At 38.5% G+C, this 115,343-nt stretch carries 106 protein-coding genes (1 of these 106 running past the window's edge); 38 read left to right on the forward strand and 68 right to left on the reverse strand.

Annotation, left to right across the window (positions count from 1 at the left end; all coding sequences use genetic code 11):
* Positions 1 to 238 precede the first annotated feature (238 nt).
* From ACYVHJ_RS12990 to ACYVHJ_RS13000, 3 genes are all read right to left on the reverse strand, one after another.
* On the reverse strand, positions 239 to 1,141 hold the full coding sequence (locus ACYVHJ_RS12990; protein ID WP_460515440.1) for a TraB/GumN family protein: 903 nt from the start codon (positions 1,139 to 1,141) through the stop codon (positions 239 to 241).
* Between the two features lie 844 nt (positions 1,142 to 1,985).
* Entirely contained in the window at positions 1,986 to 3,626 is a 1,641-nt protein-coding gene (pafA, locus tag ACYVHJ_RS12995) for an alkaline phosphatase family protein (RefSeq protein ID WP_460515442.1), read from the reverse strand.
* A 121-nt stretch (positions 3,627 to 3,747) separates the two neighbouring features.
* Complete coding sequence (locus tag ACYVHJ_RS13000; protein ID WP_339901162.1) at positions 3,748 to 4,392, reverse strand: carboxypeptidase-like regulatory domain-containing protein; 645 nt, start codon at positions 4,390 to 4,392, stop codon at positions 3,748 to 3,750.
* A 146-nt stretch (positions 4,393 to 4,538) separates the two neighbouring features.
* Between ACYVHJ_RS13000 and ACYVHJ_RS13005 the strand changes: the two genes are divergently transcribed.
* The 3 genes from ACYVHJ_RS13005 to pruA all read left to right on the forward strand — a co-directional run bounded on the left by ACYVHJ_RS13005 (position 4,539) and on the right by pruA (position 7,412).
* Positions 4,539 to 4,922: an ArsR/SmtB family transcription factor gene (locus tag ACYVHJ_RS13005; RefSeq protein ID WP_014019128.1), complete on the forward strand. Its 384-nt coding sequence runs from the start codon at positions 4,539 to 4,541 to the stop codon at positions 4,920 to 4,922.
* A 6-nt stretch (positions 4,923 to 4,928) separates the two neighbouring features.
* Complete coding sequence (locus tag ACYVHJ_RS13010; protein ID WP_339901161.1) at positions 4,929 to 5,624, forward strand: YjjG family noncanonical pyrimidine nucleotidase; 696 nt, start codon at positions 4,929 to 4,931, stop codon at positions 5,622 to 5,624.
* A gap of 147 nt (positions 5,625 to 5,771) precedes the next feature.
* On the forward strand, positions 5,772 to 7,412 hold the full coding sequence (gene pruA, locus ACYVHJ_RS13015; protein WP_460515445.1) for an L-glutamate gamma-semialdehyde dehydrogenase: 1,641 nt from the start codon (positions 5,772 to 5,774) through the stop codon (positions 7,410 to 7,412).
* Positions 7,413 to 7,567: 155 nt separating this feature from the next.
* Here the strand turns inward: pruA and ACYVHJ_RS13020 are convergent, their stop codons facing one another.
* From ACYVHJ_RS13020 to ACYVHJ_RS13070, 11 genes are all read right to left on the reverse strand, one after another.
* Positions 7,568 to 9,079 carry a glycoside hydrolase family 32 protein gene (locus ACYVHJ_RS13020; protein WP_460515448.1) on the reverse strand — a complete coding sequence of 504 codons (1,512 nt, stop codon included), beginning with the start codon at positions 9,077 to 9,079 and terminating at the stop codon, positions 7,568 to 7,570.
* Between the two features lie 16 nt (positions 9,080 to 9,095).
* Positions 9,096 to 10,304 (reverse strand): sensor histidine kinase, encoded by a 1,209-nt coding sequence (locus ACYVHJ_RS13025; RefSeq protein ID WP_460515450.1) that lies wholly within the window; start codon positions 10,302 to 10,304, stop codon positions 9,096 to 9,098.
* A 130-nt stretch (positions 10,305 to 10,434) separates the two neighbouring features.
* Positions 10,435 to 11,745, reverse strand: coding sequence for an ABC transporter permease (locus tag ACYVHJ_RS13030; protein WP_460515452.1), 1,311 nt, complete (start codon positions 11,743 to 11,745; stop codon positions 10,435 to 10,437).
* Positions 11,735 to 12,637 (reverse strand): ABC transporter ATP-binding protein, encoded by a 903-nt coding sequence (locus tag ACYVHJ_RS13035; RefSeq protein WP_460515454.1) that lies wholly within the window; start codon positions 12,635 to 12,637, stop codon positions 11,735 to 11,737. Before ACYVHJ_RS13035 ends, ACYVHJ_RS13030 begins: the two co-directional genes overlap by 11 nt.
* 67 nt (positions 12,638 to 12,704) lie before the next feature.
* Positions 12,705 to 13,592 (reverse strand): DUF4097 family beta strand repeat-containing protein, encoded by an 888-nt coding sequence (locus tag ACYVHJ_RS13040; protein ID WP_460515457.1) that lies wholly within the window; start codon positions 13,590 to 13,592, stop codon positions 12,705 to 12,707.
* A gap of 69 nt (positions 13,593 to 13,661) precedes the next feature.
* Positions 13,662 to 14,774, reverse strand: a complete 1,113-nt coding sequence (dnaJ, locus tag ACYVHJ_RS13045; protein ID WP_339902877.1) for a molecular chaperone DnaJ — start codon at positions 14,772 to 14,774, stop codon at positions 13,662 to 13,664.
* Positions 14,775 to 14,780: 6 nt separating this feature from the next.
* The gene (locus ACYVHJ_RS13050; protein WP_460515459.1) at positions 14,781 to 15,347 is read right to left on the reverse strand and encodes a nucleotide exchange factor GrpE; all 567 of its coding nucleotides are present in this window, start codon (positions 15,345 to 15,347) and stop codon (positions 14,781 to 14,783) included.
* Between the two features lie 80 nt (positions 15,348 to 15,427).
* On the reverse strand, positions 15,428 to 16,417 hold the full coding sequence (gene obgE, locus ACYVHJ_RS13055; RefSeq protein ID WP_460515461.1) for an Obg family GTPase: 990 nt from the start codon (positions 16,415 to 16,417) through the stop codon (positions 15,428 to 15,430).
* A 115-nt stretch (positions 16,418 to 16,532) separates the two neighbouring features.
* Positions 16,533 to 17,105 (reverse strand): adenylate kinase, encoded by a 573-nt coding sequence (locus ACYVHJ_RS13060; protein WP_339902875.1) that lies wholly within the window; start codon positions 17,103 to 17,105, stop codon positions 16,533 to 16,535.
* 27 nt (positions 17,106 to 17,132) lie between these two features.
* Entirely contained in the window at positions 17,133 to 17,669 is a 537-nt protein-coding gene (hpt, locus tag ACYVHJ_RS13065) for a phosphoribosyltransferase (protein WP_460515464.1), read from the reverse strand.
* 88 nt (positions 17,670 to 17,757) lie between these two features.
* Complete coding sequence (locus ACYVHJ_RS13070; protein WP_460515466.1) at positions 17,758 to 18,675, reverse strand: M20/M25/M40 family metallo-hydrolase; 918 nt, start codon at positions 18,673 to 18,675, stop codon at positions 17,758 to 17,760.
* A 175-nt stretch (positions 18,676 to 18,850) separates the two neighbouring features.
* Here ACYVHJ_RS13070 and ACYVHJ_RS13075 point away from each other — a divergent pair, with 175 nt between their 5' ends.
* The 4 genes from ACYVHJ_RS13075 to ACYVHJ_RS13090 all read left to right on the forward strand — a co-directional run bounded on the left by ACYVHJ_RS13075 (position 18,851) and on the right by ACYVHJ_RS13090 (position 22,228).
* The gene (locus ACYVHJ_RS13075; RefSeq protein ID WP_460515468.1) at positions 18,851 to 20,122 is read left to right on the forward strand and encodes an OmpA family protein; all 1,272 of its coding nucleotides are present in this window, start codon (positions 18,851 to 18,853) and stop codon (positions 20,120 to 20,122) included.
* 70 nt (positions 20,123 to 20,192) lie between these two features.
* A complete protein-coding gene (gene upp, locus ACYVHJ_RS13080) occupies positions 20,193 to 20,834 on the forward strand; it encodes a uracil phosphoribosyltransferase (protein ID WP_460515470.1) in 642 nt (213 codons plus the stop codon).
* Between the two features lie 12 nt (positions 20,835 to 20,846).
* The gene (locus ACYVHJ_RS13085; RefSeq protein ID WP_339902869.1) at positions 20,847 to 21,773 is read left to right on the forward strand and encodes a calcium/sodium antiporter; all 927 of its coding nucleotides are present in this window, start codon (positions 20,847 to 20,849) and stop codon (positions 21,771 to 21,773) included.
* A complete protein-coding gene (locus ACYVHJ_RS13090) occupies positions 21,770 to 22,228 on the forward strand; it encodes a hypothetical protein (protein WP_339902868.1) in 459 nt (152 codons plus the stop codon). The genes ACYVHJ_RS13085 and ACYVHJ_RS13090 overlap by 4 nt, the downstream gene beginning before the upstream one ends.
* A 46-nt stretch (positions 22,229 to 22,274) precedes the next feature.
* Here ACYVHJ_RS13090 and ACYVHJ_RS13095 read toward each other — a convergent pair whose 3' ends face one another.
* Genes ACYVHJ_RS13095 through ACYVHJ_RS13105 form a run of 3 tightly spaced genes read right to left on the reverse strand, consistent with a single transcriptional unit; the run spans position 22,275 to position 25,113 of the window.
* Positions 22,275 to 23,231: an FKBP-type peptidyl-prolyl cis-trans isomerase gene (locus ACYVHJ_RS13095; protein ID WP_339902867.1), complete on the reverse strand. Its 957-nt coding sequence runs from the start codon at positions 23,229 to 23,231 to the stop codon at positions 22,275 to 22,277.
* Between the two features lie 24 nt (positions 23,232 to 23,255).
* Positions 23,256 to 24,584, reverse strand: coding sequence for an outer membrane beta-barrel protein (locus ACYVHJ_RS13100; protein ID WP_460515473.1), 1,329 nt, complete (start codon positions 24,582 to 24,584; stop codon positions 23,256 to 23,258).
* A complete protein-coding gene (locus ACYVHJ_RS13105; protein WP_460515476.1) occupies positions 24,565 to 25,113 on the reverse strand; it encodes an RNA polymerase sigma factor in 549 nt (182 codons plus the stop codon). The genes ACYVHJ_RS13100 and ACYVHJ_RS13105 overlap by 20 nt, the downstream gene beginning before the upstream one ends.
* A 420-nt stretch (positions 25,114 to 25,533) precedes the next feature.
* Between ACYVHJ_RS13105 and ACYVHJ_RS13110 the strand changes: the two genes are divergently transcribed.
* From ACYVHJ_RS13110 to ACYVHJ_RS13135, 6 genes are all read left to right on the forward strand, one after another.
* Positions 25,534 to 26,256, forward strand: coding sequence for a hypothetical protein (locus ACYVHJ_RS13110; RefSeq protein ID WP_339902238.1), 723 nt, complete (start codon positions 25,534 to 25,536; stop codon positions 26,254 to 26,256).
* Between the two features lie 68 nt (positions 26,257 to 26,324).
* On the forward strand, positions 26,325 to 27,203 hold the full coding sequence (lipA, locus tag ACYVHJ_RS13115; RefSeq protein ID WP_303612976.1) for a lipoyl synthase: 879 nt from the start codon (positions 26,325 to 26,327) through the stop codon (positions 27,201 to 27,203).
* Between the two features lie 242 nt (positions 27,204 to 27,445).
* Positions 27,446 to 28,042, forward strand: coding sequence for an SPOR domain-containing protein (locus ACYVHJ_RS13120; RefSeq protein WP_460515479.1), 597 nt, complete (start codon positions 27,446 to 27,448; stop codon positions 28,040 to 28,042).
* A gap of 109 nt (positions 28,043 to 28,151) precedes the next feature.
* Positions 28,152 to 29,852 carry a single-stranded-DNA-specific exonuclease RecJ gene (gene recJ / locus ACYVHJ_RS13125; protein ID WP_339902236.1) on the forward strand — a complete coding sequence of 567 codons (1,701 nt, stop codon included), beginning with the start codon at positions 28,152 to 28,154 and terminating at the stop codon, positions 29,850 to 29,852.
* 2 nt (positions 29,853 to 29,854) lie between these two features.
* Entirely contained in the window at positions 29,855 to 30,586 is a 732-nt protein-coding gene (gene lptB, locus ACYVHJ_RS13130) for an LPS export ABC transporter ATP-binding protein (RefSeq protein WP_460515482.1), read from the forward strand.
* A 20-nt stretch (positions 30,587 to 30,606) separates the two neighbouring features.
* Positions 30,607 to 32,124: a GH3 auxin-responsive promoter family protein gene (locus ACYVHJ_RS13135; protein ID WP_460515484.1), complete on the forward strand. Its 1,518-nt coding sequence runs from the start codon at positions 30,607 to 30,609 to the stop codon at positions 32,122 to 32,124.
* 469 nt (positions 32,125 to 32,593) lie between these two features.
* On the opposite strand, the gene mazG is transcribed toward ACYVHJ_RS13135, so the two are convergent.
* Complete coding sequence (gene mazG / locus ACYVHJ_RS13140) at positions 32,594 to 33,397, reverse strand: nucleoside triphosphate pyrophosphohydrolase (protein WP_460515486.1); 804 nt, start codon at positions 33,395 to 33,397, stop codon at positions 32,594 to 32,596.
* A gap of 74 nt (positions 33,398 to 33,471) precedes the next feature.
* Between mazG and ACYVHJ_RS13145 the strand changes: the two genes are divergently transcribed.
* The 3 genes from ACYVHJ_RS13145 to ACYVHJ_RS13155 are packed head-to-tail and all read left to right on the forward strand — an operon-like array spanning position 33,472 to position 36,313.
* Positions 33,472 to 33,702: a hypothetical protein gene (locus ACYVHJ_RS13145; RefSeq protein ID WP_014019156.1), complete on the forward strand. Its 231-nt coding sequence runs from the start codon at positions 33,472 to 33,474 to the stop codon at positions 33,700 to 33,702.
* 49 nt (positions 33,703 to 33,751) lie between these two features.
* Entirely contained in the window at positions 33,752 to 35,140 is a 1,389-nt protein-coding gene (gene glmM, locus ACYVHJ_RS13150) for a phosphoglucosamine mutase (RefSeq protein WP_339902233.1), read from the forward strand.
* Positions 35,141 to 35,164: 24 nt separating this feature from the next.
* Positions 35,165 to 36,313: a cysteine desulfurase family protein gene (locus ACYVHJ_RS13155; RefSeq protein ID WP_460515489.1), complete on the forward strand. Its 1,149-nt coding sequence runs from the start codon at positions 35,165 to 35,167 to the stop codon at positions 36,311 to 36,313.
* A 7-nt stretch (positions 36,314 to 36,320) separates the two neighbouring features.
* Here ACYVHJ_RS13155 and ACYVHJ_RS13160 read toward each other — a convergent pair whose 3' ends face one another.
* The gene (locus ACYVHJ_RS13160; protein ID WP_460515491.1) at positions 36,321 to 37,277 is read right to left on the reverse strand and encodes a PALP domain-containing protein; all 957 of its coding nucleotides are present in this window, start codon (positions 37,275 to 37,277) and stop codon (positions 36,321 to 36,323) included.
* Between the two features lie 151 nt (positions 37,278 to 37,428).
* Between ACYVHJ_RS13160 and ACYVHJ_RS13165 the strand changes: the two genes are divergently transcribed.
* From ACYVHJ_RS13165 to ACYVHJ_RS13180, 4 genes are all read left to right on the forward strand, one after another.
* Positions 37,429 to 38,136 carry a peptidoglycan DD-metalloendopeptidase family protein gene (locus tag ACYVHJ_RS13165; RefSeq protein ID WP_460515493.1) on the forward strand — a complete coding sequence of 236 codons (708 nt, stop codon included), beginning with the start codon at positions 37,429 to 37,431 and terminating at the stop codon, positions 38,134 to 38,136.
* Entirely contained in the window at positions 38,120 to 39,250 is a 1,131-nt protein-coding gene (locus ACYVHJ_RS13170; RefSeq protein ID WP_460515495.1) for a zinc-binding metallopeptidase family protein, read from the forward strand. Before ACYVHJ_RS13165 ends, ACYVHJ_RS13170 begins: the two co-directional genes overlap by 17 nt.
* 4 nt (positions 39,251 to 39,254) lie before the next feature.
* Positions 39,255 to 40,409 (forward strand): alanine racemase, encoded by a 1,155-nt coding sequence (gene alr, locus ACYVHJ_RS13175; protein WP_460515497.1) that lies wholly within the window; start codon positions 39,255 to 39,257, stop codon positions 40,407 to 40,409.
* Positions 40,410 to 40,487: 78 nt separating this feature from the next.
* On the forward strand, positions 40,488 to 40,892 hold the full coding sequence (locus ACYVHJ_RS13180; RefSeq protein ID WP_460515499.1) for an META domain-containing protein: 405 nt from the start codon (positions 40,488 to 40,490) through the stop codon (positions 40,890 to 40,892).
* 103 nt (positions 40,893 to 40,995) lie between these two features.
* Here ACYVHJ_RS13180 and purU read toward each other — a convergent pair whose 3' ends face one another.
* The 4 genes from purU to rbfA all read right to left on the reverse strand — a co-directional run bounded on the left by purU (position 40,996) and on the right by rbfA (position 46,620).
* The gene (purU, locus tag ACYVHJ_RS13185) at positions 40,996 to 41,850 is read right to left on the reverse strand and encodes a formyltetrahydrofolate deformylase (protein ID WP_339905918.1); all 855 of its coding nucleotides are present in this window, start codon (positions 41,848 to 41,850) and stop codon (positions 40,996 to 40,998) included.
* A gap of 49 nt (positions 41,851 to 41,899) precedes the next feature.
* Complete coding sequence (locus ACYVHJ_RS13190) at positions 41,900 to 44,836, reverse strand: DEAD/DEAH box helicase (protein WP_460515502.1); 2,937 nt, start codon at positions 44,834 to 44,836, stop codon at positions 41,900 to 41,902.
* Between the two features lie 97 nt (positions 44,837 to 44,933).
* Positions 44,934 to 46,157, reverse strand: a complete 1,224-nt coding sequence (locus ACYVHJ_RS13195; RefSeq protein WP_460515504.1) for an FtsX-like permease family protein — start codon at positions 46,155 to 46,157, stop codon at positions 44,934 to 44,936.
* Between the two features lie 73 nt (positions 46,158 to 46,230).
* Positions 46,231 to 46,620 (reverse strand): ribosome-binding factor A, encoded by a 390-nt coding sequence (gene rbfA / locus ACYVHJ_RS13200; protein WP_460515506.1) that lies wholly within the window; start codon positions 46,618 to 46,620, stop codon positions 46,231 to 46,233.
* Between the two features lie 121 nt (positions 46,621 to 46,741).
* Here rbfA and ACYVHJ_RS13205 point away from each other — a divergent pair, with 121 nt between their 5' ends.
* The gene (locus tag ACYVHJ_RS13205) at positions 46,742 to 48,112 is read left to right on the forward strand and encodes a hypothetical protein (protein WP_460515508.1); all 1,371 of its coding nucleotides are present in this window, start codon (positions 46,742 to 46,744) and stop codon (positions 48,110 to 48,112) included.
* 22 nt (positions 48,113 to 48,134) lie between these two features.
* On the opposite strand, the gene rpiB is transcribed toward ACYVHJ_RS13205, so the two are convergent.
* From rpiB to ACYVHJ_RS13220, 3 genes are read right to left on the reverse strand one after another with little or no spacing between them, the layout of a single operon-like run.
* Positions 48,135 to 48,569 carry a ribose 5-phosphate isomerase B gene (gene rpiB, locus ACYVHJ_RS13210; protein WP_339903423.1) on the reverse strand — a complete coding sequence of 145 codons (435 nt, stop codon included), beginning with the start codon at positions 48,567 to 48,569 and terminating at the stop codon, positions 48,135 to 48,137.
* Between the two features lie 10 nt (positions 48,570 to 48,579).
* Complete coding sequence (gene tatC / locus ACYVHJ_RS13215; RefSeq protein ID WP_460515511.1) at positions 48,580 to 49,425, reverse strand: twin-arginine translocase subunit TatC; 846 nt, start codon at positions 49,423 to 49,425, stop codon at positions 48,580 to 48,582.
* A gap of 11 nt (positions 49,426 to 49,436) precedes the next feature.
* The gene (locus ACYVHJ_RS13220; RefSeq protein WP_339903425.1) at positions 49,437 to 50,705 is read right to left on the reverse strand and encodes a serine hydroxymethyltransferase; all 1,269 of its coding nucleotides are present in this window, start codon (positions 50,703 to 50,705) and stop codon (positions 49,437 to 49,439) included.
* 446 nt (positions 50,706 to 51,151) lie between these two features.
* Between ACYVHJ_RS13220 and ACYVHJ_RS13225 the strand changes: the two genes are divergently transcribed.
* A complete protein-coding gene (locus ACYVHJ_RS13225; protein WP_339903426.1) occupies positions 51,152 to 51,523 on the forward strand; it encodes a UDP-glucuronosyltransferase in 372 nt (123 codons plus the stop codon).
* A gap of 74 nt (positions 51,524 to 51,597) precedes the next feature.
* Positions 51,598 to 52,521 (forward strand): AEC family transporter, encoded by a 924-nt coding sequence (locus tag ACYVHJ_RS13230; protein ID WP_339903427.1) that lies wholly within the window; start codon positions 51,598 to 51,600, stop codon positions 52,519 to 52,521.
* A gap of 6 nt (positions 52,522 to 52,527) precedes the next feature.
* Here ACYVHJ_RS13230 and ACYVHJ_RS13235 read toward each other — a convergent pair whose 3' ends face one another.
* The 13 genes from ACYVHJ_RS13235 to ACYVHJ_RS13295 form a co-directional block, all read right to left on the reverse strand.
* A complete protein-coding gene (locus ACYVHJ_RS13235) occupies positions 52,528 to 55,539 on the reverse strand; it encodes an AsmA family protein (protein ID WP_460515514.1) in 3,012 nt (1,003 codons plus the stop codon).
* A 340-nt stretch (positions 55,540 to 55,879) separates the two neighbouring features.
* Entirely contained in the window at positions 55,880 to 56,488 is a 609-nt protein-coding gene (locus ACYVHJ_RS13240; protein WP_339905376.1) for an NADPH-dependent F420 reductase, read from the reverse strand.
* A 231-nt stretch (positions 56,489 to 56,719) separates the two neighbouring features.
* Positions 56,720 to 57,511, reverse strand: coding sequence for an inositol monophosphatase family protein (locus ACYVHJ_RS13245; RefSeq protein ID WP_460515517.1), 792 nt, complete (start codon positions 57,509 to 57,511; stop codon positions 56,720 to 56,722).
* Position 57,512: 1 nt separating this feature from the next.
* Positions 57,513 to 58,193 carry a 16S rRNA (cytidine(1402)-2'-O)-methyltransferase gene (rsmI, locus tag ACYVHJ_RS13250; protein WP_460515519.1) on the reverse strand — a complete coding sequence of 227 codons (681 nt, stop codon included), beginning with the start codon at positions 58,191 to 58,193 and terminating at the stop codon, positions 57,513 to 57,515.
* Positions 58,194 to 58,200: 7 nt separating this feature from the next.
* A complete protein-coding gene (locus ACYVHJ_RS13255; RefSeq protein ID WP_339905381.1) occupies positions 58,201 to 58,431 on the reverse strand; it encodes a 4a-hydroxytetrahydrobiopterin dehydratase in 231 nt (76 codons plus the stop codon).
* Positions 58,432 to 58,443: 12 nt separating this feature from the next.
* A complete protein-coding gene (locus ACYVHJ_RS13260; protein ID WP_303613004.1) occupies positions 58,444 to 58,710 on the reverse strand; it encodes a DUF493 family protein in 267 nt (88 codons plus the stop codon).
* A 96-nt stretch (positions 58,711 to 58,806) separates the two neighbouring features.
* On the reverse strand, positions 58,807 to 60,921 hold the full coding sequence (locus tag ACYVHJ_RS13265) for a SurA N-terminal domain-containing protein (protein WP_339903702.1): 2,115 nt from the start codon (positions 60,919 to 60,921) through the stop codon (positions 58,807 to 58,809).
* A gap of 94 nt (positions 60,922 to 61,015) precedes the next feature.
* Entirely contained in the window at positions 61,016 to 62,275 is a 1,260-nt protein-coding gene (locus tag ACYVHJ_RS13270; protein ID WP_303613006.1) for a hemolysin family protein, read from the reverse strand.
* Complete coding sequence (locus ACYVHJ_RS13275; protein ID WP_303613007.1) at positions 62,275 to 62,493, reverse strand: hypothetical protein; 219 nt, start codon at positions 62,491 to 62,493, stop codon at positions 62,275 to 62,277. The genes ACYVHJ_RS13270 and ACYVHJ_RS13275 overlap by 1 nt, the downstream gene beginning before the upstream one ends.
* Positions 62,494 to 62,502: 9 nt before the next feature.
* A complete protein-coding gene (gene lptC / locus ACYVHJ_RS13280) occupies positions 62,503 to 63,108 on the reverse strand; it encodes an LptA/OstA family protein (RefSeq protein ID WP_460515523.1) in 606 nt (201 codons plus the stop codon).
* Between the two features lie 382 nt (positions 63,109 to 63,490).
* Positions 63,491 to 64,795: a tetratricopeptide repeat protein gene (locus ACYVHJ_RS13285; RefSeq protein WP_339903704.1), complete on the reverse strand. Its 1,305-nt coding sequence runs from the start codon at positions 64,793 to 64,795 to the stop codon at positions 63,491 to 63,493.
* 11 nt (positions 64,796 to 64,806) lie between these two features.
* Positions 64,807 to 66,102, reverse strand: coding sequence for a hypothetical protein (locus ACYVHJ_RS13290; protein WP_339903705.1), 1,296 nt, complete (start codon positions 66,100 to 66,102; stop codon positions 64,807 to 64,809).
* Positions 66,089 to 66,814, reverse strand: a complete 726-nt coding sequence (locus ACYVHJ_RS13295; RefSeq protein ID WP_460515527.1) for a type III pantothenate kinase — start codon at positions 66,812 to 66,814, stop codon at positions 66,089 to 66,091. The genes ACYVHJ_RS13290 and ACYVHJ_RS13295 overlap by 14 nt, the downstream gene beginning before the upstream one ends.
* Positions 66,815 to 66,919: 105 nt before the next feature.
* Here ACYVHJ_RS13295 and ACYVHJ_RS13300 point away from each other — a divergent pair, with 105 nt between their 5' ends.
* The 3 genes from ACYVHJ_RS13300 to ACYVHJ_RS13310 all read left to right on the forward strand — a co-directional run bounded on the left by ACYVHJ_RS13300 (position 66,920) and on the right by ACYVHJ_RS13310 (position 70,963).
* Positions 66,920 to 68,017 carry an anhydro-N-acetylmuramic acid kinase gene (locus tag ACYVHJ_RS13300; RefSeq protein WP_460515529.1) on the forward strand — a complete coding sequence of 366 codons (1,098 nt, stop codon included), beginning with the start codon at positions 66,920 to 66,922 and terminating at the stop codon, positions 68,015 to 68,017.
* A gap of 17 nt (positions 68,018 to 68,034) precedes the next feature.
* Positions 68,035 to 69,261, forward strand: coding sequence for a Glu/Leu/Phe/Val dehydrogenase (locus ACYVHJ_RS13305; protein WP_460515531.1), 1,227 nt, complete (start codon positions 68,035 to 68,037; stop codon positions 69,259 to 69,261).
* A 178-nt stretch (positions 69,262 to 69,439) separates the two neighbouring features.
* Positions 69,440 to 70,963 (forward strand): sodium:proton antiporter, encoded by a 1,524-nt coding sequence (locus ACYVHJ_RS13310; protein ID WP_460515533.1) that lies wholly within the window; start codon positions 69,440 to 69,442, stop codon positions 70,961 to 70,963.
* 337 nt (positions 70,964 to 71,300) lie between these two features.
* Here the strand turns inward: ACYVHJ_RS13310 and ACYVHJ_RS13315 are convergent, their stop codons facing one another.
* Together ACYVHJ_RS13315 and gpmI are read right to left on the reverse strand one after the other, a co-directional pair.
* Positions 71,301 to 71,864, reverse strand: coding sequence for a hypothetical protein (locus ACYVHJ_RS13315; protein WP_339901547.1), 564 nt, complete (start codon positions 71,862 to 71,864; stop codon positions 71,301 to 71,303).
* A 5-nt stretch (positions 71,865 to 71,869) separates the two neighbouring features.
* A complete protein-coding gene (gene gpmI / locus ACYVHJ_RS13320) occupies positions 71,870 to 73,399 on the reverse strand; it encodes a 2,3-bisphosphoglycerate-independent phosphoglycerate mutase (RefSeq protein WP_339901549.1) in 1,530 nt (509 codons plus the stop codon).
* Positions 73,400 to 73,647: 248 nt separating this feature from the next.
* Between gpmI and ACYVHJ_RS13325 the strand changes: the two genes are divergently transcribed.
* Together ACYVHJ_RS13325 and nadC are read left to right on the forward strand one after the other, a co-directional pair.
* Positions 73,648 to 74,049, forward strand: coding sequence for a DUF4783 domain-containing protein (locus ACYVHJ_RS13325; protein WP_339901551.1), 402 nt, complete (start codon positions 73,648 to 73,650; stop codon positions 74,047 to 74,049).
* Positions 74,050 to 74,092: 43 nt separating this feature from the next.
* The gene (gene nadC / locus ACYVHJ_RS13330) at positions 74,093 to 74,971 is read left to right on the forward strand and encodes a nicotinate-nucleotide diphosphorylase (RefSeq protein ID WP_460515536.1); all 879 of its coding nucleotides are present in this window, start codon (positions 74,093 to 74,095) and stop codon (positions 74,969 to 74,971) included.
* Here the strand turns inward: nadC and ACYVHJ_RS13335 are convergent.
* The 5 genes from ACYVHJ_RS13335 to ACYVHJ_RS13355 form a co-directional block, all read right to left on the reverse strand.
* Complete coding sequence (locus ACYVHJ_RS13335) at positions 74,928 to 76,739, reverse strand: ABC transporter ATP-binding protein (protein WP_460515538.1); 1,812 nt, start codon at positions 76,737 to 76,739, stop codon at positions 74,928 to 74,930. The genes nadC and ACYVHJ_RS13335 overlap by 44 nt on opposite strands.
* Before the next feature lie 37 nt (positions 76,740 to 76,776).
* Positions 76,777 to 77,115, reverse strand: coding sequence for a DUF6787 family protein (locus tag ACYVHJ_RS13340; RefSeq protein WP_339901555.1), 339 nt, complete (start codon positions 77,113 to 77,115; stop codon positions 76,777 to 76,779).
* Between the two features lie 10 nt (positions 77,116 to 77,125).
* Complete coding sequence (locus ACYVHJ_RS13345) at positions 77,126 to 78,451, reverse strand: aspartate kinase (protein WP_460515540.1); 1,326 nt, start codon at positions 78,449 to 78,451, stop codon at positions 77,126 to 77,128.
* Positions 78,452 to 78,492: 41 nt separating this feature from the next.
* On the reverse strand, positions 78,493 to 78,969 hold the full coding sequence (ribH, locus tag ACYVHJ_RS13350; RefSeq protein WP_339901559.1) for a 6,7-dimethyl-8-ribityllumazine synthase: 477 nt from the start codon (positions 78,967 to 78,969) through the stop codon (positions 78,493 to 78,495).
* Positions 78,970 to 79,045: 76 nt separating this feature from the next.
* Positions 79,046 to 79,765 (reverse strand): tetratricopeptide repeat protein, encoded by a 720-nt coding sequence (locus ACYVHJ_RS13355; protein ID WP_339901570.1) that lies wholly within the window; start codon positions 79,763 to 79,765, stop codon positions 79,046 to 79,048.
* A 146-nt stretch (positions 79,766 to 79,911) separates the two neighbouring features.
* Here ACYVHJ_RS13355 and ACYVHJ_RS13360 point away from each other — a divergent pair, with 146 nt between their 5' ends.
* Positions 79,912 to 80,214: a hypothetical protein gene (locus tag ACYVHJ_RS13360; RefSeq protein ID WP_460515542.1), complete on the forward strand. Its 303-nt coding sequence runs from the start codon at positions 79,912 to 79,914 to the stop codon at positions 80,212 to 80,214.
* 9 nt (positions 80,215 to 80,223) lie between these two features.
* Here ACYVHJ_RS13360 and ACYVHJ_RS13365 read toward each other — a convergent pair whose 3' ends face one another.
* Positions 80,224 to 81,633 carry a PhoX family protein gene (locus ACYVHJ_RS13365; RefSeq protein WP_460515544.1) on the reverse strand — a complete coding sequence of 470 codons (1,410 nt, stop codon included), beginning with the start codon at positions 81,631 to 81,633 and terminating at the stop codon, positions 80,224 to 80,226.
* Between the two features lie 484 nt (positions 81,634 to 82,117).
* Between ACYVHJ_RS13365 and ACYVHJ_RS13370 the strand changes: the two genes are divergently transcribed.
* Both ACYVHJ_RS13370 and ACYVHJ_RS13375 read left to right on the forward strand, forming a co-directional pair.
* Entirely contained in the window at positions 82,118 to 83,227 is a 1,110-nt protein-coding gene (locus ACYVHJ_RS13370) for a hypothetical protein (RefSeq protein WP_460515546.1), read from the forward strand.
* Positions 83,228 to 83,328: 101 nt separating this feature from the next.
* A complete protein-coding gene (locus tag ACYVHJ_RS13375; protein ID WP_460515548.1) occupies positions 83,329 to 84,264 on the forward strand; it encodes an SGNH/GDSL hydrolase family protein in 936 nt (311 codons plus the stop codon).
* Between the two features lie 288 nt (positions 84,265 to 84,552).
* On the opposite strand, the gene atpG is transcribed toward ACYVHJ_RS13375, so the two are convergent.
* From atpG to ACYVHJ_RS13425, 10 genes are all read right to left on the reverse strand, one after another.
* Positions 84,553 to 85,422 carry a F0F1 ATP synthase subunit gamma gene (atpG, locus tag ACYVHJ_RS13380; protein WP_460515551.1) on the reverse strand — a complete coding sequence of 290 codons (870 nt, stop codon included), beginning with the start codon at positions 85,420 to 85,422 and terminating at the stop codon, positions 84,553 to 84,555.
* A 45-nt stretch (positions 85,423 to 85,467) separates the two neighbouring features.
* The gene (gene atpA, locus ACYVHJ_RS13385) at positions 85,468 to 87,045 is read right to left on the reverse strand and encodes a F0F1 ATP synthase subunit alpha (protein WP_460515553.1); all 1,578 of its coding nucleotides are present in this window, start codon (positions 87,043 to 87,045) and stop codon (positions 85,468 to 85,470) included.
* A gap of 37 nt (positions 87,046 to 87,082) precedes the next feature.
* Entirely contained in the window at positions 87,083 to 87,643 is a 561-nt protein-coding gene (atpH, locus tag ACYVHJ_RS13390; RefSeq protein WP_460515556.1) for a F0F1 ATP synthase subunit delta, read from the reverse strand.
* A gap of 10 nt (positions 87,644 to 87,653) precedes the next feature.
* Positions 87,654 to 88,148: an ATP synthase subunit B family protein gene (locus tag ACYVHJ_RS13395; RefSeq protein ID WP_460515558.1), complete on the reverse strand. Its 495-nt coding sequence runs from the start codon at positions 88,146 to 88,148 to the stop codon at positions 87,654 to 87,656.
* Positions 88,149 to 88,228: 80 nt separating this feature from the next.
* A complete protein-coding gene (gene atpE, locus ACYVHJ_RS13400; protein WP_014019206.1) occupies positions 88,229 to 88,486 on the reverse strand; it encodes an ATP synthase F0 subunit C in 258 nt (85 codons plus the stop codon).
* Between the two features lie 41 nt (positions 88,487 to 88,527).
* Entirely contained in the window at positions 88,528 to 89,550 is a 1,023-nt protein-coding gene (gene atpB / locus ACYVHJ_RS13405; RefSeq protein WP_460515561.1) for a FoF1 ATP synthase subunit a, read from the reverse strand.
* Between the two features lie 18 nt (positions 89,551 to 89,568).
* Positions 89,569 to 89,961 (reverse strand): hypothetical protein, encoded by a 393-nt coding sequence (locus ACYVHJ_RS13410; protein ID WP_460515563.1) that lies wholly within the window; start codon positions 89,959 to 89,961, stop codon positions 89,569 to 89,571.
* Between the two features lie 43 nt (positions 89,962 to 90,004).
* Positions 90,005 to 90,238, reverse strand: a complete 234-nt coding sequence (locus ACYVHJ_RS13415) for an AtpZ/AtpI family protein (protein ID WP_460515565.1) — start codon at positions 90,236 to 90,238, stop codon at positions 90,005 to 90,007.
* A complete protein-coding gene (locus ACYVHJ_RS13420; RefSeq protein ID WP_339902516.1) occupies positions 90,204 to 90,623 on the reverse strand; it encodes a bactofilin family protein in 420 nt (139 codons plus the stop codon). The genes ACYVHJ_RS13415 and ACYVHJ_RS13420 overlap by 35 nt, the downstream gene beginning before the upstream one ends.
* Before the next feature lie 2 nt (positions 90,624 to 90,625).
* On the reverse strand, positions 90,626 to 91,495 hold the full coding sequence (locus ACYVHJ_RS13425; RefSeq protein WP_460515568.1) for a M23 family metallopeptidase: 870 nt from the start codon (positions 91,493 to 91,495) through the stop codon (positions 90,626 to 90,628).
* Between the two features lie 110 nt (positions 91,496 to 91,605).
* On the opposite strand from ACYVHJ_RS13425, the gene porW reads away from it, so the two are divergent.
* The 3 genes from porW to uvrC all read left to right on the forward strand — a co-directional run bounded on the left by porW (position 91,606) and on the right by uvrC (position 98,575).
* A complete protein-coding gene (gene porW, locus ACYVHJ_RS13430) occupies positions 91,606 to 94,239 on the forward strand; it encodes a type IX secretion system periplasmic lipoprotein PorW/SprE (RefSeq protein WP_460515571.1) in 2,634 nt (877 codons plus the stop codon).
* A gap of 8 nt (positions 94,240 to 94,247) precedes the next feature.
* On the forward strand, positions 94,248 to 96,557 hold the full coding sequence (locus ACYVHJ_RS13435; protein ID WP_339902513.1) for a penicillin-binding protein 1A: 2,310 nt from the start codon (positions 94,248 to 94,250) through the stop codon (positions 96,555 to 96,557).
* 221 nt (positions 96,558 to 96,778) lie between these two features.
* The gene (uvrC, locus tag ACYVHJ_RS13440) at positions 96,779 to 98,575 is read left to right on the forward strand and encodes an excinuclease ABC subunit UvrC (protein ID WP_339902523.1); all 1,797 of its coding nucleotides are present in this window, start codon (positions 96,779 to 96,781) and stop codon (positions 98,573 to 98,575) included.
* Positions 98,576 to 98,627: 52 nt separating this feature from the next.
* On the opposite strand, the gene porN is transcribed toward uvrC, so the two are convergent.
* From porN to ACYVHJ_RS13485, 9 genes are all read right to left on the reverse strand, one after another.
* Entirely contained in the window at positions 98,628 to 99,452 is an 825-nt protein-coding gene (gene porN / locus ACYVHJ_RS13445; protein WP_460515575.1) for a type IX secretion system ring subunit PorN/GldN, read from the reverse strand.
* Between the two features lie 43 nt (positions 99,453 to 99,495).
* Complete coding sequence (porM, locus tag ACYVHJ_RS13450; RefSeq protein WP_460515578.1) at positions 99,496 to 101,097, reverse strand: type IX secretion system motor protein PorM/GldM; 1,602 nt, start codon at positions 101,095 to 101,097, stop codon at positions 99,496 to 99,498.
* 57 nt (positions 101,098 to 101,154) lie between these two features.
* Entirely contained in the window at positions 101,155 to 101,961 is an 807-nt protein-coding gene (porL, locus tag ACYVHJ_RS13455) for a type IX secretion system motor protein PorL/GldL (RefSeq protein ID WP_460515581.1), read from the reverse strand.
* Positions 101,962 to 102,024: 63 nt separating this feature from the next.
* A complete protein-coding gene (gene porK, locus ACYVHJ_RS13460; RefSeq protein ID WP_460515987.1) occupies positions 102,025 to 103,119 on the reverse strand; it encodes a T9SS ring complex lipoprotein PorK/GldK in 1,095 nt (364 codons plus the stop codon).
* Between the two features lie 114 nt (positions 103,120 to 103,233).
* On the reverse strand, positions 103,234 to 104,208 hold the full coding sequence (locus ACYVHJ_RS13465; RefSeq protein WP_339904881.1) for a PorP/SprF family type IX secretion system membrane protein: 975 nt from the start codon (positions 104,206 to 104,208) through the stop codon (positions 103,234 to 103,236).
* Between the two features lie 77 nt (positions 104,209 to 104,285).
* Positions 104,286 to 105,059: a uroporphyrinogen-III synthase gene (locus ACYVHJ_RS13470; RefSeq protein ID WP_339904879.1), complete on the reverse strand. Its 774-nt coding sequence runs from the start codon at positions 105,057 to 105,059 to the stop codon at positions 104,286 to 104,288.
* Between the two features lie 16 nt (positions 105,060 to 105,075).
* On the reverse strand, positions 105,076 to 106,188 hold the full coding sequence (locus ACYVHJ_RS13475) for a DUF4271 domain-containing protein (RefSeq protein ID WP_460515585.1): 1,113 nt from the start codon (positions 106,186 to 106,188) through the stop codon (positions 105,076 to 105,078).
* Complete coding sequence (locus ACYVHJ_RS13480; RefSeq protein ID WP_460515587.1) at positions 106,188 to 107,864, reverse strand: BamA/TamA family outer membrane protein; 1,677 nt, start codon at positions 107,862 to 107,864, stop codon at positions 106,188 to 106,190. The genes ACYVHJ_RS13475 and ACYVHJ_RS13480 overlap by 1 nt, the downstream gene beginning before the upstream one ends.
* Positions 107,865 to 107,917: 53 nt before the next feature.
* Positions 107,918 to 108,832, reverse strand: a complete 915-nt coding sequence (locus ACYVHJ_RS13485; RefSeq protein ID WP_460515589.1) for an SMP-30/gluconolactonase/LRE family protein — start codon at positions 108,830 to 108,832, stop codon at positions 107,918 to 107,920.
* A 289-nt stretch (positions 108,833 to 109,121) separates the two neighbouring features.
* Between ACYVHJ_RS13485 and hemW the strand changes: the two genes are divergently transcribed.
* Together hemW and ACYVHJ_RS13495 are read left to right on the forward strand one after the other, a co-directional pair.
* Positions 109,122 to 110,246: a radical SAM family heme chaperone HemW gene (gene hemW / locus ACYVHJ_RS13490; RefSeq protein ID WP_460515591.1), complete on the forward strand. Its 1,125-nt coding sequence runs from the start codon at positions 109,122 to 109,124 to the stop codon at positions 110,244 to 110,246.
* Positions 110,247 to 110,269: 23 nt separating this feature from the next.
* Entirely contained in the window at positions 110,270 to 110,584 is a 315-nt protein-coding gene (locus tag ACYVHJ_RS13495; RefSeq protein ID WP_460515593.1) for a DciA family protein, read from the forward strand.
* A 140-nt stretch (positions 110,585 to 110,724) separates the two neighbouring features.
* On the opposite strand, the gene ACYVHJ_RS13500 is transcribed toward ACYVHJ_RS13495, so the two are convergent.
* Both ACYVHJ_RS13500 and ACYVHJ_RS13505 read right to left on the reverse strand, forming a co-directional pair.
* Positions 110,725 to 112,173 carry an aldehyde dehydrogenase (NADP(+)) gene (locus ACYVHJ_RS13500; protein WP_460515595.1) on the reverse strand — a complete coding sequence of 483 codons (1,449 nt, stop codon included), beginning with the start codon at positions 112,171 to 112,173 and terminating at the stop codon, positions 110,725 to 110,727.
* 151 nt (positions 112,174 to 112,324) lie between these two features.
* Positions 112,325 to 113,578 carry a dipeptidase gene (locus ACYVHJ_RS13505; RefSeq protein ID WP_460515597.1) on the reverse strand — a complete coding sequence of 418 codons (1,254 nt, stop codon included), beginning with the start codon at positions 113,576 to 113,578 and terminating at the stop codon, positions 112,325 to 112,327.
* Between the two features lie 162 nt (positions 113,579 to 113,740).
* Here ACYVHJ_RS13505 and ACYVHJ_RS13510 point away from each other — a divergent pair, with 162 nt between their 5' ends.
* Positions 113,741 to 114,637: a YncE family protein gene (locus ACYVHJ_RS13510; protein ID WP_460515599.1), complete on the forward strand. Its 897-nt coding sequence runs from the start codon at positions 113,741 to 113,743 to the stop codon at positions 114,635 to 114,637.
* A 189-nt stretch (positions 114,638 to 114,826) separates the two neighbouring features.
* Positions 114,827 to 115,343, forward strand: the 5' portion of a protein-coding gene (locus ACYVHJ_RS13515; RefSeq protein ID WP_339904977.1) for an acyl-ACP desaturase. It continues 488 nt past the right edge of the window; 517 of the gene's 1,005 nt are visible here — the first part of the coding sequence; it begins with the start codon at positions 114,827 to 114,829; the stop codon falls past the right edge of the window.

Below are 115,343 nucleotides of genomic sequence, written 5' to 3' on the forward strand. Positions count from 1 at the left end.
TCACAAAATTTTATGATAGTTACAACTATAATCAAAACACAGCGGAGATTTTTTCAGATTTGATGAGGCGGGAAAAATCTGCGAACACTGGGATTCCATCCAACAGGTGCCTACAGATGCAGCCAATAACAATGGCATGTTTTAGTTGCGGTAATTGAATATTTCATCTCTTTCACTTTTAAATTTTCTTTAAATACGAAGGAGTAGATGCAATCTACTCCTAGCAGGGGAATACCTCCTACTGATTTACTATCACCGGTGAGATCGTATAAGACTGATTTTGCAATTGCTTAATTATTCCACATTCGTACATCAAATGACTTAAGCCTACTGCAATGAAACAATTGTTAGACTCAATCAATTTGACAATGTCACCCATCCATTTATTATTCCTATCGGTAAGCAGTAAATTATTGCTACAAGGCAGGCTAAATTGATAATCAATTTCCATTTGCTTGTACCATGCTGTTTCCCCGCAGTTTTTATTGCTTTGGCTACTGATGTTTGCAATAATATTTGACAGCCTTCTTTTATGTACTTTTCGTGGCATGCCTTCAACATCTTTATTGATAAGTTCTATTTGCTCTTCCGTTGTTTCAAGACCAAACAGTTTTGCATTATGCTCCTTGGCTTTTAGGGCTATATAGTCATCTAAGGTAAGGGAAGGATCAGTTTGGTCTTTTGACAGACAAACTTGTTGATTGAAATGCCTGTTCAGGAAAACATACATTTCCGTTGGTGTCATTTTATGAAAATTGGTTGGACTGGAAGCGAACAAGTTTTTAACAAAAGCAAGCTCATCTTTTTTCAAGTATTTGGACCATTTGGTCTTGACTGTTCTCCTATTGATTATGTCTTCTGCCAAATGCCCTGAAATATTCAAGTTTTCTTTTATCAGCACTTCACTAGCTGACAAAGCTTGGTGGACATTATATAAAGTGTCGAAGAAGGATTTTCCAAATGCATGGTGGGTACCAAAAAGATAAGAAACCTTGTTCGAATGGCTAGAAGTGACTTTAAATAACACCGTATTCAAGGTGTCGGTACCTATTTTATTTTCATCCTGAGCCCAAACAAATTGACAAGAAATAAGCTGAAGATAAAACAGCATGATAACTGTGCGACTCAATTTGCCTCCCATATTATTTTTTTGTCATTATCCTCCTTTAGTAAAACCAAATAGGGAGGGCTTGGGTGTATTACCATCGAAAATCAATTTAGAAGAAAACAACAGCTTTTCATTGTTCAAAAAAGCTACACAATGTGGGGTAAGAGGTGCTGCTTGTTGGTAGATCTTTTTTTTCTTTTTTGATTTTTCTACAAGTTCAAATGACCTTTTTCCCCAATACGCCAAAAGCAATGTGCATTATGGAAATCGGCATCGAAAATTTGGTTTCTATTTAGGGGTGCCTCCCCACTTCATCTTCTGTTAATTTGGGCCAATGTTCCAAAATAACACCTTTTTGCTGTGTTAAATAACAATCTTTCTCAGTCAATATTAGGATGTTATTGTTTTCTACTGCCCTTATTCTCTTTATGGCTTGATCGAACTTAAAACAAGTTGAAGGTCCCCCCCTTTTTTTAAACGATATATTTCAGGGTATTTACCAAATACCATTTGATTTCCGGAAAGCGTAAAAAAACCACCTTCTCCAATTCGCCAATTTATCCCCAACATTAATTATTGATAACTAAGACATCAACCTATATAAACATAATAAAAATGAAAAAAATATCCAAATAATTTACTGTCAAACCTAGGCCAAGTAAATAAAGGAGAATTTAATCTGCATTATGTAATAGGATTCGTAATAGCAGCGAAGTGATTGCTTTTGAAGTGATTCCATCAGGTAATAGAAGGTTTATTGCATATTTCGGGTTTAAAAATTGACTTGACCAATAAAATGCAATACGGCATGTTCTGCCCAAAAAAAATGCCTGACTTTAAGCCAGGCATTTCCAATACAATAAACTAATTATAGGAATTATTTTGCATCAACAATTTCAAGGATTGGTTGACCGGAAGCTCCATTTGGAAGCCTGGTTTTTAACATCATGGATAAAGTTGGGGCAATATCTGTAATGGTCGCATACCTGCTACTGCTACCCGGTTTTACACCCCAACCATAAAATACAATTGGTACATTGGTATCATAGGTAAAACCTGTGCCATGTGTAGTACCCTTTCCTGCATTGGCAAGCCAAGCAGGTTCCATAACCACCATCACATCCCCGGAGGATTTGTGATTGTAACCCATTTGCAATAAATGCTTCAGACCTGTGGTAAATTCTTGGTTGCGCATGGTTTCGCCGGTATAAGTCTCCTTAATCCCATCAAAGGTCAGCAAATAATCTGCAACCTCAGTCTGAACCTCAGCCAGCGAAAGCCCATTTTCTGCAATCAACTCTCTGTTAAGGAATATTTGCTGATTGGAGAAATTGGAAATCCAATCTCCTTCTCCATACTTTCCTTTGATAAAATTATCTAAACCGGTAGTTAAAGCTTTGGTATCCAAGCTTCCTGCTGTTACGCGCTCACTTTTCATATAGTTGACCACATCTGCCACCCCATGATCAGCGGTAAGGAAAACCAAGTATTGGCCTTTACCAATTTCTTTGTCCAGATAATCAAAAAATTTGGCCAGGTCTCTGTCTAGGCGCAGGTAATTGTCCTCCACCTCTATGGCTTGAGGACCAAATCTATGACCGATATAATCCGGAGTAGAAAAACTCACAGCCAAAAAGTCGGTTTCTCCTCTTTTACCCAATTGCTCTCCTTCTATGGCTGCTAAAGCCATGTCTACAGTGAAAGTATTGCCATAAGGGGTAGAACTGATCATACCCAAGCCTCCATTGTCCTTCTGTAATTTTTTCAAATCATAAGGAAATGTAGGTCTGGCTTTTCCCTTAAAAGGTGATTCAAATTCATTGTCATCTGATGCACCCTGGATATAGGTTTCTATTGGGAAAAGCGTTTCCCAAGTCTGGTCAAGGTATTTTGCAGCCAACTTCCGCTCATTAAAACTTTTTACCCATGCAGGCAATTCCTCATAGTAATAATCTGAGGTCATAAAATTTCCGGTGCTGCCGTCAAACCAATAGGCATCCCCTAAATGTCCTGCCGGCAAAGCGGCTCCTCGGTCCTTGATGGCTACACCTACGACCTTGGATCTTTTACCTGTGGCAAACCTCAACTCATCTGTAATCGTAGTTGTGAGTAAGTTTCTGGGAGATATTTTCCCCTTACTTTCACTTCCACCAACAGCTGAAACGGTACTATCTTCGGCACAATAAATATCATCATCCATCGCACGTATGTACCAGTTATTGCCAATAATACCATGAGTTGCAGGAGTAGTGCCGGTATAAACAGAAGCATGACCCGGGCCGGTATAGGTAGGGATATAATTGTAATGTCCATTCTGCATCATGAAACCATCATGCATCAATCGCTTTAATCCTCCTTCAACGTATCGGTCGTGGAACCTGTAAAAATATTCCTGTCGCATTTGATCCACGACAATTCCTACCACTAATTTTGGTCGCTCAATTTCCCTCGCAGAGTACTCTTGAGCAAAACTGAATTGGGAGAATAATAAGCAACCCAGTATAATCAATTTTTTCATATGGCTATATTTTAAAATTTTGCCTGTAAATATAACTTTTTGCAAACCCAAAGTAGGGGATGCGCATCATAAATGCGTAAAATTGGGATAAACGGAAAATAAAAGTTTCAAACCTTAACAATTAGTCTTTGTTCTTCAAATCTCCATTTTTGATGGATTTGATAAACTGTGCCCAAGCAAATGGATTAAGCAATGGCATGGGTCTAGGCCCATAGCGGTCCATTGTTTGTTGGGTTTGCTGGTTGGTAAATTGTCTGAAGTTCTCATTGCCTGAGGCAGGCATTTCAGCTGCCCAACGCAAGAGCAATTGAGGACTTAGATTCCCTCTATTTAAAGGAGGTTCAGCATCTACATTTACAGCTAAAATTGCATTTTTAAACTCTTCCTCCGTAGGGTAAGGCATCACTTGAACTTCCTCCAGGGCAATTTCATCTTGCACCATGGTAAGTATATAACTCACCTCGTCCTTTTCAATGTCTTCGGGTATGGTTACTGTTTGTCTTTTTAAGCCTATATAAGAAAAGACAATGCTATCTCCGGCAAGCACCGGCATTGAAAAATAGCCGAACCGATTACTACTTGTCCCTCTACCTTTTTTTGGCACATAAATATTTACGCCGGGAATGGCAGTTGTACTGTCTGCATTCAGAATGATTCCTGAAAACTGAATTATTTTTTTATCATTGGTTTCCTGAGAAAAGACATCTCTTGAATTTCCCAAAAGCCCCAATAAAACAACAAATGATAGGATTAGTCTTTGTCTCACTTTTACAATTTTACTCGAGGTATACCCCCGATATATTAACAAGAAATTTCTGACTATTTGTAATTAGCCCAATGAATTTACGATATTAAGTGAATTACCTTTGAATTCATTAACTTCAAAGCGATTTATTTGTTAAAGTTAATTAAATGCGGTTAAAAAACATAAGTTTAAACTATGGAATGCGGGTCTTTAAAGCCCTTTCCGAAGAAGCTCGGGTTAGAATACTCCACTTGCTCATGCAAAATGAAGAATTATGTATTTCTGATCTCGAGCATATTTTAGAATTCACCCAAACCAAAACAAGCCGCCATGTCACTTATTTGAAAAATGCAGGTTTGATTGGCAGTAGAAAAAAAGACCAATGGACTTTTTATTATGTTTTGGATGAAGCACATGAGATTCTAAACCAAATTTTAAAATTCATTAAAAAAGATCAAAACCTTCTACGTGACCAGGAGGTTTATGAGATATTGCATTCCAATAGGGAATTGGCCATCAATAAAATTGAAAACAACCCTTATAGAAAATAACAATTAGTGAAAAAATACAGCCATCTACTATTTGACCTTGACCATACCTTATGGGATTATGACAGCAATGTCAGGGATTCTTTGTTGGAACTATTTGCCTATTATGAATTGGGAAAACTGGGCAATCCTAGCTTTGAATTATTTTTTGAGGCCTTTCAATTAACCAATCACAACCTTTGGGAGCAGTTTAACCAGGGTTTGGTAGACAAAGATCAACTGAGAGCCATGCGTTTCAGGCAGGTTTTCAACAGAGCTAAACTGCCGGTATCCAAAATCCCAAAGGGCTTAGAGGAGGAGTTTATTTTGCGAACATCCTCCAAACCAAAAGTAATGGATCAGGCTTTTGAAATCCTGGACTACCTCAAAACAAAATATCAATTGCATATCATTACCAACGGTTTTAATCAAAGTCAATACAATAAACTCAAATCTTCCAAGTTGGATGCTTATTTTGACTTGATTGTAACTTCTGAAAATTCAGGTTTTAGAAAGCCTGACAAAAGGATTTTTGAACATACTTTGGTTCAATTAAAAGCCAATGCCAGGCAATGTCTGATGATTGGAGACAATCCATTATCGGATATTCAAGGTGCACAAAATGCCAAAATCGATCAGGTTTATTACAATCCGCTAAATACAAAAATCACAATTCAGCCAACATTCACAATTAAGCACCTATCAGAGCTTGGAAATATTCTATAAGCCCATCCATTCTTTAAAGCGAGTGATAATTTGTATATTTGATTTATAACCACATTATTAATCAACTTCTGTGTGAGGGAAAAAAGTCGAATGACAAAGAATCAAAGGATTGTTCTCTCATAATCAAAGTTAAAAGACCATACAACTATGCTTAAAGGCTTTTTTAATGTTCCGGAACCAAAAAATGAACCCGTAAAAAATTATGCACCCGGATCTAAAGAAAGGGCATCATTACAAAATGCTCTAAAAACAGCGAGAAACCAAGAGGTGGACATTCCGATGTATATCGGTAGTGAAGAAGTGAAAACCGGAAACATCACCGCCATACACCCTCCACATGACAGAGCGCATAAAATCGGTCAATTTCACTCGGGAGACAAAGAGCATGTTAAACAAGCCATAAATGCAGCCTTAGGCGCCAAGCCGGCTTGGGAAAATATGCAATGGGAACAAAGAGCAGCAATTTTCCTAAAGATTGCTGATTTACTGGCCGGCCCATACCGTGATAAAATCAATGCTGCCACCATGCTTGGCCAATCAAAAAATGCCTTTCAGGCAGAAATAGATGCGGCCTGTGAATTGATAGATTTTCTTAGGTTCAATGTCAAATTCATGACAGAAATCTATGCCCAGCAACCTCCAATTAGTGGGGATGGTGTTTGGAACAGGCTGGAGCAAAGACCTTTGGAAGGATTTGTTTTTGCGATTACGCCTTTCAATTTTACCGCCATTGCTGGTAATTTGCCCACAGCTCCGGCCATGATGGGAAATACCGTGATTTGGAAACCTGCCGAAACTCAGATTTACTCTGCCAGTGTTTTGATGGAGGTATTTAAGGAGGCTGGCCTTCCCGATGGTGTGATCAACCTGATCTATGTAAATGGTCCGGAAGCAGGGGATGTTGTTTTTTCTCACCCTGATTTTGCCGGGCTACATTTCACCGGGTCTACCGGAGTGTTCCAATCTCTATGGAAAATAATTGGAAATAACATATCCAAATACAAAACCTATCCCAGGATTGTCGGAGAAACAGGCGGCAAAGACTTTGTAATTGCCCATAAATCCGCTAATCCAAAAACTGTAGCTACAGCCTTGAGTCGTGGAGCTTTTGAGTTTCAGGGACAGAAATGTAGTGCTGCATCAAGGGCCTATATTCCTTCTAACCTTTGGGAGGCTGTCAAGGAGCACCTATTGGCTGACCTTGCTTCCATGAAAATGGGAGGAACAGAAGATTTTGGTAATTTCATCAATGCTGTAATCGATGAAAAAGCGTTTGATAAAATAAGTGCTTATATAGAAGATGCCAAAACAGCAGCAAATGTAGAAATACTTGCCGGAGGTAATTGTGACAAAACCAAAGGATTCTTTATCGAGCCTACGGTAATTTTGGTGCAAGACCCCCTGTATAAAACCATGGTGGAAGAAATTTTCGGGCCTGTATTGACCCTATATATCTATCAGGAAGACCATTTTGAAGAAGCATTGGAACTGGTAGATCAAAGTTCCCCATATGCCCTTACAGGTGCCATCTTTTCCAAAGACAGGTATGCCATTGAATTGGCTACAACCAAACTCCGACATGCTGCAGGAAACTTTTACATCAATGACAAACCTACTGGAGCGGTAGTGGGGCAACAACCATTTGGTGGATCCAGGGCTTCCGGAACCAATGACAAGGCAGGGTCAATGATCAATTTGCTTCGTTGGGTTTCTCCAAGAACAATCAAAGAAACCTTTGTAAGCGCCAGCGACTACAGGTACCCATTCCTAGGCGCTAACAAGGATTAGACCTATATTATTAAGTAAGTCCAAAGATGGATGCATGGGCTATTTTCTCCTAGCTCACCTGCACTTAGCCCACCAATCAATAGTGAACAAATAATTTATTGGCTTAAACAATACCTACAGAAAAGGCAATATTGTCATCAATATTGCCTTTTCTTTTACCATATCCCTTTCAGGGAATAAAGTGTATTCTTTGTCTCGAAACCTTTCAGTTGAAGGTCAGTATAGGCTGCGGTAGGAAACACCAAGGCAGTCATAACAAGTGCTCCGTCATTAACAAAAACTTCAATGGAAGCCCTATCCAGGTAAATGTCAATATCATTTATCTCTAAATCCTTCAATGGGGCTTTAATAATGGAAGCAAATTCTTCCTTGAAGTCGGTCAAGCCTGACTTGGTTCTGTCAATAAATAATTTCCCCTCTTTTTTTCCTATAACCAGCATTTCCCCCGCCCCATTTTGAAAGGTAGCCGAAAAATCACTTGCTTTTGGTTTAAGGGCTATTTCAAGCAATTCATGTTCAAGTGCTATATTCTCTCCTTCTAATGTAGCACTTTGGTCCCTCAATTGTTCTAACTCCTCTACCGGCTTGGACGCTACCCATAATTCATTCTTATTTTCATACAAAGACAAGGTTCTTGGAACGGTCATGGCAGAACGCCAAACCTTGGTGGGCACTACCTGGGCATAATTCCAATTACTCATCCAACCAATAAATAATGTCCGCCCATCTGATGCGGGAACATTTGACCAGGTTACTCCTGCATAATTATCCGTACCATAATCAAGCCATTTGACTTCTTTCTGATTGGTGGTAAAAGATTGCCCATCAAAATCACCGACAAAATACTGGGTTGCGGATCCTCCATTTGGTCCACCTGGATTAATGCTAACCAATAAAACCCACTTTTCTTTTCCATCTTGAGTTTTCAAGGGAAACAAATCGGGACATTCCCAAACTCCTCCATACGCAGCCCATTCGGGATTAAAATCACTCATATGGGACCATTCGATAAGGTTTGGTGAGATATAAAAGCTTATTTTGTCCTTTACGGCCAGTGACATGATCCATTTTTCCTTTCCTTCGACTACGACCTTCCTCACCTTGGGGTCCCTAAAATCTCTTATCCCCGGATTGGCAAGAACTGGGTTTCCTTTGTATTTCTCCCAAGACCTCCCATGGTCTACACTGAAGGCTATACCTTGGGTTTGAAAATCAATCCTTCCGGCCTCTCCCTTTATATTATCATGATAAGTATAGATCGCAACCAAAGGAGGGTTTTCTTGGGTACCAAGCCCGCTACTATTTTCACTATCTAAAACTGCAGAACCGGAAAAAATCCACCCAAGACTGTCAGGCGCTATGGCAACAGGTAGATTTTCCCATTCTACGAGATTTTTAGAAACGGCATGTCCCCAATGCATGGGACCCCATACATTGCTATCCGGGTAATATTGGTAAAAAAGGTGGTATTCTCCTTTGTGAAAGACCATTCCATTGGGGTCATTCATCCAATTGGCTGGTGGACTAAAATGAAACTGTGGTCTATGAGCCTCATTGTAGGTTTCTATTTGATGGGCCAAATCATCCGTTTCTTTTTCTTGGGAAGTACAAGAAAAACCTAACAGTGAAATCAGAATAAATACGTATACAGGTTTGCTAACATTCATAGGTATCTATTTATATTTATTGCAATTCATCCATTTCTTTGACTCCATGCAAGACAATTCTAAAAGAAGTGCCTTTGCCTAATTCAGAAGCATTGACAAAGACACGTCCATTATGATAGCCTTCGATAATCCGTTTGGCCAAGGTCAAACCCAAGCCCCAACCTCTTTTTCTTGTAGTAAAACCGGGATTAAAGACTTTGGTAAACATCTTTTTTTCTATGCCTTTTCCCGTGTCTGCTATATCCACAAACACAAATTGCTCACTTTCTTTGACGATATTAATATGAATAGCACCCTGACCTTTCATGGCATCGACAGCATTTTTACAAATATTTTCTACCACCCATTCAAATAAGGACCTATTCATTTGGGCGTAAATGTTTTCAGCGTGAGAATTAAGCTCAATGCTGACTTTATTGGAAATTCTTGGCCTTAAATAATTGATAGCGTCCCCTACTACTTGGTATACATTTTCGGGTTTTATAACTGGTGTACTTCCTATATTACTAAACCGCTCAGTTACCACGGTCAATTTATTGACATCTTTCTCAATTTCTAGGATCACCTCCTTGTTTTCATCAAATACAGGAGAATTTCGGAGGTAATCTATCCAAGCCATGAGCGAGGCCAAAGGGGTACCTAATTGATGAGCTGTTTCCTTGGTCAAGCCGGCCCACAATCTATTTTGTTCTGCTACTTTACTTTGATTAAGGAATGCATACGCAAGAAGTCCAAACACCAAAATCACAGAGAGCTGCACATAGGGATAGTATTGTAATCTTGTGAGTAAGTCAGAATTTCGATAATAAATAAAAACATCATCTGAGAGACTGATCGGTTCATACAAGGCTTTCATGGATTCTAACTCATCCAATAAATAGTCCCTAATCTCGTCTTCCGTGCTATTTGAAGGGAAATTGATGTTTTTATATTCCATTGGCTCCCCGGCGGCATTCACCGTAATTACCGGAATGGATTTGTTTTCTTGGATAATCACCTGAAAAACAAAGGTCAGGTTATCAGAATTTACGGAGGCATATTCCAATGCCTCTGCGTACAAATCTACTTGGCGTTTTTCACGGATCTTAAGCTCTTCAACCAAGGTATTGGTATACCATATTGAACCCAAGCCTATAACAACGGAAAAAACAAATATGGCCCATTTTACTTTTTCCCTATTCTGATAGAGGTCTAAAGAGGCAAGGTCTTGGAATTTTTTCTTCATTGCAATTTGATGTTCCCGAACTTAAGTAAGTTCATAATGAGAAACAATATAAAGCCCGCATTATTGCCTAGAAAGGCAGAAAATTCTACATTTCACCCGGCATTTTGGACAACAATGTATTGCTTTGATCTTAATTTTGCTTCAACCATTTCCAAAGCACCTTGTAATTTACCTTGGAACCATGAACCAAAATTCCAATCCGATAAATTTTCCCGGCCAACCAAGCAGTTGATAAAAACCCGGCCACAAGTAATGAAATTGAGAGCACCAAATGATGCCAAGGCACTCCAAAACTAACCCTCCCCATCATGGCTACGGGAGAAGTAAATGGAATTATGGAAAGCCAAAATGAAACATTACTATTGGGGTCATCCAAAACAAAAATAAATAGCCCCATATAGGCAACCAATAAAGGAATGGTTACCGGAAACATAAATTGCTGCGCATCAGATGGGCTATCTACTGCTGCTCCAATCGCTGCAAAAAAAGCACCATAGAGCAAATAACCACCTACAAAATAAATCAAAAACGTCAAAGTAATCTGCACAAAGTCCAGCCCTTGAATCATTTGCAAAATTTCAACTATTTCCGGGTTACCTTCAGCAGGAAAAAGGCCTTGCTGTCCAGACATTTCCAACATCTGTTGTTGAGGCATTTTCATACCAAAATACCCCATAACCAAAGAAGAAACCAAACTTATCAGTAGTATCCAGATTAAAAACTGTGTCAAACCAACTGCGCCAATACCAATAATCTTGCCCATCATTAATTGAAAGGGCTTCAATGAGGAAACCAGTATCTCAATAATCCTACTGGATTTTTCCTCTATTACTCCTTGCATGACCTGATTACCATATACAAATATGAAAGTGTAAATCAATATTCCGGCAAGAAAGCCGATGGCGTAATTTACAACAGAATTTGAAATGCGTTCTCCTCCGGCTTCGCTAACAATGATCGACTGTATGTCTACATTTGTTTTAAAGGCTGATAAAAGGAGTGGGTCAATACCTGAAACTTGTAATCTCAGGGACTCCATTTTACTCTGTAAGGAGGCTTCCAAATTAGTAATCATGGATATTGGAGGCGTTTCTTCACTATAAAACACAATCCCTTTTGGATTTTGTATGTCTAGTTTTGGAATGTAAAGAAAACCAAATCTTAGTCCTTCTTGCACCAATAACTTGGCATCGTCTTGCCCCAACTCGCTGTAAGAAAATGAGTACAGCTCATTACTCTCCAAGAAAAAGGAATTGTTCTCATCTACCACCTCAATCACTTTTCTATCCTCACCAACGGTGTCGGACATGCCCACCCATAAAAACAAGCCTAGAATTGTAGGGAAAATGAGTGGTGTAATAAGTGTTGCCAAGAGAAAAGAACGCTTTTTAACCCTTGCTAAATATTCTCTTTGAATGACTAGGAAGATTTTATTCGCCATGACTTTCATTAATTTTCTGAATGAATATCTCTTCGATACTTGGCACAATTTCTTCGAATCCAAGGATTTCCCCTTTAGTCATAAGCCTACTTAACAGTTCATTGGGTTTTTGATCTTCTAAGTGCAGTTTAAACTCTAGCATCCCATCCTGCCTACGCAGCTCCTCTCCCATGGGGACATACTCCATACTATCCGGAATCATCTTAACTCTAAAAACATTGGTTTTGGCTTCTTCTTTAATGGTTTGGATGGTTCCGTCTAGGATCTTTTGTGACCTATTGATCATTGCTATTTCATCACAAAGCAATTCAACGGACTCCATTCTATGGGTTGACAATACTATGGTAACCCCTTGATTCCGTAATTCAAGAATTTCATTTTTGATAATCTCAGCGTTTACAGGATCAAAACCTGAGAAAGGTTCATCTAAAATCAGTAAGTCAGGCCTATGAATAACAGTGGCTATAAACTGTACTTTCTGGGCCATACCTTTAGAAAGGTCCTGGATTTTGTTGTCTTTCCATTGGCTGAGGTTAAGTTTATCTAACCAATTGGTAATTTTTTGCTTGGCATCTTGTTTTCGCAAACCTTTTATTTGGGCAAAATACAATAATTGCTCCTTTACTTTCATTCCCTTGTATAGCCCTCTTTCTTCGGGAAGGTAACCTATGTTTCGGACATGCTCCATTTTTAAGGATTGCCCATTGATATAAATCTCACCTGAATCTTTGTCTATTATTTGATTAACGATTCGAATGAGCGTTGTTTTACCTGCACCATTGGGACCCAATAGGCCGAAAATTTTGCCTTTACTTACAGAGAGATCAAAATCTTTAAGGGCAACATGTGATCCATAAGATTTATTTAATGATCGAATGCTTAATATTTCCAAGTGAACAAAAGTTTATCAACTGGTTTGAAACTTTATAATGAACGGAAATCACCATTCAAAAATCTAACTATTCCAAAGATACGGAACCCACTGAAACATCAATTAAAAAGGTCATGAGATTTTCAGCATCTTTTGAATAGCCCTTACTCACATAAGTTTTATCATCAATTTTTTTCAAGCTAAAAGGCAATTTGGTCCTGCACATGGCAGTTGACTTAATTTTGACCAAATATGGTAGGTTCTTAGGAGGTAATTTTATTTTTACCGAACCGGCTCCCACCATAGTGTGTATCTGGGAAGCTCCGGCCATGGTGTCATTAAAAGTTAGATTAACGGATCCATAGTTGACATCAAACATTAAAAGACGGGCATTGGAAAACTGCATGTCGTTAGCATATACTGAGCCCATATTAATGGCTACAGACAAGGTGTCCATGTTTACAGAGTTGGACACTTGATTGGCATAGTCTAAAAATACATCCGCCGAGGCAGTTTTAACAATACAATTGGAAACAGGCAGGTTTGAAAAATCTATCCTGGCTTTTCCAATCCCAAACTGAAAATGAAGGTCATAGAGGTAATTGGGATCTAACCCTACATCCCACTTATGATCATAATCATCATCACTGCTTGAAAAAAGCCTATAAGAAAGGTTTTTACTCAAACTTTCCGACTCTACATTTTTATGCACCAAGCGAGCATGGAGCACTCCATCTACTAAATCGTGGGCGAAAGATGGCAATATATTTACTTCCCCTAAAGCTGCATCTACATACAAAGGTACACCATGATAGGACCTGTTGATATAAGACACCCCTTTATAACTAGAGAAATTTAGGCTCACCAGATCAATGTCATTTCGTTCTGCCACTTCAAAATGACGCATTATTTGCGCATCAGTTGAAATGGCCATAAAAATGACCAAACATATCGATATATTTAATTCCTTAAACATAGGGAATTAATACGATGGAAGATGGAAAAGGTTTCTAAAAAGAAAAGGCCGTTGGCCGACCCATTCATTTTAGAAAAATTCTTTAACTTTATCAAATATACTTTTCTCAGATTGTCCAGGATTTGGCTTGAAGTTTTCAGAATCTCGCAGTGACTCGAGCTTTTCCCTTTCCTCTTTACTTACTTCTTTAGGTGTCCAAACATTGATATGAATCAATTGGTCTCCTTTACCATAACCATTTAGTTCTTTTATCCCTTTTCCTTTTAATCTCAGGATTTTCCCTGACTGGGTTCCCGGTTCAATTTTTATTTTAACTTTACCATCGATTGTTGGCACCTCCAAGGATGATCCAAGAGCAACATCTACAAAACTAAGGTAAAGGTCATAGACAACATTGTTTCCATCCCTTACCAATTCTTCATCCTCAATCTCTTCAATAAGGATCAATAAATCCCCCGGAATACCGCCGGGCACTTCATTACCTTTACTGGATAAGCTAAGCTGCATGCCTTCAGAAACACCGGCAGGAATGTTGATAGGTATGATTTCCTCTTTCACTACCAACCCATTGGCATTGGCATTTGGAGGTCTTTTATCTACAACCTGTCCACTGCCTTCACAGGTAGGGCAAGCACTTGCAGAGACCATCTGTCCAAGCATGGTATTGACAACTTTCTTAATTTGACCTTGACCTTGGCATGTAGAGCATGTTTTGAAAGTTACTCCATCAGCAATCATGTGACGTTTTACTTTGATCTTTTTCTCTACCCCATTAGCAAGTTCTCTAAGGTTAAGTTTCAACTTTACCCTAAGGTTTGTTCCTTTTTTGGTACGTCGGGAACTACGTCCTCCACCGCCAAAAAAGGAATCAAATCCGCCACCACCACCGAAGATGTCTCCAAATTGAGAAAAGATGTCATCCATATTCATGCCGCCACCGCCATAGCCGGCATTTCCTCCTACACCTTGATGACCATATTGATCGTACCGTCTTCTTTTTTCCGGATTACTTAATATTTCATAAGCCTCTGCTCCCTCCTTAAACTTATCTTCAGCTGTAGGATCACCGGGGTTTTTATCCGGATGAAATTTGATGGCCAGTTTTCTATATGCCTTTTTTATTTCTTCTTGGCTTGCATCTTTCGCCACTCCAAGAACTTCGTAATAATCTCTTTTAGCCATAAGTTTTTAGTTTCCTATTACCACTTTTGCAAATCGGACCACCTTATCTGAAAGCATGTATCCTTTCTCAACTACATCTACAATTTTCCCTTTCAAATCCTCTGAAGGAGCGGGAATTTGAGTAATTGCTTCATGATATTCTGCGTCAAATTCTTTACCTATTAAATCTTCCATCGGCAACAAACCTTTGGATTCAAGAATTTTTCCTAATTTATTATAAATTAGCTTGCTTCCCTCTTGGTCATTGCCCTCTACCTTAAAAGACCTTTCAAAGTCATCCATTACAGGAAGAATTTCTTGGATCAGGTTTATGGAAGCTGTACTAATCATGTCCAGCTTTTCCTTTGCAGTTCTCCTTCGATAATTTTCAAATTCAGAATACAACCTGACATATTTGTCTTTCAGCTCCTGGTTTTCTTTTGCCATACTGTCTGACTCCGCTTCGTCTTCCACTTTCTCTTCTATATCTTCTTGCGCGGATTCTTTGTTCAGATCTTCTTCATTTTTAAGGTTTTCGCTTATATCTGCCTGATCTAAGCCTTGTTCCTTTTCTTCATTCACATTATCTGTCATTATTCAATTCTTTTATCTTCAATCAATCTCCTTTAAACAATTAACTTGCCATTTTCAATTAATATGACATTCTGACACATTTACTGCAATGCACTCCAAATCAAATCTTTAAGTGCAGGCAACTGAAAACCCGTCACGGAAGAAAAATAAAGATGAGGTACATCTTTAGGTATTTCAGGTTTTAAAGCTTCCATAAGCTCTTCATCCAACAAATCTGCTTTGGAAATGGCCAAAATCCGTTTTTTATCCAGGAGCTCTGGATTGTATCTTTTGATTTCGTCCAATAAAATGGCGTATTGCTCACCAATATGGTCGGCATCTGCCGGTACTAAAAACAAGAGTATGGAATTCCGCTCAATATGCCGTAAAAACCTAAGGCCTAAACCCTTTCCTTTAGCGGCACCTTCAATAATCCCGGGTATATCTGCCATGACAAAAGACTTACCATCTCTATAGTCCACTACACCTAAATTCGGGATCAATGTGGTAAAGGCGTAATCAGCAATTTCAGGTTTTGCTGCAGACACGCTGGCCAACAAAGTTGATTTACCTGCATTTGGGAAGCCCACCAACCCTACATCAGCCAATAATTTGAGTTCCAGAATGATCCATTCCTCTATACCTTCCCCTCCAGGCTGGGCATAATGGGGAGCTTGATTGGTCGAGGTCTTAAAGTGGTCATTACCTTGCCCTCCTCTACCTCCGGGAGTCAAAACAAACTCTTGACCATCTTCAGTAATTTCACACCTGAGCTCACCTGTCTCTGCCTCACGTGCTACAGTACCAATGGGCACTTCTAAAATAACGTCTTTCCCATCAGCACCTTTTCTTCTTCCTCCTTCACCATTATTCCCCCTGTCTGCGATGACATGTTTTTTATATTTCAGATGCAATAGGGTCCACAACTGGGCATTTCCTCTTAGAATAATATGGCCTCCTCTGCCACCATCCCCCCCATCAGGACCGCCTTTGGGCACATGTTTTTCTCGTCTGAAATGAACTGACCCATTTCCTCCTGCTCCCGACCGGGAACAGAATTTTACGTAATCAATAAAATTGGATCCTGCCACTGCTTTCCTTGTTTAATTAGTACTTCTATTTATTCTTCTCTTACCAAGGTTTGGGTGAAAAGAAAATGGCCAAGCTTAAAAGCTCAGCCATAAAATTATCATGCAAAGATAGTGATTAATACTTATCAACAACAGCACAAATCTTTTCAAAGATTTCTTCGATGGCACCAACACCATGAATTTTGGACAATTTCCCTTGCTTTTGGTAATAATTCGCAACCGGCAAAGTCTCCTGATTGTAAACTTTAATCCTATTGTTAATCTTTTCTTCGTCTTGATCGTCCACCCTTCCGGAAGTTTTCCCTCTTTCCATCAATCTGTTTTTCAACTCTTCCTCAGGAACCTCCAAAGCTATCATTCCTGAAATAGCCGTCCCTTTTTTGGTCAACAAGGCATCAAGTGCTTCAGCCTGTGCAACAGTCCTAGGAAAACCATCAAAAATCACCCCATTGGCATCCAAAGAATGGTTGATCTTGTCTTCTACCATACCAATTACAACTTCGTCCGGAACAAGATTTCCTTCGTCCATGTATTTGCGGGCCAACTTCCCTAGCTCAGTACCTTCACCCAAATGCTTTCTGAATAAATCCCCGGTGGATATGTGTTCAATATTGTATTTTTCTATCAACTTTTCACTTTGGGTCCCTTTACCTGCTCCAGGAGGGCCAAACAAAACGATATTTAACATAAGTGTAATTTTAATATAAATAGAGTATTAATTTTTATCAACTATTTGGTATAAATCTCTCAAGTTTCTCCCCAGACCTTCAAAATCCAAGCCATACCCTACCACAAATAAGTCGGGAATTTCAAAACCTACATACTTAATATCAATAGGCTTTTTTAGGGCTTCCGGTTTGGTCAGTAGGCTGACTATCTCAACACTTTTAGGTTTTTGGGCATTGATTGTTTCAAGAAGATGCCACATACTATTACCTGTATCCACAATATCTTCTACTATAATGACATCTTTTCCCTGAAGCGATTCCTCCAAGCCTATCATATCCCTAACTTTCCCATCAGATTTTATACCGGTATAGGAGGCAATTTTAATAAAGCTCACTTTAACATCGACAGAAACTTCTTTGCAAATATCAGACATAAACATAAAACTACCGTTTAAAACGGCTAAAAAAATGGGATTTTTTCCTCGATAATCATGATTTATAGCATTGGCAAGTTCTTTTACCCTTTTTAATAGGACGGCTTCTTTTAGATATTGCTCAAAAACCAGGTTTTTTAATTGAATCATTTTAACCGGATGTGTGTGTGTGCGCGTGTGGCCTTAAATTATTTGTATACAATAATAGGGTGATAAATAAAGAATATAATTCAAATCATTACAAATATTGTAATAAATATTGGTACAATTTAATCATACTTTCCAAATCTGACAAAGTCACCTTCTCAACCGGACTGTGGGGATTTTCCTCTGGAAGTCCGATAAAACACCAATCTATTGGATAAGGACTCATTTGAATTTCCCTTCCATCGCTTCCCCCATAAGCTTCAACCTCAAGTTGAAAAGGGATATTCGATGCACGCGCCATTTCAATAATTTTATCGACAAATTTCTTACGAGGAATAAAACTATCTCTCATGGAAATGACTACCCCTTCATTAAAATGGACCCCATCAGTAATCCAAGTCACATCCGCTATAAGGGCTTGCTTAATTTTCCAATGATCATAAATAAATTTAACAAGAAAAGGAACAGATCCACCCCCATGCTCTTCATACGTACTGAATACAAGCACTCCATTTTCTATTGTTTCACACAATTGAAGTAAGGTATATACCCCCAACCTATTGTCTAAAAAGGCACCTTCCAGATAACCGTTTTCCATCTTGACATGCTGTTCAAAGGAAAGTAAAGTTCCTGTTTGAATTTTTCTCGGGAAATCATGATACAAATTTCCATCAATTTCCTTAACCCTACACCTAATGGGCCCGGCCTCATCCTGCCCAACCAGCCATACACCATCCGATACTTCCGGACCACCAATGGGCACAAGTTGGTTTTCATATCTGGCCGTAAAACCAACCGTATCCATGTGGGCAAATACAGCAGTTCTAGGCGCTCCAAAAACAAGAACTATATTGTCTTGAAATTCTTCACCGAAATAAATTTTTGGTGCAACTTTCCAATTGTCTTTACGTTCTAAAATATGGTTTAAGATAAATGCAGATATATTTGCTTCATCACCTGACACACTTTCTAAATGAAGAATTTCTTTTAATAAATTTGTGAATGGCATAGTTTATGTTAAATATTTTTATAAATTTCGGGATCAAATTAGTTTTTATTGAAACAATTGACATAGATGTTTAAAGTTCCCGTAAATTAATATACATTTGTATCATAAACCGAGTAAAAATCTAATAGCAATCAAAATCAATTAAAACACTGAATGTTGTAAAAAATTTTTTATCATGAAAAAAATAATACTATCAACACTAATGGTTGGTGCTTTAGCTGTAGGTGCTAATGCTCAAGACGACTTCAACAAATGGTCTGTAGAGGTTAATGGAGGGTTCAATAAACCAATGGCTCCAATTACGCCAGGTTATTACTCACCTACCCTTAACTTAGGACATGCCGACCTTGGAGTCAGGTATATGTTTAACGAAAAATTTGGAACCAAATTAGATTTTGGTATCGGTAGCTTTAAAAATGCTAGCGACACTCCTGATTTTTCAACAAATTATTACCGTCTAAACCTACAAGGAGTTGCAAATCTTGGAAGAATCCTGAACTGGGAAACCTTTTCACAAACTTTCAATCTTTTGGGCCACTTTGGCGGTGGAATCAGCCAGCTAACTCCTCAAGAAAATGAATTTGCAGACGTAAAGGACAGCCAGTACAATGTCAGTACAGGTATGACCCTGCAAGTTAAACTAAGTGACAGAGTTGCCCTAAATGGTGACATCACTAATTTTGTTGCAGGACGTCAATCAGTAGCTTTCGACGGAGCTTCTGATATTTCAGCTGCTGATGATGGATATTACGGAATGAATTCTGTATGGTGGACCGGTACTTTAGGTCTTACTTTCTATCTAGGTAGTAACGACACTCACGCTGATTGGTATATCAGAGAAAACAAGTATGCTACTAAGGATGAATTGGCTACTCAGATCGGTGAGATCAAAGACATGCTAAAAGATTCTGATGGTGATGGCGTTCCTGATTATTTGGACAAAGAGCCTAACACTCCAGCCGGAGCAAGGGTAAATTCCGCAGGTACTACTATGGATTCTGATGGTGATGGTCTTCCTGACCACTTAGACAAATGTCCTTTCGTTCCAGGTCCAGCTTCTCTTGAAGGATGTGCTCCTGAAGACACTGAAGAAGTTGATTACCTTGCTAAAGCTATCAATGATCAGTATGTAAATGTATATTTTGCATTCGATAGCTCTAAACCACTTGGATATTCTGCTTCTTCTGCTAATTATGTAGCAAACTTCATGAAGAGAAACCCAGGTGTTCAGGTTGAAATCAAAGGTTATGCTGATGAGTTAGGTCCTGAGAACTATAACATGAAGCTTTCTGAAAAAAGAGCTAAATCTGTTTATGATTTGCTAGTAGCTACAGGAGTAGATGCATCTAGACTTTCTTATAAAGGTTACGGTGAAGACACAAGCGTAGACAAATCTTCTACAGATGCTAGACAAATGGCTAGAAGAGTAAGTTTTGAGATCCAATAATAGGATTCATAAATAATATTTAAAACCCGATCTTAAAAGATCGGGTTTTTTTGTTTTACTTTGTCCTATCATGTTTATTCTAAACCAAAACAATTCAATTGCAAACCAGTTTTTGGCCGAGCTTCGTGACATCCACATTCAGAAGGATCGATTACGGTTCAGGAAAAACCTGGAAAGAGTAGGTGAAATATTAGCCTATGAGGTTTCTAAAGCGCTTCCTTATACGCCAAGCTCCATAACTAGCCCTCTGGCAAAAGTAGAAACACCTTTACTAAAAGAACAGCCTGTAATTATTGCCGTTTTGAGAGCTGCTGTTCCATTTTATCAAGGAGTTTTAAATTTTTTCGATCAGGCTGATAGTGGTTTTATTGGTGCCTATCGGAAGGAAAGTGATGATAATGTAGAAATTTCCTTGAATTACCTTGCGGCACCGAATCTTACTGGAAAGACTGTGCTCATAGTTGACCCAATGCTTGCCACGGGGAAATCCTTTATAAAAAGTATTGATGCGATTAAAGGGCATGGTAAGCCAAAACAAATTGAAATTCTTAGCGCCTTTGCAGCTCCTGAAGGAATAAAACATATCAAGGAAAACCTAGACCTTCCTCATCGATTTTGGATAGGGGCATTAGATGAAAAATTAAACCAACAATCCTACATCGTCCCCGGTTTAGGGGATGCTGGAGACCTCGCATTTGGTCCTAAAATTTAATATTATTTAAACATGAGCTACTTAATACTGGCAATAGGTTTCCTAATCCTATTATTGGGAGGGAAATTTCTTGTTGATGGCGCTTCAGCTATTGCTGCTAGATTGGGGCTTAGCCCCGGGTTAATAGGTCTTACAATTGTTGCCTTTGGAACTTCTGCTCCTGAGCTATTGGTAAGTGTGACTGCCTCGCTTAAAGGCTCTAGTGACATTACAGTAGGAAATGTGATCGGCAGCAATATTTCGAATATTAGTCTTGTATTGGGTATTAGCGCTATAATATTCCCCATATATATTCAAAAATCCACGCTGAAATTAGATTATCCTTTTACTTTAATTAGTTCAGTATTATTTTATATGATGGCCTTCAACGGGGTCATTTCCCTATATGAAGGTGTAATTTTATTTTCTTGTTTTATCGCCCTCAATTGGTATTTTTTCAAAACAATTGAAAGAGTAGAATTTACTGAAGAAGAAGCCGCTTTGATGAAAAAACAATCTCCCTGGCTGGCAATCTTACAATTGATTGGGGGAGCTGCAGGTCTTTATTTTGGCTCAGAGTTGGTTGTAGGTAATGCATCTCTAATCGCAAGAAACTTTGGGGTGAGTGAGCGAATAATTGGGGTCACAATCATCGCCATAGGTACTAGTTTACCTGAACTAGTTACCTCAGTTTTAGCTGCTTTAAAAAAAGAAACTGAAATGGCTTTAGGGAATATTTTAGGGAGTAACATTATGAATGTATTCTCTATTATAGGCATTACAGCACTTATCAAACCAATAGATGTAGCCACAGAATTTATTTTTACAGACTTTGTGTGGATGCTGGGATTTACTATCCTTCTCCTTCCCATCATGCGAATCAATTATATTATCACCAGAATAAAAGGAGCTGTTTTACTCTCTGGATACCTATTGTATATTTATATCCTTATTTCATGAGTGAATACTTGATTACATTTGCAGGTATATACTTTCTCTGCTTATTTAAATTTATTGCCGGCCCATTATTAGGGGCTGCGGCAGGTTATGGTTTGATAGAAATTATACTGGTCACAGTTTCGGGTATGATGACTTCAGTATTTCTATTTACATTTCTGGGGGAATGGTTTAAAAAAAACTGGACTATCATCATCAAAAAAAAATCTAAAAAATTTTCTAAACGAACAAGGAATACCATCAAAGTATGGAAGAAATTTGGTATTTGGGGTATCGCTTTATTAACGCCTCTTATTTTAACACCAATTGGCGGTACTGTGGTACTGACATCCTTTGGGGTAGCCAAGAAGAAAATATTATTCTCGATGTTAATTAGTGCCCTATTATGGTCATTTATTTTTGGCTTAAGCATTGAAGAATTATTAAAAATCCCTTTATTAAGAGAGCTTTGGACATAAAAAAAGGGGTTAAAATCAACCCCTTTTTTTAGCTTTTCGGCAATGTTTAATTGACAGAAAGCACTTCTGCTTTAAATAAAATAGGGGTAAACGGCCTTACCAAATCAATTTGTTCACCAAGGCTTACAAGATCCTCTCGGATTACTGATGGAAATATTTGAATGGATTGGTCATAAGCTTTAAAAGAGGTAGACAGTATCTCCAACTTCTGATCGGGATAAACATCAATCAATCCATCGTTCAAAAATTCTAGGCCGGAATTCCCTATAGATACAGAGGTCGGCTGATTACTTTCATAGGATTCGTAAACAGGGTCATCTGCCCCAAGTTCAAACAATTCGAAGTCTACAGAAACTGTACTTCCAAGCTGAGATTCGGTTTTGGAATCATCACCTTCAGTTATTGTACGCACATATACACCTTCTTCAACTTCCTCAAAACCTTCTAGTTGTTCCGTAGCAATATAATCAGCAATCATTGCTTCTTCTCGCTCCTTAAGTTCTTCCTCCGTGTATTTGGCAGCATACTTTAATTTTATAATTAAATTGGAGGAGGATAAAATCAATGTTTCATAGCTATAATTACCAAAGGCGAGGTAAGAAGGAGAATAGACGGTCATTTCTTCTCCTACCTTAGCCAAACCGGAAGCATAAGTAATGGCTATAGGCCACAATCCATCCTGACTATATCTAAATATTTTAGGTTCCAGGCTTTCATCTAAGTGAGAATCTATCAATTGACCATCTAGACTTTTGATTTCATAATAAACCCCAATATAATCATCACTTACAAACTGGTCTCCCTCAGGTACTTCAACCGTTTTTGTATAATAATATCCTGATTGAGTTTTTGTGGCATCAATATTATTTGAATTAATATAATTCTCCAAGGCAAGGTCATCTCTTTGCATGTCCAACTCAATATCTGTTGGCGAATCATCAAGGCAGGATGTCACTAATATAACTAGACCTAATAGCCAAGTAAATTTGTTCTTTAAAATCATGGTAATCAATTAATTTTTGGTTTGTTATTTATTTTTAAAATTGAAATTCATTCGCAGGTTAACTCCACCAATTGAGAATTGCTGATTGGCAAAGGTAAGGTTCCCAAGCGGTAATTTATAAAAGGGTTCAAAGGAGACATAAAAGCCCTTATTTAACTTGTACTCATAACCGAAGGAAAGGTTTAAAAGGCCTGCAACATCGGCATTGCTTTGACCACTTTCAGGGGTATATACATTACTAAAGCTTTGAACAGAGGGAGCATATTCCAAGGCTCCACTGACACTATTTGCATTGAACAAAGATTGCGCTTGATAGGACTCAACTGTATTCTGATCTAAATATACCATACTCGACAAACCTGTGATAAAATACATGCCTGTTTGTTCTTTATCATAGAATTTATATTTTAAGTTTATTGGGATATCTAAAGAGGCAAAATTAAGCCTATATTCAGTTTCAATTATATTACTGCTCATTTTTTGATAATCTCCATCCGGCGCAGCAAGCATCTCTCTCATACCTTGGTTTGCTTGTGCCCCCATGCGCTGATTTGCATAGGCCAAACCTATATCTAATTTTAACTTCTTAGTCAATGAAATCTCAGACATTATTCCCGCTCCCAGATTCATTCCTGACACTGGATTGGAATTGGCTTGAGGACTTACCATTAGCCCTAGTTTTAAGGTCTTTTCAGAAGACGCTACTTCTATAGACTGCTCTTCTGAACCCGGTGATTTCCATTGATCCACCAATGATTGGGCTTCTGCGACAGACATTGCCTTATGGTCCCCTAAATCCAATCCGGCATTGTTTTGAAGGGTATCAAAACTTGCTACTATTGCAGACTGAAATTCATCCCAAGTCAAAGAAAAATCTTCTAAAATGAAGGGAATCAAGCTTTCCTCCTGATTTGGAACTATTGGAACTATTGGAACTTGCCCCCTATTAATATCAATATTTTGTTCAGTTTTTAGATTAGAGGTCTTTGATTTATACGGATCAATATGTTCTTGCTCCGTATTATCTTGGGCACTTGATACAATATTATTGCCCAACTCAATATTCTGTTCTTCTTTTCTGAAAGAAGGTAACTTTTCATTTACAACTGCATCAGTAATGGATTTTACCTTTTGCCCAATTTCTTTTTGTTTTGGAAAATATAAGAAAAAGAACAATAAACTAGCCGCAACTCCGGCAGTCACAAATGGCCAATAGATCATCCAAGCCGGTTTCTTAGGCTTAAAATAAGCATCTGAAAACTTATCCCACTGTTTGGGATCATATGGCTCCTCATGATTGCTGAAGGAGGCTTCTATTTTCTCCGCTAGTTTCTTATCGAACTGCTCCTTCATTTTTTATACAATTAAGTGCAATAATTTTGTCTCTTAACCTCTCCTTAGCCCTTGCCAAATAGGTGCGACAGGTGCTAGATGGAATGCCTAACTTTTCGCTAATTTCTGCATGCCTATACCCTTCTATTTCGTACATATTGAAAATAACTCTCAGAATATCAGGTAATTCGCTAAGACAATTTAAAATTTCTTCTTTCGAAAGCTCATCTATGATATCAGGATTATAAGTTTCAGCATGCGCTTTTTCTATATCCGTGATCCCTTGATGTTTTAAATTCTTCCGGTAGTAATCCACGGAAGTATTAATGATTATCCGTCGAAACCAAGACTTAAAAGAATTGTCTAAACTAAACTGGTCCAACTTATCAAAGGCTTTCATGTAACTATCATTTACAATTTCGCAGGCCTCCTCCCGATTCCCGGAATACCTTAGAGCAATACTCATAGCATAGCCATAAAAGTGCCTATAAAGCCTTTCTAACGATTTTTTATCTCGCTTCTGTGCTTCTTGTATGAGATCCTTCTCCAAAAGCCTATTTTTTATTGGGTATATTTTTAACCTATACGGACAGTACTTAGAAAACGCTACAGCAACTGTAATATTTTCCTGTTATTTTTAATATTTACACAAATCAGGACTTTTGATAACTCAATAAAAACACAGTTATAAAGCTATCATACAGCCTCTTACTCATTGTTCAAAGAAAAGAAAAAGAGGAATAAAAAAATTATGAATTGCCTCTTTCTTTTCCATGAATTTTATTGACCAATAGGATTTATTTTAGAAAAAGGTTTTATTGCTTAATACTATTCAACCCAACTCGTACATTAACACGACATAATTTGCTGCTTTTGCATGATAAACTTAATCTGACTATTTTTAGTACCTGATAAATAACAATAAATGTAAATTTAGCGTTTAAATTGTTAATCGCTTATAACTAAAGAAATGAAATATTTCCTATTGTTTACTTTCCTTTTCGCCTCCTGCTTCAGTTTAAAGGCGCAGGAAGAAGAATCCGGCAACTATGACTATGACAAAGAGGTGCTCTTTGGCATCAATAAAAACACCAATGGCGGATTGATTGGAGGTGTAAGTTTTAAAATTGGTTCCAGAATAAATGACAACCTGTTCCAATTTTTTAATTTAGAACTGGCCAATGTCAAAAACCCTAAAGAAGTGAGGTACCCAACTGCTTTGGGCAACACCTATATTTTTGGCAAGTCAAATTACCTCTATGCTATTCGACCTCAATATGGTCGAGAAATAATTGCTTTTAAGAAAGCTCCTCATCAAGGGGTCCAAATTTCATTTTTAGCAGCCATTGGACCAACCATTGGTTTACTTGCTCCATATTATATAGAGTATTATATTAATCGGACGGAAACTGTGCGAGAACCTTATGATCCGGAAGTCCATCAAAGTAAATTTGATATACTTGGTCCTGGCCGACTTTTTGAAGGAATCGGAGAATCTGAAATTGCTTTTGGTGGAAATGCCAAAGCAGCCATCAATTTCGAATTTGGTTTTTTAAAGTCAAATGTAACAGGTCTGGAACTTGGCTACCAATTAGAAGGTTTTACCAAAGAGATTCCCTTAATGCCTACCACCGAAAACAGACAAATATTCCAATCGGCGTTTGTCACCCTCTACTATGGATTTAGAAGATAGAGAGTTCGGCATTCATTTGGGTTAACTCAAATTTAATGACTAATTTTGAACGGATTTAACAACCCGATATGATAGAATTACCTGTAATTTCTGAAGAACAAACCAAAAGAAAAAAGCCCAATTGGTTAAGGGTTAAATTACCTGTGGGTAAAGAATATGCCCATGTTCGCAAATTAGTAGATGAGCACAAACTACACACCATTTGCGAAAGTGGAAATTGCCCAAATATGGGTGAATGCTGGGGAGCAGGAACTGCAACCTTTATGATTCTAGGCAATGTTTGTACAAGGTCATGCTCTTTTTGTGCGGTAGCCACAGGCAGGCCGCCGGAATATGATGAAGACGAACCCAGAAGAGTTGCTGAAGCCATAACATTGATGCAAGTCAAACATGCTGTAATCACTTCAGTAAATAGAGATGAACTGAAAGACAAAGGTGCAGATATTTGGTACAGGACAGTAGCCGAAACCAAGAAAAGTTCCCCAGAAACCACCATCGAAACCTTAATCCCTGATGTAAAGAGTAATTGGGACGCATTGTACCGAATGATAAGTGCAGGGCAAGAAGTGGTATCACACAATGTAGAGACGGTTGAAAGACTCTACAGAAGGGTTAGGCCTCAGGCCAAATACCACCGGTCACTTGAGCAAATAAAACTTACCAAGGAGTTTGGTAAAAGGACTAAAACAGGCATTATGCTAGGCTTAGGTGAAAAGCAAGATGAGGTGCATAAGGCCATGGATGATTTAGCTGAAAATGGCTGCGACATATTAACGCTCGGCCAATATTTACAGCCCACCAAAATGCATATTGAGGTTGCTGAATTTATTCATCCGGATCAATTTGATGCTTACCGAGAAGAAGGGCTAAAAAGAGGCTTAAAATATGTGGAATCAGGCCCACTGGTGAGGTCTTCTTACCATGCAGAGCGTCATGTGAACGTATAAATTAACTATACCTTATCAGTCTAGTTCCAGTAAATATTCTTTATTTACGGAAAGACAAAAGAATAAGTAACTGTAAAGCAAACACTTACTCCAAGACAAAATTCCAGCACCCTGGTCAACTTTATAATAGAATACCGGGGTGCTATGATTTTTTTAAGGAAGGAAAGGATAATGGCTAATTTTTTGTACCTTATGCCTGTCTATACCTTAGCAATATAACGGGATTTTAAACGTGCATTAAAATGACTTTTACCAAAACATTACTAATAGTAATAATCGCTACAGTTTTTTTCAACTGTTCTTCTAAGACAGTAGGTGGGCTAACAAAAGAGGAGTACAAATCCTGGAAACAACAGAAAAAAGAAATGAGTCCTGAAGCATTTAAAGCTTTGGTCGAAGAAAAAAACACTCTATCTCAAGAGAATTTTAATCTTTTGGAAAAAATCTCCTATATCGAGCAACAAATCAGTAGAAAAGAAAATGAGATTGACAGGCTCTCCCGACAGGTCATAAGCTTAAGTACTGAACAAAACCAAGAATCGAACGAAAACAGAAACCCTCTCGAGGATGAGTGGAATAAGGGTCTTGTTTTCAAAGTCCAATTGGCTGCATTTGATGAGCTCGACTTAAGGGAGCTTACCGAGAATGGCAGTGACTTAAAAATAATCGATGAAGACGGGTATATCAAATATATTTTGGGTCAATTTAGAGATTACGACATGGCAGATCTATTCAAGAAAAAACTGAGGAAAATTGGGGTTAAAGAAGCCTGGATTGTTCCTTACAAAGATGGAAATAGAATCGCCCTTAAAGAGGTTCTTTCTGAAGTCATTGAATAATTGGTAATGTTCTCAATGCATGGACATTAAGTAAAACGTACAATTTATATTAAAATTATTAAGGTGTTTTTTTAGTTGAATCGCCTGTTTGTTTTGTAATTTACGCGCCATGGACTATAGATGGAAACATAAAGACAAGGCAAATTCCGAATTAGTAGAACACCTCAGCAATGAAATAAACGTAAACCCAACACTAGCCAATGTGCTGGTGAACCGCGGCATTTCTGACTTTCAACAAGCTAAGGATTTCTTCCGACCTGACTTAGATAAACTACATGACCCCTACCTCATGAAAGACATGGATGTGGCCGTTCAAAGGTTACATCAAGCGATTGAGAAAAGTGAAAACATACTGGTTTATGGAGATTACGATGTAGATGGAACCACATCTGTGGCACTTTTTTACGGATTTATTCGATCGTTTTATCCAAATGTAGCTTTTTATATTCCTGACAGATACAAAGAGGGCTATGGTATTTCTGAGAAAGGGGTTCGTTATGCAGCAGAAAATAATTTTAGCTTGGTAGTTTCTCTTGATTGTGGAATCAAAGCCTTAGATAAAATTGACTTGGCCAATGAATTGGGTGTAGATTTCATTATTTGTGACCACCATACACCGGGGGAAACCCTGCCCCAAGCCATCGCCGTTTTAGACCCTAAAAGAAAAGACTGCCCCTACCCTTTTAAAGAATTAAGCGGCTGTGGAGTAGGCTTTAAACTCATTCAAGCTTTTTCTCAATTTACAGGAAGAAATCAAAACAATCTCTACGCTTTCTTAGACTTGCTGGTGATCAGTATTGCATCAGACATTGTACCCATTTCAGGAGAAAATAGAATATTGGCCTACTTTGGTCTGGAAAGACTGAACAACAATCCCAGACCTGGAATAAAAGCGCTTATTCTAAAAGGTAAATTAGAAAAAGATATTAACATTACAGATATTGTTTTTAAAATTGGCCCAAGGATTAATGCCTCAGGGAGGCTGGAACATGCCAAAGCCTCAGTAGAACTCCTTATTTCAAAGGACCTGGACGAGGCTGTTCGACGTGCAGAACTCGTAGAGGATGTTAATGCAGCACGGAAAAATTTCGATGAAAACATCACCAGGGAAGCCTTGGAAATGATAGAAGCCAAGGAAATGGACGGAGAGTTTAGGAGCACCGTGTTATTCAAAGAAGACTGGCACAAAGGCGTCATCGGCATAGTGGCTTCTCGTTGCATAGAAAAATATTATCGACCAACCATCATACTTACAGAGTCCAACAATAAAGCCACAGGCAGTGCTCGATCCGTATTTGATTTCAATATTTATGAAGCCATAGAAGAGTGCAGCGACCTGCTAGAACAGTTTGGAGGACATAAATATGCGGCCGGCCTCACCCTATCCGTAGAGAATGTACCCGCATTTCAAGAGAAGTTTGAATCAGTAGTAAGCAATAGGGTAAGTGAAATCCATATGAAACCCATTTTGGAGATTGATGATGAATTAATCCTGGATCAAATCAACTATAGATTTTACAATATTCTTAAACAGATGACTCCCTTTGGACCGGGAAACCCCGAACCTGTATTCTGCGCCAACCAGGTTTTTGCAGAAAACGTACGTGTGCTAAAAGACAAACATCTACGTTTTGACATTATTCAAGATGGACAGAGCACCAAACCTGTATGCATCGGGTTTGGTTTTGCAGATTATTACGACTTATTAAATAGTAAAATGCGATTTAATATCGCCTTTGAAATAAGAGAAAACACATTCAGAAACACCAGTAGTTTGCAACTTTACGTAAAGGATATCAAATTTGATTAAACATGATATTAAAGGCAGAGCACCTTGTTAAAATATACAAGAAAAAGAAGGTAGTAAACGATATTTCCGTGGAAGTAGGACAAGGAGAAATCGTAGGGCTTCTAGGGCCAAATGGAGCAGGAAAAACCACCTCGTTTTATATGATAGTGGGATTGGTACAACCCAACGGAGGAACCGTATACCTGGACAACCAAGACATTACTCCTTTACCTATGTACAAAAGGGCAAAGTTAGGCATTGGGTATCTTGCTCAAGAAGCCTCTGTATTCAGAAAACTAACTGTAGAGGAAAACATCATGGCTGTTTTGGAAATGAGTAATATCCCCAAGAAAGCACAAAAGGAAAAAGTTGAAGAGTTATTAGAAGAGTTTAGCCTTACCCATGTTAGAAAGAACTTGGGCATGGTGCTCTCCGGAGGGGAAAGAAGGCGCACAGAGATTGCCAGAGCACTATCTGTAGATCCTAATTTTGTATTGCTCGATGAGCCATTTGCCGGAGTGGATCCAATTGCTGTAGAAGAAATCCAGAGCATCGTAGCCAAATTAAAAAATAAAAATATCGGTATACTCATTACTGATCACAATGTAAATGAAACCTTATCCATTACAGACCGTGCTTACTTAATGTTTGAAGGCAAACTCCTGAAGGCAGGAACAGCTGAAGAACTGGCAGCCGATGAGCAGGTAAGGAAAGTTTACCTGGGAAAGAATTTCGAGCTGAAAAGAAAAATATAAAAACGGACCAAACCTCCACCATGGAATTGATCAATACTTTTATGACCTGGATCCTAAAAAACCGCATAGGCCAGATCGAAAAATTCAAAAACAATCCACTTGAAACCCAAAGAGAGATCTTATTCAAGTTGATTCATACGGCAAAACATACGGAGTTTGGCAAGAGATACAATTTTGGGAAAATTTCTGCTTATGAAGACTATAATGCATGGGTGCCTGTTCATGATTATGAAACCATAAAGCCCTATATTGAGCAAACCATGAAAGGCCAGCAAAATGTATTATGGCCTACCCCAATTCATTGGTTCTCAAAATCTTCGGGCACAACATCTTCCAGGAGTAAATTCATCCCGGTCTCTCCTGAAAGTCTGGAAGACTGCCATTTTAAAGGAGGAAAAGACATGCTTTCCCTCTATATTAACAATTATCCTGAAACCAAACTATTCACCGGAAAGAGCCTTACCATTGGAGGAAGTTTGCAGACAAACAACCTTGATTTTAATGAAAATAGTTTTTCAGGAGATATTTCAGCTGTAATCACAAGAAATCTACCCGTATGGGCCCAAATGGCCAGAACACCAAGTTTAGAGGTGGCTTTGATGAGTGAGTGGGAGGAGAAAATTGAAAAAATGGTAGAGGAGACCTTGAAAGAAAATGTCACCAGCCTTACAGGTGTTCCCACCTGGACCTTAGTCCTGCTCAAAAAAGTACTTGAAAAAACCAATAGTAAAAACATCTTGGAGGTATGGCCTAATCTGGAAGTATTCTTTCACGGCGCAGTAGCCTTTGGCCCATATAAAAGCATTTTTGAAAGCTTAATTCCGAGCCCAAATATGCATTATATGGAGACCTACAATGCTTCAGAAGGCTTTTTCGGCATCAAAGATCAAAAAGACTCTGACGAATTATTGCTTATGCTGGATTATGGTATTTTTTATGAGTTCATCCCAATGGAAGAGATTGAAAGCGAGCATCCGGAGATTATCCCTTTGGATAAAGTAAAAAAAGATAAAAACTATGCATTGTTGATTTCAACCAATGCCGGATTGTGGAGATACAAAATTGGAGACACTGTAAAATTCACTTCAATAAACCCCTACAGAATAAAGATTTCCGGAAGGACCAAACATTTTATCAATGCCTTTGGGGAGGAGCTGATTGTAGAAAATGCAGAGAAGGCCATGGAAATCACCTGTAATGCCACCGGAGCAACCATTAGTAACTTTACCGCCGCCCCGGTCTATTTTGACAGCAATCACGAACAAGGCACACACGAATGGATTATTGAATTTGTCAATTTCCCCAATAACAAGACAGAATTCCTTCAAAGGCTGGATCAGGAATTGCGAAATGTAAATTCAGATTACGATGCGAAGAGGTATAAGGACATGGTATTGAAACTTCCTATCCTCCATTTTGCTTCAGAAGGCTTGTTTACAAAATGGCTTAAATCTAAAGGACGCTTGGGTGGTCAAAATAAAGTTCCAAGGCTTTCTAACAATAGAGAATATATTGAAGAGATATTAAAATTCGTTTAATACGAATCATGAAAAAGACAATCTATGGCTTGATGAAATGCTTTAAAACAAGCATTTCATCAAGCCATTTTCTCCAAAAAAGCGACTGATTTATTGAGTCTTCCCTAGCCCTGATTAACTCTTTTTGGCTCCAAGCAGATAAACCAAAGAAGATTCTAAATTCAGATAAAATAAGCCAAAAAAAACAAATGGTATTCACTTAGGAAAGGTAGAGAGTAACCTATGCAAAACAGCCTATATTTAGCGCATTTGAGGAATTAAAAAAGCAAGAAATATTTATCCACAATTCACATCAGTTATCCACACACACCGATATTAAACATATAACCATTTGTTTTTCAGTATTTTATGAAAATTAAAAAAATTGTGTTTTTGTGGAAAACTTAAAATAAGTATATTTTATCTATTTTAATCTAAGCCTAAAAAGTGGATAACTCTCTGTTCAGAATTTTCTTTCAATTCTAGTATATTATTCCTTATTTTTCGCAGCTTCCCAATAGGCATCCATTTCGTCCAAACTCATGTCAGCCAAAGTTTTTCCTGAAGCTTTGGCAGCATTTTCAAGGTATTGAAACCTATAGATAAACTTTTTATTGGTCTTCTCTAAAGCTTCTTCAGGGTTTACACCAATAAACCGGGAATAGTTAATCAAGGAAAATAAAAGATCCCCAAATTCTTTGGTGGCCTCCTCTTGATTGACAGGCACCTCGTCAGTGGCATCAAAATTCTCTCGGAATTCCGCCATCTCTTCTTCCACCTTTCCCCACACCTGCTGCTTTTCTTCCCAATCAAAGCCTACCCCGCGAGCTTTTTCTTGTATACGCATGGCCTTGATCAAGGCTGGTAATGACCGTGGCACTCCACCGAGCACACTGGTATTTCCTTTTTCTTTAAGTTTTATCTTTTCCCAATTTTGCTTTACTGCCTCTTCATTATCAGCCGCTGTATCTCCATAAATATGAGGATGTCTCCGAATCAACTTTTCATTCAACTGTTCAATCACTTTCCCTATATCAAAGGCATTCTTCTCATCACCTAACCGTGAATAAAATACAATGTGCAACAGAATATCACCTAATTCTTTACTAATCTCTTCCAAATCATTATCTAAGATAGCATCTGAAAGCTCAAATGTCTCTTCAATAGTCAAATGCCTTAAACTCTCAATGGTTTGTTTTCTATCCCAAGGGCATTTTTCACGGAGTTCGTCCATGATGGTCAATAACTTGTCAAAAGCAGCTAACTGCTCTTTCCTTTTTTCCGGATTATTCATAAAAAGGGAGGAAACTTATATTTTGGTATAAACGTTTTGAAAGTATTACGTAAATTTGCAGAAATAAAATTGATATGACAACTGTATATTTAACATTGGCATTCCTGGCATTATTTTTCATTTTAATGTCTGTAAGGTTAATATTCTTAAAAAACGGACAATTTAAAGGCACTTGTGCCTCTCAAAACCCCTACTTAAACAAGGAAGGCGAAACCTGTGGCTACTGTGGTAAAAAAGTAGACGACGGAAGCTCCTGTGGCAATCCTGACAACGAAGTAGACAAGGTCATGGCCAAATTCAAATAAGAACAATCATCCAATACTCATTTTTATAACCTTCCATTAAATTCTTTAAATGGCATTAATTAAATCGATTTCCGGTATTAGAGGAACTATAGGCGGAAAACCAGGAGATGGACTTTCCCCTTTAGACATTGTGAAATTCTCAGCTGCCTATGGGGCCTGGGTTTTAGAAAATTCATCAAATAAAAAAATTGTATTGGGTAGAGATGCCAGAATCTCCGGAGAGATGGTCTCTCAATTGGTGGCAAGCACCCTTCAAGGATTAGGCATTGATGTCATTGATCTGGGCTTGAGCACCACCCCAACTGTGGAGCTTGCCGTTCCTAGAGAAAATGCAGGAGGAGGCATCATTATTACCGCCAGCCACAACCCCATTCAGTGGAATGCACTAAAACTTCTCAATTCACAAGGGGAATTTATTTCAGATAGTGAAGGCAAAGAAGTGCTGGACAAGGCTGAAAAAGCAGATTTCACCTTTGCAGAAGTTAGAAAACTAGGGAATTATACCCAAAGAGAAGATTACCTTGACATTCATATCCAACATGTTTTGGACTTGAAACTGGTGGACCCTGCTGCCATTGCTGCGAGAAAATTCAAGATCGTCATAGATTGTGTCAACTCCACAGGGGGATTGGTTATTCCAAAGTTATTAACAGCTTTAGGTGTAGAGGTGATTGAAAAAATGTATTGCGAACCAAATGGTGACTTCCCTCATAACCCTGAGCCATTACCGGAACACCTTAGAGATATTTCCCTAAAGTTGGAAAATGGTAACTTTGATCTTGGAATTGTAGTTGATCCGGATGTAGATAGGCTGGCCTTTTTAAATGAAGATGGCAGCTTTTTTGGAGAAGAATACACCCTTGTAGCAGTGGCCGACTATGTGCTTTCTCAACAAAAAGGCAATACAGTCTCCAACCTTAGCTCTACTAGAGCATTGAGAGATGTAACTGAACTTAGGGGAGGTGAATACAATGCAGCAGCTGTGGGAGAAGTAAATGTGGTAAATCAAATGAAAGCAACCCATGCAATTATCGGCGGCGAGGGCAATGGTGGAGTCATTTATCCTGAATCCCACTACGGTAGAGATGCCTTGGTAGGAATAGGTTTGTTTCTTACTCACCTGGCCAAATTTGGAAAATCTGCAAGTAGACTGAGGGCCAGTTACCCCGGTTATTTTATTTCAAAAAATAAAATTGAACTTACTCCTTCAATCAATGTGGACAGCATTTTGGAGAAAATTCAGCGCAAATACCAAAAATACCCTATCAACACCATTGATGGAGTAAAAATAGAATTTGACAAAGAATGGGTGCATCTAAGGAAATCAAATACTGAACCTATTATACGAATTTATTCTGAGTCAGGAACTTCAGCTACCGCGGAGCACTTGGCCAATAAAATTATCCTAGATATCAAAGAGATAATTTCAGAGAAATAATCTGAAACTATCCATGCATTTACCATGAATGAATTGGCTAGCCTATATTTTGACAATGCAGCAACAACTTCTTTAGATGAACGTGTGCTGGAGGAGATGTTACCTTACCTAAAAAGTAATTTTGGCAACCCTTCCTCGGCGCATAGTCATGGCAGGGATGCCAGGGCCGCATTGGAAAAAGCCAGAAAAAAAATTGCAGGTTTACTCAATGTCAGTCCCGGAGAAATCATATTTACTTCAGGCGGCACTGAGGCCGACAATATGGCCATTTGTGGGGCAATTGCCACTTATGATATAAAACATATCATCACCTCTCCCATCGAACACCATGCCGTTTTGCATGTAGCAGAACAATTGGCTGAAAAGCAGAATATAAAGCTAAGCTTGCTTGATTGTGACAAAGAAGGCAGGCTAAATATGGAGCAATTGACCAAACTTTTGGAGAGTGAGCCCAACAGTTTGGTGAGTTTAATGCATGGAAACAATGAAATTGGAAATCTGAATGACATAAATAAAATAGCTGATCTGTGTGAACGACACAACAGCTATTTTCATTCAGACACAGTTCAAACAATGGGGCATTACCCCCTCGATTTAAAAACAATTCCAATTCATTCTCTCTCCGGTTCAGCACACAAATTTCATGGACCAAAGGGAGTGGGATTTATTTATATCAATAAAAATAAAAAAATTGACCCCTTAATTTATGGAGGTGGCCAAGAGAGAAGTTTTAGAGGAGGGACTGAAAATGTAGCCGGCATTATTGCCTTGGCAAAAGCCCTTGAATTGTCTTATGAAAACCAAGCGAGGCATGCAGAAGAGATTCTGGCGGTAAAAACCTATTTTAGGGATCAAATAATAAAAGCCATTCCGGGAGTAACCTTCAATGGTTTGTCGGCTAATCTCGACGAAAGCCTGTATACCATTCTTAATGTAAGCTTCCCTCCATCTGAAAGCAACGAGGGTATGCTTTTGTTCCACCTGGATCTAAATGGGATCTCCGTATCTGGAGGGTCTGCATGTTCTAGTGGTGCTCAACTAGGCTCACATGTTCTGAATGCACTTGGCACAAATCCAGGTAGAGAAAACGTTAGGTTTTCATTTAGCCGCTTCAATACTAAAGCTGAAGTTGATCGTGTGATAAAAACATTGACTGATTTGTACCTTCCTTAAATCAAGCTTACTTAAAAGGCAATCGGGCCAAATCCACATTACCTCCTGATAGAATAATGCCCACATTTTGATCGGCAAACAATTCATTGTTTTTCAGAACAACCGCCAATGGCAAAGCACTACTTGGCTCAATTATAATTTTCATACGCTCATAGATCAAGCGCATGGCTGATACAATCTCTTGATCTGTAACGGTAAGAATTTTATCAACATCCTTCAAAATAATTTTAAAATTCAACTTTCCTAAAGAGGTCAGCAGCCCATCAGCAATCGTATTAGGCGATTGTACGGGTATTCTATGTCCCGCTTCAAAAGACATTTTAGCATCATTAGCCCCCTCAGGTTCAGCTCCGATGATTTTGGTGGTTGGAGAATAAAATTTTGCAGCCAATGCAGTCCCAGCCAATAAGCCTCCCCCACCTACCGGGGCAATTAAAAAATCCAAAGATCGATAAGACTCAAAAAGCTCTAGGGCACAAGTAGCCTGACCTTCCACCACATCGGAATGGTCGTAAGGAGGTATAAAAGTGGCTCCATACCGATTTACTATAGCTTCTAATCCTTCCTCTCTTGCCTTTAAGTTAGGTTCGCATTCAATTACTATTCCTCCATACCCCTCCACAGCATCTCTTTTTACCTGAGGAGCATTTGAAGGCATCACAATATAGGCCGGAATATCGGCCATTTTTGCCGCTCGAGCCAAAGCAGCTGCATGGTTACCGGAAGAATGGGTAGCCACTCCCTTGCTCCTTATCTCAGGAGCCATTTTAAGCACTGCATTGGCTGCCCCCCTTGCTTTAAAAGCACCTACTTTTTGAAAATTTTCACATTTAAACACCAAATTACAACCAGCCATTCCACTGATGGTTTCTGATAGCATCACCGGAGTGCGGTGTATCATACGATCAATTCTTTCTCTTGCTTTTAGAATACTATTGCCCGATATATTTGGCTGTTCTTTCATATTTCAAAATTGCAGATTATCTAAACAATGGACAATTAATCCACAAGGATTATCTACTGAGAATAAAAATAGCCACTGTCCATTTGCAATAAACTATATTCCCTATATTGAAAAAAATTTTTGACTTACATTTGCATATTATTTGAGCAATATGTCAATAAATCACCTGGAATTTTACCCGATAATGGGAGAAGTGCTGAATGGAAACAACACCATTTGGCTAGACATGAGCACAAACAATTTGAGTTTAAAGGAAATTGATCTTTTAGACACGCAGGCTTTTGAGCGTTATGTCACCGGTCTATTGGCCCAAAACAATAAGGTTTTTGGCATTGGAGGGTATTTGGAGATGCGCAGCATTTACCAAAGAAGTAGTGTGTTTGAAGACAGCGCTGCAAATAAATTCAGAAATATTCATCTTGGAATAGACATTTGGTCCGCTGCCGGAACTGCAGTCCATTGCCCCATTAATGGAGTCCTCCATAGTTTTCAGGACAATAAGGGCTTTGGAAATTATGGGCCGACAGTAATCCTCAAGCATTCATTCCAAGGAAATAATATTTATAGTCTTTATGGACACCTAAGCCATAAAGACTTGCTGCATTTAAAAGTAGGGCAGACATTTGAGAAAGGAGAGAAAATTGGGCATCTTGGTTCATCTCCGGAAAATGGCAATTGGCCTCCACACCTTCATTTTCAATTGATAAAAAATTTAGGCAGGAAATCAGGAGACTATCCGGGCGTATGTTCTAGCACAGAAAAGGAATGGTACCAAGATAACTGTCCGGACCCAACAGTATGGCTTGGCTTACAAGCTGAGAATAATAATAGAAAATTACATAATGAATCCTATAATTAAAGAAATAAGCACGTTTCGTAAACAATTGCATCAGGAACCGGAAATTTCAGGAGAAGAAAAATACACATCCCGAAAAATCAAGTCCTATTTCGAAACTTTATCACCCGATGAAATTGTAGAAGGCTTGGGTGAGCATGGTTTGGCCGTTGTTTTCAATGGGGATGAGAAAGGGCCAAGCACGCTATTTAGAGCTGAACTCGATGCTTTACCTATCACTGAGAATAACGACTTCACCTATAAAAGCAACAATCCAGGAGTAGCCCATTCCTGTGGGCATGACGGACATATGGCAATACTTTGTGGCATTGGACTGACATTAAGTAAACAAAGGCCAAAAAAGGGGCGAGTGATCTTATTGTTTCAGCCGGCTGAAGAAACAGGAATGGGTGCAAAAGATGTCATAGCATCACCGAATTATAATAAAATAAAACCGGACTTCGCCTTTGCACTACACAACCTCCCCGGTTATACTTTGGGTGAAGTGGTATTAAAAAAAGGGGCATTTACTGCTGCCTCTAAAGGTATGATCATTGACTTGAAGGGAAGAACTAGTCATGCAGCCCACCCGGAAGACGCCATAAGTCCCGCAAATGCAATTTGTCAATTGATTTCAGGATTACAAGAGCTCCCAAAACAGATGCCTGGTTTTTCCTTGGTAACTATCATTCATGTCCAACTGGGTGAAGTGGCTTTTGGCACCACACCGGGAGAGGCCAAAGTGATGGCTACCCTTCGGACTTTTGACAATGATATCATGGCAAACTTGACAGATAATGCTTGCTCCATATCACGCAGAATTGCAGCTGATCAAGGCTTGGAATGTTCCATTAGTTTCACTGAAGAATTTCAAGTGGTGGAAAATGAAACGAAAGCCGGTGATCTCGTAAACGAAGCAGTCGATAATTTGGGATTGCAAAAAAGGCAGGCAACAGAACCATTTCGATGGTCTGAAGATTTTGGAGTATTATCGGCCACTACCAAAAGTTATCTTTTTGGTTTAGGTGCCGGAGTCAACCATCCACAACTACATGAAAACAGTTATGACTTCCCTGATGAATTGCTACCCACGGGAATTGATATATTTTGCACAATTATACAAAGATTAAATCATTAAAATAATGGAGCACACCTCATTCCTGGCGATTAGTAAAAGTGCATATAATAACAATATACGGTTTATAAAAAGTCAAATAGGAGAAGACGTAACCATCTCTTCAGTAATTAAGGGAAATGCTTACGGTCATGGGATAGAAAATATTGTAAAAATTGCTGAAAATGCAGGCATAAGGCATTTTAGTGCTTTTAGTACAGATGAGGCCATTAGGGCTCAAAATGCTTCAAAAAAGAACAGCCAGATCATGATAATGGGAATGGTTGAAAATGAAAACCTTCCCTATTTAATAGACAATGGTATTAGCTTTTATTGTTTTGAAATGGATAGGCTAGAAGCAGCCATAAAAAAAGCCAAAGAGCTGGGTAAAAAAGCAAAAATCCATATTGAGGTAGAAACAGGCTTTCATCGAACAGGTTTTGAATGGGAGGAAAAAGAAGAACTCTTGGCTAGTCTGCTAGAGAATAGCGACCATATACAGCTATGTGGTTTGTGCACCCACTATGCTGGTGCAGAAAGTGTGGCCAATTATGTTAGAATACAGAACCAGATCAAGCTATACCATAAATTCAAAGATTGGTTCAATAGTAAGGAAATTGGCTTTGACAGGTATCACACCGCATGTTCAGCGGCCTCCCTAAGCTACCCAGAAACCATCATGGACATGGTAAGAATTGGTATCGCTCAATATGGATTTTGGCCTAGTCAAGAGACCTATATGTTTAAATTCAAGCAACTGGCTCCCAACAAAAAGAATCCGCTAAAGCGACTAATTAGCTGGAAGAGTCAAGTCATGAGTCTCAAAAAAATAAAAATAGGAGACTTTATTGGTTATGGCAACAGCTATATGGCATCGAGAGATATGCTTATCGCCCAAGTACCGGTGGGATATTGCCATGGGTTCGGAAGAAGCCTAAGTAATCTTGGAAAGGTATTGATTCATGGAAAGGTGCTATCTGTGGTTGGCAATGTCACCATGAACACCATTTCAATAGATGTAACAGACCTGAAAAAAGTCAATAAGGGAGACGAAGTTGTCATCATTGGCCGCCAAAAAAGAAATGAAATTACTGTTGCCTCTTTTGGTGAGTCCACTCAGCAGGTCAATTATGAACTATTGACCAGGCTTCCTCATGATATTCCAAGAAAAATTGTTACATAATTCGTTTTTAGAATGGTGTTTGTGGTACTATTCAAAAAGGGATTTTAATCCCGTATGTATAACAAAACCCATCATACAATGAATTTATATTTCAAATCAGGGCTTTTCCTATTGTTTACCGTATTCCTTTTTTCTTGCAATTCAGAACCGGTAGAGTTAGCCGACCATGATTGGAAGGTGACAGACCTCTCCGGATCACCGGCGAGCAAAAGCGAATTGGCAAAACTCTCTTTGGAGTTTAAAGACGGTAAGGAAATCGGTGGATTTGCAGGTTGCAACGATTATAGAGGTGGCGCAACTTACAATGAGGAGCAGATTCAGTTTTCTACTTTATATACAGACAATAGGTCCTGCAAACTTAAGCAACTGGAAAAAAGATTTTTATCCAACCTGGAATCAAGTAAGCAATACTCCTATTATGCCGGCAAACTCATCTTACAAGATGAAAGTGGAAATATTCTTGTAGAACTGGAGCAGCTATAATTTTGCATCCGGAACAATCTGCTGCCTGCACCAAAGAGAGCTGCATGGCCTGCGAACAATAGTACAATTTCAAGAAATCTTTTAGGTCTTGGATGGCTTATGCCTAGTTAAAAATAATTGTACGATTGCCTACCACTTGAATTTTCCTCGCCAAGTGGTATTTGATGGCTTTGGAAAGGACAACCTTTTCCACATCCTGACCTATTTGCACCAGTTCATCAATGGTATTGTGGTGGCGAACCCGTGCCACATCTTGCTCAATGATTGGCCCGGCATCAAGCTCTTCGGTAACATAGTGAGCGGTAGCACCAATGATTTTCACACCACGTTTATAGGCTGCATGATAAGGTTTCGCCCCCACAAAAGCAGGTAAAAATGAATGGTGAATATTAATGATGCTGTTGGGGAAATTCTTTATAAAGTCCCCTGATAAGATTTGCATGTACCTGGCCAAAACAACAAAGTCTACCTGATGCTCTTTCATCAGTTCCAGCTGCTTTTTCTCCTGCTCCAACTTGTTATCCTTGGTCACAGGCAAATGATAATAAGGAATGCCAAATGCTTTTACTACTGGCTCCAGATCCGGATGATTGGAAATCACCAAAGGAATCTCCACATTGAATTGGCCTGAATAATATCGGCTCAAAATATCAAAGAGGCAATGCGATAATTTGGAGACGAAAAGTGCCATCTTAGGTTTGGGAAAATTGAATGAAAGGGAATATTCCATTTCATATTTGATCCCTACATTTTTTTTGAATTCTTGCAAAATGGAATCCTTTTCAATGGCAAAGGTTTCCAGCTCCCACTCTGCACGCATAAAAAAATCACCTAATTCTTCATCGATGTACTGATCTACGGCTAAGATGTTGCCATTGTTTTCGTAAAGAAATTGAGATACAGCGGCTACTATACCTTTGTTATCCTTGCATTGTACAATTAAAATGGCTGTATGCATTTTTATAGTGCTATTGTGAATGAATTAATTTTATTGAGCAAGGGAGTTATTAGTCGAGTAAAGCAACGATATCCTCCTGGTTCAGGCTCTTTATAAAGCTCTCTTCGGTACTAATCAATTCACCTGCGAGGGCCATTTTACGCTCCTGAAGTTCCATTATTTTTTCTTCAACAGAATTACGAGTGATAAATTTGTATATAATGACTTTGTTTTTTTGCCCTATTCGGTGAGCCCTATCAATGGCCTGCGCTTCTACGGCCGGATTCCACCAAGGGTCCAGCAGAAATACATATTCTGCTTCTGTTAAGTTGAGCCCTACGCCACCTGCTTTTAAGGAAATCAGAAAAACTTTGATATCCGGATTTTCTTGAAAGGAAGCCACTTCCTTTTGCCGGTCTACAGTCGCTCCATCAAGATAGGCAAAAGGTATTTTTTCATCATTTAGAAAATCTTTAACAATGCTGAGATGTTTTACAAATTGACTAAATATCAAAACTTTATGGCCTTCGCTGACAGTAGACTTCACCATATGAGAAATATCTTCCAATTTCCCTGAATCTCCATTATAACTATCATCTGCCATCCTGGGATGATTGGCCATTTGCCTCAATTGAGTTAGCCCACGCAACAAGGTAAGCGATTTTTGGGATTTACCGATCTTTGCCGCTTCATCAATGATCTGTTCTCTGAAGTAGTTCTTCACATCTTCATAGGCCTGCTCCTGATCAGGTGTCATAGACGAATATTTAACGTTTACAACTTTTTCAGGCAGGTCGGTAGCAACCTGAGACTTTAATCTTCTCAAGATAAAAGGCTTGATCATAGCATTGAGCTTCAATATTTTATCTTTGTCATTCTTTTTTTCAATAGGCAATAAAAATTGCTTTTTAAATGCCGTCTGGCCTGCCAATAGCCCTCTATTGATAAAATTCATCTGTGACCACAGATCCATTGTCCCATTTTCCACCGGGGTACCGGTAAGTATTAATTTGTGGTTACTTTTCAATTGCACCACAGCCTTGGAAATAATACTGTCTGGATTTTTTATGGCCTGACTTTCGTCAAGAATAATGTAATTGAAATAAAATTCCTTAAGAACATTAATATCTAATCTTGTGATCCCATAAGAAGTAAGCACTAAGTCATAACGTTCAAATAACCTACAATCTTTTACCCGCTGAGTACCTGTATAAATCAGGATTTTTAATTTTGGTGTAAATTTCCTGGCTTCAAGCTCCCAGTTATAAATCAAGGAAGTTGGCATGACCAGCAAAGAGGTGGTTCCTTCAGAACGCTCCTTTTCCATGGCCAACAGAGCCAATGTTTGGACGGTTTTTCCCAACCCCATATCATCTGCCAAACAGCCCCCAAAATTGTAGTCATTTAGGAAACGCATCCAGTTATATCCGGCTTTTTGGTAAGGCCTCAAGGTCCCCTTAAAATAGTTAGACAATTCATAATCTTCAATTGTAGAAAAGTCCTTTAACTTATTTAATTTCTCGCTTAAGCCGAGTTTGACCAGGTTGCCTTTTTCCAACTCCTGAGCCAAGGCTATATGGTGTTTCTTTAATTTATATTTTCCATCGGTATTCTGCTCCTCTTCAATAAAGGAAAAAATCTCCCCATAATTTACAAACCAAGACTTTGGAATAATCCCCACCTCTTTATTCGGTAATTCTATTTCAGAATTTCCTTTGAGCAATAACTTCCTAAACTTCTGAAAAGATATTTCATAATCGCCAAAGGAAATAACAGCTTCCACATCAAACCAGTCAATTTTTTCCTTTATTTTAACCGAAATTTTAGCAGTACCCATAAAGTATTTCTTACCGGTATCATTGGTGGTTTGCTTGATCTTTATCCCTAAATCTTCTAGTTGAGGTCTATGGTTGATAATCCATTCATAGGCTTCCCGTTTGGGCATAGATTGTCTCCCGGCACGGACTGTTAGCCCATTATTCTTCAGGAAATCACCGTAGAAGCTTTCCTTTTTTAAGTTTCTTACTACTTTATAGAACACATATTCATCACCAATTTTCTCAATCTCAACATTGGTTGGCTTGACTTGGTCTGCCCTAAAAGAATAATCTCCGTAATGATACCTTAGGTCAAATACCATTTTCTCTTCTTCCTCCTCGGCGATCTTTTTGCCAAACATATCCACCGAAGGGTTTCTGGGCAACTCTCCAAGGTAGAGTACAGGTTCAGGATTGTCTCGCGCTACTTTTATTTCAAACCCTTTGGCATATACATCAAATGAAGCAACAAGCTGCGTGACAAACTTCCGGTAATAAGAATCCTCCACTTTTCGCGGAATAACAATAAACCTTTTGTTTAAGAAAGGCCTTAATTTTTTTCCATCTACCGCTTTTTCAAAACTCACCAACATGGAGTCCACTACTAGCCAAGCCGGTTGATGGCAAATTAAATAACTGCCCTTATACTGCCACTCCAGCTTCTCACCCTGGTATTTTATGGTAGGAAAGTAATGGGTGTTCTCTTCATTTCTTCTAAAATGAAACAAAACAGAGGCTTTTTCTGGCATGATAGCAATTTCTTTCCATACCGGATTTCCGTCATTCCCCATTTCAAAAAGCCTTTTTTTCTGGATTTTATCCAAAATCTTAGACCTTGTAATTTCAAGCTTCCCTTCTATAAGTTTCTGAACTTCCTTATTAGCCTGAGTGGCATGTTCTTGATCAAAGACTTTCCTTAAAAACTCCTTGGGTTTGGTGTTTTTTACATTGTACTTTTTGACAATGGCTTCCTGCTGCATGCTGTCCATCAGCTTAATTAATTCCAGATCGGTATCATCAAGCCCCTCACCAAACTCTCTTGCATTTTGATAAGAAATGTTCTGGTAAGCAAATGACAATCTCCCTTTTTCATCCAATTGGATAGCAAAAGATTCAAAAAGAATCCCTAATAACTCATGGTTAAAAAGGGAGTAAACGATTTCAAATGGCTTATCGGAAGCTACTTTCATTAAAACAAGATTTAAACTAAATGGTGTTTTTTAAAAATTGGCAGTTTGCAAATTACAGAATTATTTAAAAGAAATAAATAAATACTGCATTTAAACCTTACAGATGAAGGGTAGTCTTCACTTTAGAGGCGATCAATGCCGGTCTGTAAGAGGCTATCATCGTGATTACTACCACACTGACACTTGTATACAAAAAATCTGTCCATTGCATTTTCACCGGATAGGCATCTACCACAGAAGAAGTTACCCCCAAAGATACCAGCCCATAATTGTCTTGGACCCAACATATCAAAAACCCCAAAACCAGACCTACCAAGGCCCCCGAAAAAGCAATAATTGCCCCTTCTTTTAAGTAAATGGAACGAATCAATTTCTTTGTCCCTCCCATTGCTAAAATAACAGCTATGTCTTTTTTCTTTTCTATGGCCAGCATACTCAGTGAGAAAAAAATATTAAAGGATGCCACAGCCAAAATAAAAGTAAGGGTAAGGAACACAAATAATTTCTCCAAACGAATGGTCATCAAAAGACTTGCATGCTGTTCATCACTGTCTTGCACTACAAACGCTTCTCCCAGTAAATCTCTCAATTCTGCCTTCACTTTTTGAACATTGTAATCAGGAGATACCATTATTTCCAGGCCTGTTCTCCTATTTCCATATTCCAATAAATTAGAAGCAAAATTTAAAGGAACAATCAAATACTCATCATCAATTTGCTTTTCAACACTAAAAATTCCTGCTGGCTGTATCACTTCCCGGTTGTACATACTGGAAGGGTCAATGCTTCCCGATTTAGGATCCTTGGGATAAAACACCTGTATCAACTCAAATTCATTATCCAAATTGAGCAATAAAAAGTAGGACAATCCCCGCCCAATCAAGGCCTGTGGTCGCTTTTCTTCCCCCAAACTCATCTCTCCACTTAGGTACCCTGCCTTAAATCTATCTTGGGCGATAAAATTGTCTGAAACGCCTTTTAAAGTGGCTACGACCTGATGCTCCCCGTATCGTACCAAGGCATTGTCTTCAATCACCTCTGTTAAAATTTCCACACCTTCTATGGCTTCTATTTGCCCTAGAAAGCCATCATCTACTACAAAGGATTTGCCTTCCATAGGCATTACCTTTAAGTCAGCATCGAAAGAGGCATACAATCCTTTGATCAGGTCCTCTAGCCCATTGAATACAGACAATACCACCACCAAGGCCATGGTTCCCACAGCCACTCCAACCATCGATATTCTCGATAGTACGGTGATAAAATTTTTCTTGGCTTTACTTTTGAAATACCTGGATGCTATAAAGTAGGAGAGATTCAATGCTTGATTTAATTAGCCGAGTTGATTTTGCAAAAACAATCTTAAAAATGAAAATATTAACCCGTATTTACAATTAATTGTTTTCCTCATCATCTTCATTCTCTTTCTCCGGGGCTTCAGGAATGTCTAGTTTGGAGATTACACCATCCATATGTTGCGCATAGGCAGCCGACTCATCCAAAAAGAAAGCCAATTCGGGGATAATCCTTACCGATTTACCAATTCTTCTGCCCAGAAATTTCCGGATTTGGCTCTTGTTTTCATCCACCTTTTCGATTAATTCCGCGGGTTCAGCCAATAAAAAGCTCAAATTAATTTTTGCCAAACCCAAGTCTGGGCTCATCAAAACACGAGTAACGGTGACCATGGCCTTACCCACAATTGGCCTGCCCTCTTTCTGAAATATCTCCCCCAACTCTTTTTGGATCAATTTGGAATATTTTTGTTGTCGTTTACTTTCCATTTTTAAATATTTAATCGTTACAAATTTAGTGAAATATACGGGTAACCTTTAATTTCGTAAATTGAGTTTAAAATAAATATAGACCTTGCTGGAATTTTTCAAAATTAATGACCCACTGCGAATGGTAGGAATTCTTTTCCTTTTCATTTTATTGCAGACACCCTATTATTTAATGGACATCCCTACCTTGCAACCGGAATTCATCTGGAAACTATTAGGGCAGCAAATCAAGTCAGGAGATTTACTTTATGTAGCAATCATTGACAATACGGGCCCTTTTTCAGCTATTGTCTACTGGCTGAATGGCACTATGTTTTCCAACTCATGGCTATCCTTCCGTATTATAGCATCTGTCATCCTATTTTTTCAAGTGTTTTACGCCAATCATATGCTCATTGAAAACAATGCTTATGATGAATCCAATTATTTACCGGCGTTCATAATGCTGGTATTGTACCAACTTTCTTTTGACTTCATGACCCTCTCCCCAGCTTTAATGGGAAGCACATTTGTTCTGTTGGCCTTATCTAAATTATTAAGTCAAACCTCTGTTAACACAAACACCGTACCCTCTGTGTTACTTATGGGAATATATGCCGGAACAGCCTTTTGTTTTCACTTTCCCTATCTCTTATTTTTACCCTTGCTAATTTTTTCAGGGTTACTTATCAATGGATTCTCTTTTCAGCAACTTGCACTGATTCTTACAGCATTCTTATTGCCTACGGCTTTCTGTGCCTTGTTTTTCTTCTGGCATGACGCTTTACCTAATTTTATTGAATTGTATTTTACCCTGGCCTTTAAGCTAGATAAAATCTACCATGTCAGTTTTAAAGACCTTAGTTATATCTATTTCCTGCCTTTGATCATTGCAATCATGGGGTACTTGAAAAACAATATACTACGAAGGTTAACGGTCAACCAGCAAAAGCAAAACCATTTGTTTATGCTTTTCCTTCTCTTAAATATTTCCATGTTTTTTTTAATGGATAGGGTAAGCCCTTTCCAGTTTATCAGTATTGTACCTGTATTGGCCTATTTTATCACCCATTTTTTCTCAATTGCCAAAACCAAACTTGCGCAAAATGTTTTGGGATATAGCTTATTGTTGATAATACCTTTGATAGGATACAGCTGGACCTTTTATTTACTAAACGACAATTCTTTTAGTAAATACAAACTGGAGAATTCTGCTACCCATGCTATCCCTGACGGTGAAAAAGTAATGGTTTTGGGTAGTGACCTGGCACCTTATCAAAACACAAACATGGCCAGCCCTTACCTTAACTTCAGGCTTACAGAAATCTATTTTGACAAAATGGGAGAGAGGAAGAGAAAAATCAGGTTTTACCAAGACTTAAAAAAAGAACAGCCGGAAATCATTATTGATGAGGCAGGAGTTTTCGACGAATGGATCGATGACCTACCAAAAATAAAACCCCTATACAGCAAATCCAATAATGGTTTGATATATAGGGGTAATCAAGAATAAACCTGAAACTTTTTATATTATATTAACAGGGTATTTTCCCTACTCTTCGGGCATGTCTTCCGCCCTCAAATTCAGTGGTAAGGAAAGTATCTACCATTTTCTCTGTCAATTCGAAGCTTACAAATCTTGCCGGGATAGAGATTAAATTTGCATCATTGTGCTGCCTTGAAAGGGCTGCCAATTCCTCATTCCAGCAAATAGCGGCCCTAATTTCTTGGTGTTTATTTGCCGTGATGGCCACACCATTCCCACTGCCACAGATGATAATCCCACGTTTCATCTCTCCAGAAGTCACTGCATTACACAATGGGTGGATAAAATCAGGATAATCCACCGACCCCTCTGAAAAAGGACCAAAATCCTTTACTTCGTAACCTTTCTTTTGGAGGATCTCTATCAACTTTTGTTTATAGGTGAATCCTGCATGGTCACCTCCTATAGCAATTATTTCTGACATAACTATTGTTTTATAACTTGTCTTCCAGCTCTTCTTCTCTGCGTTTCTTTTCCAAACGTTTGGCGATGATGATACCCGCTTCATAAAGCACCAATATAGGCATGGCAATTAGTATTTGACTGATTACATCCGGTGGAGTGATCACTGCAGACAATACTAAAATCACTACAATGGAATGCCTTCTATAAGCCTTGAGCATGGCAGAAGAGACAAGCCCGGCCTGGGTCAGGAAATAAATAACTACCGGAAGTTGAAACATTACTGCTGATGCCAATACCAACATGGATAAAGTTGACACATAGGATGTAATATCAAACTCATTCGCAATAGAAGGATCAAGCTGGTAGTTGGAAAGAAAGTTTATTGAAAGTGGAGATAAGATAAAATACCCAAAACTTGCACCCATGAAAAACAGTAGGCTCACAAAGAAAACTGCTCCTCTGGCAGCATTTCGCTCCTTTGCATATAGCCCAGGACTGATAAACCTCCATACTTCCCAAAATACATAAGGAAAAGCGGCAATCAAGCCTACCACCAAACTGGAAGTAATGTGCATGGAAAACTGCCCTGTCATTTGCCTACTTTGGATAATAAAAGGGAGCTTCTCAATACATAGGGCCGGAAGATAAAATAGTTCAGACAACTTACAAAGCATTCTGTAAGTCACAAAATCTACTTTCGAAGGCCCAAGAATTACCTGACCAAACACAAACCCCTTAGAAAGGAATGCAAGGACCATAAAAATTAGAATCGCCGATATCGATCGCAATAAATGCCATCTCAACTGTTCTAAATGATCCAAGAAGGACATGCCATTCTCTTCTTCCTCTTCTTCGTTATATTGATCGAGTGCCACTTATTTCTAATTTAATATAAAGGAAATTGAACCATCCAGTCGTTAACAGCCGCTTTAATCTCTTCTAACTTAGTCTCATCTTCATGATTCATAAGTGACTGGTCGATCAAATCCACAATTTTTAACATATCAGCTTCTACAAGTCCACGTGTCGTGATGGCTGCAGTACCAATACGCATTCCGGAGGTTACAAATGGAGACTTGGTATCAAATGGAACCATGTTTTTATTAATGGTGATGTCCACTTTACCAAGTGTGTTTTCGGCAATTTTGCCTGTTAGTTCTTTGTTTCTAAGGTCTATTAACATCAAGTGATTGTCTGTACCTCCTGATATTAATTGATAACCTTTTTCAACAAATGCTTCAGCCATAACTGCTGCATTTTTCTTTACCTGAATGATGTAATCCAAATATTCATCAGAAAGCGCCTCTTCAAAAGCAATGGCTTTGGCTGCAATAATATGTTCTAAAGGACCACCCTGGGTGCCCGGGAACACCCCTGAATCCAATAAAGCCGACATTTTCCTTAACTCTCCCTTTGGATTTTTTAGACCAAATGGATTGTCAAAATCTTCTCTCATAAGGATCAAACCTCCTCTAGGACCTCTAAGGGTTTTATGAGTGGTGGTGGTTACCACATGGCAGAATTCGAGCGGGTCATTGAGCAAACCTTTGGCTATTAACCCTGAAGGATGTGAGATATCAGCAAGTAAAATCGCTCCTACCTCGTCTGCTATTGCTCTTAACCTTTCGTAGTCCCAATCACGGCTGTAAGCAGATGCACCACAAATCAATAATTTAGGATTAACTTCTCTGGCTTGTGCTTCAACTTTATCGTAGTCTATCACGCCTGTTTCTTCCTCCACACCATAAAAGTGGGGATCATATAGCTTTCCTGAAAAATTTACCGGTGAACCATGAGTAAGGTGGCCACCATGTGAAAGATCAAAACCTAAAATGGCATCTCCTGCTTTTAAACATGCTAAAAACACTGCTGCATTGGCTTGTGCTCCGGAGTGAGGTTGAACATTTGCCCAGGTTGCACCAAAAAGAGCTTTGGCTCTATCTATAGCAATCTGCTCAATATCATCCACTATTTCACAGCCACCATAATACCGTTTCTTGGGAAGACCTTCAGCGTATTTATTGGTAAGCACGCTCCCTGCTGCTTCCATAACTTGCTTACTAGTGAAATTTTCAGAGGCGATCAGCTCTATTCCTCTTTTCTGTCTGTCCTCTTCCTTTGCTATCAGGTCAAATATTAATTGATCTCTTTTCATGTAATGATCTGTTCTATTCACTGAGTTCACATCCTTACCTACCTACGTAAAAAGAATGTAAATCAGACTTGATTCTAATTCGAATGCCAAAATTACTCTTAAACAATGTATAATCCAATTGTCTTTTCAATTTGATTGTTGGTAAAATCAATATATTTCAAGCTTTTGCTAACAATAATCCTATCAATTATATCAGCTCTAGAAAATTATTGCCTTTTTTGGAAATATTGAGGACTGTAGAATATTAATAAGCTGAACGGTAATCTTAACATCAAGCTCCTTATCAGTGAAAACGAGTCAAAAATTATGCTTAGACCTTAGTTAGCAATAAGAGAAAATTCAACAGCTACCCACTAAAAAGAAAATTTTCCATAACCTCAAATCAATTGATAAGTGCCTGGTTTTTATTTCGAATTAGCGGTTAAATGATATATATTTGCCTGAATATGAATTTTGACTTTCAACCAAAGACGTATTTCAATGAAACCGCTACCAATGCCCTGATAGCGAAGCTTACTTATCCCGAAAGTCAATGGGGAGAGGAAATCTGCATTTTTGCTACTTCGGTAGATGGAGTAATTTATTTTGAAATAGTCGATTTTTATGGAAATGAATATTCAATAAAACCCAGTGAATGCAGAAATCCCCTACCATTACAGGAATTGATTTTACTGATAGAATCGATGGAGGTGGATAAGAAAGGAGAAATGGGAGGAATTAACGAAACCCTCTTGGGCATTCCCGTTGCGGAAAGCACGCTTTACCCACAGTTAAAGCTTTATTTTGATCAAAAGAGAACCCATTTCGGATTCGTTTGAATAATATTTTAGGCCTTCTTTCTTAAAATTGGTCGCCCAAACTGATTTTACATGGGCTCAAAGATTCCAATACTATGGCAAACATACTTATCGTTATCACCTCCATTCTCATAGGTTTGATTCTACAGAAAGTCAGAAATTTTCCGGTAGAAGCACCCAAGGCATTGAATGCTTATTTGATATATGTGGTTTTACCTGCTGTCTCTTTGTTGCACATCTCAAAGTTGAACCTAGGTTTGGAATTGCTACTGCCGGTATCGGTGGGATGGATTATTTTCACCATAACCTGGATTCTTTTTGGCTACTTAGGCAAACGTTTTGGCTGGGACAATAAAACCATTGGATGCCTGATTATATGCGGGGGGCTTTCCAACACCGGTTTTATTGGTTACCCTGTGATCGAAGCCATATATGGAGCTGAAGGACTAAAAATAGCTGTCCTTATTGATCAAACCGGCTCTTTTCTAGTGGTCAGTAGCCTTGCCATTATTGTAGCCTCTCTGTACGGATCGGAAAAAATGAGGAAAAGAGATATCTCCAAGCAAATGTTACTCTTTCCGCCCTTTTTATTCTTTATTCTGGCTCTTTTACTTAATATATTTCAAATTGAAATCAGAGGCGTGGTGGAAAAAGTGCTTGAGAGTTTCTCTGCAACGCTTACTCCCATCGCTTTAATTGCCGTGGGATTACAAATAAAAATTAAAGTTTCAGACATCAAGGACAATTACCTTTGGTATGGACTTGCCCATAAACTGATCCTAATCCCTGCTTTAATATATGTCATTTATCATTGGATTCCGGTGAATAACCCGGATCAAAACCTAATTTTTAAAGTAAGTGTCATGGAAGCGGCCATGGCCTCCATGATCACCTCTTCAATAATTGCGACCAATTACAATCTCCGTCCAAAACTAGCCTCACTTTTGGTGGGAGTAGGTATTCCTCTTTCGGTAATTACCCTTACCTTTTGGTTTTACCTCTTGGAATATTTTCGCTAGCCCTGGTTATTCGGGATTAGGCGTTTCTTTCTGCTCTGTAGTGGCCGGCTTATTCCTATTGGTGAATCCCTTGAGCAGGTTTTTCACCTCATTGACTGCTTTTTCTTTGGTCTGATCCACCAACTTGGAGGCTTCTTGAACCAAGCTGTCTTTGGCCACTTCAGATTTCTCCTTAAACTCTTGTTTTAAACTGTCTTCTTTTGCTTTGAAGTCAGCAGCAATTTTTTCTTGTACATCTTCCTTCTCTCCGCTTACTTTACTTTTCAAGGCATTAGAGATATAGCTGTCCAAAGTCTCAGAAGAGGCCAAACCTACATTCGGACGGGCATAACTACCACCAATATTAAAAGCCAATGGTACATTGGTATCTGACAAGTCAGCTCCAACTAAACTGGTAACCAAACCATTGATCTTTGAACCAAACTTACTCGCTGGAACATCTATGGCAACCAGATAATTGATCCGACCGTCAAAGCCGGTGCTACCCTGGATCTTTGCAGGGTAGTCCCATAATTGCAATTCAAAGGGAGGGATGTTCAGCATACCATCTTCTATTCTAGCTGAAATATTCATGGGCTTTAAACTAATGGTAGCCGTATCTTCCAATTTTGTCAAACTTGTAATCCCTTGGATAAGGGGACTATCTTTGATAGCCGTTTCGGCCAGTTTGATTAAGCCTGAGCCATCAAGGCTTGATAAAACAGGCATCATGTCCTGCCCCAATAAGCCGGAAAAAGAGAATTTTGTTGAGAAACTCCCTGTTACATGCTGTGCTATAGGAGCAAATGTTTGGACCGTCACAAACGACTTAAACGCATCTTGCACACCCAATTTACTGATATCCAGCGTCATGTCGAATGAGGGCTTTGTAATATCCTTTGAATTATAACTCCCGTCAAATGCGATTGAGCCTCCCAACATATTTGTTTTAAACCCTTCCAGAGAAAGTACAGCATCCTTGATCTTCATTTTCCCTTGCGCATTGTTAAGCGTAAGGTTATCATAAAAAATTTTGTCTGCTCTCACATCCATAATAAAATCAATATTATCAGGCAATGCAATGACCTCCAAAGAGGTAGTATCTTCATTGACGCTTTCAGTTTCTGTCACCCATTCATTGACGTTGAAATTACTAGAATAAACGGACAAATTCCCTTTGAGCTCATTTCCTTCATCACTTAATAAAAATGCCATATAGTTAGACAAAGTACCTGTAGCTTCCAAAGGGCTCTCTCCCAATCGGGCATCCATTTTAGTAAGATTGATAGCTTTTGGGCTGAAGTTGGCAGAAGCTTCATTGATTCTAATCCCTTGCGGATAATCTTTATCTGCATAATAAAAATCATTGACCACCATTTCCCCTTTGGTGTCAAGGGCTCCAAAACGGTTCGCCTCAATGGCAGCATAGCTTCCTTTAGCATCCAAGTCTGCCCGAATATTACCTTCCAGCAAGACATCTTCCATAGGAATAATTGTGGCAATCTTGCCTAAATCAACAGCTCCGTGTACGGCGAGATCATAATTCATCTCCTCCAGGTCACTAAACTTTAAAGCTCCTTCGATTTTCTCCCCTTCTAACTCAAAGCCAAATGAAGGAACATCAATGGCAAAATCATTCATTTGGCCTGTATTATTATTAGCTATTGCGCGCACATTAATATTATCTATGGGGGCCGGATAGGCCTCACTTTTCACATACCCGTTTGATAAATCAATATTCGCGTTGATTACAGGAATAATTTGTGCCACACTATCATACCTTCCTTTGGCGGTGGCATCAATGGCCAGCTTCCCCTTAAGCTCCATGTCTTCAATTGGGAAAATTGAAGACATTTCCAATAAATCCAATTCACCTTTAAGTTGGCCATCCATCTCATAACTGACCAAATCTTTTATTTTTAATCTTCCTGAAACCGGCTGTTCTCCAAATTGGAGGGCAAAAGTGGAGAGATCAATGCTCGTATAGTCCAGATCCCCAGATTCATTGACAACTTTTAAATCCATGTTTACATGCTGAACGGGTCTTGGAAGGTCTGGATACTGAAACATCCCTTCTTTTATTACAAGACCAAACTGAAAAGCAGGAAAAGAATTTTCATTGTAGGTTCCTTTTAATGCTCCGGAAAAATCCATTTCACCGGAGGTTTTCAGCTCATCAAATGAGGACGAATAAACCCCGGGAACCAAAGAAAGGGCACTTTTAAAATCATTGTCTTGTCCATAAAACTTGGCATCCATCTCTATATCATTCCCAGGCATAGCAAGATATCCATCAATTCCAAAACCAAAGTCATTCAATTTAAACTTTGCCTCTTCAACTCCAAACTTCATGTTTTCAAGGTCAACACTGATTTCCGAGTCTATGGCTAGTACTTTATTGGTCAAATATTCCACTCCTTCATAGGCCACATTGACAATATTCCCCTCACCGGCCACCATCAAATCATAAACATCAAGGGTGAGATCTCCACTGCCTTCAAAATTCATTTCAGACATAACCATTAGAAAATCCAGGGATCGATCATCATAGATAAAGTCAAGGTTTTCAATTTCAATTAAATCAATTCCCAATTGAAAGTTTGATGTGGTCGTGTCCACGACTTCTTCCTTTTCACTTTCATACATGATGTCATAATTGGCCTGCCCATCTTCTAATACCTTGACATAAAATTGTCCATCCTTCAAGCGAATTCCTTCCAAACTTGGATTGTCACTAAATATAACGGACCATATATCCAGATCAACCTGCATTTCCCCTAGATGCACTAAAGTGTCATTTTGGAAGGGTGGGTTGCCTTTAATTCCAAAATCCCCTAATCCTGCAGACAAGCTTGGAAAGTGACTAAAAACACTTAGACTAACTTTATCTCTGTCGTAGTATACAGTAGCATTCACACTCTTCTCAAGTTCTTCATCCAGCTTATCAAAGATTCTATCTTTGAAAAAATAGGGAACGGCCACCAAGACCAAAAGAATAAGCGCAAACAATGCAAAAATAAAATAAGCAATTTTTTTCATGGTGAATAAATTAATAGAAAAATTTAAACTTTAAGAAAATCTGATCTGAGCTCCTTTCATTGGCACACATACCCTGTTGATAATTTAAACGAAAATAGGCAATAAAGTTATTTGGGCAAGATCATTATTTTCAAATAACAATGCACTCCTTTTACTCGGAATCCAACAGTAGGAGAAACAATATATTTTGAACCTATATTGGTTCCTAGAAAAAAGGAAAACAGTGATTCAATAGAACAAACCACAATGGGGTTCTATTTGCTCAACTATGAACAACAAAAACGATACCGATAAAAACAAAGTATCCTAAAAAATAATTAAAAATTGGAGAGGGTGGCAACTAAACTGACATTAACCTAAAATGACAATCTCCGGCTTTGGCAGTAGATATCTCTTTACTAAGGTGGTAAACGGCCTCAAGTAAGGGAGCATTCTTGATTGTACCGGCATCAATTGCTTTAAAGCCTATCAGTTCAATTAATTTTTTTACTACCAATTTATCTTTGGTATCATCTCCGCAGAAGTAAGTTTCTTTGATCAGCTCCAAAGGGTCGGATTTGGGATAATCAAGCCCAAGGTTATTGAAGGCTTTGAATACGTGCTGATGTCCTGTCTCTTGCCTAATAAGCGTGGTGTTGCAAACCACACTTTCATCATTCACTCCATTTGTACTGTCAACAATCAACATATCCGGTGAACTGTATTCCTTAATGTATTTGCATACCACGGGCAAAAACTCGTTTTCACAACAAATGATTACCACATCTGAGTTTGAAATCACTTCAGCGTAGTTTAATACATTGTGGTTATGCATTTTTAGAATTCTCCATTCTACTTTCCGGGTACTGAATCCCTCCCTGACCCCGAAAGCCACATTCATTCCTCTAGCAATAAACTTATTGCCTAAATTTGTCGCCAAATTAGTACCGCCTAAAATTCCTATATTCATGTTATTCGAATTGTTAAATAGTGAACAGCCTATTTCGGTAAAATACGCGATGCTCAGCTAAAGTTGAACGAGGGGTGATAAGTCCGAAAAACAGGTTGTTAAATATTAAATAATTGAAAGCTAATCAATTGTAGCTAAATTACAAATTATTTTTTTACATATGAAATTAATTTCTTTGAATTATGTTTTTTGTAGTTAATCACAAGTCTTAAGAAGCAATTAATCCTACTTTTAAAGGAATTTTTCCGAAAGTGCCTTTTCAAAAACCCCATGTAGCTTGGTATTGGAGGCCAACATCTGTCCACCAAATATAAAATTATCTCCTCCGGAAAAATCGGTAACCTTTCCTCCTGCCTGTTTCACTATTAATGTTCCGGCAGCGACATCGTAAGATTGTAAATTATACTCCAGGTAACCTTCCACGCGGCCACAGGCCACATAGCATAAATCTACAGCTGCTGAACCCAAGCGACGAAGACCGTGGCTATTTTTGATAAAGAATTTCAGCAATTGTAAATACTCTTCCAGCTTCCCTCCATCATCATAGGGAAAACCTGCTGCCACCAAACTATCTCCTAAGGCATCGGCTTCACTAACCCTTATAGGTTTCCCATTGCAGGTAGATGCTGCTCCTTCATATGCTGCATAACATTCATCAAGGTTGATTTCATACACCACACCAACAATGATCTCAGATCCCCTGGCAAGTGCTATAGACACTGCGTACATCGGTATTCCATGAACGAAGTTGGTGGTACCGTCTAAAGGATCCACAATCCAGGTTAAAGGTTTATTTTTATCTGACCTTGTTCCTTCCTCTGTAATAAAACCCGCTTCAGGTACAATCTCAGCCAATTCTTTGACAATAATCTCTTCTGCACCTTTGTCTACATAGGAAACCAAGTCATTGAAGCCTTTTTGTTCAACTTTATTTAGGCTGAAACCTTTGCTTTCTTCTCTGATAAATGCGCCTGCCTTTTTGGCAACAGCTTCTACTTTTTTAGTAACTTCTTGGAGATTCATATTATTTTTTTCCTGCAACTGTTAATACAATTTCACCTTTGAGGGTGTGGGTTGAATAATAATCTATGAGTTCGGTAAGGCTTCCCCTTACATTCTCTTCATGAATTTTTGTCAATTCCCTGCTCACACATGCCTCTCTTTCAGGCCCGAAGACTTCAGAAAATTGATTCAGCGTTTTAATCAGCCTGTAAGGAGACTCATAAAACACCATGGTTCTACGTTCCTCTGCCAAACCTTCTATACGGGTTTTTCGGCCCTTCTTATGGGGTAAAAACCCTTCGAAAACAAATCGGTCATTCGGAAGTCCTGAGTTAACCAAAGCAGGGATAATGGCAGTGGAACCGGGCAAACTGCAGATCTCTATATCAGCAGCAATCGCTTCCCTCACCAGCAGAAACCCAGGATCAGATATTCCGGGTGTACCTGCATCGGTTATCAGCGCAAAAACAGTTCCCTGTTTCATTCTTTCTATAAGCCTGGCAATGCTCTTGTGCTCATTGTGAATATGGTAACTCTCTAGAGAACGTTTGATTTCGTAATGTTTTAGCAGCTTGCCTGAGGTTCTTGTATCCTCTGCTAAAATCACATCTACTTCCTTGAGCGTATCCAATGCCCTTAAGGTAATGTCCCGAAGGTTTCCAATGGGTGTAGGTACTAAATAAAGGCCAATTCCTGACTCCATGGACATATTAAATTAAACGGTCTATGGCTTGGGCTAATTCACGGTCTTTTTCAGTCACAGTGTTTCCCTTATCGTGGGTTGTAAGTTCTATGTCTACTTTATTGTACACATTGCTCCAATTGGGATGGTGTTGCTGAGACTCTGCCAATAGGGCTACCCGAGTCATAAAGGCGAAAGCTTCACTAAAATCTTTAAACTCAAAAGTTTTAACTAATTTATTATCGGCTTCTTTCCACATATTATCAAATATTTATAGTGCAATTACTCCTTTAATTTTTGCTGCTTTTTCATAAACATCAATGATCGACTGACTATTCGGCATCATTGATTTGATCGTCACGCTAACGTATTTACCCTTAGAGGAGGGTTTTAAAACCATTTCGTTGTTGGGCAACAAAACTCCAATCTCATTTTCTTTGCCATTGGGAACAATAAATTTAAACATGTACAAAGTAGGGAAACTGGTTTCTTTTTCCAGCTTCTCTTTGAAGGTTGAATTATTCGCTATTTTTTCCATCAATTAATCAACCAATTTTTCTTAAAATTAAATCCCTAGAAAGCAAAAAATCCCATTCTGAGTTCAGAATGGGATTTTTTTAACCTTTCAAGTATCTTAAAAGAACTTGTACCTATAATCTTTTACTCCGGCAAGCTCTTCCATTGCCATCATTATCATATAAGCAGTTCTTTGAGAAGCACTCGCTGTAATTTCATTTTGGTAACGGGTGTAATCAGCTATTTCAGTCGCCGGTATTATGCTATTAAGCTTGGCTACGATCACTCCTATATCTTCGGATATAGGCTCTGTCATATCTCCTGAGTTTTGAAGACCAAAGACTGCGCCAATTGCTTTAGGGGCAAAACCAATGCCTGGCAACACACTCGCGTTCATCTTCAAATCAGGAGTTGTCCCAATAGAAGCATCAGGATAAATTTCTTTAATGGCCTCTAATGTCTCCAATCCTTTGATTTTTTCTTTTATTATTTCTGCCTTCTTCTCATTTCTCAAGGCGATAGTGGCTTGTGCCCTAATTTCAGGGTTTTGTATTGTTCCCTCTCCTTCCTCAGTCATTCCCGTCAATAACGCAACAACATAGGCGTCATCCAACTCAAAGACAGTGGATACTTTTCCAATGGAAGCATCATTGAATGCCCATCTCACGATTTCCCTAGCAGAGGCCATATTGTTTAGCGTCCTTGCATTGGCTCCCACATTATTGGCAACCAATACCTGGTAATTCTCGGTACTTGCATTTTCTTCAAATGAAGCTGCATCATCAGAATTGGCTGCAAAGAAATCTGCATTTCTGAAAATATCATTTCTGGTAATATCACTGGCAATAAGCTCTAGCTCAAGAACAGCTACTTTTTGATGCTTGGTCTGAGGCAATTCGGTAACCTTGATGATATGGTATCCATATTCCGTTTCCACCAATTTATTAATTACACCAAGAGATTTGGTAGCAAAAACGGCATCAGCAAATTCGGTAACAAAATTATCTTTAAAAAACCATCCAAGATCACCTCCTCGTTGGGCTGTTCCGTCTTGCCCGTATTGAGCAGCTGCCACCTCGAAGTTTCCGGTTTCATTCACCTCATCCAAAACTTCTTGAGCTCTGGCTTTCACTTCTGCTTTGGCATCCTCATCCATTCCTTCAGTACTCAAAAGAATATGACTGGCTCTCATTCTGGCCGGACCTTCATAGCTATCTGTAATTTTATAACTCACATAACTTGAATTATTACTCAAGAACGGCCCATATACTACGCCTACTTCAGGATCATCCACGTTGTTAGTGAAATTAACAGGCAATGGATCTCCGGGATTAACCGTAACAAATGGATTGGCTGCTTCTGAATTTCTAATTACAAATGCAGAATCTGATGGTGTCTCTTTTAGCTCTACTGTTAAATTGTTAATCGTTTCCAAGGTTGTGGCGGAATCTTCAGCACTTGGCTGTAAGGGGAAGCGAACATACTTAACGCTTCTACTTTCTTCCACTTTATATTTATCTTGGTTTTCATTAATAAAAGACTTTATCTCTCCCTCTGAAAGAGAAACAACAGAATCAGACACTGCATAGTACGGAATTTGAATATGACTAACATCCGCGATGGTATTGGCCATTTTGTGTTGCATTTTGGCTTCCACAGAAGTAGCATACTCGGAAGTAGCCAACATATTGTCATATTTGATTCTTAATCTGGAGTCTGCAAACAACTGTTCTTGTTGCGCCCAAAACATTTGTTGTTGTGGATCGGCAGATTCTAGGGATTGAAGAAAGGTGATCAACTGAGACCTATCAAATTCACCTGTTTCCGGATTTGTTAATTGTCTTCTTAGTTCTCCGATGATGTTTTTACCTTGAACCATATCAACAAGCTCTTCATCAGAAACCTCTAGGCCTAACTCTTCATATTGTTGGGCAAATATTTTTTCAACAATAAGCGCTTGCCATGCTTGGTCTCTGATACTTGAAAGTTCATTCTCAGAAGGGGTTCTCCCAGTGTTTTGCTGAAAACTGAGTTTGGTTTGTTCAATTTTCTGAACATACTCTTCGTAGGAAATGTCTTCTCCTGCAATTTCGCCAACAGTCGTTCTGCTGGATCCCAATAACATTGAGTTGGGTCCTAAAAGGTCACCTCCTACTAAAAAGAATATAAGTCCTACAGCGATCACACCGATCGCAAGACCTGTTCTTTGTCTAATTTCTTTAATTAATGCCATTCTCCTATTTTTTGAAGTGTCGCAAAATAATTACATATAGTGGTAAATTCAAAATATTACCGCATCTATAAATAAAGTATTTCTACAACGTTGATTATTCTATCTTAATTTTTACTGTATCTATTCGATGATCTTGCTTGGAAACGATGGTAAAAGTAAAAGGTCCATAGCTAACAAATTCTCCTTTTTGAGGAATACTTTCTGTCAAGGAGAGTATAAATCCCGCCAGTGTTTCAAACTCTCCTTCAGGCAAATTCCATTCATATTTTTCATTCAGGTAATCAATTTCATGTCTAGCGCTGAGCAGATACTCTCCATCAGCTACTTTTTGATCAATTAAATCATCGTTATCATATTCATCTTCTATCTCTCCAAAAATCTCCTCTATGATATCTTCCATGCTCACTATCCCACTTGTACCCCCAAACTCATCCACTACCAAGGCAAGGCTCTTCCGCTCTTTTATAAATTGAACCAATAATTCATTGGCCAAAGCAGATTCGGGAACAATAATGATAGGGGTCAAAATGTCTTCTATCTCTTTGGGCTTTTTGAATAGCTCAAGGTGATGACAATAACCTATTACATCATCAATGGTTTCTTTATAAATAATAATTTTTGAATGCCCACTTTCTACAAACAATTCTCTTAAATCGGAAATAGGGTCTTCCACCTCCATCGCCACTATATCTGTTCGCGGGACCATGCATTCTCTAACCTTTACTTTTTTAAAGTCTACAGCATTGTCAAAAATTTTGGCATCAATGTCAATATCCTCCCCTTTGGTGTCCATATAGTTTTGGATAAAACTATTTAGATCTGTGATGGTATAGGCAGGTTTATCATCATTATAGTCCAGATTAAGCACCTTAACGATAACAAATTTAGACAGCCCTACTACCACCCAAACTACCGGATACATCAAATAGTAAATCACAGCAAATGGCAAAGAGAAAAAGGCAAGCAACCTATTGGGATTCAGTATAAAAATACTCTTTGGAATAAATTCTGCAGTAACCAATACAATCAGGGTAGACAATATGGTTTGAACAATCATAATCCCTGCTTGCGTATTGATCGCTTCGGGTAAAAACAAACTCAAAGGTGGCTCTAATAAATAGGCCATAAAAATACCATAAAGCACCAAACTAATGGTGTTTCCCATCAAGGAAGTACCAATAAACTGTCCGGGATTCTGGATAAACCCGGCTAAAATTTTCCCGGAAAACTTACCTTGTTTTCCCTGAAGCTCTATCTGCAAACGGTTGGCTGACACAAAGGCAATTTCCATTCCTGAAAACAAAGCAGAAAAAAACAGACTGATGAGTACTAAAAGTAAATAATTACTGTCCATTAATTTTTCTTGCGTTTACTTTTATGCTTACCCGGTTTTTTTTCTTCCGGCTTTGACTCTTCCATTTTATTCCTTTGGTACATGTGCCAAAATAAAAGCACTATAGCAAACATGAAAAGTGGATAAGAAGCCACGATTCCTGCCTTTATGGTTAAATGAGCTCCTATCACCACCAAGGCGGCTGCTAGAGATAATAAAACTGCACTACTTATTTTCATTTTATTATTTTAAAGAACATTATCTATTACGCCCGACACCTTTGTAAACTTATACTGATTAAACCCTTCATCAGCTTCCATTCCTGTACCTTTGATAATTCGGTCAGGCTCTTCCACTGTAACGAATTTTTCAGTATAGATTTTCTTTTTGTTTTTGTCCCAAAACAGCTCTTCGGAATTTAATTTCTGTTCTTTTTCAATGTTATGTACCTGCACATCACCTTCCCCTCTATAAATATTGGTTTTTCTTTCCATATAGCCTCTATCGGCGCGAATGGTTGTGCTTAATTCACCTTCCTTATCGTAGAAATGAATGACTATCCCATCAGGAAATTCCGCATCACCATTTCTAAATTCCAGCTGCGTGTCGGCCATTAACTTGGTCCTTACAATCGCCGAGTCACTGTGAAGAAGTTCAACCTCATAACTTGTCCGGTAAGGGCCTTCATAGGTAGCCAATTGGGTTTTATCCACATCCTCTCTGCAGGCAACACTACCCAATACAGCCACAGCAAACCACAGACATCTAAAACCTGTACTTGTTGCACTAATTTTAGTCACCTTTCCAAAGATTTGACGGCACAAATATCGAATGCTCAAACTATTACTAAACATAATTTCCCTACAAAGGTAAGGACATTTTGGGAGGAATTTTATTTTTTCAAGGTGGATTATCCATGACCACTCATAAGTCTTACCTAAAATTGAGGTAATCGGCGAAAAACATCCGGCAAATAGATTAAGGGTTTTTAACCGGAAACATACAACAGCTCTTCTATTTAGGACAAAATTGCTTCAAGGAGCCGGATTTCCTTGTGATTTAACACCCGCTGAGAAAGTTCCGGACAGCCATCCTGAATCCTCTAACATAAGAATGGTTTAACAAAAAAGTGTCTTGTGATTACCATAGAATCACAATGCGTCGATAGGGTTAAATAAAAAAAGACGGTAATTATACCGTCTTTTTTTATTCTATGATTGGATAATAATTTTATACTTAATCTCTGGAAGCTAAAGTAACCGTCTGGCCTACCCAGCAACCGGTGTTGATGGTTTGACCTACCTGGTATCCTTCTGTAAACAACTCCTCCTTAGAAGGGAACCTTGCTTTGGCATTGGCCATGCCTTTGCTGTCTCCTGCCACTGCGTAGGCATTGTAAGCCGCGATAAAGATAGAATAATCTTTTACTCTACTTTGACCTCCTTTACAGATGGATGCAGATGACATAATTAAACCTCCTACGAATGAGTAGGCATCACTTTTTAACTCTTCATTTAGCTCAGCTGCCTTCAATGCGGAAGATCTGGCTTGACCTCTACGACCTAGGTTCGCATGAACCTTAGCCATATCCCATTGGATTTCAGCTCTTTCCTCGTCAGTACTTGCCAAAGTTAAGGCTTTTTCGAAAAGCTCACCAGCTTTCTCATATTCTTGGTTCTGCATGTATCGCATACCCCTTACCTGAGAAGTGGTAAAAGTAGGATTGTCGTTGTCTATGGTTTCAAGTGCCATTAGGAAAACATCACTACTTGTACATTTTTGTTTAATTGCGTACTGAAATATTTGTTTTGCCAACTTTAGGTTGGTAGGATCTTCAGCCAATTTAGGTCCCATATTCTTCTCGATAAAATCACAATTGATAATTTCCATGGCATTTAACAACTGATCGAGGGTACCTCTTGAAGTTGTAACATCACTTCCTGCGGCTTCATCTTCATCAAGCTTACTCATGATGAATTCATATTTCTCAATAACTTCTTCCGGAGAATAAGCTTTATTGTACATGAAATTCCTGTAGACTGCATCAAAATAGGCTGCATTCAGTTGAGAAGGATCTAATTTCCCATGAATATCTATTGCTTTTTCGAAAAGGTCAGTAACAATTCCAATCTTCTCCTTATTGCCTTTATAGTATCTATAGGCGTAATAAGCTTTATTTACGATCCATTGAGGCTCGTTATCATAAAGCTCTTTTCTCAAATCATAAATGGTTAAGACAGAATCTTGATAGGTACTAATCTCTGCCTCGTCTGTGGCCTGCTTGGAAGCACCATCATAGACTGTTACACCATTAATATAAAGGGCCTCATTTAAATCGGGAACATTGACAAGCAACCAATTCAAGGGAGCTTTAGCCTTTATAAAATCTTCCGAATTCATGTAATCATTATACGCAGCGTTTAGCTCTCTTGCTTTTTGTTCCATTTCTGGATCATCCGGAAAATTCCATCCGTCTTGCGCTTGAGCTAGTCCAACCATGAGGAAGGACAAACATCCGATAATTGCAATTTTAATTTTCATGTTTGTCAACATCATTCAAATACTTTTTTGTAAAACCAACTGTTGTCATTTATTGATAACCCTAAAGAAACTTTTATATAATTTTCTCTAACTAATCCATCATTTACTGTTCCTCTTGTTCCTGCCTTCAATGCCAAATTCAATAGGGATAGACTGTATATCGGAATTGAAGTACCAAAATTAATGCCAATATCATCCACATTATTTTGATTCACCTGAAAAGGTAGTCGTTCGTATTCAATCCCTGCCCTAATTGTAGACCTGCTCAGCAAACTTTCAAGAGAAAAGGCATTGGGTATATATTGCCCACCAATTGAAATTTTATAGGCTTTTCCCATATTTTCGCTTGATGAAGAAGCATTAAAAGCCTGATAGGTGGAAAAATCCTGAAATTGGGCTTCAACACCAACCGCAAATTTATTAATTTTTTCATAAGTTACACCATACCCTAGCTTTGCAGGTATGAAAACACTTCCGGAAATATTATCAGCGATAACGTCTCCCACACTATTTGGTATGCTAGCTTGGCCAGATTCTGCCATTTTCGCAAATTCACTTCCATTAACGTTACCAAATACCTGATAAATGGCACCCACATTTAGATATTGTTGGTTACCTAATGGTTGGGCATAATATATCCCACCTTTAAATACTACATCACTAAAGGTAAGTCTTTCGTAATATTCTGAAGAAATACCTACTGCATTTAGGTCGGCATCCAAAAGGTTTAATTGATTGGTTCGTATGGTGGAACCGAAGGTATAAGCTCCTTCTACGCCCAAACTTAAATTTTTGTATACCTGAAAACCACTCTGTAAATAAACCTGGCTCAAACCTCCTGTCCCAACGATGGTGTTATTGGATATTAAGTCTGTATTGACTACCGGAGAATTGACCGTAATATTATAATCCACTCCGGTCAATTGGTTGAGACCAATACCCATGGTGAACTTTCGGGGGATTAAGGGAAAGGACATGGCCACATAGCTTAAGCCTCCGCCATCCAAATCTTCCGAAGACAACTCCGTTGCCGCAGTCAATTTATTATAATTGAAAGCAGCTTGAAAACCGAAAGCTCCATTTTTTACAGAAACCGCAGGATTGACATGGTTTACGCTGTAGCTATTTCCAAAGCTCACGCCCATTCCTCCCATTCCTTGGTTCTGGGTGAGTCCAGAATTATTGAACACACCGATACCTAAAGAACTATAGGTAGAAGATGAAAACTGACCGTAACTGATATGGTGGATAGCAAAACATCCCATGAATAAAATCAGGGTTGCTACATGTATTTTATTTTTCAACATTGTATATTAAGATTCTGTCCAATCCGTACAGGACCAAATTGGGGATTACAAATATGTGGTCTTTTATTAAGCTTTCAAAGATTTCTGCATCTCCACCACAAATAAAGACCTCTACATGACCAAATTCCTCCCTGTATCGCTGAATAAAACCTTTTATTTCTTCTGCTATTCCGTGGTAAGTTCCTGAAGCCATACAAGAGACTGTATCGGTACCTAAATAAGGAATCTCCTGGTTTTGAACATTTATTAGCGGTAATCTGGCAGTGAATTCATGCATTGCTCTAGCTCTCATTTTCAGTCCCGGAGAAATAGCACCTCCCAAATAAATATTTTTTTTATTTAAGAAATCATAGGTAATGCAAGTCCCCATATCAATGACTAAAATATTCTCTTCGCCTTTAAAGGCCTTGGCGCCAATTACACCAGCCAACCTATCAAGACCAAGCGTCTGTGGAGTCTTGTAGGAATTTGTGATTTCAAGGGGCGTTTCATGATCAAAATACAAGAATGGAAAGGAAAAGGTCTCTTTCAATTCTTTTAAAGACAAATTAACCGAGGTAATCAATACCCTGTCTCCCTTATCAGGCATGAGGTATTCATTGCATTTATGCAGCTTCCAAAACCAATTAGCCTCTAATAGAGTCCCATTTTCAAAAAGCCCGGTTTTTATGCGTGAGTTACCTATATCGACAACCCAATGTCTTTGTTTCATAACCTGTAAGTAATCTACTTCAAAATTAGTCATTTTACTTTGGAGGCTGGTGTGTGATCTGTTATTTTTAGGTCAAGTTTTTCTTTATTTAACAAACTTTAACCCATGGGACCGCAAAGTACTTATACCATCATAGGCCTAATGTCCGGCACATCCGGGGATGGGCTTGACATTGCTTGCTGCGATTTTTACAAAAATGAGTTCTGGGATTTTAAAATCATCAAGGCAGAAACCATCCCTTTTCCTCCTGAAATAGAACAATCGCTAAAAGAAGCCCATTTGTTAACTGCAGCAGAATTAGAAGGTCTTGACATGAAATTTGGACAATGGATGGGGCAAACATGCGCAGAATTTTGTCATCAATACAAGTTAAACCCCCTGGCTATTGCATCACACGGCCATACAGTTTTCCATAGACCGGAAATAAATATGACCAAACAAATTGGAAATGGTTATGCCCTAAGCGAAAGCTCCGGTTTACCTGTCATCAATGATTTCAGAAAATTGGATGTGTTTTTGGGAGGTCAAGGCGCTCCATTGGTTCCTATTGGCGATGCTCAACTTTTCCAAGAATTTGATTTTGCCCTTAATTTGGGAGGAATAGCCAATATTTCAATGGATGATAATGGAGAAAGGCTCGCCTTTGATACCTGCCCTTTCAATTTACTTTTCAATTACTACGCGTTGATGTTAGGTAAACCTTTTGATGAAGGTGGAGAATTTGCAAAATCTGGACTTGTGATTCCGGAGATTCTTGAAGCTTTGGAAGGACTACCTTTTTATAAACAAAAAGGTGCCAAATCGCTGGCAAGAGAAAATATAACAGATGACTATTTACCTGTTTTGGGTCAGACTGCTCAATCCCCCCAGGACATTTTGGCTACCTTATCCGAACATTTTGCAAATTGTATTGCAAGAGAGATTTTAGACCATACCATAGCCTCATCAATGCATCAAAAATTATTGGTAACAGGAGGAGGGGCTTACAATACCTTTTTTATTCAGAGGCTCGAAAGTAAAATTAAGTCTAAAGTAAAGATAGTAATTCCAGAAAAGCAGATAATAGATTTTAAAGAGGCATTGGTATTTGCCTTTTTGGGTTTACTTCGGCTTCGTAACGAAAACAACTGCTTGGCTTCGGTCACAGGAGCCTCAAGAGACAATTGTGGTGGCACTGTCTTTGGGTTCTTCAATAAAAATTGAACTTTAGAAATCAACACATGAGAGAATTACTAAAAAAGTTTGAGAACCTCCATCCGGAAATTGTTTTTGAATGGAATGACAGTGAAACGGAAGCTGAAGGTTGGTTAGTCATCAATAGTCTAAGAGGTGGAGCAGCTTGGGGTGATACCAGAATGAAGCCTGGACTCGATAAAAACGAAGTGATCCGATTGGCCAAAAACACAGCAATAAAAAACACTATTTCAGGTCCGGCTATTGGCGGGGCAAAATCCGGGATAAATTTTGATCCTTCAGATCCCAGAAAAGCAGGCGTTCTGGAGCGTTGGTTCAAAGCAGTCTCTCCGATTTTAAAAAGCTACTATGGCACAAGTGCCGGAATAAACATCGATGAAAACAGTGAATTATTACCCTTATCCGAGGAGTTTGGTCTTTGGCACCCTCAAGAAGGCATAGTGAACGCTTTAAACAAAAAAGGGGAAGCTGAAAAAATCAGAAAAATTGGTCAGTTAAGGCTTGGACTATCAAAAATTGTTGAAAATCCTCACTATTTACCTATTACTACCAAAAAATTTCAAATAAGGGATGTGATAACAGGTTTTGGCCTTTCTGAGGCTGTACTACATTATTATAAAATTTGGGGAGGTAGTCCCTCAGGAAAGAAGGCCATTATTCAGGGCTGGGGAAATGTAGGCGCTGCGGCTGCTTATTTTCTAGCTCAAAAAGGAGTGCATATCATTGGGGTCTTATCATTAGAAGGGGCGATTATAGAAAAGGTTGGGATAGCACCGGAGACCATTACCTCCCTCTTTTTAAATAAGGAAAACAATAAACTGGTAAGTGACCGGCTAATCCCTTATGAAGAGGCGAAAGATCAACTTTGGGACTTGCCTGCAGAAATTTTTATTCCTGCCGCCAAATCAAGACTGGTTCAAAAAGAGCACCTAAAAAAATTAATCAATGGAGGACTAGAGTTAATTGTTTGTGGTGCCAATTTCCCCTTTGTTGAAAACGATACATTCCTTGGACCGGTCACTAAAATGGCCGATGACAAAATTGCACTTATCCCTGATTTTATATCAAATGCAGGTTTGGCACGAATAGCCGCCTATTTGATGTCTGATAAAGCTCAGATCACAGATGAGGCGATGTTTCAGGATGTGAGTAAAACCGTTTATAAAGCACTTAAAAAATGCCACACTTTTAATCCGAAAAAGACTAAAATCGCACAAACAGCATTGGAAATAGCCCTTCATAAATTAAAATGACAAATACAGTATCCCGTAATTCATTAATAAAATCAGGTTTTTTAACCAGTTCCAAGAATTTATTTGGTTACTAATCCACAAATTAGCTAGTTTAGGGAATTAAAGAAAAACTACTAAAATTCTCCAACAATAATCAAAACCCCTAACTTATCAATCTTTACATAAAAAATATAAGTGAATGAAGAAATATATAGCTTCATGGCTCCTATTCATTGGGCTAATAAGCGTATGCATACCTGCACATTTACAAGCCCAGGATATAACAACTAACCAGTATATCGCTCAAGCAGATCAACACGATACTAACGAAGCCTCCCAAGATCACATTTTGCATACAGAGGCTTCTGCCGAACATGAGACTGAGCATCATCACGCACCAACCTGGCTGGTTATTCCTTTTGTTGTACTACTACTAATGATAGCTACCGGGCCATTATTTTACGAAAGTTTTTGGCACCACAACTATCCTAAAATAGCTGTTGGTCTGGCCGTATTGGTTGTGCTCTATTATTTATTTGTTTTAGGCAATGTCCATAATCCGGTCCATGCCTTGGCAGAGTATGTCCAATTTATATCCTTATTGGCTTCTTTGTTTATTGCCTCCGGAGGAATCTTAATTAATGTGGATAAAAAGTCTACCCCTTTGGCAAATGTTCTCTTGCTACTTACAGGTGCTTTGATATCCAATCTAATTGGCACTACCGGTGCCTCCATGTTATTGATCAGGCCTTTTATCCGACTGAATAAAAACAACATTCAAGCTTACCATATCATATTTTTCATCTTTATGGTAAGTAATATAGGTGGCTCACTTACTCCCATTGGAGACCCTCCTTTATTTCTCGGGTTTTTAAAAGGGGTTCCTTTCTTTTGGACACTTGCCCACAATTGGCCCGCTTGGATATTAGCATTGATCATTTTAGCTGTACTGTTTTATTTCGTGGATCGAAAATTCGGAAGTAATGGAGACGGAGTGGTTCTCGAAGAGCAAACGCAATACAGCAATAAAATATCCTTAAAAGGAACGAAAAACTTTCTTTGGCTTTTGGTAATCATCATTTCAGTATTCTTGGATCCCAATGTCCTAGAATGGGTGCCTGCCATACATTATGATGGACAGAAATTCAGTTTTCTTCGAGAAGCTATCATGCTATCTGTAGCTTACTTCTCCTACAAATTTGCAGATCAGGAAGCCTTGTCCGGAAATGAATTCAACTTTGAACCAATTAGAGAAGTCGCGTTTATATTCATCGGCATATTTGGAACCATGATGCCGGCCCTTGAGCTGGTAGGTGCTTTTGCTCAATCTGAAGAGGGCTCAGCTTTAATAACACACAATACCTTGTATTGGGGTACAGGAATCCTTTCCGGCTTCTTAGACAATGCGCCTACCTACTTGAATTTCTTGGCTGCTGCCATGGCATCTCAAGGAGCTGATATAAATATCATCCATGAGGTCAAGGACTTTGCTTTGAACAATTATATAAACTCTGCTTTTGAATTGATGGCCATTTCTATCGCCTCTGTCTTCTTTGGGGCAATGACCTATATTGGCAATGGACCCAATTTTATGGTGAAATCAATTGCCGAACAAAGCGGAATAAAGATGCCTTCCTTTTTTGGATACATATTGAGGTTTTCAATTCCAATCTTGCTCCCAATCCTATTCATTACCTGGCTGGTATTCTTTGCTTTTGTTTAAAACCAAAACAAACAGTAGGTTTTACCTGAGGTTATGAATCTACTTCAATTCAACGTTTAAATTTATTACCCTACCTTTTGAAAGGTAGGGTAATAAAAATAACCTGATTATTTTGGCGATGGGAAGCCCCTTTAAAACTCTTATTGCTGAATTGAATTCAAATCAAGGGTAGATCACGGATGAAATTGAAGGGATATTATAAGGTATAGGGCCGAATAAAGCATTTTACTTTCCCTTAGAATTATTAAACCAAAACAACTCTTAATTCACCGAGGGTGAAAAAGATAAAAGGCCATTCAGGATTTCCTAAATGGCCTTTTATTATAATATAATCAGATTATATCAATTCTGCTACCACTTTTAATTTAGTCCCCGGAAGAAACCAGACTTTTTGATCCCCGGACAAGGAATAAGAATCAATAGATTCATCTTCTATAGCAATTTTCCCTTCTACCGTTGACTTGTAAAAAAGATTATTGACTACAGAGAGAATAATTATTTCCACAACCTTTCCCGACTGTTTTTTAACTTCAATCCGTTTGATATCTCCCTTTTCACCAGGCTTGAGCCGGTGTATCAAAAGACCTTGTGTCTCCTCGGTTTCATAGGATGCAGCCAATGCTGCTTTGTTGATATCCGCTTGGAAAAAGAAATCCAGTTCCTGTCTCCAAGTCAAACTATCCAAGACAAATTTCACCGATTCAGTTTCATCATTAAAGCGAATTTCTTTGTGGACTTCCGCAGCGCCAAGCTTTTCGATATTTTCTTCTAAGAAATCGGAAAGTGGAAAGTAGGCTTCAATCTGTGTAGGATTAGCAAACACCACTTTTTCCTCATCACTGCAAGAAACCAAACAGCCCAGCGTTAGAAAAAGACACAATACTTTTTGGCAATTGCCCATGGTAATTAACCTTTCAGAAGAACGTCTCCGGTCATTTCGCTTGGTTTGTCTACACCAATTAATTGAAGAATTGTTGGCGCCAAGTCTCCTAATTTACCGTCATTTACCTGTAACTGGTCATGTTTATCTACCATGATGCAAGGCACAAGGTTGGTGGTATGAGCTGTATTGGGTGTGCCATCTTCATTAAGCATGACATCACTATTGCCATGATCGGCTATAACAATAATGGTATAATCATTGGCAAGGGCTGCTTCAATTACTGAAGAAGCACATTCATCTACTGCCTCACAGGCCTTTACTGCCGCATCAAAGACCCCCGTATGACCTACCATGTCTGCATTGGCAAAATTCAAACAAATAAAATCAGCTTCTTTTTTGGGAAGTTCCTGGTTGATCTTTTTTGCAATCTCAAAGGCCGACATTTCCGGTTGCAAATCATAAGTAGCCACTTTAGGACTATTGCACAATATTCGGTTTTCCCCTTCAAATTCTTGTTCTCTACCTCCGGAAAAGAAGAATGTTACATGCGGGTACTTTTCGGTTTCGGCAATTCTGATTTGCTTTTTATTATTTCTTTCGAGAACTTCTCCTAAGGTATTTTTGAGGTTATCCTTTTCAAAAACTACTCCTATATCTTTGTATTTCTCGTCATACCTACTAAAAGTGACATAATCGAGATCAAGCTTTTTCATGTTGTAATCAGGAAAATCTCTTTGTGTCAATACTTCGGTAATCTCTCTACCCCTATCTGTTCTAAAATTAAAACATATTACGGTATCTCCTTCTTCTATGGACGCCAAAGGTTTGCCTTCCTCATCCACTTGAATGATGGGTCTTATGAATTCATCCGTCACCCCATTGGCATAGGATTTCCGAATTGCAGACAACATGTCTTTGGATTTTTCACCTTCACCGTTGACCATGGCATCATATGCCAATTTGACTCTTTCCCATCGGCTATCCCTATCCATGGCATAATACCTACCAACAATAGAAGCCACTTTCCCTGCGGAATTTTCACAATGATTTTTAAGGTCTTCCAGAAACCTTAAGCCGGATTTTGGATCAGTATCCCTTCCATCGGTAAAGGCATGTATAAATACATTTTCATCCAAACCATTGGCCTTGGCAGCATCACATAGCCCTTTTAGATGGTAAATGTGCGCATGCACCCCCCCGTCAGATACCAGCCCGAGAAAATGGACTTTTTTACCATTGGCTTTGGCTTTAGCAAATGCTTCTTTTAATACCGGGTGATCATTTAAATCCCCATCTTTTACTGCATTATTTATTTTAACCAAGTCCTGGTAAACCACCCTACCGGCTCCGATATTCATGTGACCAACCTCTGAATTGCCCATTTGGCCTTCAGGCAGACCTACTGCCAAACCTGAAGCTTCTAATTTAGAATGAGGGTATTTTTCAAATAAACTGTCGATAAAAGGCGTTTTGGCTTTATCAATAGCAGAAACTTCCGGATTAGGAGCAATACCCCATCCATCTAGTATCATCAATAAAACTTTTTTATCCATGTCTTTTTCTATTGGTTTCTATCAAATAAAATTCCGAAAGAAGCACTGTATTTGCACCTAAAATTCATTAGTATACGCATTCCAGTAATTCATCCATTACCACGCAAATATAAGACAATTAAAGATAGAGGTCAGCAAATTGAGGAATATTATCCATGAGGGATGGTCAAAAATAAACCTTGTAAAATTTCCTTAAACAAAATTTCATTTTACTGATATATTGGTCTGGAATTTGATAGAGATTTGAAATGTTACGCTTTAATTCAAAATTTTTACTTCTAGGTGTTTTCTTATTTGCCCATTTATTTGTAGGCTTGGCACAAGAGAAAAATGCATCACTCATCACCGCATTTCAAAAGGGTTCGAGTAAAGCCCTTTCTTCTTTTTTAGGCAAAATGGTTGAAATCCGATTTGACAATAACAAGAAAGATTTCTCAAAAAATCAGGCAGAAATTGTTCTGGCCAAATTTTTCAAGAACCAACCGGCAAGGAGTTTTAAATTACAAAAAGAAAAAAAAATTGATGCTAAAAACAGCTTTCTAATAGGTACTTACACTTCTGTCAACAATCAATATAGTGTATTGATTAAGGGCAAAGAACAAGATAACGGAAGATGGCTGGTAAATAGTCTTGATTTTGTTAAGAAATAAATTATCCTGTTGGTAGGAAATATTTTCTTATTTTTGACTTATCATGAAAGACTATATTACAGCAGAAGGGTTAAATCAATTTATAGATGCCGCACTTAAGGAAGATGTAGGTGTGGGTGACCACTCCACATTGGCATCCGTGCCTTCCAATCAACAAGGAAAAGCAAGCCTTTTAATTAAAGAGAAAGGAATCATTGCCGGATTGACCTTGGCTAAAAGGATATTTAATCACTATGACCCCAATCTGGAAGTAGACTTACTGATGAAGGATGGGGATGCTGTAAACCATGGTGATATTGGTCTAACCGTCTCAGGAAGCGCCCAATCCATACTTACTACTGAAAGGCTGGTATTGAACTGCATGCAAAGAATGAGTGGTATTGCCACCAAAACGCATCGTTTCAATCAACTAATTCAACATACAGCAGCCAGGTTACTGGACACTCGCAAAACTACTCCTAATTTCAGAATGCTGGAAAAATGGGCAGTGGCAATAGGGGGAGGAAAAAATCATCGGTATGCGCTGTATGACATGATTATGCTCAAGGACAACCACATTGATTTTGCTGGAGGAATAGCTGAAGCAATCAATGCTACCCAAGCTTATTTGAAAAAACATAAGCTGGACCTAAAAGTAGAGATTGAAACCAGAAATTTAAAAGAGGTAAAGGCTGTACTTGAATTAGGCGGTGTAGACATCATCATGCTTGACAATATGTCGCCCCAAGAAATGAAAGAGGCGGTTAAGCTTATTGATAAAGAATACACAACCGAGGCCTCCGGGGGAATTAATGAAAGCACCATCGTCGCTGTGGCCGAGTCTGGAGTCGATTTTATCTCAGTGGGGGCTCTTACCCATCAGGTTCAAAGTTTAGACATTAGCTTAAAGGCCGTAAAGTATCATCCGCAAACTGAAGATTAACTAAATGCGCATAATGTCCGCCTTCTTTGACACTTAATACCTCATGGTTTCCTTCTTCGATAACTTTCCCATCTTTGATCACATAAATCCTATCTACCTTCCTTATGGTGGACAATCGATGTGCTATAATTATGGTGGTTCTTCCCTTCATTAATTGATCCAATGCTTCTTGAACCAAGGATTCCGTTTCGGCATCTAGAGAGGAGGTAGCTTCATCCAATATTAAAATGGCAGGATCCTTTAATATTGCCCTGGCAATGGCTATTCTTTGTCTTTGCCCACCAGACAATTTGATTCCTCGTTCACCTACCAAAGTATCAAAACCATCAGGGAATTTATCAATAAACTCCAATGCATTGGCCTGTTTGGCAGCCTTTACTATTTCGTCATCACTGGCACCGGGCTTGGCATACCTGATGTTTTCTCGGATAGACCCACCAAACAACAAAACTTCTTGTGGCACCATTCCAATATTCTTTCTTAAACCCTGAGGATCCCAATCTGCAATGGATTTTTCATCCAATAAAATGGCTCCGCTACCCAGGTCATAAAACTTAAGCAACAGTTGAATAATGGTAGATTTTCCGGCTCCACTATGCCCTGCCAGCGCAATTTTTTCTCCCGGTTGTGCATGTAAGGATATCCCGTCCAACACCCGATATTCAGGCCTGGTGGGATAATGAAACATTACCTTATCAAACCGAATAGATCCTTGGATAGGACTTGCCGGGCTTAGGCTTTTTTGCTCTTCTGTTTTTTCATTTAAAATTTCTAACACTCTTTCAGAAGAACCAATGGCCTTTTGAATTTGTCCGTAAATATCTCCCAAACCGGCAATAGACCCACCAATAAATGTGGTATACAAAACGAAGGAGACGAGGTCACCCACACTCATCTCTCCTGCACTTACTAAAGTAGCCCCATACCATATTACAGCTACGATACCTCCAAATAGAGCGAAAATAATAAAAGAAATAAAAGCACCCCTAAATCCTGCAGCTTTTAATGCAACCTCCACTACACTATTGAGCTTATTTCTATAACGGTTAATTTCATAATTTTCACCGGTAAATGATTTTACTGTCGCAATGGACTGTAAGGTTTCTTCCACCACCACATTGGCTGAGGCAAGGGTATCTTGGGTTTTCTTGGATAGCTTCCTTATGAATTTCCCAAATATCATCGCTATTACCACCAATACCGGAATCGTAATTAACATAAAAAGAGTCAGCCGAGGTGTGGTATAAAACAGAAAGATTATCCCGGCGATAAGTGTAATGATTTGTCTTAGCAATTCTGCCAAGGTTATAGAGAAAGTGTCTTGGAGCATTGTGACATCGGAAGTAATCCTACTGATAAGCTCACCCGTTCTTCGCTGATCAAAGAATGTCATTGGCAATTTCACCAAGCGCTCATACAATGCTACCCTAATGTCACGCATGGAGTTTTCACTGACCTTCGCAAAAAGCCAAACTCTAAAAAAAGAAAATATACTTTGAATAAATAATATCCCAATCAATACAAAGGCAATTCCATTGATATCATTTATTATCCAATCTTTCCCTGAAGCGGCATCAATTAACTTACCTGCTACATAAGGAAAAGTCAATAACATCAAGCTGGAGAAAAACAAAAAGACCATCCCAATGATAAATGGCACTTTATAAGCCATGGCAAACCTGAAAATCCCAAATAGCTTTTCGAAGTTCTTTTTATTTAATTTTCTTTTGTCGCTTTCTTCTATAGGTAAACCTCTTTGCTTAGCCATTGATAATACTATTTTTTACCTGTTAATAACTTTAGTTTTACTTTTTATTTTGGGTGAATAACCGGCCCAAACGGCGAAAAAATTGCTTTTCTTTTTCCCAGAAAAAAGCAAATTGCCCAAAAATAAAACCATATATCAAAAGGAATAACTGATATAATGGCAATACCAATAAAAGGTAAATAACCGTTTTCAAGAAACTCCCTTCACTGGCATCGAAGCCTAAAAAATCGAAAATGGGTTGCTTAATCAATAAAATGGTGAAACCAGTACAAGCAAACACAACCAAAACCAGTACTACCTGCCAAAGACTTTTTAGTTGCCATTTGGTTTGGAGTTTTTTTAGAAAATTGGATTTGTTTGCTTGTGGCTCACCCATCTACGTACTTTTAACTGAAGTCAAACAGGCCATTATTCAGGCACTGTAAGGCTTGATTTTTATGTTTTCCATCAACTAACAAGGATACATTGTGCTTGCTTCCTCCGTAGGAGACCATTCTCAATGGAAATTCTTCCACACTATCAATAATTTTATTGAGGACCTGTTTTTCTTCCATAATAGAATTACCAACAATGCAGATAATGGAAAGGTAATGATCAACTTCCACTTTCCCCAATTTCTGCAATTCAGCGGTAATTTCCTTTAAATGCGAAATATCATCAAGGGTTAATGATATGGCCACCTCCGAAGTGGTAATCATATCAATAGATGTTTTGTATTTTTCAAATATTTCAAAAACCTTCCTTAAAAACCCATGGGCCAAAAGCATCCGACTGGATTTTATCTTAATGGCCGTAATACCATCTTTGGCAGCTATTGCTTTGACACCAACAGAACCTTCTCCTTCCCCCGTAATGGTGGTCCCTGCTGCACTAGGCTCCATGGTATTGAGAAGTTTCACCGCCACATTGTGAGATTGGGCAGGCCATATAGAAGCCGGATGTAAAATTTTCGCACCAAAATAGGCCAACTCAGCCGCTTCATCAAAAGACAGTTGAGCAATCGGTCTGGTTTGATCTACCACCCGAGGATCATTGTTATGCATCCCATCAATATCAGTCCATATCTCCACCACAGAGGCGGACAAAACTGAACCTATCAATGAGGCCGTATAATCACTTCCTCCCCTTTTGAGATTGTCCACCTCATTCAGGTGATTTTTGCATATATAGCCCTGTGTGATAAAAATAGTTTCATTGGGATAACCCGCCAATATAGCTTGAAGCTTTTCGCCAATTCTACCGAGGTTGGGTTCATCATTTTCATCAATGCACATGAACTCAAGTGCGGGTAAGAACACTGCAGGAATTTCATTTTCCTGAAGCAAGGTATAAAACAGCTTGGTGGATAGTAATTCCCCCTGAGCCAAAATATCCTTATTAATGGCTTCATTAAAGGATATCTTAAGAATTATATTCAAAAACTCAAAATGCTCATTAATGATTTGCAAGGCCTTGGCCTTTCCCGCATCAGAGCTCAATAAGTCTTGATGAAATTTAATGTAATGCTCATGGAGACTTTGAATTTTTTCCTTGGCCTCATCCTTTTTCCCTGCAGACAAAGATTCTCCTATCGCTACCAAAGCGTTGGTAGTACCGGACAAGGCCGATAGCACCACAATTTTCTTTTCATCATCTACTGTGATCAGATCTTTTACCTGATGCATTCTTTCCGGCCTTCCTACAGAAGTACCGCCAAATTTCATGATTTTCATTAGAATACCAGATTTATGATATATGTTTTTATTAGCTGGCCTTAAAAGCCTAGCATTTTTATCGCCGTAATGGCTGCTTCATCTCCCTTATTACCATGTTTACCTCCTGCTCTATCCAAAGCTTGCTGCTGATTTTCCGGAGTCAAAACACCGAAAATCACCGGCTTGTCATATTTTAATCCTACTTGAGTAATCCCATTGGCTACGGCATCACAGATAAAATCAAAATGACGTGTTTCACCTTGAATAACACAACCCAGACATATCACGGCATCTATTTCCTCGAGTTTTGCCAACCACTGCGCTCCTAGAGAGAGTTCAAAGGATCCCGGAACGTTCTTTCTATATATATTCTCCTTTTTTGCACCATAGCGCAAAAGGGTTTCAACTGCTCCACTATAAAGCGAAGAAGTAATTTCATCATTCCATTCAGCCACCACAAGGGCAAAGGTCTTATCACTTATATCCTGAATATTTTCTTGGGTATGCTGACTTAAATTTTTTAATGAGGTAGCCATAAGTTTACTATTAATTCACAAAAAAAGAGTAAAACCAATCAGGTCTTACTCTTTCTTATCAATGATTTAATTCATATCAATTAGAAGCCAGACCTTGGAGGCGGGCTTTATGCTTTCGCGCTTCACTGTATTCATAAGCATTTGAATACTTTGTTTCTATTTCTTCATAAGTAGCAATGGCTTGATCCAAGTCACCTGCTTCTTCATAGGCGAGAGCCAATTTAGCTAAATATTTTGGGGTGAAAAACTCATTGACTTTATAATTGGCAGCATCTTTATAATAATCAATGGCAGCATCTAACTCGCCAAGCTCCATATAGGCATCGCCAATTAATGAATAAGCATGTGCTTGTACTAGAAAGTCAGAAGATGAAAACTTTTTCAAATGCTCGGCTGCTGACTGAAATTCACCTGTGGACAAGTAAATAGAGCCCACATAGTAATGAGCCAGATTGGATGCGTCTGTTCCGCTGTAATCATCAATAATAGTGAGAAATCCGGGTTCCACACCATCTCCATTTAAAGCAAAGTCTAAACTATCCTGTTCGAAATAGTAAACCGCTTGGAACATTTCTCCTTGAGCCTTCTCGTTTTGATTGGCTTTATGTATCTGAAACCCAACAATCCCGGCGATAATTAAAATTACCGCGCCAATGGCTCCACCAACAAGTTTGGCGTTGTCCTTTAAGAAGGTTTCACCTCTTCCAAGGCGGTCTGCAATCGCTTCCGGATTCTCAAGAAGCTCATTGGATGTATCAGTAGTCGGTTTCCCTTTTTTGGTCTTTTGAGTGGCCATCATTTTTAATTTTGAGTGGCAAATATAGATTATGTTTTAATGAATAACAAAACTATTGTGGCCTGAGCAGTAAAAAATGAATAAGTATGGTTAATCTTAGCAATATTTTTTACCCTTTTACCAGGCTCTCACTTCCTTAGCATTGCTTGCCTTATTACTTTTTCTTCCCCAAACGCATCAACTTCAACCCTAGTTTTGCAGGGTTTTCTGAACTCTCTTATGAAAAATTGCAATCGCTAGAAAATCATGCTGATTGGGAGATTTCAGCGTGGTATCGGTATGGTGAAATCGATAACAGCAAGGAAGAGGCCGATTTTGAAGCAATTTCAGGAGTAATAGTAGGAGCTATGGCTATTTCGGGTAATGGCTGTAATCCCTCCCTTCCTATCCTGTCAATAAATAAAAATGCCTCACCTTCAACCGTTTTTGAAAGTGAGGCATTTGATTAATCTAGCTTCCTAAGATTTCCAAGGCCCTGTAATGGCCAAGGTTATTCCCGGTCCTTGTATGTTTACAAAATAAGTTTTTCCGGATGGTGAAAACACTCCTCCGGCTAATTCCGACTCAAAGCCTACATTTTCTGCCAAATGATACAATTCACCTTCCGGTGTAACACCTACTAGGAATGGATGTTTGTGGTCCTCACATAAAATAACATCTCCCCAAGGAGCCACAGCCAGGTTATCACAATTTTTCAAAATCTCCCTGTCTTCAGACTCAACGAATAGGGTCAACTCTCCGGGATTATTTTTTTCCTCCGGTTTTCCTTCATCCGGACTTGGGGTGTAACGAAACACCTGACCTGCTCCAATTTTACCCCCATTGGTACAAGCAAAATAAACCTCCTTGTCTCCATACCATATACCTTCCCCTCTGGCAAAAACTGCAGCACCTTTGTCAAATCCTTGGAAACGGAGGTCATCTTCCGGGCTTTCCACATTTTCAATATCAACCCATGTCACTTTATGCCTTTTCATTAGCGGAAACACCGGACCTTCACTGTCTTCCCAGTTTCTGGTATCCCTGCTTTTTTCTCCCACAATAACAAGTGCCTGCAGCTTTCCTCCTTTATGAAGCTGGCCTGGCCTATTGGGAATGTACCTGTAAAATATACTGTCTCCTCGGTCTTCTGTAAGGTAAACCACTCCTGAAGCAGGGTCTACAGCTACCGCCTCATGATTGAACCTTCCCATAGCTTTAATAGGTAGTGGTTTGGCTCTTTTGATTTCCTCGGATGCCGGCACCTCAAATACATAGCCATGGTCTTTTTCCAAACGTCCCTCATAACCTCCTTTTTTCAAGGTGCTTTCTTCACATGTAAGCCAAGTACCCCATGGAGTAATTCCACCAGCACAGTTTCTGACGGTTCCAGCCAAACTCATATATTGTTTTTCAAGTTCCCCTGTATCCTCATTGTATACAAAGGTTGAAGTACCTCCCAAGCTTGGCAATAAACCTTTTCCATAATCATAAAAATCTTTGGAACTAATTTTATCTACCAATTCATTGTTTTTTCCAAAACCAGAATTTTCTAATGAATCAGGACTAAGTTCATGGTTTCGGACAACTATGGTACGTCCATCTTTTCCTTGAAAAGCCCCCATACCATCTGAGGCCCCGGGTAGATAAAACCCATCGTCCATTTTATCTCCCTTGGTTGTAAGCATTTTATATGAAAATCCTTCAGGTAAATTTAAAATACCTGCCGGATCCTTTATTAAGGGCCCATAACCTAAAGTAGTCGGTGTTGCTGCTTTTCCTATAACTTGTTTGGGGTTAATAAATTGATACAACCCCATAAAGCCAAGTGTAGCCATTCCAGAGGTTTTAATAAATTTTCTTCGTGTGTCTTTGTTAGATGGATTCATATAAAATTTACAAAATGGTTATTACTTACTATACGCCAAAATCCAGAATCATACCTCATTTCTCAAAAAGGATTTCCCTCCATATAATGGATAAGCAGTTTAATAAATATCAAAAGAAATACCTATCCCTTATCTGTTAACGGTCAAAATCAACTCTCTTCCTTAACTTAATCGAATTTAAAGCCAATATGCGTCTTTCTGACGAAACAAATTTCATGTAATCTTAACCTATTGTAAACACAATCATTCAGTATCCTCATTATCTATTTATTAATATTTACTGCCTGAAAACACCTAAAAATTAACCATTTGACCACGATTAATAGCGATAGAAAACTATTTAAACTAAATCATCCAACCCGCTTTATAATCAATCTCATTTAAAAACATTAGCCAACTGAAGGCAATGCAAGTACGCTAGGTCTCTATAACCTTTTGGGCTTCCAATAGCTAGCAATTACCTTTGTGAATCAACCAACTAATTATGGAACAAATAAAAAATGATAAAAAAGAGGTTTTAATGGCTGCACTGTATCGCTGTCAAAATCCTTTTGTCATTGCGCAGATCGAAAGCCTATTGGAAAGAGAGCAAGTACTTGCCCCCATAGGAGCAATTTCCGAAGACTACCCCCTCTTGCTCCAAGTAAAATCATATAGAGACACCTCATTACAAACAAACCTCAAGGTTCGCTCAGTGAACCTTTTGACTAGTTACCAAAATTGGACTGTCTGGCCTAAATTCATCGTCTCCTTTATCATGCTTATTATCTCTGCGGCCATCATCAATAACTTTTCTTACGAAGAAGGGACCTTACAATATTCCAACTTTATTTCCGGAATGGTAATGATATACGGAGGTCTGTGGACCTTTTTCATAATGGATGCCCTAATCGTGCTGGTGTTGGCTTATACAGGCAAAGTAGAAATTGCTCAGAGTTCGCTGATCAGAAAAATATTTTGCTTGATTTTCCCACCAATAGCCATTGGTCAGCGCAACTTAGTTGAACCGGAAAAAATATGGTTACCATTTTATAATTGGTCAAAGTGTAATGAAGGATTATACAATCACTTAAAAAAACAATTCTCAATTCCCATGATTATTATCGCTTTATTAATTATCCCGGTATTGTTAATTGAGTGGCAATTTTATGAAGAGGTTGAAAATTTTCTAAACACCGACCTATCTTTCCTTCTTGGATTGATTCAAGGTTTTATCTGGTTTGCTTTTGCCTTTGAATTTTTGCTATTGATCGCAATTACGGATAATAAATTCTCTTACATCAAAAGAAACTGGATTGACCTGCTCATCATTTTACTTCCATTTGTCTCCTTTGTCAGGTCTTTAAGACTGGTAAAGGTGGCCAAAATCACTCAACTTTCCAGAGGTTATAAGCTTAGGGCTTTATTAATGAAAGCACGCGAGGGATTTATTTTTGCTAGCTTCTTTTCCAGAATAATGGCTGTGAAACCGGATTTTCGATTAAAAAAACTAATGAAAAAATTAAATGAAAATCAAAAAGAAAGAGAAATAATTGAAGAAGATCTGGCCAAACTATGCAAATGGCTTGTTGATAAAAAACAGACCAATCCATAGTATATCTGATTAAAGAACTTTAAATATCTTTACCTACAGATATCCCCTTCAAACTAATTTTAGGTATATTGAAGCTCTTTTCAACTTCATAAATATTTCAAATGTCACTTAAAACTATTCTAGGGTTTCTCCTTTACGGGATGCTTCATTCAAACCTACAAGCACAAGAAACCTTTGAAATTTCTCCCTCGGTAAAAAAAATAGTTTTTCTGGGAAACAGCATAACCTATTCAGGTCAATATGTGGATTATGTTGAAAGCTATTTGAGGCTAACCTATCCTGAGAGGGAATGGGATTTCATTAATGTAGGGCTTCCAAGTGAAACGGTTTCAGGCCTCTCGGAAGAAGGCCATGCCGGAGGAAAATTTCCAAGACCAGACCTGCATGAAAGATTAGATAGAGTATTAACTGAATTGAAGCCTGACTTGATTTTTTCTAATTATGGAATGAATGACGGGATTTATCTTCCTTTTAACAAGGAGCGATTTGAAGCCTATCAGAAGGGTCAGATAAAGCTACATGAAAAAGCCAAAGCCATTGGAGCAGACATCATCCACAGCACACCTCCTGTATACGATCCAAAGAAAGGAGCAGCTTATGCTAACGTTTTGGATATTTACGCATCTTGGCTGCTTAGTCAGCAGTACACTGAAGGTTGGAAGGTCGTCGATATGCATTGGCCAATGAGAAAATTCCTAGAAGATCAAAGAAAAACTGACCCTTCTTTTGAACTGGCAAAGGATGGGGTTCATCCGGCCGATCTGGGGCATTGGATAATGGCAAGAAACCTGTTATTCGGTATTGGCGAAATAGATTACCTTACGGAGGATCAACCTTCGGTTGTTTTTAAGAAATTCAATCATGGGTTAGAAGTGTTGTCGCTTGTAAAAGAAAGACAAGCAATAACCAAAGATGCCCTATTGAATCATATCGGTCACAAGCGGCCGGGTATGAGAGAAGGGCTAGCATGGGAGGAGGCTCAAATAAAAAGGAAAGCAACCCTTCAAAAAATTAACGAACTTATTCGGGAAAAATAATCCGACAAGCCTTGACAAATTAGAAGTGATATTGCCAGTATAGGGTTCACTCTAAGATCCTGAAACCAAGAAATAGGATTGACAGACCAAAATTTTGGGTTCATGCTGTTTACCCTTAGGTTTAAAAGCTGCGGAATAAGGCAAAGACCTCCTATAAGTACCTGTATTGGACAACATAGGCGCGCATTACCTACCCCTCAGGTTATAAATCCATTTCGTTAAAATAGGTGTATAAAAAAAGCCGGTCGCGTAGGCAACCGGCTTCTCAAATATTAATGTTCTCAATTACTATTTTCCTTCGAGCGCATTTGCTCCCGCAACGATCTCAAGAATTTCGTTGGTAATAGCAGCCTGTCTGGTTCTATTATAAACAAGTTTCAAATCTTTCAATAGATCAGCAGCATTATCTGTTGCTTTGCTCATGGCAGTCATCCTAGCGCCATGCTCAGAAGCATTGCTGTCAAGAATGGCCTTATAAAATTGAATTTTCAAAGAATTAGGCACCAACTCTTCAATGATATAATCCTTGGAAGGTTCAAAGATATAGTCCTGTTGGGATATATCCTTTTCCTCTTCTTCCATTTTAGCAATAGGTAAGAATTGTTCTTTCACAACAAGCTGAGTAGCTACGTTTTTGAACTGGTTATAGACCAAAATCACTTGATCGAAATCCCCATTCACAAAACCTTCCATAACATATTCAGCGGCTTCTTTTACAGGTTCGAAAGTAATGTTTTCAAACAATCCTGCATGATCTGAAACCAAAGGATAATCTTGTTTTTTAAAGAAATCTAGGGCCTTTTTACCTACGGGCATCACCGTGATATTCTCGCCTTGATGCTCTTGAATTACAACATTCGTAGCTTTAATAATATTGGAATTAAAAGCACCACACAAACCTTTATCGGAAGTTATGGGTACAATTAACAAATTACTTACACTACGTTCCTGAGCATATACAATATCAGACACTCCTTCAGCACCTGAAGATATATTATTTAGGATGGAAGTTAGTTTTTGAGAATAGGGTCTCATCTGCACAATTTTCTCTTGTGCCCTTCTCAGTTTAGCAGCCGCCACCATTTTCATAGCTTTGGTAATCTGCTGGGTAGAGCTTACCGAATTGATCCTTTCTTTTACTTCCTTTAGATTCGCCATAATTATTCTATATCCTTCTTATATACTGTTTAAGACCAGTGCTAATTAAGCTGAGAATTTTGGAGCCAGCTCCTCAACAGCTTTTTTAAGCAAATCGCCTGCAGTATTTAGGTCTCCTTTATTGATCGCTGTAAGGGCTTCTGGGTATTGAGCGGTGATAAGATTATAAAAATCTTTTTCAAAAGCCCTAACTTTTCCTACAGGAACGTTGTCTAGCAAGCCTCTGGAAGAAGCGTAAATGATTGCAACCTGAAGGTCTACTCGCACAGGAGAATATTGTCCTTGTTTTAGAATTTCCTGATTTCTTCTTCCTCTTTCAATGGTTCTCTTGGTAGTAGGGTCAAGATCAGATCCAAACTTAGAGAAAGCTTCCAATTCACGGAATGCAGCTTGATCAAGTTTCAAGGTACCCGCTACTTTTTTCATGGATTTGATTTGTGCATTACCACCTACCCTTGATACAGATATACCTACGTTAATGGCAGGACGGATACCTGAGTTAAATAGATTGGTTTCCAAGAAAATTTGTCCATCTGTAATGGAAATAACATTCGTTGGAATATAAGCAGAAACGTCACCCGCTTGCGTTTCAATGATAGGCAGGGCAGTTAATGATCCTCCTCCTTTTACCAAAGGTGCCAAAGAAGGTGGCAAGTCATTCATCTGCTTTGCAATTTCATCAGAAGAGTTAATCTTAGCTGCTCTCTCCAATAATCTGGAGTGAAGGTAGAACACATCACCAGGATAGGCTTCACGTCCCGGAGGTCTTCTAAGCAACAAAGAAACTTCACGGTAAGCTACTGCTTGTTTGGAAAGGTCATCATAAACCACCAAAGCAGGCTTTCCTGTATCTCTAAAAAATTCGCCAATAGTGGCACCTGTAAATGGAGCAAAGAATTGCATCGGTGCAGGATCTGCAGCGGAAGCACTTACAACTACGGTATAAGGTAGGGCACCTCCTTTTTCAAGAGCAGCTACCACATTGGCAACTGTAGAGGCTTTCTGACCGATGGCTACATAAATACAGAATACGGGCTCACCTTTGTCGTAAAATTCTTTCTGGTTAAGGATGGTATCAATCGCAACAGCAGTTTTACCTGTTTGTCTATCACCAATGATCAATTCACGCTGTCCTCTTCCAATTGGAATCATGGCATCAATAGATTTGATACCGGTTTGTAAAGGTTCGGTTACCGGTTGACGGTAGATTACACCTGGAGCTTTTCTTTCAAGAGGCATTTCGTAAAGGTCTCCTTCTAAAGCGCCCTTTCCATCGATAGGAACACCTAAAGTATCAACAACCCTTCCCAACATACCATTACCTACATTAATGGAGGCAATCCTTTTGGTTCTTTTGACGGTATCTCCTTCTTTTACCGACTTAGCGTCTCCAAAGAGTACAGCACCAACATTGTCTTCTTCCAAATTGAGAACCATGGCTCTTAAACCATTCTCAAATTCGATCAACTCACCAGCTTGCGCTTTAGAGAGTCCGTAAATACGGGCTACACCGTCACCAACTTGGAGTACAGTACCCACTTCTTCCAATTCTGCTTGAGTCTTGGCTTCCGAGAGTTGCTCTTTCAATATTGCCGAAACTTCATCTGGTCTTACATCTGCCATTATTGTATAGTATTATTGATTACAGCTTAATTTCTTCTTAATATTTTTTCTCATACAGGTTCTGGGTAAGGTCCAGACGCAACTGTTGCAATTTACTTTTGATTGACTCATCAAGTTGTTTGTCTCCTACTTTAAGGACAAAACCACCTATTAAATTTGGATCAATCTTTTCTATGAGATTCACTTCATTTTTTCCGGAGACTTCTTTAACTATACCCTTAAAAGAGCTTCGCAATTCGTCATCCAATTGAATGGTGCTTACCACCTCTGCCGTTTGAATTCCCAGGTGATCATTGTATAACCTTAGAAATGCAGTGGCCATTTCAGGGAGAAATTCAGTACGACCTTTCTCCACCACTAAATCGAAAAATTTCAAAGTCAATGCAGAGGCATCTTTACCTATCAAAGACTTTAAAACCACAATTTTTTTATCAGAACTTATGACAGGGCTTTTAACCATGTCTGAAAAAGATGAATCTCCAGCATTTAAAGATAAAACGGTTGTCATATCCGACTTTACCTGATCCAATTCTTTTTTCTCTACTGCAAGTTCCAGCAGTGATTTTGCGTAACGAGATGCTACTTTGTATGCTGACATTCCGAGTAGATTAGTTTAATTTAATATCTTTCACAAATTCTTCTACCAACTCTTTTTGAGAAGCTTCAGTGGCAAGATTTTGTCTCATCAATTTCTCAGCAATTTTTAGAGAAAGTTCAGCAACTTGAATTTTAACGTCTGTCAATGCGGCCTGCTTTTCAGTTTCAATCACAGCTTTGGCCTCTTCGATCATTTTCGCTCCTGCCTTGGCTGCCTCTTCCTTGGATATCTCCATGGTTTGTGTGGCAAACTCATTGGCTGATCGCAATATCTCATCTCTTTCAACTCGGGCTTCTTGTAGCAAACGCTCATTGTCGGCTACTAGGTTTTGCATTTCCAACCTTGCTTTTTCGGCCTCACTAAGGGATGCCTCAATGCTGCTATCTCTCTCATCAAGTGCTGAGAGGATTGGCTTCCATGCAAATTTGGCTAAAATGAAAAATAAGATGGCAAAGGCTATCAGTTGCCAAATAATCAAACCTAATTCAGGACTAATCAAATCCATTTTGTGTATTTTTTTAAGCTAAAGATCAGTTTTGTTCAATCATTAAGAAAGGACCGGCCTAATGCCGGTCCAATTTTTTTCTAGAAAGTAATATTTCCATTAAGTGCAATAAGTAGACAAACTACTACAGCAAACAAGGAAACTACTTCAATAAGAGCAGCGATGATCAACATTGCAGTTTGGATTTTACCAGCTGCTTCAGGTTGACGTGCAATACCTTCCATGGCTTGCGCACCGATTTTACCAATACCCAGACCTGCGCCTATCGCAACAATTCCGGCACCGATACCTGCACCCATAAGTGCAAAACCGGCAGTCAATAATAATGAAGTTAACATACTCGTTTTTATTTAATTAAATTGAACAAAGAATTTCATAATTAATGCTCATGACCATGTTCAGCTACAGCTGAGCCAATGTACATGGCAGAGAATAAAGTAAATACATAAGCTTGAATGGTGGCTACCAATAGTTCTATCACATTGATAAATACTACCATAAATGTAGATGCCACCCCTACAGCGTAGGATTCAAAAACAAATATCAATCCTATAAAGCTTAGAATTACAATGTGACCTGCAGTAATCGCTACAAACAATCGAACAGTAAGTGCGAAAGGTTTGGTGAACAATCCAATGATCTCTACAGGAACAATTACCAACAATAGTGGAAGCGGCACCCCAGGGGTAGCCACCACATGTTTCCAATACTCTTTATTACCATTAAAATTGGTAATGAAAAAAGTGATTATCGCCAAGGAAAACGTTACAGCTATATTCCCTGTAAGGTTAGCTGCTCCCGGCATCAATCCCAGTAAATTCCCTACCCAAATAAAGAAGAATAAGGTCAACAGATAGGGAGTGAATTTCTTGTATTTTGGGCCAATATTTGGCTTTGCAATTTCATCTCGGACAAAAAGAACAATTGGCTCAATAAAAGAAGCAATTCCTCTTGGCGCTTTATTTGGATGCTTTTTGTAATAACCGGATGCAGACAGTGTAAGGTATAGCGTCACGACCAATATCAAAAACAACATGGCCACATTCTTTGTAATGCTCAGATCAATAAAGAACCTGCTTTCATCAACTGCCTTAAGTTTATCATGATCATCTATATAGTACCCATTTTGCTCAACGCCGAAATGATGCGTATCGGGATCTACAAATGAAGAAGAAGAATAAAACTCAATGCCCCTGTCTGATGAATAGATAATAACAGGAAGGGAGAGTGTTACATGCGTATGTCCTATGGTGGCAAAATGCCATTCATGGGAATCCTTAACATGATGCATGATGAAGCTTGTTTTATCTTCTTCACCATCGGAGGCAGCCATTGCTGCTGCAGAAAATGTCAGTAAAATTACTGACAATAAGATACTTAACCTGGTTAATTTGCGGACCATCAAAACAATTTTTATTGCCTATTTCGAATGAAGGCGCAAATTAGTTATTAAGCCGTACATATCAAACAATAAGTACAACAAATAAATCACAAAGAAATCAACCACAAACCAAAGTAAATTTTCGTGACCTAACCATAAAATAAAAAAAACAAAGATAATACAGCAAAACAATCTAATAATTGTCATTCCTAAAATGACAGAAACACTGGTAAAAGCTTCTAGTTTCATCAATTTTTCAGCTAAAAAACCCGTAACTCCTGTGAGAATCGCAAAAAATATAAGAATTGTATAGATTAAGGTATGCAACCATGGCCCAGGAAAGACCTGTTCAATAAGCCAAATAACTGCAAAAAGCAACAATGAAAAAAAGATCAAGCCCAACATTGGACTTTTTTTTACTAATGTCTTCATCTAAGTGAAATATCTATAAAGGATTGGTAAAGCGAAACCTACCTTATTTATTTTTCTTCGGAGCAATGGACTTAAAGAGTTGATAAAAAGCAAGAGCTGTAGAAAGAAAGCAACCCAATAATAAGTATAGTGGAAATTCCATGTTGCTCCTTAAATGTAACCTATACCCCAAATAGCTACCAAGTCCAATGATGGCACACATTTGAAATGCCAAACCGAAGTATTTAACGTACACCGGAGGCTCAGTTTGACGAGGCTTGTTTTTTGGTGTCCCCATCTTTTCTTTCCACTTTTAGTTGGTTATTGTTGCCCATATTGCATTTACCATTAAACTCTGCACCATCCTCTATGATTAATTTTTTAGTATATATATCACCATAAATCAATGCAGATTTTTTTAGGTATAAAGAATCTGAACAATATATATCTCCTTTGACCTCTCCGGAAATTTCTACATCTCCGGCCCTAACATCTCCATTTACCTTGGCGGACTCGCCAATGATAATTTTTTGTTGAGAATCTAAGGATCCATCCACAGTACCTTCTACTCGGATATTTCCCTGAGAACCTATATTGCCTACTATTACTGTTCCTAATGCCACAAGATTACTTGAAGTAACCAATTCCGTGGTATTTTTCTTATCATCAGTATTTTTTGCCATATCTAATCAAATGTAATAAATTCTTGAGGGTCTAGTGGGTTCCCTCTGTACCACAGCTCAAGATGCAAGTGCTGCCCGGTGGTCTGTTCACCGGTGTTTCCTATTATGGATATGATTTCCCCACCTCGCACAGGGTCACCAATAGATTTCAATATTACAGAATTATGTTTGTAAATCGAAATCAATTCATTGGAATGCTGAACGGCTACTACATGACCGGTCTCAAGCGTCCAGCTAGAGAAGATCACCGTCCCCTCTGCAATGGCTTTCACCGGTTCATTTTCACCTGCAACAATATCTACACCGAAATGATTTTGACCCGAAGAAAAACCACTCGAAACCACTCCTTTAACAGGTGGAAAAAAATAGTTATCGGTAAAAGTGCCACTACTTATCCTCCCAAAGCTCGACTCTTCAAGGGGCAATGATTCAAATTCTCCAATAATTTGCTTGGTAGCATCACTACTTTTATACAGGTCAATTTCTCCTCTATTTACCACTTGTTTGCTCGCTGTATCGGGAGTAGTTGGCGTGGTGTTTTCAAATTCGCCAGAAATAACATTCTGAATGTTTTTAACATACTGATCTTTGGCTTCCACCTCCATGATCAGTGAATCAATGGATTCAGACAAAGTATGAATCTTGACCATATTTTCTGTTTCTATATAAACAGGATCAAACCATCTGGCCAATAAAGTCTTTGACAAAAACAAAGATATCACAAAGCAGGCCATAAAAACCAGCACGAACAATAATCCTACCCTAACTTTCGTAATATTAAAAGAAGTAATGACTGAGAAGTCTTCCTCCTTTCTAATTACTATCAGGAACTTGGTTTCTATCCAGTCGTTTATTTTCTGTTTAAGGCTCAATTGACACTTGTTTAAGATATTTATTTTTTACAAAAATAGAATTTAATTCCTTTCGTTTAAATATTTATTCCAAAAGAACTAATTTGGACAAGAATTCAAACTCAAAAACATTGCAAAGGGTTATAATATTTTTCATACTAACGATATGCGTGAACTGTTTATCTGCTTGCTCCTCGCAGAAAGACACCTTCACTAATCGCTTGTACCATAACACAACGGCGAGATTCAATGCCTATTATTATGCCAAAGAGAAAATCTTAGAATTAGAAAAGGAAATAAAAAATGAGCACCAAGAGGACTTCTCTCAAGTCTTGCCCGTATTTTACCCTATTGATAGCAGTACCATTTCATCCAAAGAAGACCTTTTGAAGGAGGCAAGAGAAATGGCTTCTAAAGCTGTAGATTGGCATAAAATAAGTAAATGGGTAGCTCCTTCCTATTTTCTAATTGGCAAGGTCGACTATTACAAAGGAAAACATGAGGAAGCCCAAAATACTTTCAAATTCCTCAATGTTAATAGCTCCCAAGATGATGTAAGACATATCGCATTGATACAACTTTTAAGGTCTTTTATCGACCATCGCCAATTTGAAGATGCTAGTTTTGTTATAGATTTTCTTTCAAAAGAAGAAAATATCTCCGATGAAAATAAGCAATACCTGTACAAAACATTGGCTTATTATTATGAAGCCAGAGGAGAAACGGATTTAATGGCGCCATCTTTATTTAAATCACTGGAGTACACCTCCAACAAATCCGAGGCTTCCAGGATACACTTTATCTTGGCCCAATTGTATCAAAATTCTGGTTTAGATGCCTTTGCCTATGAATACTATCAAAAAGCGATTTCTGGAAGCCCAAACTATGAAAGAACATTTTTTGCTCAGCTCTATTCTCAACAAGTGGCTGAATTAGAACGAAGCAAAGATCTGAAACGGGTTCGTGAATACTATGATGATCTTTACAAAGACAATAAAAATATCGATTTTAGAGATGTTATTCTATTTGAAAAAGGTCGGTTTGAAAAAAAACAAGGCAATTTGGAGGAGGCCATCAAACTCTACATCTTGGCAGCAAAAGAGGAAGGGGAAAACGAACGTCAGAAAGGATATATTTACGAAGAACTCTCTAATGTCTACCTTAATGATAAAGAGGATTTTCTTAAAACAAAATATTACTTAGACAGTGCCCTAGCAAAGTTTAAAGAAACGGATAAAAATCATGGTGTCCTTGCTGCCCGTAAAGTAATCTTTGATCAATATGCGACCAACTACGAATTACTTACTTATAATGACAGCCTAATTCAACTTAGTCAGCTCAGTGCTGAAGAACAAGAAAAATATGTTGACAATTTTCTTGCATTGGAGGAGGAAAGACTGATCAATGAAGCGAAAATGGCCGAAGAAAAGAAGTCCCAGGGGATTTTTGAAAACTTGTTGGCCTTTGGAGGGGGCGGCGGATCTGGAGCCTCCTTTTATTGGGACAATCCAGTTGCCATTCAAAGAGGAGCATTGGAGTTTACACAAATCTGGGGCAACAGACCTTTGTCCGACAATTGGAGAAGTAGTGACCGAGGGTTTCAAGAGGCTGCCAATTCTGTAGAGAATAATATCAATATTGAAGAGCCTATGGAGGAGGAAGAAGAAAACAGCTTGGCTACCATCACAGCAAAACTTCCTGACAAAGCCTCCCTATTAAACCAGATCCCTAATACCCCCGAGGCAAGGGAAAAGATGGTAAATCAAATGGAAGAAGCTTATTTCAACTTAGGGAAGTTGCTCTATTTTGACCTCAAGCAATCTGAGAAATCAATTGAGTACTTAGAGGCCTTAATAGAAAAATATCCGGAAACATTAAAAAAGCCTGAAGCCTATTATACCTTATTCTTAGCCAATCAAGATTTGAATATTAATGCCGATAGATACGCACAATTACTGAATCAAGAATTTCCAAATTCTCAATTTACCAAATCCCTAAATAATCCCGATAAAGTCTCCGGCTCTCAAGCAAACCTGGCTTCAGGGGAAAATTATAAAGTTGCCTACCGCCTTTTTAAAGACAGGGCTTATGAAGAGGCTAAAAAAATTGTTAGACAAACACTCAATGAATATCCATTGACAAAAAATACGGATCGATTATTGTTATTGGATATAATGATCACCGGTCAATTAGAATCATTGGAAATTTATAAAAACAGACTTCAAGCCTATTTACAGCAAACCAAAGAAGAAGAGCTGTTGAACTTTGCAGAAAAATTACTGAAAGCCGTAAGCGAGGACAGCGAAGAGGCAACTATAGCAAACGCAGAGGAACCGAGTGAAAACGAGCTCCCTTCAGACATTTCAATAGTTAAACCTGAACCTGCTTCAGCAACTTCACCTTATAAAGAAGGCCTAAATCAGACCCATATTTTCATTTTACCTATGACTGAGACATTGGCTGAGAATGCCAATGATTTGACCGCTTCCCTAGAGAGTTTTCACAATGCCAATTTTGCCAATCAAAGGTTGAGAACTGGCACCATTTCACTTGGAAAGGATACAAGTATATTGATCATTAGTCCTTTTTCTAGTGCAGAAAAATCTTTAGGCTATAAAGAAGCCTTTTTAAACAGTTTTAATAATGAATCCTTAACTGAGGAAATAAAAAATAGTAGTTTTGTAATTTCAATTGGTAATTTCCAACAACTCAACAAAAGGAAAGACATTGAAGAATACAGGTCTTTCTATGAGAAAGCTTATTGACATCCAGTATGAGTAAAGTAAAAAATAAAAATTCAAAGCCTCTTTATGTTAAAATAATCAGGTATATGTGGCTTGCTTTCATTTTAGGATTGGCAGGATTTGTCTTGTTTGTGGTATCCGTAAATGCAAACTTCTTAGGCTTATTCGGAGAAATGCCCGAATTCGAATCACTTGAAAATCCCGATAGTGAATTGGCATCTGAACTATACTCTGCAGATGGGGTCTTATTAGGTAAATACTTTAGAGAAAACAGAACTCCGGTAACCTACAATGATCTTTCTCCAAATATTATCAATGCATTGATTGCCACTGAGGATGTAAGATTTGAAGACCATTCAGGGATAGACCCCAGGGCTTTGGGCAGGGTATTTGTCAAATCTATACTATTGATGCAAAAAAATGCAGGAGGAGGAAGTACCCTCAGTCAGCAAACGGCAAAAAACCTGTTTAAAACGCGTTCCGGAGATTCACAGGGGCTTTTAAGTAAGGTACCAATACTTAAAATGGTCATCATCAAAACCAAAGAGTGGATTGTGGCTACAAAGTTAGAAAGCGCCTATACAAAGGATGAGATTTTGACCATGTACCTAAACACTTCAGACTTTGGTAGCAATGCATTCGGTATTAAAACTGCTGCAAAGACATTTTTCAATAAAGACACAAGAGATCTGAATATATTGGAATCTGCTACTTTGGTAGGATTGCTAAAAGCACCCTCCTATTATAGCCCTGTATATAATGCAGAAAATTCAACACGAAGGCGGAATACGGTAATGGCTCAAATGAAGAAAGTAGATTTAATCTCCCCATCTCAATTTGACTCCTTAAGCGCAACGCCTATGGCGTTGGAATACCAAGTAGAAAGTCATAATGAAGGTTTAGCCACCTATTTCAGAGAAGTAGTCAAAGCAGATTTACTCCAATGGACCAAGGAAAATCTACAGCCGGATGGAAACAACTATGACCTTTTTGGAGATGGCCTGAAGATTTACACCACAATTGACAGTAGACTGCAGAAATATGCAGAAGAATCTGTTCAAGAACATATGTCGGAACTTCAGAAGAAATTTGAAGAAGAAATGGGTGATCGTGACCCTTGGATTGATAGTCGTCGAAGGGTAATTCCAAACTTTATTGAAAATGCTGTCAAAAGAACCCAGGCTTATCGAAATCTGAAAGCTAGGTATGGAGACAACACGGACAGCATTGAATACAAACTCAATGAAAAGAAAAAAATGAAGGTCTTTTCTTATGAAGGAAATATAGATACATTAATGAGTACCATGGATTCCATGAGGTACTATAAGAAATTTCTTCAAACCGGTTTTGTATCCATGGACCCCCATTCAGGGCACATCAAGGCTTGGGTTGGCGGTACCAACCATTCTCATTTTAAGTATGACCACGTCAAACAAGGAAAAAGACAACCCGGTTCTACTTTCAAACCTTTTGTGTATGCAGCAGCCATAGAAAACGGCTATGGACCTTGCTACACCGTGATTGATCAGCCGGTAGAAATCAATGTGCCCGATCAGCCCACTTGGAGGCCAAATAATGCAGATGGTAAATTTACTTATGAAAGAATGACCATCAGGTCTGCCATGTCTCAGTCGGTCAACTCAATTACAGCTTATATGATGAAAAAGCTAAGTCCTGAAGTGGTCGTAGAAACTGCCAAAAGAATTGGAATCACGAGTGAACTTGAAGCAGTACCTGCCTTGGCTCTGGGAACAGTGGATGTATCCATCATGGAAATGGTGGGAGCCTTCAGTACTTTTGTCAACAAAGGGGAGCACATCACTCCAATTTATATTGATAGAATAGAGGATAAAAACGGCAATGTATTGCACCAATTTATCCCTAGAAAAAGACCGGCAATGAGTGAAGAACATGCCTATATTATGGTCTATATGTTGAGAGGTGGAACGGAGGAAGAAGGAGGTACAAGCCAAGGCCTACCATGGAGCATAAGAGATGAAGGCAACGAAATAGGTGGGAAAACAGGTACTACTCAAAACGCCTCGGATGGATGGTACATGGGGATAACAAAAGACTTGGTCAGTGGTGTATGGGTAGGTGGAGATGACAGAGCCATACATTTCAGAAGCTGGATCAATGGTCAAGGTTCCAGAACTGCTCGGCCTATCTGGTCAAAATACATGAGCAAAGTATATGAAGACCCAAGCCTAGGCATCACCAAAGGTCCATTTCCTAAACCGGAAAGACCAATTAGCATAGAAATTGATTGCTCAAAATATGATCTTGAAACGGAGGAATATCAAGAGTTTGACTATGATGCAACTTCAACAGATTTCTAGGTTATACTCCTGATAAAATTTTTGAGCAATTACTTTTTGCCTACTGCAAATAGATAATGGATAAATAATAGTATAGAGGCATCAGGTAATGAAAAAATCAATTATTCCTTACCTGATGCTCCCTACATACAAGGTTAATCTAATAGGCCGTATATTGAGTATTTGATTACCTACAAACATATATTCAGCGATTAAATAATCTTACCACTGTCTCTATGGACATGCTTTCCCCTTCATATTTACCTGAAAACCACAATCAGTTGCCTGAATTACCCGGGGTATATAGGTATTACGATGCAGAGGGCAAGCTCATCTATGTAGGAAAAGCAAAAAATCTCAAAAAAAGAGTTGGTAGTTATTTTAGCAAAAGCGTAGGCATCAACCAAAAAACCAGGAAAATGGTGAGAGAGATCAGAAAGATTGAAATCACCATCGTTAATTCTGAATTTGATGCATTATTGTTAGAAAACAATTTGATCAAAAAAACGCAACCCAAATACAACATCCTTCTAAAGGATGATAAGACCTACCCTTATCTTCTCCTTACCAACGAACATTTCCCAAGGATATATGCCACCAGAAGAGTGATTCCCTCCAAGGGAACCTATTTTGGGCCCTTTGCAAGCGTAAAGGCCATGAACAATGTATTAGAGCTTATTCACTCATTATTTACATTGAGAACGTGTAGGTTAGATCTTTCACCGGAAAAAATCAGCAACGCCAAATACAAAGTTTGCTTGGAATACCATTTAGGAAATTGCAAGGGTCCTTGTGAAGGCTTACAAAAAGAAAAGGATTACCTGGCAGACATTGAACAAGCAAAAAACATTTTAAAAGGAAATCTTGGAATAGCAAAAACTTATTTTAAGGAGAAAATGACAGAAAGTGCTGCTGAAATGAATTATGAAGCAGCGCAAGGTTTTAAGGAAAAACTGGATTCATTAATCAATTACCAGGCCAAATCTCTTGTCATTAATCCAAACACAGACAGCTTGGATGTCTTTACCATTGTAAGCGAGGAAAAGTTTGCATTTGTAAACTACCTAAGAATAAAAAATGGAGCCATTACCTTAAGCAAAACAGTAGAGTTAAAAAAGAAATTGGACGAGCCGGATGAAGAGTTATTATTAACTGCTATCATTAGGTTAAGGGATCAGTTTCAAAGTGATGCAAAGGAGGTTTTGGTAAATCAAGAATTTAAAGAGAGTCCGGAGGGATTGTCACTGGTACAGCCTAAAATAGGAGACAAGAGAAAGCTCATTGATTTAAGCTTAAAGAATGCCCTCTATTATAAAAAAGAAAAGCTGTCTTTTGCGGATGAAGGTAAGGATAAGAAAAATAGGGTTATCCTTCAACTGAAAAAAGACCTTTCTTTAAATGACTTGCCTACTCACATTGAATGTTTTGACAATTCCAATATTCAGGGAACAAATCCTGTAGCCAGCATGGTGTGCTTTTTAAATGGTAAACCGGCAAAGAAAGAATACCGTCACTATCACATTAAAACAGTGGTAGGGCCGGATGACTTTGCCAGTATGGAAGAGGTAGTCTTCAGAAGGTATAAAAGGTTGGTTACTGAAGGAAAGCCTTTGCCTAAGTTGATTGTGATAGATGGAGGTAAAGGTCAGTTATCTTCCGCTGTAGCAGCTTTGAGAGACTTGGAGCTTTATGGTAAAGTACCCATCATAGGTATCGCAAAGCGTTTGGAAGAAATTTACTTCCCGGGTGATCAGTACCCAATTTACATCGATAAAAAGTCTGAATCTTTGCGGTTAATTCAAAGAATCAGAGATGAAGCCCACAGATTTGCCATCACTTTTCATCGTGACCTTAGAAGCAAAGGGGCCTTAAACAGTAAGCTATTGGCCATAGAAGGAATTGGGGATCTAACTGCACATAAGTTGTTGAAACATTTCAAATCCTATAAAAAGATTGAAGGTGCCTCAAAGGAAGAAATAATATCCGCCATAGGCAAAGACAAAGGCCTAAGAGTATGGGAGGCCATGCACAAAAAATAAGAGCAGGTACATTGCTGTACCTGCTCTTATTTTTTGTGAAAATGATTTTATTTTACCATTCCCAAAGGTTGTTTTCCCACTCTAAAAGCTCATACTCAAATTCAACTGATCTAAGATAAGCCTGAAGTTCCTGATTAGGGTTATTTGAATCAATCATATCTACAATTAACTCATTTTCCGGATTGGTATATTTCCTAACAACAGATCGAAAAAGCCTCATATCGAATGCTTGATTATAGGGTAGGTTTTTCGATATATTTTTGAAATTGGTCCACTCCCCATGTTCTTTGGTATCAAAATAATTATAAAAATCCCTAAACCTAATGAAAGCAATGGTCTTTTGACCAACTCCATAATTTGTTTCATTTGGCATTACCAATTCAAGATATTTTATATCAAACCTAACCTCAGAGCGATGTTTGTCAAATACAAAGTCTTCTCTAAAGTCCAGGTAATACAAATCCTTTACAAATATTGAATCTCCATTTTCTGCCGTCCAAAATCTAGTTTGAAAATCTGTAATGGAAAGTGGCTCTCTAAACTCTTCATCAGCGAACACTTCAATGGAATTATCTACCACCGCATTGTAAATATTCATCATGATTCCATCCCTCTTGAGGCCTCCTGTACCATAAAATGGCAGGTTGTATTTTTCCCGAAGATCAATTCTTCTCCACACACCAATTTGGTACATTTTATCAGAATCCCTTATGGGAAGAACTGAATAAACCGTATCCATGGAATAACCTCCATCACCAACATTCATTCCAGGATTACCGGAATTAGGGATATTTTGGGAAAATCCCGGCAATGCCGAGAAACAACACGCGACAATGCCAATTGCCAGTAGCCCAATCACTTTCCTTAATTCTTTCATGATTTCTTTCATTTAAATATAGAACGATTCACTAACCCGAATATTATTTAATCGGAATTGGAAAAACTTCGTTCACAGTACTTTTAATTTTGCTTCCTCTAAAATTAGTTCTTGTCACTTCCCTAACTATGACAACCAAACGATCTCCAGACTGTGCTTGTGCTAGTAAATTTCTTACTGCAATATTCTGGCCTGAAATGGATACACTTTCTCTAGGTACATCATTTCGGACAAGCCTTACTTCACCGGAAGAAACTTCGAAGTTGGCATCTCTAGGCATGGTCCTCCCAAACGTTGGCTCTGGAACTGCTCTAATCTGCAGATTTAACAAGCCATTGACAGGTGTTGAATTCTGTAAATCAATTTTCCTATCCCCATTAAAAGGCACTATTGAGGGTGCCGGAACAGGTTTAATATCATAATCCACCGAACCGATTTTATTACCTCCACTAGACACGCCAATAACAACTTTTCCTGAAGCCGCAGGAATAATGGTAACATCCGAAGGTCTTGAACCTTTGACAGCTTGCCCACCTGATACAGAGAAGTTAGGTGCATAAGTATTGCCCAAAGCAGGAACCTCAATAACCAAATCATTGGCACATTCAGCATACAACTGATTCACCACCTCAGAGCTTACTTTGATCACCGGTTGGGCCACGAAATAGTCATAATCAATGGTGAACACACTATCTTCTCCACCAATAGGTACGGTAATCTCACCTTTGAGTGATCTTGCCGCCAAGCCTCTATCATCATAATTTGATGCCGGAGCTACAGGGAATTTAATTTGACCAAAGCCTTCTTCTACCGGAACTTCTCTTCCATCAGCAGTCATTTTCAGCTCTGTAGAAGAGGAAGAAGATGCCAAAAACATTTCAGCTTCGAAAGTAGTACCTGCCGCCACCACATTTGAATTGGCAGCAATTCTTGCTTTCAACTTATCCGCTTCAAAGATAAAGGATCCTAGAGAATTGGTAATGGCTGTTAAGGCCTCACTCTCTATATTCAACACCTCATTTTGATGCTGGCTAATAATAGCTAAAACAGCACCGATTGGAGATTTGACATAATTTAAGTTTACATAATCCTTGAAATTTACATCAACATCATTTTTAAAAAGGTCGATTTCGTCTGCGTTCTTTGCTATTCTTTCAAAGGACATATTGATGTTTAATCCAGCCAATATTTGTTCAAGCTCTTCCGGAAAGGCATTCAATTTCTCCTGCATGTCATATCCTAGACGATTATTATTGAACAAATTTCCCGGAATGTCCACATTTTTTAGAGCCGAAGATTTATAGTTGCCTTGATCATCAATGGCATTGGATTCTTCAATTAATTTCGTCTTTGCATCCTCCAAATAGCTTACCAGTTCCGCGCTCTTTTGGCGAATTTCCTTGGCCGCTTCCACTTTAGGAATATCAACCTTATTATTACCTTGCTGCTCTACCGTAGTAGATATAATATTTACAGAAAATAGGTTTTTCTGAACATAATTTTTAGAAGTTCTTTCCAACCCATCGTTGATCAATACAAATTTTTGTAGGATTTGGTTACTTACTTGTAAAGCCAGCAGAGCGGTCAATACTAAGTACATCATCCCGATCATCCGCTGTCTTGGTGTTTCTTTACCACCCGCCATAAGCTATTTTACTTTATGAATATATATAAATAAAAATTTGATTGGAATTATGTGTTTTTAACCTTTCATGGCTGTTAGCATGCCACCATAAATATTGTTAAGTGATTTCACATTTTTGTTGAGTTTTGCCAACTCATTTTTAAATGTTTCGGTCTCTTTTCCTGCTTCTTGAATTCCTTCCATGGCTACACTTACATTGGAATAGAATTTACTAATGGTCTTGGCGTGCATATTAGAATCTTTTAATTCTTCTTCATATACATTATTCAAGGAGGCAAGACTTTTGGTAACATTCACCAATTGGTCCCTATACGCTTTTGCCCCTTCAGATGCAGAAGACATTTCCGCAAGTGCACTTGCCGTTTTGGTGTAAGACTCATTGATTTCAAGCATGGATTTAGATGCTTTTTTTACATTCTCAGCGTAATCATTGGTAGCAACCGCCGCATCGGAAATCTTACCTAATTTCTCTGTGGAACTAGCCAAGTTTTGCATGCCTTTTCCTAAACTTTCGATTAATTCAGGACCTATTTTAGCTTTGCCTAACATCTCATCCAATTTTTGGGAGGTTTGATCAGTGCCTTGTACGGCGCCTTTTCTTACCGGAGTAGCCCCCGCATTTTCACCTTCCAATTCAGGGTATACTTTTGTCCAGTCTAACTCTTCATTTTTTGGTTCGAATGCAGAAAGAAAAAATATCAGTGCTTCGGTTGACAAACCAACACCAATCATTATTGAAGAAAAACGCCAGTCCAAAATTTTGAACATCGCACCAAGAATTACAATTGCGGCACCAATACCATAAATTTTAGGCATTATTGATCCGTAGAATTTATAAGCGAAAGTGTTGTTTTTTGTAGACATATTTAGTAATAATAAAAATTTAAAACGGTTTGCTAGTATTTGATTTTAAGTGAGTATTAGTAATTATCGACGGCTCCTTTTGTTTGAATTTACATTCATGGAACCTGATCTTCCAATATAAGTCATCGAAGTTCTAAATCCAATATGAGCTGTCTGAACAAATTGATATTCAAAATTTCTTGAACTCGTTTCTAAAAAATACCCTACATCTTTCCATGAACCACCTCTTACTACTTTTCTACTTTCTGTAGAATCAATATATGTAGGATTCATATCCCATATCAATGAATTTGAAGCAGGATTATAAGCATCTTCTACCCACTCCGCTACATTTCCTGCCATATTGTATAGCCCGTATCCATTGGGTGCAAAAGCATCCACTGGAGCCGTATACGCAAAGCCATCATCTATATAATTCCCTCTTCCTGGTTTAAAGTTAGCCATTAAACAGCCCCTTCTATTTTTAAGGTAAGGGCCACCCCATGGATATTTTGCAATATCTTTACCTCCTTTTGAGGCATATTCCCATTCCGCTTCTAAAGGTAAACGAAACTTAGGCATATCAAATTCTGACTCGTCGTTGGCATTCATATGGTAAGATTTCCACTCACAGAATTGCTTTGCCTGATCCCAACTGACTCCTACAACAGGATAATCATCAAAAGCCGGGTGATCAAAATAATATTCCATTAATGGATCCCCGTAATGATGTGTGAAACTTTGGGACCAAATTGTGGTATCTGGCAACAGTTCTTCCAAAACGAACTCCGGAGGATTTGCTTGCGTAGTGGGAGTGCCTAATGCCAAATCTCCCATTCTCACCGCATCAAGAAACTGTCTATATTTGTTATTGGATACTTCATATTTATCCATAAAAAACTCAGAAATAGTCACTTGTTTATTGGTGGCGGATCTGCTTACGCCAATGTCTTCATCAGCCTGGCCCATCCAGAACGTACCGGCTTTGACTGGAACCATTTCAAATGGCAGGGATTGCTGCCAACCTGATCTTTTAGGTACACCTGTTACCTCACCTCTTCTATTGAGCTTTTCACTAGCTGTCCCCTTATTTCCAAAAAGGCCACAACTTTGAAGTAGTGTCATTATTAACAACCCTGTAACCAGAGTTAAAAAGCTACGATTCATTTTTCTTAACATAAATGACAATAAAGTAACCACATTCATTTTCAACCATTTAAACAATCAACTAATTCGAAATTTAACAGATTTTATTAGAAAATAGCAAAGATTTCTTCAATAAAATTCTTAAAGTTAAAACCTATATCTAGGAGTCCTTTGAATAATTCTGTCAAATTGTTTCGATACCTGAGGTATATTATAAGTAAGCATAAACTCATGGGAAGTTGGTGTTTTTGCTTGCACTCCTCCCACTACCAAATCAAATGCATACCCTAATCTAAGGGAATTGTCTTTTAACAAACTATATCCTACCAAAACTGATGCCGATTCTTCTAACCTATAAGCCATTCCAAGACTCACTTTTTTATTATATGTCCCTATAACGCTAAAGTCATATGAAAAATTATTCAACCCTACAGATTTAACCAACATACTAGGTTCAACACTAAACTGAGCAAAAGTGTTTATTTTGTAACCTGCCATCAAATAATTATGATTTTCAAGCTGGTTGTCCAAGCTACCACTACCGAAATCAAAAGCAGGCTCATTGAGATGCCTGCTACTTAACCCCAAATAAAAATTCCCTTGCTCGTATAATAAACCAATCGATGCTTGTGGCTTCATTTGATTTTCATCACCAGCAGAAGGAATACTAGGGTCCGGGTTAACGGGAGAAAATTCATCAAACCTTATTGTGCTGGAAAAAAATCCCCCTGAAGCTCCAATTCTTAAATTCCCTCTCCCTAACCTCAGTTTATACGCCAAAGAAAGATTTACCTCCTGATTACTAAACGGTCCAATTTGATCGTTTACAGCAACCAACCCAAAACCCACCGGTAAGCTTTTTAATCTTCCGGAAAAAGATATTAATTGGGTAGTAGGTGCGCCACCTGCTCCAGAGCTAGTACTATAATTTAACCATTGACTCCTATGGAGTGCTGTGATAGAATACCCTTCATCTTTACCTGCAAAAGCGGCATTATAAAACATTCCATTGTTCATATAATGCGTAAACTGCGCATCCTGCTGAGCACTGGCTTCCGGGAGCTCCAGAAAAAAAGCCATGCCGATCATCACACAAGTTAACAGGTAAATTCTTTTATTCATGCGTAAAAGATGTTTTGCTTTTCGAAATCTATTCTACACAATTAAACTGAATTTACCAGTAAAAAGATTAAAAGAAATCAGATTTTATTCGCTTTTTTTATATAAAGCTCTAAAGCACCGGTCATACTTGGGGCGTTAGGCAAGGGCGCTTCTATGTCCATAATAAGGTTCATGTCTTTTACCGCCTGTGCCGTAGTAGGCCCAAATGCCGCTATTCTGGTTTTCCCTTGCTCAAAATCCGGAAAATTCTGAAACAATGATTTGATTCCTGAAGGACTATAAAACGCTAAAATATCATATTTAATATCCTTAAGGTCCGATAAATCTGCTGCCACCGTATGATAGATAATGGCCTCAGTGAAATCTATATTGTTCTTACTCAAAAAATTAGGGATATCATCTTTCCTAATATCTGAACATGGAAATAAATACTTCTCTGATTTATGTTTCTTAAAGAAATCAAATAGATCTGCAGCAGTTCTTGTACCTACGAACAATTTTCTTTTTCGGATCACAATGTATTTCTGAAGATAATGAGCCGTTTGCTCTGAAATACAGAAATACTTCATATCTGCAGGCATCTCAATTTTTAACTCCTGACATATTCCGAAAAAATGATCTATCGCATTCCTACTCGTGAAGATGACAGCAGTGTGTTTTAAAATTTCAATCTTTTGCTTCCTGAAATCTTTTATAGAAACCGGTTGTACCTCTATAAAAGGCCTAAAGTCAATTTTGATCTTGTATTTTTCAGTTAACTGAAAATAAGGGGACCGCATATCGGAAGGTTTAGGTTGTGAAACCAAAATGCTCCTAACTCGATTTAGTCTGTTTTTTGTTGCTTGCGTCATTTTTATTTTTTTTCCTTTATCCTAGGAGTAATTTACAAATAACCAAAAATGGGATCAATTCCGAGGTGCAAAGGTAAGAAAATAAATGATAATTATTAAATCCGTTCTTTTTATACAACCATATTGCCAAGCCGATTAATCCCAAAGAATATATTAGGAAAAAAGTATAATACATATAAGAGAAGTGCTCATACAATGAAACCCAATTGTTCGCATACACCAGCACTAGCATGCATATGATGATAAATAATGCAAAGCCCCTAACTTTTAACAGGTAGAAAAAATGAGGGAAAGCTATTTTATTTAGGCTAAATAAGAATGCTCCTGTTCCTAACCAAACAAATTTAAAAAAAGTGATGATGGTCAGTAATAGTGAAAAGATAAGCCATGCAAACACTAATTTCTCTACGCTACTATCCAAACCCAGTCCAAAAAAATCGATCTCTAAACCATGGACCACCAAAATAACCAAAAGCCCTGTACTCATATTGATTAAGACCAGATAAAACAATAATTCTGCTGAATAAATTTTTGAAAAACTTCCTGACTCCCAGATATCTTCTATAGAAAACACACTTTTAGGATTCCAAAAAATGCCAAAAATAGAAGGAAAAAAGGCCCTGAAAATGGCAATCAGAAAAAGTACAGCAATTAAGGCTATGAAGAAAAAATCTCTGATTTCATCTTTCTTGCGTTTCTCTAAAACATTAGCTGTTTCAACTTTTTCATCCAAATTATTAAAATACCCTTTTTGCAATGAAAATTCTTCCGGAGAAATACCAAGCTTAAATGCAGTAATCTCCAGTTTTCCTTCATCGTCTAGGTAGTGAAGCACTGATTTATTACTGATGACCAATAAGGTATCATGCAAATAATAATCCCACAAAGCTTCATTGAAAAACAAGCTGCTGCCTTCCGGTAAACGAATTTGCCAATAGGCATCCTCAAATTGATTGGCATCCACTTGCACGGATATTGATTCATTGTGCTTGAACCAGCTCTCTGATAAATTTTCATGGAGAGCCGAATCATAATTCACCAAAATCTGGGCAACCGAATGAGAAGGTAAGCCAGACATTACCAATAACAACAGTCCCTGAAACACGAATAAACGACCAAACCACCTCATTAAAAACGACCTGTAAAACCAAAATGAATTCTAGAATAATTGAAACCTAAAGGCTGACTACCGGCCTGGCCCATTGCGTACACGAATTTAAATATACCACCGCTAGTTTCCAAGTTTAATCCTCCACCAAAAGAAATGGGCCATTCCTGTGAAACGTTTTCTACTTTATTTTCAACTTTACCCAAGTCTGTGAACAATAAAAAATAAGAATAGGTACCAAAATAGAACCGGGGCTCTACATTGATATAGAGGTATCGATTAGTGTAAAAATAATTCTCATTAAAACCTCTAATGCTCTGTAATCCTCCAAGCCTGAACAAGTCATTCAGTAGCAGGTTGGAATTGTCCATATCCCCGGCATTAAACCCGAGCTTTACCCCTAAATTTTGCCTCCATCTGTGATAGTAGGCAGTATTGGTTTGAATAAAATATTGCAGAGAGGTTTTCTCAATCCCTTGGTACAATTCTGGCGGTATTCCGGTATTCTCCAGCAATTGCTTATTACCTATACCGAAAGTGGTGGTAGATTGCCAGCCTTGCTTGGGCATAATTATATCATCTACCCTGTGGATTGCAAATGTTGCCCCATAACTATTGTACCTAAAGTCTGCTATTTCTGGTAATTTGGAGGCATTCTCATAGGCTTTTACTGCCAATAAATCCCCTGCTTGCCTTTTCCCAAAAAAGCTTATATAAGCTGTTGGGCTTAGTTGATAACCGATATTTAAGGTAAAAGCCCGATTCAAGAAAGTGGTATCTTCTTTAAGCAAATTAAACGAGCCGCTTAAATCCAGATTTGTACCCAATACAAAGGGCTCTTTTGCTTCTACATTTAAATTTTGCGAATACTGGCTCAATCGTTGCCAATTGAGAACGTAATCTCTACCCCTACCGGCCACATTGTACAGCTGCAAATCAAATTGCCCGGTCACCAACCATTTGTTGGCTTCAATCTCATTTGGCAACAGACCGATAATACCATCGAGGGAATTAATTTTCCGGTCATTGACCGGTAAGTAAACAGTCGCTTGTTCATTCTGGAAGGAAAGCTCAGGGCTTCCCACTATACTGATATAGGGGATGTTTTTTAGCGCTTTGGTGGCATCTTCCACTTTCTTCTGGGAAAAGGGTTCTCCAGGTGTAATCCCCAGTTTTTTCGCCAAGTAAATTGGCTTTGTTTTAGAATTCCCGGTAATTTTTACGGTATCAAAGCTTATATACGGCCCCTTGTCCATAGCTATTACGGCCGAAATCCCTTTTTCACTTTGCTGTATGCTGTCAAGTTTAACAGCCATAAAGGGGTAACCATTGTTTTGCCCCAAATCCAACAAATCATGCATCAGCTTTTGCCACCCCTTAAAGCTAAATGCCCTGCCTTCGGTCAAGTGAAATGGGGAATTAAGTTTCCTTAACAACCAAGGCTCCAGGTTACCTCTACCTATAGAAAACCAACGGGTCTGTGCACCTATCTCTATGGATAGCTGAATTCCCCCTCCTTTCTTTAAGTTTATTTCAGGTTCCGGATAAAAGTATCCTTCTCGTTGCAAAGAATCCACTATAGCCTCTGTATAGCTAAGCATTTGCAAACTATCCTCAAAGGATTGGCTCATTTGCTTGATCTCCTCCCCTTCTTGCAGAAGATTTATATGAAGCGTATAGGCTGTATCTTGAGCCATTCCTGTGAATGCAACAAATGAGCATACAGCAAAAAAAATATAGAAGGTACGCTTTACCAAACACCCCTCACCTTCATCTGAAGGGTATATACCGCTTCAGAAGCAGTAATGAACAGCGTTTTTCTATCACCTGCTCCAAAACAAACATTAGCAGTCCATTTTTCATCAACCGGTATATGCCCAATTTTAACCCCCTTGCTATTAAAAATGGTGACTCCATCACCTGTAAGGTACACATTGCCCCTATGATCAATGGTCATTCCGTCTGATCCCATTTCAACAAAGACTTGTCTATTGGTAAGGTATCCATCCTCCTCAATATCATACACATAGGTTTTTTTCGCTCCTATGTCTGCGACGTAAAGCTTTTTCCCATCATAGGTTCCCACAATCCCATTTGGCTTGACAAGGTTTTCATCCACTCTAAAAAACTGTAGGCCATCTTTTCCTAAGTAATACAAGTGATTGCCTCCTTGCTGAGATGCCGGATCTCTATCCCAATACTTCCTTTCGTAAAGAGGGTCGGTTATATAAATTCCACCCTTAGGGTCGGGGTTAATCCACAAATCGTTGGGACCATTTAACTTTTCCCCTTTGAAATTCTCGATCAACACTTTGGTATTCCCTTCTTTATCAATAGACCAAAGTTGATTATCCTTATCGGCACAAGCCAGCAGCTCTCCTTCTCTATTAAAGTACAAGCCATTGGCCCTTCCTGATTCATCAGTAAATTCAAGGATTTCTCCGGTACCAAATTTCCATTGGTAAATTTTATTATTGGGTTGGTCGGTAAAAAACACATTACCTTCACGGTCTACGGCAGGCCCTTCGGTAAACCCAAACCCATCAGCCACTTTAACCAATTCAACATTTTTCCCAACCAGACTTTTTTTAACATCCATCTGGGCAAAAACCTGGCTTGACAAAATAAAATTTATTAAACAAATCAACGGAAATATTCGATTCATATTCATGAAAGGTAATGGTTAGGGTTCTTTTTTTCTGAGCGTTACAAAATTAAGGCAATTATCACCAAAAACTAAAACCTAAGCCCAATTATCTTTACCTTTGCAAAAGAGTTGTAGGTAAATAATCAGCAAAAGCATTTCGTTTTTGACCCGGAATTACAAAACACAACTTGAAATAGCAGGCTTTACATTTATTGAAAAGCGCATTTTAAACCCCAAGACCATGCATTGCTCTACAATGCATAGCGGACAGCAAAGGCAACCATTTCTAAATATCTAACCCTGTTTTATGTCGGGCATATACATTCATATACCCTTTTGTTTGCAAGCATGTACCTATTGTGATTTTCACTTTAGCACCAATCGATCGAATCAAAGTGAAATGGTAGACATGATTTGTTTGGAATTGAGCCAAAGAAAAAATTACCTGAACCAAAAAGGCCCCATTGAAACCATCTACTTTGGAGGAGGAACACCGTCCATTTTATCCATTCCCCAATTGAAAAAAATTTGGGACACCATTTTAGACAATTTTGATTGTAAGCTTCAGGAAGCTACCCTAGAAGCGAATCCTGACGATTTGGATGAGCAGACTTTAGCTGAGATGCTTTCGCTGGGAATTGACAGGTTAAGTATAGGCATACAGAGCTTTCATGATCCGGTCTTGCAATTTTACAACAGGTCCCATAATGCCAAAGAATCCCAGGAAATAATTAAAAAAGCAAGAAAGGCCGGTTTCACAACACTCTCCATGGATCTCATTTACGGTTTCCCCTCCAATGACCATAGCCTTTGGGAGAGGGACTTGGCAGCTACACTGGAACAGGAACCTGACCACATCAGTAGTTACTGCCTCACAGTGGAACCTAAAACCGCCCTTGGCGTTTGGGAAAAGAAAGGCAAGTTCAAGGAGGCCTCAGAAGACTTTCAAGCGGAACAATTTGAAATCTTACAAAAAACCCTGAATCAGGCAGGATATATTCAGTATGAAATTTCAAATTTCGCCAAAGAGAATGCTTTTTCCTTACACAATAGCAATTACTGGAAAGGGACACCTTACCTGGGCGTAGGTCCGGGAGCCCATTCTTTCGATGGGAAGCATAGAGGCCATAACCTAAGCCATAATGGGAAATACATCAAACTTCTCGAAAATGGTGAATCACCCTTTAAAGAAGACTTCCTTTCTCCTGAAGACAGGATCAATGAGTATATCCTCACCTCTCTGCGTACCATGTGGGGAATCAATCCGCTTTGGTTAAAAAACCATCTTAAATACGAACTATTACTCAATAAAGCGAAGGAGATCAAAACTTTCCAAGAACAGGGAGTGCTGAAAATAAACGAAGAGAGCATTACCCTAACTGATAAAGGAAAACTTCTAGCAGATTACATCGCTTCAAAATTATTTATTTAAGCTATTCCCACTATCTTTATTTTATGAAAAGATATTCCCCTGATTCAACCAGAAGAAGAAGCACTACCCCACTGAAAGAAGTGTTTGAGGAACTGTTGGATGCTTACCGACTTAAGGATAAATTTTCAGAAAAAACAGTGGTTAAGGAATGGGGCCAATTGATGGGTAAAACTGTAGCCTCTCGGACACAGAGCTTATCGGTTAGGCAAAAAATTCTCTATGTAAAAATCACCTCCGGCCCTTTGAAAAAAGAAATGATGATGAATAAATCAAAGGTTCTGACCCTAATCGAAGACAAATATGGTAAAGGTGTCATCAAAGACCTGGTCATTTTATAGGCAAATAAATATTTTTTCAATATAAACTTAAGAGCGAAAAAAGCTGATTTACAAATCAACCAAGACTTGCAAATCAGCTAAATTATCAATTGCTTGCCCTTAGGATTTCTCCCTAAAAACAAGGCTGGATTAATTTAATATTATCTAAGGTATTCACCATCAATCAATCTAAGGATTTGTAGGGGGTTATTACCTCTTAATTCCTCAGGCAACAATGCTTCCGGCATGTCTTGAAAGGCAATCGGTCTTGCAAAACGCTTGATGGCAAAACTTCCTACGGAGGTACTTCTGCTATCGGTGGTAGAAGGATACGGACCTCCATGCTGCATGGCATGACCTACCTCTACTCCCGTTGGCACCCCTTTGAATAACAAACGACCGCATCTTTCTTCCACTAAATTGAGGAAAGTATTATTTTCTGATAGCTCCTTGGTGGATCCCCATACGGTACATGTAAGCTGCCCTTTTAATTGCACGGCTACTTTTTCTAGCTCTGCTATTGAATCATATACAACCATGATGGCAAATGGACCAAAAACTTCCTCCTGAAAGGCTTCTTCGTTTAACCAATCACTCGCTTTAACTTTGGCTAGAGATGGATTCCCTATTAACAACTGATTGGCTTCTGTGGTTAGTAGCCATTCAAGTTTTTCTGAAGTAGCGAGGTTTTTTAATGCCTCGTGGTAAGTATTACAGATTCCTTCATGAAGCATGGGTGCTCCGGCAACCATTTTTAACTGATTTAATACTAGATCTGAAAATGCTTCTTCATGGGATTTCGGAACAAACACTAGTCCCGGATTGGTGCAAAATTGCCCAACCCCTAATACCAGAGAGTTGGCGTAAGCAGTTGCTGCCGCTTCAAGGTTTTCACTTAAATAGTCCTCGAGTGCAAATACAGGATTAACGCTCCCCATCTCCGCATACACAGGAATGGGGATTTCTCTATTGTTACAGGTATCGAAAAGAGCCTTTCCTCCTTTAAACGACCCGGTAAATGCCACAGCTTTGGCCAATGGATGAGCCGCCAATTCCTGACCTGTATCGATCCCTCCTTCTATATGTTGAAATGTCCCTTCAGGCATTTGGCAAATACCAACAGCTGCTTGAATGGCTTTGGCCACCATTCTTGAAGTTTCAGGATGCGCAGGATGTGCCTTGTACAATACTGGGCAACCGGAAGCCAAAGCTGAGATGGTATCCCCACCGGCTGTGGAAAAAGCCAATGGAAAATTACTCGCTCCAAATACCACTACTGGCCCCAAAGGCCTAAGCATCCTACGAATATCTGGTTTTGGTACGGGTTTTCTTTCAGAATCTTCATGATCAATTACCGCCTCAACCCAGCTCCCTTCTTCGACCAAGCCGGCAAATAACCTGATTTGCCCTACTGTCCTTCCAAGCTCTCCTGTAATTCGCCCCTCAGGAAGATTTGATTCTTTTGCTGCAGTAGGAATCAGGGTTTCTTTTAAAAGCTCAATTTGTTTGGCTATTTCTTCTAAAAAAGTGGCTCTCTCTCGGCTACTCTTTTGCTTTAATTGCAAAAAAGCTTGCTGAGCATCTTGAAAACTATTGGCTATCTTACTCATATGTTATTTTCTATTTTTTCTTTTCAAAAGACCTATACAAAGGATCTTACAAAATTTTACAGTTAGTGAAGTTAACAGATATTCATTATACAAACAACTTAATCAAATACCAGGCTAGACCGGCGAAAGGATTGCTTGAATTTGATATTTATCAATGCTTCTTTGAATAATTGATCACCTCATCCCAAACACGAAAGATATTTTTGTAGCAAATTTTCTCTATATCCTCCTTGGTGTAACCTCTTTTTAATAGCTCAGCAATTAAATTGGGGTACATGGATACATCTTTAAGCCCTGTGGGTAAGGTGTCCCCAACTCCATCAAAATCTGATCCAAAGCCAATATGATCAATCCCCACTATCTCCCGCACATGATCTATGTGATCAGCTACATGGCTTACAGATGGATAAGGATCATTTTCATTGTTATATTTTTCAATATAAGCCATTGCCTCAGAGTCACCTTTATCATAATTGTTTTCCTTCAGCCAGGTCGCTATATGCTCCCTTACTTTTCTATTGTTTTCACCAAATGCCCCATCGATAAAGTCTCCTCCGAAATTTATCATAATAATTCCGCCATTCTGACCCAATTTGGAAATCATTTGATCATCCATATTCCTTTCAAACCCAGGTGTAAAATGTCGTGCAGAGGAATGGGAAGCAATCACAGGTACCTTTGAAATATCAATAACATCATAAAAGGTATCATCCGAGACATGAGATATATCTACCATTATACCCAATTGATTCATTTTCTTGACCACCTCCACACCAAAAGCGCTCAAGCCTCCATGGGTATAGGTGGTGTCATAAGAAGAGTCCCCAATAAAATTATCCTTTCCATGGGTCAATGTAATGTAACGGATGCCCTGATCATAAAAGTAGTCTAGGTTTTGAAGTTTCCCTTCAAGTGGAGCACCATTTTCCATTCCTAGGGGAAGAGATATCTTTCCGGCCTCGAAATTACTGCGGATATCTGCCGGGCTATAGGCCATTGCAAATTTTTCCGGCCAGTTTTCTGCAATTTTTTTAGTCATAAGGATAAGCGAGTCAGCCAATAATTTAGCCTCTCCACTTCCTTGATACTTGGTGGAAATATAAATAGACATAAAAGGAGCATCCAGTCCACCCGCTTTGGAGCGGGGATAATCAAAATCCCCCGTCTTGGTACTTTCGGATACATTCAAAATGTCTCCTTCCGGCTTATACCCTTGGTGATGCATTCTATATGGCAAATCTACATGTCCATCAACAATGATGGTTTGTTGTGCTATCTCCTTTGCGATTTGCCCCCTTTCCTCAACAGAAAGCTGTTGATAATCTTTTAAAGAAGAACTGGAAGAGGTACAGGATATAGAAATAACCAATAGCATATAAAACAAACAAGAAATCAATATTTTCATAGAATGATGAATAAAGGTTAATAGCATAATTTTTGCTCAAGATTAGCTAAAGGTAAGGATCAAAGATCTTTTTACTAAATACAAAAACGTTCATTTTTTAATGAACATTAAGTTTTCACCAAAAAATTATCGAAATTTGAAGTTCAACCAAAAACCACAACAATGAAATCAGTTAACAATTCATTAATCTACAGTTTAGTTTTAAGTATACTCATCTTTTCGAGCTGTGGCTCTAAAAACACGAGTACTGAAAATACAGAGACAAGTCAGGAAGAAGTGGTGGAACAAGAAGTTACAGCCTCTTTGGAAAAGGTTTGGGAAACCTCTGCGGATCTTACCACCAATGAGTCTGCCCACTATGAAGAAAGTGATGGTATGATATATGTGGCCAATATAGAAGGAGGACCTGCTGAAAAAGATGGTGTAGGTTCAATATCTAAATTGAATTCCAATGGAGAAATCGTTGAAAGGAATTGGGTCAGCGGCTTAAATGCACCTAAAGGAATGACTGTTATGGGCAATTACCTTTATGTAACTGATGTAGACAGGCTTTTAGAAATAGAGCTGGCCACAGGTAAAATCAATAAGTCCTACGAAGTAGACAATGCAGTATTCTTAAACGATGCTGACACAGACGGGGAGCGAGTATATTTCACTGATATGAAAGCCAACAAAATCTTGTATTTGGAAAATGGTGAAATAAAAACATTTGCAGAAAATCAGCCTAATATTAATGGGTTACGTATAGGTAATGGCAACACCCTCTACGGCCTAGATGCAGATGGGTTTAAAAAGTACAGTAGTGATGGAAGTTTTGAAATCCTCAACAATACGGTTACCGGAGGTGATGGTTTAATTGTTTTGGATGAAAACACATTCATTGCAAGCAAATGGGGTGGTGAGATTTACCTAATCAAAGATGGTGAGGCGGTAAAACTACTGGATACCACTGCAGAGGAATCCAATACAGCTGACATAGGCTATATCCCTGCAGACAATTTAGTCATTGTCCCAACCTTTTTTAAGGATAAAGTTGTTGCTTATAAGCTTTCTTACTAATGATTGAACAATTGTTTTTGATGAAAGTGAATGAATATCCCGGTGCATTCGTTATATTATAGAATGATATTTCAGATTTAAACCCATAAAAAGGTTAAGGTTTGCCGGTATTGTTAGTTAAATTGAAGATAGGTGTTAATATTTGGGAAAATACCAATAAATTGGCATCATAATGCGAAAGCCTAATTTATGAAGAAGTCAGATAATATTAATTACGAACTTGAAAAAAATGCAGAAGTCATCAGCCAGCTGAATGATTTTGTAACAGAGACTGTTGGAACCACCCTTATGGACCCGGATGATTGTTGGCAACCAACTGATTTCCTTCCGGATATGACACAACCTGACGCCATAGATCAGGTAAAAACACTAAGGGAGAGAGCAGCTGTTATTCCAGACACTATCATCACTTCTCTAATTGGCAATATGATTACGGAAGAAGCTTTACCGAGTTACCAAACGTATTTCAATATGCTAGAAGGGGTAAATGAAGAAGGATCCCTCACCTCTGACAAAGGTTGGGTTCAATGGACCAAAGCTTGGACAGCGGAAGAAAACCGACATGGAGACTTGTTAAATAAATACTTATACCTATCAGGTAGAGCTGATATGAGGCAGGTTGAACAAACCATTCATCGGTTGATTTACAATGGCTTTGACCCAAGGTCTGAAAAAGACCCCTACCAAGCAATTGTCTACACCTCCT

This window comes from Cyclobacterium sediminis, from assembly GCF_054781075.1.

Excerpts from the sequence above, each read along its gene's own strand:
- ACYVHJ_RS13395 (WP_460515558.1), bottom strand. The coding sequence starts at position 88,148 with ATGGATTTGATTAGTCCTGAATTAGGTTTGATTATTTGGCAACTGATA.
- ACYVHJ_RS13020 (WP_460515448.1), bottom strand. The coding sequence starts at position 9,079 with ATGAATGTTAGCAAACCTGTATACGTATTTATTCTGATTTCACTGTTA.
- mazG (WP_460515486.1), bottom strand. The coding sequence starts at position 33,397 with ATGAATAATCCGGAAAAAAGGAAAGAGCAGTTAGCTGCTTTTGACAAG.
- ACYVHJ_RS13040 (WP_460515457.1), bottom strand. The coding sequence starts at position 13,592 with ATGTTTAAGGAATTAAATATATCGATATGTTTGGTCATTTTTATGGCC.
- atpH (WP_460515556.1), bottom strand. The coding sequence starts at position 87,643 with ATGTCAGCATACAAAGTAGCATCTCGTTACGCAAAATCACTGCTGGAA.
- gpmI (WP_339901549.1), bottom strand. The coding sequence starts at position 73,399 with ATGGATAAAAAAGTTTTATTGATGATACTAGATGGATGGGGTATTGCT.
- atpG (WP_460515551.1), bottom strand. The coding sequence starts at position 85,422 with ATGGCGAATCTAAAGGAAGTAAAAGAAAGGATCAATTCGGTAAGCTCT.
- ACYVHJ_RS13335 (WP_460515538.1), bottom strand. The coding sequence starts at position 76,739 with ATGGCTAAGCAAAGAGGTTTACCTATAGAAGAAAGCGACAAAAGAAAA.
- hemW (WP_460515591.1), top strand. The coding sequence starts at position 109,122 with ATGTCGGGCATATACATTCATATACCCTTTTGTTTGCAAGCATGTACC.
- ACYVHJ_RS13420 (WP_339902516.1), bottom strand. The coding sequence starts at position 90,623 with ATGGCAAAAAATACTGATGATAAGAAAAATACCACGGAATTGGTTACT.
- ACYVHJ_RS13225 (WP_339903426.1), top strand. The coding sequence starts at position 51,152 with ATGAATTTTGACTTTCAACCAAAGACGTATTTCAATGAAACCGCTACC.
- ACYVHJ_RS13495 (WP_460515593.1), top strand. The coding sequence starts at position 110,270 with ATGAAAAGATATTCCCCTGATTCAACCAGAAGAAGAAGCACTACCCCA.
- atpE (WP_014019206.1), bottom strand. The coding sequence starts at position 88,486 with ATGTTAACTTCATTATTATTGACTGCCGGTTTTGCACTTATGGGTGCA.
- ACYVHJ_RS13265 (WP_339903702.1), bottom strand. The coding sequence starts at position 60,921 with ATGGCATTAATTAAAGAAATTAGACAAAGAACAGGTCTTGCGATCGGT.
- lipA (WP_303612976.1), top strand. The coding sequence starts at position 26,325 with ATGATAGAATTACCTGTAATTTCTGAAGAACAAACCAAAAGAAAAAAG.
- ACYVHJ_RS13475 (WP_460515585.1), bottom strand. The coding sequence starts at position 106,188 with ATGAGGTGGTTTGGTCGTTTATTCGTGTTTCAGGGACTGTTGTTATTG.
- rbfA (WP_460515506.1), bottom strand. The coding sequence starts at position 46,620 with ATGGAAAGTAAACGACAACAAAAATATTCCAAATTGATCCAAAAAGAG.
- ACYVHJ_RS13285 (WP_339903704.1), bottom strand. The coding sequence starts at position 64,795 with ATGAAAATTAAAATTGCAATTATCGGATGTTTGTCCTTCCTCATGGTT.
- ACYVHJ_RS13085 (WP_339902869.1), top strand. The coding sequence starts at position 20,847 with ATGAGCTACTTAATACTGGCAATAGGTTTCCTAATCCTATTATTGGGA.
- ACYVHJ_RS13305 (WP_460515531.1), top strand. The coding sequence starts at position 68,035 with ATGAGAGAATTACTAAAAAAGTTTGAGAACCTCCATCCGGAAATTGTT.
- lptC (WP_460515523.1), bottom strand. The coding sequence starts at position 63,108 with ATGTTTAGTAATAGTTTGAGCATTCGATATTTGTGCCGTCAAATCTTT.
- nadC (WP_460515536.1), top strand. The coding sequence starts at position 74,093 with ATGAAAGACTATATTACAGCAGAAGGGTTAAATCAATTTATAGATGCC.
- pafA (WP_460515442.1), bottom strand. The coding sequence starts at position 3,626 with ATGAAAAAATTGATTATACTGGGTTGCTTATTATTCTCCCAATTCAGT.
- ACYVHJ_RS13325 (WP_339901551.1), top strand. The coding sequence starts at position 73,648 with ATGTTACGCTTTAATTCAAAATTTTTACTTCTAGGTGTTTTCTTATTT.
- ACYVHJ_RS13135 (WP_460515484.1), top strand. The coding sequence starts at position 30,607 with ATGGAATTGATCAATACTTTTATGACCTGGATCCTAAAAAACCGCATA.
- ACYVHJ_RS13030 (WP_460515452.1), bottom strand. The coding sequence starts at position 11,745 with ATGGCGAATAAAATCTTCCTAGTCATTCAAAGAGAATATTTAGCAAGG.
- rpiB (WP_339903423.1), bottom strand. The coding sequence starts at position 48,569 with ATGTCAGAAATAATTGCTATAGGAGGTGACCATGCAGGATTCACCTAT.
- ACYVHJ_RS13160 (WP_460515491.1), bottom strand. The coding sequence starts at position 37,277 with ATGAAAGAACAGCCAAATATATCGGGCAATAGTATTCTAAAAGCAAGA.
- ACYVHJ_RS13345 (WP_460515540.1), bottom strand. The coding sequence starts at position 78,451 with ATGAAAATCATGAAATTTGGCGGTACTTCTGTAGGAAGGCCGGAAAGA.
- hpt (WP_460515464.1), bottom strand. The coding sequence starts at position 17,669 with ATGATTCAATTAAAAAACCTGGTTTTTGAGCAATATCTAAAAGAAGCC.
- ACYVHJ_RS13005 (WP_014019128.1), top strand. The coding sequence starts at position 4,539 with ATGCGGTTAAAAAACATAAGTTTAAACTATGGAATGCGGGTCTTTAAA.
- porN (WP_460515575.1), bottom strand. The coding sequence starts at position 99,452 with ATGAAAGAATTAAGGAAAGTGATTGGGCTACTGGCAATTGGCATTGTC.
- uvrC (WP_339902523.1), top strand. The coding sequence starts at position 96,779 with ATGCTTTCCCCTTCATATTTACCTGAAAACCACAATCAGTTGCCTGAA.
- ACYVHJ_RS13510 (WP_460515599.1), top strand. The coding sequence starts at position 113,741 with ATGAAATCAGTTAACAATTCATTAATCTACAGTTTAGTTTTAAGTATA.
- ACYVHJ_RS13435 (WP_339902513.1), top strand. The coding sequence starts at position 94,248 with ATGAGTAAAGTAAAAAATAAAAATTCAAAGCCTCTTTATGTTAAAATA.
- porM (WP_460515578.1), bottom strand. The coding sequence starts at position 101,097 with ATGGCGGGTGGTAAAGAAACACCAAGACAGCGGATGATCGGGATGATG.
- ACYVHJ_RS13190 (WP_460515502.1), bottom strand. The coding sequence starts at position 44,836 with ATGAAAGTAGCTTCCGATAAGCCATTTGAAATCGTTTACTCCCTTTTT.
- ACYVHJ_RS13180 (WP_460515499.1), top strand. The coding sequence starts at position 40,488 with ATGAATTTATATTTCAAATCAGGGCTTTTCCTATTGTTTACCGTATTC.
- ACYVHJ_RS13155 (WP_460515489.1), top strand. The coding sequence starts at position 35,165 with ATGAATGAATTGGCTAGCCTATATTTTGACAATGCAGCAACAACTTCT.
- ACYVHJ_RS13295 (WP_460515527.1), bottom strand. The coding sequence starts at position 66,814 with ATGAAACAAAGACATTGGGTTGTCGATATAGGTAACTCACGCATAAAA.
- ribH (WP_339901559.1), bottom strand. The coding sequence starts at position 78,969 with ATGGCTACCTCATTAAAAAATTTAAGTCAGCATACCCAAGAAAATATT.
- ACYVHJ_RS13230 (WP_339903427.1), top strand. The coding sequence starts at position 51,598 with ATGGCAAACATACTTATCGTTATCACCTCCATTCTCATAGGTTTGATT.
- ACYVHJ_RS13245 (WP_460515517.1), bottom strand. The coding sequence starts at position 57,511 with ATGAATCTCCAAGAAGTTACTAAAAAAGTAGAAGCTGTTGCCAAAAAG.
- ACYVHJ_RS13355 (WP_339901570.1), bottom strand. The coding sequence starts at position 79,765 with ATGGCCACTCAAAAGACCAAAAAAGGGAAACCGACTACTGATACATCC.
- ACYVHJ_RS13470 (WP_339904879.1), bottom strand. The coding sequence starts at position 105,059 with ATGACGCAAGCAACAAAAAACAGACTAAATCGAGTTAGGAGCATTTTG.
- ACYVHJ_RS13255 (WP_339905381.1), bottom strand. The coding sequence starts at position 58,431 with ATGTGGAAAGAAGCCGATAATAAATTAGTTAAAACTTTTGAGTTTAAA.
- alr (WP_460515497.1), top strand. The coding sequence starts at position 39,255 with ATGGAGCACACCTCATTCCTGGCGATTAGTAAAAGTGCATATAATAAC.
- ACYVHJ_RS13240 (WP_339905376.1), bottom strand. The coding sequence starts at position 56,488 with ATGAATATAGGAATTTTAGGCGGTACTAATTTGGCGACAAATTTAGGC.
- ACYVHJ_RS13075 (WP_460515468.1), top strand. The coding sequence starts at position 18,851 with ATGAAAAAAATAATACTATCAACACTAATGGTTGGTGCTTTAGCTGTA.
- ACYVHJ_RS13340 (WP_339901555.1), bottom strand. The coding sequence starts at position 77,115 with ATGGGTGAGCCACAAGCAAACAAATCCAATTTTCTAAAAAAACTCCAA.
- ACYVHJ_RS13060 (WP_339902875.1), bottom strand. The coding sequence starts at position 17,105 with ATGTTAAATATCGTTTTGTTTGGCCCTCCTGGAGCAGGTAAAGGGACC.
- upp (WP_460515470.1), top strand. The coding sequence starts at position 20,193 with ATGTTTATTCTAAACCAAAACAATTCAATTGCAAACCAGTTTTTGGCC.
- ACYVHJ_RS13415 (WP_460515565.1), bottom strand. The coding sequence starts at position 90,238 with ATGGGGACACCAAAAAACAAGCCTCGTCAAACTGAGCCTCCGGTGTAC.
- ACYVHJ_RS13465 (WP_339904881.1), bottom strand. The coding sequence starts at position 104,208 with ATGAATAAAAGAATTTACCTGTTAACTTGTGTGATGATCGGCATGGCT.
- ACYVHJ_RS13095 (WP_339902867.1), bottom strand. The coding sequence starts at position 23,231 with ATGATTTTAAAGAACAAATTTACTTGGCTATTAGGTCTAGTTATATTA.
- ACYVHJ_RS13505 (WP_460515597.1), bottom strand. The coding sequence starts at position 113,578 with ATGAAAATATTGATTTCTTGTTTGTTTTATATGCTATTGGTTATTTCT.
- dnaJ (WP_339902877.1), bottom strand. The coding sequence starts at position 14,774 with ATGGCTAAAAGAGATTATTACGAAGTTCTTGGAGTGGCGAAAGATGCA.
- ACYVHJ_RS13365 (WP_460515544.1), bottom strand. The coding sequence starts at position 81,633 with ATGAATCCATCTAACAAAGACACACGAAGAAAATTTATTAAAACCTCT.
- ACYVHJ_RS13410 (WP_460515563.1), bottom strand. The coding sequence starts at position 89,961 with ATGAAGACATTAGTAAAAAAAAGTCCAATGTTGGGCTTGATCTTTTTT.
- ACYVHJ_RS13090 (WP_339902868.1), top strand. The coding sequence starts at position 21,770 with ATGAGTGAATACTTGATTACATTTGCAGGTATATACTTTCTCTGCTTA.
- ACYVHJ_RS13270 (WP_303613006.1), bottom strand. The coding sequence starts at position 62,275 with ATGGACAGTAATTATTTACTTTTAGTACTCATCAGTCTGTTTTTTTCT.
- ACYVHJ_RS13025 (WP_460515450.1), bottom strand. The coding sequence starts at position 10,304 with ATGAAGAAAAAATTCCAAGACCTTGCCTCTTTAGACCTCTATCAGAAT.
- ACYVHJ_RS13220 (WP_339903425.1), bottom strand. The coding sequence starts at position 50,705 with ATGAAAAGAGATCAATTAATATTTGACCTGATAGCAAAGGAAGAGGAC.
- ACYVHJ_RS13145 (WP_014019156.1), top strand. The coding sequence starts at position 33,472 with ATGACAACTGTATATTTAACATTGGCATTCCTGGCATTATTTTTCATT.
- ACYVHJ_RS13070 (WP_460515466.1), bottom strand. The coding sequence starts at position 18,675 with ATGCCATTCACAAATTTATTAAAAGAAATTCTTCATTTAGAAAGTGTG.
- ACYVHJ_RS13310 (WP_460515533.1), top strand. The coding sequence starts at position 69,440 with ATGAAGAAATATATAGCTTCATGGCTCCTATTCATTGGGCTAATAAGC.
- ACYVHJ_RS13260 (WP_303613004.1), bottom strand. The coding sequence starts at position 58,710 with ATGGAAAAAATAGCGAATAATTCAACCTTCAAAGAGAAGCTGGAAAAA.
- ACYVHJ_RS13315 (WP_339901547.1), bottom strand. The coding sequence starts at position 71,864 with ATGGGCAATTGCCAAAAAGTATTGTGTCTTTTTCTAACGCTGGGCTGT.
- atpA (WP_460515553.1), bottom strand. The coding sequence starts at position 87,045 with ATGGCAGATGTAAGACCAGATGAAGTTTCGGCAATATTGAAAGAGCAA.
- ACYVHJ_RS13290 (WP_339903705.1), bottom strand. The coding sequence starts at position 66,102 with ATGTTGAAAAATAAAATACATGTAGCAACCCTGATTTTATTCATGGGA.
- ACYVHJ_RS13485 (WP_460515589.1), bottom strand. The coding sequence starts at position 108,832 with ATGAATCGAATATTTCCGTTGATTTGTTTAATAAATTTTATTTTGTCA.
- rsmI (WP_460515519.1), bottom strand. The coding sequence starts at position 58,193 with ATGGAGTCAGGAATTGGCCTTTATTTAGTACCTACACCCATTGGAAAC.
- pruA (WP_460515445.1), top strand. The coding sequence starts at position 5,772 with ATGCTTAAAGGCTTTTTTAATGTTCCGGAACCAAAAAATGAACCCGTA.
- ACYVHJ_RS13165 (WP_460515493.1), top strand. The coding sequence starts at position 37,429 with ATGTCAATAAATCACCTGGAATTTTACCCGATAATGGGAGAAGTGCTG.
- ACYVHJ_RS13370 (WP_460515546.1), top strand. The coding sequence starts at position 82,118 with ATGGAACAAATAAAAAATGATAAAAAAGAGGTTTTAATGGCTGCACTG.
- glmM (WP_339902233.1), top strand. The coding sequence starts at position 33,752 with ATGGCATTAATTAAATCGATTTCCGGTATTAGAGGAACTATAGGCGGA.
- ACYVHJ_RS13110 (WP_339902238.1), top strand. The coding sequence starts at position 25,534 with ATGAAATATTTCCTATTGTTTACTTTCCTTTTCGCCTCCTGCTTCAGT.
- ACYVHJ_RS13170 (WP_460515495.1), top strand. The coding sequence starts at position 38,120 with ATGAATCCTATAATTAAAGAAATAAGCACGTTTCGTAAACAATTGCAT.
- ACYVHJ_RS13500 (WP_460515595.1), bottom strand. The coding sequence starts at position 112,173 with ATGAGTAAGATAGCCAATAGTTTTCAAGATGCTCAGCAAGCTTTTTTG.
- ACYVHJ_RS13275 (WP_303613007.1), bottom strand. The coding sequence starts at position 62,493 with ATGAAAATAAGTAGTGCAGTTTTATTATCTCTAGCAGCCGCCTTGGTG.
- atpB (WP_460515561.1), bottom strand. The coding sequence starts at position 89,550 with ATGGTCCGCAAATTAACCAGGTTAAGTATCTTATTGTCAGTAATTTTA.
- ACYVHJ_RS13100 (WP_460515473.1), bottom strand. The coding sequence starts at position 24,584 with ATGAAGGAGCAGTTCGATAAGAAACTAGCGGAGAAAATAGAAGCCTCC.
- purU (WP_339905918.1), bottom strand. The coding sequence starts at position 41,850 with ATGCATACAGCCATTTTAATTGTACAATGCAAGGATAACAAAGGTATA.
- lptB (WP_460515482.1), top strand. The coding sequence starts at position 29,855 with ATGATATTAAAGGCAGAGCACCTTGTTAAAATATACAAGAAAAAGAAG.
- ACYVHJ_RS13120 (WP_460515479.1), top strand. The coding sequence starts at position 27,446 with ATGACTTTTACCAAAACATTACTAATAGTAATAATCGCTACAGTTTTT.
- porL (WP_460515581.1), bottom strand. The coding sequence starts at position 101,961 with ATGTCTACAAAAAACAACACTTTCGCTTATAAATTCTACGGATCAATA.
- ACYVHJ_RS13300 (WP_460515529.1), top strand. The coding sequence starts at position 66,920 with ATGGGACCGCAAAGTACTTATACCATCATAGGCCTAATGTCCGGCACA.
- ACYVHJ_RS13205 (WP_460515508.1), top strand. The coding sequence starts at position 46,742 with ATGGTAGGAATTCTTTTCCTTTTCATTTTATTGCAGACACCCTATTAT.
- ACYVHJ_RS13375 (WP_460515548.1), top strand. The coding sequence starts at position 83,329 with ATGTCACTTAAAACTATTCTAGGGTTTCTCCTTTACGGGATGCTTCAT.
- ACYVHJ_RS13235 (WP_460515514.1), bottom strand. The coding sequence starts at position 55,539 with ATGAAAAAAATTGCTTATTTTATTTTTGCATTGTTTGCGCTTATTCTT.
- porK (WP_460515987.1), bottom strand. The coding sequence starts at position 103,119 with ATGTTAAGAAAAATGAATCGTAGCTTTTTAACTCTGGTTACAGGGTTG.
- ACYVHJ_RS12990 (WP_460515440.1), bottom strand. The coding sequence starts at position 1,141 with ATGGGAGGCAAATTGAGTCGCACAGTTATCATGCTGTTTTATCTTCAG.
- ACYVHJ_RS13050 (WP_460515459.1), bottom strand. The coding sequence starts at position 15,347 with ATGACAGATAATGTGAATGAAGAAAAGGAACAAGGCTTAGATCAGGCA.
- ACYVHJ_RS13480 (WP_460515587.1), bottom strand. The coding sequence starts at position 107,864 with ATGGCTCAAGATACAGCCTATACGCTTCATATAAATCTTCTGCAAGAA.
- recJ (WP_339902236.1), top strand. The coding sequence starts at position 28,152 with ATGGACTATAGATGGAAACATAAAGACAAGGCAAATTCCGAATTAGTA.